This window comes from Acinetobacter minutum (genome assembly GCF_035916735.1).
In the GTDB taxonomy this organism is placed as follows: Bacteria; Pseudomonadota; Gammaproteobacteria; order Pseudomonadales; family Moraxellaceae; genus Acinetobacter.
Genome location: NZ_JAQIHG010000004.1, coordinates 1 through 115,343, shown reverse-complemented (window position 1 = coordinate 115,343; position 115,343 = coordinate 1). Strand labels below are relative to the sequence as shown.

Annotated in this window: 109 protein-coding genes and 7 tRNA genes (1 of these 116 running past the window's edge); 56 read left to right on the top strand and 60 right to left on the bottom strand. The window is 45.3% G+C overall.

Features of this window, described 5'->3' with window-relative positions; genetic code table 11:
* Positions 1-459 carry the 3' portion of a sulfate adenylyltransferase subunit CysN gene (gene cysN / locus PAE54_RS03325; RefSeq protein WP_326518422.1) on the top strand. It extends 1,158 nt beyond the left edge of the window, so 459 of the gene's 1,617 nt are visible here — the last part of the coding sequence; the start codon falls outside the window, past its left edge; the stop codon is at positions 457-459.
* Between the two features lie 59 nt (positions 460-518).
* Here the strand turns inward: cysN and benE are convergent, their stop codons facing one another.
* Complete coding sequence (gene benE / locus PAE54_RS03320; protein ID WP_442784374.1) at positions 519-1,721, bottom strand: benzoate/H(+) symporter BenE; 1,203 nt, start codon at positions 1,719-1,721, stop codon at positions 519-521.
* 205 nt (positions 1,722-1,926) lie between these two features.
* Here benE and PAE54_RS03315 point away from each other — a divergent pair, with 205 nt between their 5' ends.
* The gene (locus PAE54_RS03315; RefSeq protein ID WP_326518420.1) at positions 1,927-2,904 is read left to right on the top strand and encodes a LysR family transcriptional regulator; all 978 of its coding nucleotides are present in this window, start codon (positions 1,927-1,929) and stop codon (positions 2,902-2,904) included.
* 33 nt (positions 2,905-2,937) lie between these two features.
* On the opposite strand, the gene PAE54_RS03310 is transcribed toward PAE54_RS03315, so the two are convergent.
* Positions 2,938-3,264: a thioredoxin family protein gene (locus PAE54_RS03310; protein WP_326518419.1), complete on the bottom strand. Its 327-nt coding sequence runs from the start codon at positions 3,262-3,264 to the stop codon at positions 2,938-2,940.
* A gap of 132 nt (positions 3,265-3,396) precedes the next feature.
* On the opposite strand from PAE54_RS03310, the gene PAE54_RS03305 reads away from it, so the two are divergent.
* Positions 3,397-4,389, top strand: a complete 993-nt coding sequence (locus PAE54_RS03305) for an NAD(P)H-quinone oxidoreductase (protein WP_326518418.1) — start codon at positions 3,397-3,399, stop codon at positions 4,387-4,389.
* 61 nt (positions 4,390-4,450) lie between these two features.
* Here the strand turns inward: PAE54_RS03305 and trpS are convergent, their stop codons facing one another.
* On the bottom strand, positions 4,451-5,464 hold the full coding sequence (gene trpS, locus PAE54_RS03300; protein WP_273777221.1) for a tryptophan--tRNA ligase: 1,014 nt from the start codon (positions 5,462-5,464) through the stop codon (positions 4,451-4,453).
* 203 nt (positions 5,465-5,667) lie between these two features.
* Between trpS and PAE54_RS03295 the strand changes: the two genes are divergently transcribed.
* The 3 genes from PAE54_RS03295 to PAE54_RS03285 all read left to right on the top strand — a co-directional run bounded on the left by PAE54_RS03295 (position 5,668) and on the right by PAE54_RS03285 (position 9,293).
* Complete coding sequence (locus tag PAE54_RS03295; RefSeq protein WP_326518417.1) at positions 5,668-6,588, top strand: DUF808 domain-containing protein; 921 nt, start codon at positions 5,668-5,670, stop codon at positions 6,586-6,588.
* A gap of 68 nt (positions 6,589-6,656) precedes the next feature.
* A complete protein-coding gene (gene ypfJ / locus PAE54_RS03290) occupies positions 6,657-7,556 on the top strand; it encodes a KPN_02809 family neutral zinc metallopeptidase (protein ID WP_326518416.1) in 900 nt (299 codons plus the stop codon).
* Positions 7,557-7,793: 237 nt separating this feature from the next.
* Positions 7,794-9,293, top strand: coding sequence for a cation:proton antiporter (locus PAE54_RS03285; protein WP_326518415.1), 1,500 nt, complete (start codon positions 7,794-7,796; stop codon positions 9,291-9,293).
* Positions 9,294-9,362: 69 nt separating this feature from the next.
* On the opposite strand, the gene PAE54_RS03280 is transcribed toward PAE54_RS03285, so the two are convergent.
* From PAE54_RS03280 to carA, 5 genes are all read right to left on the bottom strand, one after another.
* Positions 9,363-9,800, bottom strand: a complete 438-nt coding sequence (locus PAE54_RS03280; protein WP_326518414.1) for a universal stress protein — start codon at positions 9,798-9,800, stop codon at positions 9,363-9,365.
* Positions 9,801-9,981: 181 nt separating this feature from the next.
* Positions 9,982-10,614 (bottom strand): CatB-related O-acetyltransferase, encoded by a 633-nt coding sequence (locus tag PAE54_RS03275; RefSeq protein ID WP_326518413.1) that lies wholly within the window; start codon positions 10,612-10,614, stop codon positions 9,982-9,984.
* A 159-nt stretch (positions 10,615-10,773) separates the two neighbouring features.
* A complete protein-coding gene (gene greA, locus PAE54_RS03270; RefSeq protein ID WP_273777215.1) occupies positions 10,774-11,250 on the bottom strand; it encodes a transcription elongation factor GreA in 477 nt (158 codons plus the stop codon).
* A 90-nt stretch (positions 11,251-11,340) separates the two neighbouring features.
* Complete coding sequence (gene carB / locus PAE54_RS03265) at positions 11,341-14,574, bottom strand: carbamoyl-phosphate synthase large subunit (protein ID WP_326518412.1); 3,234 nt, start codon at positions 14,572-14,574, stop codon at positions 11,341-11,343.
* Positions 14,575-14,588: 14 nt separating this feature from the next.
* Positions 14,589-15,728: a glutamine-hydrolyzing carbamoyl-phosphate synthase small subunit gene (carA, locus tag PAE54_RS03260; protein ID WP_326518411.1), complete on the bottom strand. Its 1,140-nt coding sequence runs from the start codon at positions 15,726-15,728 to the stop codon at positions 14,589-14,591.
* 313 nt (positions 15,729-16,041) lie between these two features.
* Between carA and PAE54_RS03255 the strand changes: the two genes are divergently transcribed.
* The gene (locus PAE54_RS03255) at positions 16,042-16,506 is read left to right on the top strand and encodes a hypothetical protein (RefSeq protein ID WP_273777212.1); all 465 of its coding nucleotides are present in this window, start codon (positions 16,042-16,044) and stop codon (positions 16,504-16,506) included.
* Between the two features lie 48 nt (positions 16,507-16,554).
* On the opposite strand, the gene PAE54_RS03250 is transcribed toward PAE54_RS03255, so the two are convergent.
* Both PAE54_RS03250 and yhbY read right to left on the bottom strand, forming a co-directional pair.
* On the bottom strand, positions 16,555-17,091 hold the full coding sequence (locus tag PAE54_RS03250; RefSeq protein ID WP_326518410.1) for a DOMON-like domain-containing protein: 537 nt from the start codon (positions 17,089-17,091) through the stop codon (positions 16,555-16,557).
* A gap of 11 nt (positions 17,092-17,102) precedes the next feature.
* Positions 17,103-17,426 (bottom strand): ribosome assembly RNA-binding protein YhbY, encoded by a 324-nt coding sequence (gene yhbY / locus PAE54_RS03245; RefSeq protein ID WP_273777210.1) that lies wholly within the window; start codon positions 17,424-17,426, stop codon positions 17,103-17,105.
* Positions 17,427-17,621: 195 nt separating this feature from the next.
* Here yhbY and rlmE point away from each other — a divergent pair, with 195 nt between their 5' ends.
* The 4 genes from rlmE (at position 17,622) to PAE54_RS03225 (ending at position 21,660) form a co-directional block, all read left to right on the top strand.
* On the top strand, positions 17,622-18,272 hold the full coding sequence (rlmE, locus tag PAE54_RS03240) for a 23S rRNA (uridine(2552)-2'-O)-methyltransferase RlmE (RefSeq protein WP_273777209.1): 651 nt from the start codon (positions 17,622-17,624) through the stop codon (positions 18,270-18,272).
* Between the two features lie 133 nt (positions 18,273-18,405).
* The gene (gene ftsH, locus PAE54_RS03235; protein WP_273777208.1) at positions 18,406-20,295 is read left to right on the top strand and encodes an ATP-dependent zinc metalloprotease FtsH; all 1,890 of its coding nucleotides are present in this window, start codon (positions 18,406-18,408) and stop codon (positions 20,293-20,295) included.
* A 134-nt stretch (positions 20,296-20,429) separates the two neighbouring features.
* A complete protein-coding gene (gene folP, locus PAE54_RS03230; protein WP_326518409.1) occupies positions 20,430-21,281 on the top strand; it encodes a dihydropteroate synthase in 852 nt (283 codons plus the stop codon).
* 64 nt (positions 21,282-21,345) lie between these two features.
* Positions 21,346-21,660: a DUF5713 family protein gene (locus PAE54_RS03225; protein WP_326518448.1), complete on the top strand. Its 315-nt coding sequence runs from the start codon at positions 21,346-21,348 to the stop codon at positions 21,658-21,660.
* 148 nt (positions 21,661-21,808) lie between these two features.
* Here the strand turns inward: PAE54_RS03225 and PAE54_RS03220 are convergent.
* The 3 genes from PAE54_RS03220 to PAE54_RS03210 all read right to left on the bottom strand — a co-directional run bounded on the left by PAE54_RS03220 (position 21,809) and on the right by PAE54_RS03210 (position 22,386).
* Positions 21,809-21,895, bottom strand: a tRNA-Leu gene (locus PAE54_RS03220).
* Between the two features lie 320 nt (positions 21,896-22,215).
* Positions 22,216-22,302, bottom strand: a tRNA-Leu gene (locus PAE54_RS03215).
* A gap of 10 nt (positions 22,303-22,312) precedes the next feature.
* A tRNA-Cys gene (locus tag PAE54_RS03210) sits at positions 22,313-22,386 on the bottom strand.
* A 152-nt stretch (positions 22,387-22,538) separates the two neighbouring features.
* Here PAE54_RS03210 and folD point away from each other — a divergent pair.
* Both folD and PAE54_RS03200 read left to right on the top strand, forming a co-directional pair.
* Positions 22,539-23,387, top strand: coding sequence for a bifunctional methylenetetrahydrofolate dehydrogenase/methenyltetrahydrofolate cyclohydrolase FolD (gene folD, locus PAE54_RS03205; protein WP_326518408.1), 849 nt, complete (start codon positions 22,539-22,541; stop codon positions 23,385-23,387).
* 88 nt (positions 23,388-23,475) lie between these two features.
* Positions 23,476-24,141, top strand: a complete 666-nt coding sequence (locus PAE54_RS03200) for a class I SAM-dependent methyltransferase (RefSeq protein WP_326518407.1) — start codon at positions 23,476-23,478, stop codon at positions 24,139-24,141.
* Between the two features lie 25 nt (positions 24,142-24,166).
* Here PAE54_RS03200 and PAE54_RS03195 read toward each other — a convergent pair whose 3' ends face one another.
* Together PAE54_RS03195 and PAE54_RS03190 are read right to left on the bottom strand one after the other, a co-directional pair.
* Positions 24,167-24,595, bottom strand: coding sequence for a hypothetical protein (locus PAE54_RS03195; RefSeq protein WP_326518406.1), 429 nt, complete (start codon positions 24,593-24,595; stop codon positions 24,167-24,169).
* 189 nt (positions 24,596-24,784) lie between these two features.
* Positions 24,785-26,617 carry a phosphoenolpyruvate carboxykinase (GTP) gene (locus tag PAE54_RS03190; RefSeq protein ID WP_273777203.1) on the bottom strand — a complete coding sequence of 611 codons (1,833 nt, stop codon included), beginning with the start codon at positions 26,615-26,617 and terminating at the stop codon, positions 24,785-24,787.
* Between the two features lie 405 nt (positions 26,618-27,022).
* Here PAE54_RS03190 and PAE54_RS03185 point away from each other — a divergent pair, with 405 nt between their 5' ends.
* The 4 genes from PAE54_RS03185 (at position 27,023) to groL (ending at position 30,882) form a co-directional block, all read left to right on the top strand.
* Complete coding sequence (locus tag PAE54_RS03185; RefSeq protein ID WP_326518405.1) at positions 27,023-27,943, top strand: diacylglycerol/lipid kinase family protein; 921 nt, start codon at positions 27,023-27,025, stop codon at positions 27,941-27,943.
* Position 27,944: 1 nt separating this feature from the next.
* Positions 27,945-28,721 carry a metallophosphoesterase family protein gene (locus PAE54_RS03180; RefSeq protein ID WP_326518404.1) on the top strand — a complete coding sequence of 259 codons (777 nt, stop codon included), beginning with the start codon at positions 27,945-27,947 and terminating at the stop codon, positions 28,719-28,721.
* A gap of 177 nt (positions 28,722-28,898) precedes the next feature.
* Entirely contained in the window at positions 28,899-29,189 is a 291-nt protein-coding gene (locus PAE54_RS03175) for a co-chaperone GroES (RefSeq protein WP_000065579.1), read from the top strand.
* Positions 29,190-29,247: 58 nt separating this feature from the next.
* On the top strand, positions 29,248-30,882 hold the full coding sequence (groL, locus tag PAE54_RS03170; protein ID WP_273777200.1) for a chaperonin GroEL: 1,635 nt from the start codon (positions 29,248-29,250) through the stop codon (positions 30,880-30,882).
* 73 nt (positions 30,883-30,955) lie between these two features.
* On the opposite strand, the gene PAE54_RS03165 is transcribed toward groL, so the two are convergent.
* Positions 30,956-31,330 carry a diacylglycerol kinase gene (locus PAE54_RS03165; protein WP_273777199.1) on the bottom strand — a complete coding sequence of 125 codons (375 nt, stop codon included), beginning with the start codon at positions 31,328-31,330 and terminating at the stop codon, positions 30,956-30,958.
* A 100-nt stretch (positions 31,331-31,430) separates the two neighbouring features.
* Here PAE54_RS03165 and PAE54_RS03160 point away from each other — a divergent pair, with 100 nt between their 5' ends.
* The 3 genes from PAE54_RS03160 (at position 31,431) to PAE54_RS03150 (ending at position 36,298) form a co-directional block, all read left to right on the top strand.
* Positions 31,431-32,390: an MBL fold metallo-hydrolase gene (locus PAE54_RS03160; RefSeq protein ID WP_326518403.1), complete on the top strand. Its 960-nt coding sequence runs from the start codon at positions 31,431-31,433 to the stop codon at positions 32,388-32,390.
* Positions 32,391-32,631: 241 nt separating this feature from the next.
* On the top strand, positions 32,632-35,754 hold the full coding sequence (locus tag PAE54_RS03155; protein ID WP_326518402.1) for a multidrug efflux RND transporter permease subunit: 3,123 nt from the start codon (positions 32,632-32,634) through the stop codon (positions 35,752-35,754).
* The gene (locus PAE54_RS03150; protein WP_326518401.1) at positions 35,747-36,298 is read left to right on the top strand and encodes a DUF4112 domain-containing protein; all 552 of its coding nucleotides are present in this window, start codon (positions 35,747-35,749) and stop codon (positions 36,296-36,298) included. Before PAE54_RS03155 ends, PAE54_RS03150 begins: the two co-directional genes overlap by 8 nt.
* A gap of 120 nt (positions 36,299-36,418) precedes the next feature.
* On the opposite strand, the gene htpX is transcribed toward PAE54_RS03150, so the two are convergent.
* Both htpX and PAE54_RS03140 read right to left on the bottom strand, forming a co-directional pair.
* Positions 36,419-37,324: a protease HtpX gene (htpX, locus tag PAE54_RS03145; protein ID WP_326518400.1), complete on the bottom strand. Its 906-nt coding sequence runs from the start codon at positions 37,322-37,324 to the stop codon at positions 36,419-36,421.
* Positions 37,325-37,485: 161 nt separating this feature from the next.
* The gene (locus PAE54_RS03140; protein WP_326518399.1) at positions 37,486-38,343 is read right to left on the bottom strand and encodes a lytic transglycosylase domain-containing protein; all 858 of its coding nucleotides are present in this window, start codon (positions 38,341-38,343) and stop codon (positions 37,486-37,488) included.
* Positions 38,344-38,840: 497 nt separating this feature from the next.
* Here PAE54_RS03140 and ttcA point away from each other — a divergent pair, with 497 nt between their 5' ends.
* Together ttcA and PAE54_RS03130 are read left to right on the top strand one after the other, a co-directional pair.
* The gene (gene ttcA / locus PAE54_RS03135) at positions 38,841-39,752 is read left to right on the top strand and encodes a tRNA 2-thiocytidine(32) synthetase TtcA (RefSeq protein WP_273777193.1); all 912 of its coding nucleotides are present in this window, start codon (positions 38,841-38,843) and stop codon (positions 39,750-39,752) included.
* Positions 39,753-39,964: 212 nt separating this feature from the next.
* Positions 39,965-40,348, top strand: a complete 384-nt coding sequence (locus PAE54_RS03130) for an SCP2 sterol-binding domain-containing protein (protein WP_273777192.1) — start codon at positions 39,965-39,967, stop codon at positions 40,346-40,348.
* Positions 40,349-40,409: 61 nt separating this feature from the next.
* Here PAE54_RS03130 and PAE54_RS03125 read toward each other — a convergent pair whose 3' ends face one another.
* Positions 40,410-41,522 carry a transglycosylase SLT domain-containing protein gene (locus tag PAE54_RS03125; RefSeq protein WP_326518398.1) on the bottom strand — a complete coding sequence of 371 codons (1,113 nt, stop codon included), beginning with the start codon at positions 41,520-41,522 and terminating at the stop codon, positions 40,410-40,412.
* Between the two features lie 362 nt (positions 41,523-41,884).
* Between PAE54_RS03125 and greB the strand changes: the two genes are divergently transcribed.
* The 4 genes from greB to PAE54_RS03105 all read left to right on the top strand — a co-directional run bounded on the left by greB (position 41,885) and on the right by PAE54_RS03105 (position 44,938).
* Positions 41,885-42,373, top strand: coding sequence for a transcription elongation factor GreB (gene greB / locus PAE54_RS03120; protein WP_326518397.1), 489 nt, complete (start codon positions 41,885-41,887; stop codon positions 42,371-42,373).
* Positions 42,374-42,467: 94 nt separating this feature from the next.
* Positions 42,468-42,557: transfer RNA gene (locus PAE54_RS03115), tRNA-Ser, on the top strand.
* Between the two features lie 196 nt (positions 42,558-42,753).
* Positions 42,754-43,671: a cation diffusion facilitator family transporter gene (locus PAE54_RS03110; RefSeq protein WP_326518396.1), complete on the top strand. Its 918-nt coding sequence runs from the start codon at positions 42,754-42,756 to the stop codon at positions 43,669-43,671.
* Between the two features lie 199 nt (positions 43,672-43,870).
* The gene (locus tag PAE54_RS03105; protein ID WP_326518395.1) at positions 43,871-44,938 is read left to right on the top strand and encodes an ArsO family NAD(P)H-dependent flavin-containing monooxygenase; all 1,068 of its coding nucleotides are present in this window, start codon (positions 43,871-43,873) and stop codon (positions 44,936-44,938) included.
* 31 nt (positions 44,939-44,969) lie between these two features.
* Here PAE54_RS03105 and PAE54_RS03100 read toward each other — a convergent pair whose 3' ends face one another.
* From PAE54_RS03100 to PAE54_RS03085, 4 genes are all read right to left on the bottom strand, one after another.
* Positions 44,970-45,671 carry a DUF542 domain-containing protein gene (locus PAE54_RS03100; protein WP_326518394.1) on the bottom strand — a complete coding sequence of 234 codons (702 nt, stop codon included), beginning with the start codon at positions 45,669-45,671 and terminating at the stop codon, positions 44,970-44,972.
* Positions 45,672-45,809: 138 nt separating this feature from the next.
* On the bottom strand, positions 45,810-47,156 hold the full coding sequence (locus PAE54_RS03095; protein ID WP_326518393.1) for a TrkH family potassium uptake protein: 1,347 nt from the start codon (positions 47,154-47,156) through the stop codon (positions 45,810-45,812).
* Between the two features lie 15 nt (positions 47,157-47,171).
* Complete coding sequence (locus PAE54_RS03090) at positions 47,172-47,822, bottom strand: potassium channel family protein (protein WP_326518392.1); 651 nt, start codon at positions 47,820-47,822, stop codon at positions 47,172-47,174.
* A 146-nt stretch (positions 47,823-47,968) separates the two neighbouring features.
* On the bottom strand, positions 47,969-49,177 hold the full coding sequence (locus PAE54_RS03085; RefSeq protein ID WP_326518391.1) for a L,D-transpeptidase family protein: 1,209 nt from the start codon (positions 49,175-49,177) through the stop codon (positions 47,969-47,971).
* 203 nt (positions 49,178-49,380) lie between these two features.
* Here PAE54_RS03085 and hemE point away from each other — a divergent pair, with 203 nt between their 5' ends.
* The 4 genes from hemE (at position 49,381) to PAE54_RS03065 (ending at position 53,865) form a co-directional block, all read left to right on the top strand.
* Positions 49,381-50,454: a uroporphyrinogen decarboxylase gene (hemE, locus tag PAE54_RS03080; RefSeq protein ID WP_326518390.1), complete on the top strand. Its 1,074-nt coding sequence runs from the start codon at positions 49,381-49,383 to the stop codon at positions 50,452-50,454.
* Between the two features lie 5 nt (positions 50,455-50,459).
* Complete coding sequence (locus PAE54_RS03075) at positions 50,460-51,257, top strand: DUF817 family protein (RefSeq protein ID WP_326518389.1); 798 nt, start codon at positions 50,460-50,462, stop codon at positions 51,255-51,257.
* A 162-nt stretch (positions 51,258-51,419) separates the two neighbouring features.
* The gene (locus PAE54_RS03070; protein WP_326518388.1) at positions 51,420-51,890 is read left to right on the top strand and encodes a DUF3015 family protein; all 471 of its coding nucleotides are present in this window, start codon (positions 51,420-51,422) and stop codon (positions 51,888-51,890) included.
* 88 nt (positions 51,891-51,978) lie between these two features.
* Positions 51,979-53,865: an Lnb N-terminal periplasmic domain-containing protein gene (locus PAE54_RS03065; RefSeq protein WP_442784373.1), complete on the top strand. Its 1,887-nt coding sequence runs from the start codon at positions 51,979-51,981 to the stop codon at positions 53,863-53,865.
* A gap of 43 nt (positions 53,866-53,908) precedes the next feature.
* Here PAE54_RS03065 and PAE54_RS03060 read toward each other — a convergent pair whose 3' ends face one another.
* The 7 genes from PAE54_RS03060 to PAE54_RS03030 form a co-directional block, all read right to left on the bottom strand.
* Entirely contained in the window at positions 53,909-54,268 is a 360-nt protein-coding gene (locus PAE54_RS03060; protein ID WP_326518387.1) for a cupin domain-containing protein, read from the bottom strand.
* A gap of 15 nt (positions 54,269-54,283) precedes the next feature.
* Positions 54,284-54,832 (bottom strand): GTP cyclohydrolase I FolE, encoded by a 549-nt coding sequence (gene folE / locus PAE54_RS03055; protein ID WP_326518446.1) that lies wholly within the window; start codon positions 54,830-54,832, stop codon positions 54,284-54,286.
* Between the two features lie 91 nt (positions 54,833-54,923).
* Positions 54,924-55,613 (bottom strand): Smr/MutS family protein, encoded by a 690-nt coding sequence (locus PAE54_RS03050; RefSeq protein WP_326518386.1) that lies wholly within the window; start codon positions 55,611-55,613, stop codon positions 54,924-54,926.
* 11 nt (positions 55,614-55,624) lie between these two features.
* Complete coding sequence (trpC, locus tag PAE54_RS03045; RefSeq protein WP_326518385.1) at positions 55,625-56,431, bottom strand: indole-3-glycerol phosphate synthase TrpC; 807 nt, start codon at positions 56,429-56,431, stop codon at positions 55,625-55,627.
* Between the two features lie 9 nt (positions 56,432-56,440).
* Complete coding sequence (trpD, locus tag PAE54_RS03040) at positions 56,441-57,502, bottom strand: anthranilate phosphoribosyltransferase (protein ID WP_326518445.1); 1,062 nt, start codon at positions 57,500-57,502, stop codon at positions 56,441-56,443.
* A gap of 14 nt (positions 57,503-57,516) precedes the next feature.
* Positions 57,517-58,104, bottom strand: a complete 588-nt coding sequence (locus PAE54_RS03035; protein WP_326518384.1) for an anthranilate synthase component II — start codon at positions 58,102-58,104, stop codon at positions 57,517-57,519.
* 216 nt (positions 58,105-58,320) lie between these two features.
* Positions 58,321-60,087: a bifunctional metallophosphatase/5'-nucleotidase gene (locus tag PAE54_RS03030; protein ID WP_326518383.1), complete on the bottom strand. Its 1,767-nt coding sequence runs from the start codon at positions 60,085-60,087 to the stop codon at positions 58,321-58,323.
* A 633-nt stretch (positions 60,088-60,720) separates the two neighbouring features.
* Here PAE54_RS03030 and glnA point away from each other — a divergent pair.
* The 5 genes from glnA (at position 60,721) to PAE54_RS03005 (ending at position 64,333) form a co-directional block, all read left to right on the top strand.
* Positions 60,721-62,136, top strand: coding sequence for a type I glutamate--ammonia ligase (gene glnA / locus PAE54_RS03025; protein WP_326518382.1), 1,416 nt, complete (start codon positions 60,721-60,723; stop codon positions 62,134-62,136).
* A gap of 90 nt (positions 62,137-62,226) precedes the next feature.
* On the top strand, positions 62,227-62,502 hold the full coding sequence (locus PAE54_RS03020) for a hypothetical protein (RefSeq protein WP_326518381.1): 276 nt from the start codon (positions 62,227-62,229) through the stop codon (positions 62,500-62,502).
* Between the two features lie 57 nt (positions 62,503-62,559).
* A complete protein-coding gene (locus tag PAE54_RS03015) occupies positions 62,560-63,021 on the top strand; it encodes a chorismate--pyruvate lyase family protein (protein WP_326518380.1) in 462 nt (153 codons plus the stop codon).
* A gap of 11 nt (positions 63,022-63,032) precedes the next feature.
* Positions 63,033-63,911: a 4-hydroxybenzoate octaprenyltransferase gene (ubiA, locus tag PAE54_RS03010; protein ID WP_326518379.1), complete on the top strand. Its 879-nt coding sequence runs from the start codon at positions 63,033-63,035 to the stop codon at positions 63,909-63,911.
* 203 nt (positions 63,912-64,114) lie between these two features.
* Positions 64,115-64,333 carry a hypothetical protein gene (locus PAE54_RS03005; RefSeq protein WP_326518378.1) on the top strand — a complete coding sequence of 73 codons (219 nt, stop codon included), beginning with the start codon at positions 64,115-64,117 and terminating at the stop codon, positions 64,331-64,333.
* 8 nt (positions 64,334-64,341) lie between these two features.
* Here PAE54_RS03005 and PAE54_RS03000 read toward each other — a convergent pair whose 3' ends face one another.
* The 7 genes from PAE54_RS03000 to PAE54_RS02970 all read right to left on the bottom strand — a co-directional run bounded on the left by PAE54_RS03000 (position 64,342) and on the right by PAE54_RS02970 (position 67,269).
* Positions 64,342-64,788: a DUF2726 domain-containing protein gene (locus tag PAE54_RS03000; protein WP_326518444.1), complete on the bottom strand. Its 447-nt coding sequence runs from the start codon at positions 64,786-64,788 to the stop codon at positions 64,342-64,344.
* Positions 64,789-64,846: 58 nt separating this feature from the next.
* A tRNA-Asn gene (locus PAE54_RS02995) sits at positions 64,847-64,922 on the bottom strand.
* A gap of 106 nt (positions 64,923-65,028) precedes the next feature.
* Positions 65,029-65,310: a hypothetical protein gene (locus PAE54_RS02990; protein ID WP_326518377.1), complete on the bottom strand. Its 282-nt coding sequence runs from the start codon at positions 65,308-65,310 to the stop codon at positions 65,029-65,031.
* 117 nt (positions 65,311-65,427) lie between these two features.
* A tRNA-Asn gene (locus PAE54_RS02985) sits at positions 65,428-65,503 on the bottom strand.
* A 5-nt stretch (positions 65,504-65,508) separates the two neighbouring features.
* A tRNA-Asn gene (locus tag PAE54_RS02980) sits at positions 65,509-65,584 on the bottom strand.
* A gap of 147 nt (positions 65,585-65,731) precedes the next feature.
* The gene (sodB, locus tag PAE54_RS02975) at positions 65,732-66,358 is read right to left on the bottom strand and encodes a superoxide dismutase SodB (protein WP_326518376.1); all 627 of its coding nucleotides are present in this window, start codon (positions 66,356-66,358) and stop codon (positions 65,732-65,734) included.
* A 152-nt stretch (positions 66,359-66,510) separates the two neighbouring features.
* A complete protein-coding gene (locus PAE54_RS02970; protein ID WP_326518375.1) occupies positions 66,511-67,269 on the bottom strand; it encodes a Nif3-like dinuclear metal center hexameric protein in 759 nt (252 codons plus the stop codon).
* Positions 67,270-67,447: 178 nt separating this feature from the next.
* On the opposite strand from PAE54_RS02970, the gene PAE54_RS02965 reads away from it, so the two are divergent.
* Positions 67,448-68,620: a S1C family serine protease gene (locus PAE54_RS02965; protein WP_326518374.1), complete on the top strand. Its 1,173-nt coding sequence runs from the start codon at positions 67,448-67,450 to the stop codon at positions 68,618-68,620.
* A gap of 331 nt (positions 68,621-68,951) precedes the next feature.
* Here PAE54_RS02965 and PAE54_RS02960 read toward each other — a convergent pair whose 3' ends face one another.
* Positions 68,952-69,914: a Tim44 domain-containing protein gene (locus PAE54_RS02960; RefSeq protein ID WP_326518373.1), complete on the bottom strand. Its 963-nt coding sequence runs from the start codon at positions 69,912-69,914 to the stop codon at positions 68,952-68,954.
* Between the two features lie 102 nt (positions 69,915-70,016).
* Positions 70,017-71,408, bottom strand: coding sequence for a DNA repair protein RadA (radA, locus tag PAE54_RS02955; RefSeq protein ID WP_273777155.1), 1,392 nt, complete (start codon positions 71,406-71,408; stop codon positions 70,017-70,019).
* A gap of 268 nt (positions 71,409-71,676) precedes the next feature.
* Here radA and PAE54_RS02950 point away from each other — a divergent pair, with 268 nt between their 5' ends.
* From PAE54_RS02950 to serC, 10 genes are all read left to right on the top strand, one after another.
* Positions 71,677-73,074 carry an amino acid permease gene (locus PAE54_RS02950; RefSeq protein ID WP_326518372.1) on the top strand — a complete coding sequence of 466 codons (1,398 nt, stop codon included), beginning with the start codon at positions 71,677-71,679 and terminating at the stop codon, positions 73,072-73,074.
* A gap of 137 nt (positions 73,075-73,211) precedes the next feature.
* The gene (lptM, locus tag PAE54_RS02945; RefSeq protein ID WP_273777152.1) at positions 73,212-73,427 is read left to right on the top strand and encodes an LPS translocon maturation chaperone LptM; all 216 of its coding nucleotides are present in this window, start codon (positions 73,212-73,214) and stop codon (positions 73,425-73,427) included.
* Between the two features lie 21 nt (positions 73,428-73,448).
* Positions 73,449-74,699 carry a diaminopimelate decarboxylase gene (lysA, locus tag PAE54_RS02940; RefSeq protein ID WP_326518371.1) on the top strand — a complete coding sequence of 417 codons (1,251 nt, stop codon included), beginning with the start codon at positions 73,449-73,451 and terminating at the stop codon, positions 74,697-74,699.
* Positions 74,700-74,705: 6 nt separating this feature from the next.
* Entirely contained in the window at positions 74,706-75,551 is an 846-nt protein-coding gene (gene dapF, locus PAE54_RS02935; protein WP_326518370.1) for a diaminopimelate epimerase, read from the top strand.
* Between the two features lie 114 nt (positions 75,552-75,665).
* Positions 75,666-76,283, top strand: a complete 618-nt coding sequence (locus PAE54_RS02930; protein ID WP_326518369.1) for an alpha/beta fold hydrolase — start codon at positions 75,666-75,668, stop codon at positions 76,281-76,283.
* Positions 76,284-76,322: 39 nt separating this feature from the next.
* On the top strand, positions 76,323-77,225 hold the full coding sequence (gene xerA / locus PAE54_RS02925) for a site-specific tyrosine recombinase/integron integrase (protein ID WP_326518443.1): 903 nt from the start codon (positions 76,323-76,325) through the stop codon (positions 77,223-77,225).
* A 574-nt stretch (positions 77,226-77,799) separates the two neighbouring features.
* The gene (locus PAE54_RS02920; RefSeq protein WP_273777145.1) at positions 77,800-78,549 is read left to right on the top strand and encodes an electron transfer flavoprotein subunit beta/FixA family protein; all 750 of its coding nucleotides are present in this window, start codon (positions 77,800-77,802) and stop codon (positions 78,547-78,549) included.
* A 17-nt stretch (positions 78,550-78,566) separates the two neighbouring features.
* Positions 78,567-79,499: an FAD-binding protein gene (locus tag PAE54_RS02915; RefSeq protein ID WP_326518368.1), complete on the top strand. Its 933-nt coding sequence runs from the start codon at positions 78,567-78,569 to the stop codon at positions 79,497-79,499.
* A gap of 375 nt (positions 79,500-79,874) precedes the next feature.
* A complete protein-coding gene (gene gyrA, locus PAE54_RS02910) occupies positions 79,875-82,847 on the top strand; it encodes a DNA gyrase subunit A (protein ID WP_326518367.1) in 2,973 nt (990 codons plus the stop codon).
* A gap of 332 nt (positions 82,848-83,179) precedes the next feature.
* Positions 83,180-84,259 (top strand): 3-phosphoserine/phosphohydroxythreonine transaminase, encoded by a 1,080-nt coding sequence (serC, locus tag PAE54_RS02905; RefSeq protein ID WP_326518366.1) that lies wholly within the window; start codon positions 83,180-83,182, stop codon positions 84,257-84,259.
* 474 nt (positions 84,260-84,733) lie between these two features.
* On the opposite strand, the gene PAE54_RS02900 is transcribed toward serC, so the two are convergent.
* Positions 84,734-85,666, bottom strand: coding sequence for a hypothetical protein (locus PAE54_RS02900; protein WP_326518365.1), 933 nt, complete (start codon positions 85,664-85,666; stop codon positions 84,734-84,736).
* 266 nt (positions 85,667-85,932) lie between these two features.
* Here PAE54_RS02900 and PAE54_RS02895 point away from each other — a divergent pair, with 266 nt between their 5' ends.
* Positions 85,933-86,403 (top strand): YaiI/YqxD family protein, encoded by a 471-nt coding sequence (locus PAE54_RS02895; RefSeq protein WP_326518364.1) that lies wholly within the window; start codon positions 85,933-85,935, stop codon positions 86,401-86,403.
* Positions 86,404-86,412: 9 nt separating this feature from the next.
* Positions 86,413-87,324: a DMT family transporter gene (locus PAE54_RS02890; RefSeq protein WP_326518363.1), complete on the top strand. Its 912-nt coding sequence runs from the start codon at positions 86,413-86,415 to the stop codon at positions 87,322-87,324.
* Here the strand turns inward: PAE54_RS02890 and PAE54_RS02885 are convergent.
* Positions 87,321-87,908, bottom strand: a complete 588-nt coding sequence (locus PAE54_RS02885; RefSeq protein ID WP_326518362.1) for a PilZ domain-containing protein — start codon at positions 87,906-87,908, stop codon at positions 87,321-87,323. The two genes, PAE54_RS02890 and PAE54_RS02885, sit on opposite strands and share 4 nt — an antisense overlap.
* Positions 87,909-87,933: 25 nt before the next feature.
* On the opposite strand from PAE54_RS02885, the gene PAE54_RS02880 reads away from it, so the two are divergent.
* The 3 genes from PAE54_RS02880 to PAE54_RS02870 all read left to right on the top strand — a co-directional run bounded on the left by PAE54_RS02880 (position 87,934) and on the right by PAE54_RS02870 (position 92,393).
* Entirely contained in the window at positions 87,934-89,169 is a 1,236-nt protein-coding gene (locus PAE54_RS02880) for a lipoprotein-releasing ABC transporter permease subunit (RefSeq protein WP_273779470.1), read from the top strand.
* Positions 89,162-89,845 (top strand): lipoprotein-releasing ABC transporter ATP-binding protein LolD, encoded by a 684-nt coding sequence (gene lolD, locus PAE54_RS02875; RefSeq protein ID WP_326518361.1) that lies wholly within the window; start codon positions 89,162-89,164, stop codon positions 89,843-89,845. Before PAE54_RS02880 ends, lolD begins: the two co-directional genes overlap by 8 nt.
* Positions 89,846-89,939: 94 nt before the next feature.
* On the top strand, positions 89,940-92,393 hold the full coding sequence (locus PAE54_RS02870) for a DNA internalization-related competence protein ComEC/Rec2 (protein WP_326518360.1): 2,454 nt from the start codon (positions 89,940-89,942) through the stop codon (positions 92,391-92,393).
* On the opposite strand, the gene PAE54_RS02865 is transcribed toward PAE54_RS02870, so the two are convergent.
* Entirely contained in the window at positions 92,311-93,300 is a 990-nt protein-coding gene (locus PAE54_RS02865; RefSeq protein WP_326518359.1) for a lysophospholipid acyltransferase family protein, read from the bottom strand. The two genes, PAE54_RS02870 and PAE54_RS02865, sit on opposite strands and share 83 nt — an antisense overlap.
* A 138-nt stretch (positions 93,301-93,438) precedes the next feature.
* On the opposite strand from PAE54_RS02865, the gene sppA reads away from it, so the two are divergent.
* Entirely contained in the window at positions 93,439-94,455 is a 1,017-nt protein-coding gene (sppA, locus tag PAE54_RS02860) for a signal peptide peptidase SppA (protein WP_326518358.1), read from the top strand.
* 17 nt (positions 94,456-94,472) lie between these two features.
* Complete coding sequence (locus tag PAE54_RS02855) at positions 94,473-95,276, top strand: alpha/beta fold hydrolase (RefSeq protein ID WP_326518357.1); 804 nt, start codon at positions 94,473-94,475, stop codon at positions 95,274-95,276.
* 56 nt (positions 95,277-95,332) lie between these two features.
* On the opposite strand, the gene purN is transcribed toward PAE54_RS02855, so the two are convergent.
* Both purN and purM read right to left on the bottom strand, forming a co-directional pair.
* The gene (gene purN, locus PAE54_RS02850; protein ID WP_326518356.1) at positions 95,333-95,962 is read right to left on the bottom strand and encodes a phosphoribosylglycinamide formyltransferase; all 630 of its coding nucleotides are present in this window, start codon (positions 95,960-95,962) and stop codon (positions 95,333-95,335) included.
* On the bottom strand, positions 95,959-97,029 hold the full coding sequence (purM, locus tag PAE54_RS02845) for a phosphoribosylformylglycinamidine cyclo-ligase (protein WP_326518355.1): 1,071 nt from the start codon (positions 97,027-97,029) through the stop codon (positions 95,959-95,961). The genes purN and purM overlap by 4 nt, the downstream gene beginning before the upstream one ends.
* A 132-nt stretch (positions 97,030-97,161) precedes the next feature.
* Between purM and cxpE the strand changes: the two genes are divergently transcribed.
* Both cxpE and hda read left to right on the top strand, forming a co-directional pair.
* Positions 97,162-98,358, top strand: a complete 1,197-nt coding sequence (gene cxpE, locus PAE54_RS02840) for a chloramphenicol efflux transporter CxpE (RefSeq protein ID WP_326518354.1) — start codon at positions 97,162-97,164, stop codon at positions 98,356-98,358.
* Positions 98,359-98,372: 14 nt separating this feature from the next.
* On the top strand, positions 98,373-99,080 hold the full coding sequence (hda, locus tag PAE54_RS02835) for a DnaA regulatory inactivator Hda (protein ID WP_326518353.1): 708 nt from the start codon (positions 98,373-98,375) through the stop codon (positions 99,078-99,080).
* Positions 99,081-99,148: 68 nt separating this feature from the next.
* On the opposite strand, the gene PAE54_RS02830 is transcribed toward hda, so the two are convergent.
* From PAE54_RS02830 to PAE54_RS02810, 5 genes are all read right to left on the bottom strand, one after another.
* Entirely contained in the window at positions 99,149-99,553 is a 405-nt protein-coding gene (locus tag PAE54_RS02830) for a DUF3106 domain-containing protein (protein WP_326518352.1), read from the bottom strand.
* A complete protein-coding gene (locus PAE54_RS02825; protein WP_326518351.1) occupies positions 99,543-99,863 on the bottom strand; it encodes a hypothetical protein in 321 nt (106 codons plus the stop codon). Before PAE54_RS02825 ends, PAE54_RS02830 begins: the two co-directional genes overlap by 11 nt.
* On the bottom strand, positions 99,853-100,473 hold the full coding sequence (locus PAE54_RS02820) for an RNA polymerase sigma factor (RefSeq protein WP_326518350.1): 621 nt from the start codon (positions 100,471-100,473) through the stop codon (positions 99,853-99,855). Before PAE54_RS02820 ends, PAE54_RS02825 begins: the two co-directional genes overlap by 11 nt.
* Before the next feature lie 169 nt (positions 100,474-100,642).
* On the bottom strand, positions 100,643-101,419 hold the full coding sequence (locus tag PAE54_RS02815) for a TrmH family RNA methyltransferase (RefSeq protein ID WP_326518349.1): 777 nt from the start codon (positions 101,417-101,419) through the stop codon (positions 100,643-100,645).
* Between the two features lie 59 nt (positions 101,420-101,478).
* The gene (locus PAE54_RS02810) at positions 101,479-102,450 is read right to left on the bottom strand and encodes a class 1 fructose-bisphosphatase (RefSeq protein WP_326518348.1); all 972 of its coding nucleotides are present in this window, start codon (positions 102,448-102,450) and stop codon (positions 101,479-101,481) included.
* 171 nt (positions 102,451-102,621) lie between these two features.
* On the opposite strand from PAE54_RS02810, the gene PAE54_RS02805 reads away from it, so the two are divergent.
* Positions 102,622-102,810: an NF038105 family protein gene (locus PAE54_RS02805; RefSeq protein WP_273777107.1), complete on the top strand. Its 189-nt coding sequence runs from the start codon at positions 102,622-102,624 to the stop codon at positions 102,808-102,810.
* A 54-nt stretch (positions 102,811-102,864) separates the two neighbouring features.
* On the opposite strand, the gene pal is transcribed toward PAE54_RS02805, so the two are convergent.
* The 11 genes from pal to ahcY all read right to left on the bottom strand — a co-directional run bounded on the left by pal (position 102,865) and on the right by ahcY (position 114,962).
* Complete coding sequence (gene pal / locus PAE54_RS02800; RefSeq protein WP_326518347.1) at positions 102,865-103,443, bottom strand: peptidoglycan-associated lipoprotein Pal; 579 nt, start codon at positions 103,441-103,443, stop codon at positions 102,865-102,867.
* A 43-nt stretch (positions 103,444-103,486) separates the two neighbouring features.
* Positions 103,487-104,773, bottom strand: coding sequence for a Tol-Pal system beta propeller repeat protein TolB (gene tolB, locus PAE54_RS02795; RefSeq protein ID WP_273777103.1), 1,287 nt, complete (start codon positions 104,771-104,773; stop codon positions 103,487-103,489).
* Positions 104,774-104,873: 100 nt separating this feature from the next.
* The gene (gene tolA, locus PAE54_RS02790) at positions 104,874-106,052 is read right to left on the bottom strand and encodes a cell envelope integrity protein TolA (protein ID WP_326518346.1); all 1,179 of its coding nucleotides are present in this window, start codon (positions 106,050-106,052) and stop codon (positions 104,874-104,876) included.
* Between the two features lie 2 nt (positions 106,053-106,054).
* Positions 106,055-106,507, bottom strand: coding sequence for a protein TolR (tolR, locus tag PAE54_RS02785; protein WP_326518345.1), 453 nt, complete (start codon positions 106,505-106,507; stop codon positions 106,055-106,057).
* Entirely contained in the window at positions 106,508-107,206 is a 699-nt protein-coding gene (gene tolQ, locus PAE54_RS02780; protein ID WP_326518344.1) for a protein TolQ, read from the bottom strand.
* A gap of 22 nt (positions 107,207-107,228) precedes the next feature.
* Complete coding sequence (ybgC, locus tag PAE54_RS02775; protein WP_326518343.1) at positions 107,229-107,636, bottom strand: tol-pal system-associated acyl-CoA thioesterase; 408 nt, start codon at positions 107,634-107,636, stop codon at positions 107,229-107,231.
* A 326-nt stretch (positions 107,637-107,962) separates the two neighbouring features.
* Positions 107,963-109,198, bottom strand: coding sequence for a multifunctional CCA addition/repair protein (locus tag PAE54_RS02770; RefSeq protein WP_326518342.1), 1,236 nt, complete (start codon positions 109,196-109,198; stop codon positions 107,963-107,965).
* 89 nt (positions 109,199-109,287) lie between these two features.
* Positions 109,288-111,558 (bottom strand): NADP-dependent malic enzyme, encoded by a 2,271-nt coding sequence (locus tag PAE54_RS02765; RefSeq protein WP_326518341.1) that lies wholly within the window; start codon positions 111,556-111,558, stop codon positions 109,288-109,290.
* A 356-nt stretch (positions 111,559-111,914) separates the two neighbouring features.
* Positions 111,915-112,628 carry a 16S rRNA (uracil(1498)-N(3))-methyltransferase gene (locus PAE54_RS02760; RefSeq protein WP_326518340.1) on the bottom strand — a complete coding sequence of 238 codons (714 nt, stop codon included), beginning with the start codon at positions 112,626-112,628 and terminating at the stop codon, positions 111,915-111,917.
* Positions 112,629-112,666: 38 nt separating this feature from the next.
* On the bottom strand, positions 112,667-113,503 hold the full coding sequence (metF, locus tag PAE54_RS02755; protein ID WP_273777090.1) for a methylenetetrahydrofolate reductase [NAD(P)H]: 837 nt from the start codon (positions 113,501-113,503) through the stop codon (positions 112,667-112,669).
* 76 nt (positions 113,504-113,579) lie between these two features.
* On the bottom strand, positions 113,580-114,962 hold the full coding sequence (gene ahcY, locus PAE54_RS02750; protein ID WP_326518339.1) for an adenosylhomocysteinase: 1,383 nt from the start codon (positions 114,960-114,962) through the stop codon (positions 113,580-113,582).
* Positions 114,963-115,343 lie beyond the last annotated feature (381 nt).

Here is a 115,343-nt window from a genome sequence, read left to right as displayed (position 1 = left end):
CATCTGGATCTCAATGCGATTGCGGATGTGACGATTGAATTTGATGCGCCAGTGGTATTTGACCGTTATCAGGACAGCCGTTATACCGGCGCGTTTATCTTCATTGATCGTTTAAATAACGTGACGATCGGTGCAGGGATGGTGGAAGAGTCGGTCGAGTGGACTGCCCATGCCAAGCCTGTTTCTGCTGAAGACCGTGCAGCGCGTTTAGGACAAAAACCGGCTGCGGTGACTGTACCTGAAAAAGCATTGGAACAGGCGCAAGCGATTGAAAGCCTGCTGTTGCAAAATGGTATCGTCGCCATTGCCAAAGTGGGCTTAACGGCTGAGCAGGTGGCTTTATTGCGTGAAACTGGTATCGTGGTGATTACTGCAGTTGCTGAAGGCACGGATGTTAGCTTGACTGCTGAAACTGCCGAAGAACTGGCTGAACAGATTTTGCCATTGGTTCGTCTATAAGACTGAAACCATGCAATAAAAAACCCGCTTTCGAGCGGGTTTTTTATTTTTCAGATATCTTAATTTTTTGCGGTTTGCAGTTGTTCAGTTGCTTTAACGGCAGCTTCACGTTTGGTCAGAATGAGATGCGCAATCAGGCCAATACAGATGCCCCAAAACACTGAGCTCAAGCCGAGAAAGCTCATGCCTGAAACGGTCGCAATAAAGGTAATCAGTGCACTGTCACGATGTGATTCTTCTTTAATTGCAGTGGTGATATTAGTGGCAATCGCGCCAAGTAATGCTAGTCCAGCCAAAGCCGCAACTAGCTCTTTAGGCAGCAAGCTAAACAGCATCACGATACTACCGGCAAATAGGCCGCCTAAAATATAAAACAGGCCATTGGCAATCCCGGCGATATAACGTTTTTCTTTCAGCTCATGCGCATCTTTACCGGTACATAATGCGGCCGTAATCGCCGCGATGACAATACTAATTCCACCCACTACAGAAACTGCCAGTGAGGCGATACTTGTCATAGTAATAATCGGCTTGGCCGGCGTGTCGTAGCCACTGAGTTTTAAAATGGCCATGCCGGGTAAAAACTGTCCGGACAGACTGACCAGAATTAAGGGTAAGGCAAAGTTAATGGTGGAGGTCCACGTCCATTCCGGTTGAATGAATTGTGGTACGGCAAAGGAGAAATCCATACTGACTGGATTCATCCGTCCCATCAACACCGTCATGGCAATTCCGGCGAGCAACACCCAAATCATGGCATAACGTGGAGAAAAGCGTTTTGCGAGCAAATAACACAGTAACATGCCAAACACCAGATAAGGCATCGAGTTGCTGGCTTTGAACAAGCCTAAGCCAAACTGGAACAGAATACCGGCCATCATTGCTGCAGCAATGCTCGGCGGAATCATTTTCACCAGTTTATCGAAATAGCCACTCCAACCAATCAATAACATCACCACGGCCGCTGTGATATAGGCACCAACCGCTTCATTGAGAGAGAGATCCGGAAACAGCGTGACCAGCAAAGCAGTACCGGGTGCAGACCAGGCGGTAATGATCGGGGTTTTGTATTTGATGGACAGGAAAATCCCGGTAATCGCCGCACCAATCGAAACGCCCCAGATCCAGGAGGCCATCATGGTAGGAGAAACCTGAGCTTGTTGTGCCGCCTGAAAAAAGATAATCAGTGGACCCGCATAGGAAATCAGCACCGCCAAGAAACCTGCGATTGTGGCTGAAATAGACCAGTCCTGTTTTAGCATCCTTAAGATATTGCTCACGACTTCCTCCTTGTGACTCAATGAAATACATCAGCACTCTGTATTGAATGTGCATAATGCAATCAACCGTGTTGCTAAATTTGAATATTGACTATAGGCATCATCATATTCACAAAAAAAACTAATTGAAAACTAATTGTTTTTATCTTATTGATAAGAAATATTTGTATATGAATGGATAAAGTCAATGTTCAGTGAATTAAAGACACTGATTGCGATCAAGCAATATGGTTCGTTTAGTGCCGCCGGACAGCATATTGGTTTGACCCAAGCGGCGGTCAGTGCACAAATGAAATCCCTGGAACAGCAGCTTGGCATTGCCCTGTTTGAGCGAATTGGCCGTAAAGCAGCGCTTAATGTGGAAGGCTTGCGGGTGATTAAACATGCTGAAGAAATTATGCAGCTGGTGGAAAAAATCAAACAGCCTGAATCACTGATTGCATATAAAGGCACCATCAAAATTGGTGCAATTTCCTCGATTCAATCCGGGTTTTTTCCGCAATTACTGAAGAAATTTAAAGACTATCTGCCGTATACCAAAGTCCGGATTTTACCGGGGGTGTCTTTTAATTTACTGAATATGGTGGAAAATGGCGAAATTAACCTCGCGGTGATTATTCGACCGTGTTTTCCCTTGTCCAAAGAGTTCAGTTATTACCCGCTGTGCAAAGAAGCGTTTGTGCTGGTCACGCCGAAGGAGGTCACTGCCACGGACTACAAGGACATCCTGAAAAAATATCCCTTTATCCGTTATGACTGTTCATCATTTGGCGGCAATATCATTAACAATTTTCTGGCCAAACATCAGATTGAGGTACAGGAATTTTTGGAACTCGAAGATGTCGAGGCGATTGTGAAAATGGTGGAAAATGGCTTGGGGGTGGCTCTAATTCCGCATAATACCCCATGGCGTGAACAGCAAAAAAATCTCAATGTCATTCACTTGGGCGAGGAAACCTTTTACCGCGAGTTGATCGTGATCATGAAAAAGTCCAATGAACAATCAATTGTTTCCAGCATGATTTACCGGATTATCCGTGAGCTCGAAGATGAAGAGAAGGCTGCGGCACAATTGAGTGAAACAGATTTTCATCCCTGGTCATCACCACTGAAACATCGTCGAGTGGCAAGTAGTACAAACGCTAAGAAATCTCAATCCAGTTAAGGCAGCATTTTTCCATGCAAATCGCTAATTGAATTAGTCCTCCGCGAGTGCGGCGCGCAGGGTTTTCGCATAGCGTGCCAAAGACTGCAGCCCGCCAATCCGTTCGACAATCACGCCATGCTTAAAAATCAGCAGTGTTGGCAGACCATAGACATTGTAGCGCAGGGTCACAATCGGTGCTTGATCAACATTGACCTGGCCAAATTTAACTTCGTCAAATTGTGCAGCCAATTGTTGCAGACGTAAGTTGAGCAGTCCGCAGGACTCGCACCAAGGCGCATAAAAACCAATCATGGCAACGCCTTCATAGCGTTCAAAATCCGAAAAGTTATCTTCGTTGTATTCCACGATATTTGCCATAAGTTGTTCCTGCTGATCAAATAGTACCGAGATCTGATTATGGATTATAGCCGGTTCTGATGGGTTTTTTCGTGGCAGCGTTTATGTTTAAATCAGGGCTGAAAAAAATACAGTCAACAAGGAATCGCGTGAATGGCACAGGCACACATGCAACAGGTGGTGATTACTGAACCGGGTGGCCCGGAAAAACTGGCAATACAAACGACCGATATTCCGGTTCCAGCAGCCAATGAAGTATTGGTTAAAGTCCATGCCTTTGGTTTGAACCGTCCGGATATTCTGCAACGTCAGGGGCTGTATCCGATGCCGAAAGGCGTCACGCCTGTTCCTGGGCTGGAAGTAGCCGGTGTGGTGGAAGCCGTTGGCAGTGAAGTCAGCGAATTTAAAGTCGGAGATCAAGTCTGCGGTTTGACCAATGGCGGTGGCTATGCCGAGTATTGTGTCGTACCAGCCAGTCAGACGTTGAACATTCCAGCAGGTGTGAGCTTTATTCAGGCTGCGGCGATTCCGGAAACTTTCTTTACCGTTTGGGCCAACCTGTTCCAGATGGGCAAAGCCAAAGCGGGTGAAACCGTGCTGATTCATGGCGGCAGCAGCGGGATCGGGACGACCGCATTGATGTTGTGTAAGGCTTTAGGCATTAAGACCTTTGCCACAGTCGGTTCAGATGAGAAAGTGCAGGCGATTGCGCATTTGACCGATGCCATCAACTATAAAACCGATGATTTCGAAACTTATATCAATGAAAAATCCGACAATCATGGTGTGGATGTCGTGCTGGATATTGTCGGTGCACCTTATTTCGAACGTAACCTGAATTTGCTGCGTAAAGATGGCCGTCTGGTTTATCTGGCATTCTTAGGTGGTGCCAAAGTGAAAGAGGCCAAATTAGGCCCGATCATGATGAAGCGTTTGACCATTACCGGTTCGACCATGCGTGCCCGCAATACCGCAGAAAAAGCGGAAATTGCGCAAGGTCTGAAGGCAGTGGTTTGGCCATTGTTAGCCAAAGGTGAATGTCTGCCAATGATCTACAAAACCTTTAAATTTTCCGAGATTCAACAGGCGCATAGCGCGATGGATACCGGTGATCATATTGGAAAGATCGTGGTTGAAGTCATCTAATTCTATGATCTGAAAGAAAAAATAAACCCGCAATCAGCGGGTTTATTTTTAGAAAAATGACTTAGAAACGGAACAGACCTAAACCATCTTTCACTTCATCCAGGGTCTGCTGGGTGATGATGCGGCATTTTTCCGTACCTTCACGCAACACGTCCATGATGTAATCTGGATCTTTCGACAGTTCATTACGGCGTTCACGGATTGGCCCAATCAAGTCTTTCAGAATACCTTCCAGACGTTTTTTCACCGTACCGTCACCTAAACCACCACGACGATAATGCGCTTTTAGCTCTTCCAGTTCTTCCTTGTTGGTGTCAAAAGCATCCAGATACGTAAACACCACGTTGCCTTCCACCTGACCTGGATCTTCAATACGCAAATGGTTCGGATCGGTGTACATGGCATTGACCGCTTTCTTGATGTCTTTGTCGGTCGCATTCAGCACGATGGTATTGCCCAAAGATTTCGACATTTTCGCTTTGCCATCAAAGCCGGGTAAACGGCCAACATTCGACAATAGCGCTTTACATTCTGGCAGTAAGTCACGACCAATCTGACGGTTGACACGACGCACGATTTCATTGGTCTGTTCGATCATTGGAATCTGGTCTTCACCGACCGGCACGACGGTTGCCTTGAATGCGGTAATGTCTGCCGCTTGAGCGACTGGATAGCACAGGAAGCCGGCTGGAATATCACGCTCGAAGCCACGTAGCTGGATTTCAGACTTGATCGTTGGATTGCGTTCCAAACGCGCCACGGTCACAAAATTGAGGTACAACATGGTCAATTCATTGAGTGCTGGCAAGCAAGATTGCACACAAATCGTAGTCTTGCTTGGATCAATCCCGACTGCTAGATAGTCAGTTGCTACTTCAATCACGTTGCTGCGTACTTTTTCTACGTTATCCGCGTTATCAGTCAATGCTTGGGCATCGGCGAGTAACAAGTGTTGATGATGGCTGTCCTGTAAACCGACACGAGAGCGCAGGGAACCGACAAAATGTCCTAAGTGTAATTGTCCTGTGGTACGGTCGCCCGTCAAAATTACTGGGCGAGTATCTTGATTACTCATTATTGATTCCAAAAGGTAGGGTTACTACAGCATTAATCTAAAGAATGCCGATATTGTAAGGCATAAAATCTGGATTGGGGGGGCTAGCGTAAATACAGACACCAGAAAAAATCTAAAAAAACAGTTTATTCATACAAAGCTGATATATAAAACCAGGCAGGCACTTTAAAATGCCTGAATAAATAAGACACTAGGAATATAACATGGCGAGCAGCTTACTTTTACTGTTAGATGATATTGCGACAATTTTGGATGACGTTGCCATGATGAGCAAAATGGCCACCAAAAAAACCGCGGGGGTTTTGGGGGATGACCTGGCCTTGAATGCGCAGCAGGTCAGTGGAATTCGTGCTGATCGTGAGTTGCCTGTGGTTTGGGGGGTAGCGAAAGGTTCTTTTATTAACAAACTGATTTTGGTGCCATTGGCCTTGTTGATCAGTGTGGTAGCACCGTGGTTGATCAGTCCGCTGTTGGTGATTGGTGGTTTGTTTTTATGTTATGAAGGTGTGGAAAAAGTCATCCACTCCCTGCACAAGAAAAAGCCGCATACGGCTGAAGAAGCCAAAGCCGAGCTGATTCAGGAAGAGATAGATCTGGAAACCTTTGAAAAAGAAAAAATCAAGGGGGCTGTCCGTACCGATTTTATTCTGTCAGCTGAGATTGTGGTGATTACGCTAGGTACTGTAGCGACAGCGAGCTTTATGCAAAAGGTTTCAGTGCTGAGTGTGATTGCCATCATTATGACCATTGGTGTGTATGGTTTAGTCGCGATGATTGTAAAAATTGACGATTTGGGTTTGTATTTGTCACAACAACATGCACAAATGAAACAAAATTTAGGTCGTGCACTGTTGGCTTTTGCGCCAATCTTAATGAAAACCCTGTCGATTGTGGGAACGGTCGCGATGTTCCTGGTGGGTGGGGGCATTATTAGCCATGCTGTACCTTTGATTCATCACTTTAGCGAACATACGGCAGACAGCGCGGAACTGATTCCAAATGTCGGAAACGTGATTGGAGCAATCACACCGACCCTGCTGAATCTGGGACTAGGCTTGATTGCAGGCTTCCTGGTGCTGCTATTGGTGGGTACAGTACAAAAATTCTGGCCGAAATCATCATAATTAAACCCGTAAAGCACGCTGATCTGGCCAGAAATCCTCATTGATAATAACCAAAAAGGATGATGCTTATGCGTTGGAAAGGTCGTCGTGTTAGTACAAATTTGGAAGACCGTCGTGGTGGCGCTGGTGCCAAAGCTGGCGGCATCAGTATTTTGGGTTTGATCGTGGCTTTTGTGGCCTGGAAGTTTTTTGGTGTTGATCCGCAACAGGCCTATCAGGCGACCCAACAGGTCACGGCTCAACAATCTACTGCTTCAGCACTGGAAAATCCCACACCGGAACAGCAGGAAGCTGCAAATTTTGTGGGTACAATTCTGGCGGATACCGAAGATACCTGGACTCCAATTTTTAAACAGAAGGGTGCCCAGTATCAGTCACCCAAACTGGTGTTGTTTAGTGGCGTAGTGAACTCGGGTTGTGGTACGGCTCAATCCGCGATGGGACCGTTCTATTGCCCAGCCGACCAGAAAGTCTATATCGACACCAGCTTCTTCCAGCAGATGCGCCAAGAGCTTGGGGTATCCGGTGAGCAGAACCAGACCGAACTGTCCCGACGCGATCAGGCCGGTGATTTTGCCCAAGCCTATGTGATTGCGCATGAGGTTGGACATCATATCCAGACCATTACCGGTATTTCCGAGCAAGTGCAGCAACAGCGCAGTCAAGTCGGCAAAGTGGAAGCCAATCAGCTTTCGGTACGACAAGAATTACAGGCGGACTGTTTTGCCGGCATCTGGGCGCACCATAATCAGCAGCGTACTCAGTTCCTTGAGCAGGGGGATATTGCTGAAGCCATGGATGCAGCACATAAAATTGGCGATGACTATTTACAAAAACGTTCAACCGGGCAAGTCGTTCCGGATAGCTTTACCCATGGCAGTAGTGAACAACGCCAGCGCTGGTTTGAACGGGGCTGGCAAACTGGCGATATGCAACAGTGTGATACGTTCTCTGTTCGTCAGCTTTAACCCGGATCAGAAAAAAGCACGCTCTAGCGTGTTTTTTTATGCCTAGAGGAAGAGGGTCTTATTCTTTCGGTTAGTTTCAAGGGGGGGGATTGGGTAAGGTTAAACTACAGTGGAATATCAACAGGATTTGTAGAAATTTCAAATACAACGATGGTGGAGTTGGAAAATTGTTTTACACTGAAGGCTGATTATCACCTGTGATCATGCCCGCATGATGACGCAGACCGGACAGGGAATATGGGCAATTTTTTCTTTCTGCAAGCCTTTACCGTTATTTTTGCACTTTCCATTGCGACGACCATTTTTAACAAACGCATTCTGGGTTTTCCGCAAGCGATCGGGGTGCCGATTGTTTCTGCGATTTTCGTCTTTATTTTGCAGTGGGGTGCCAGCCTGTTGCATGGCAACCAGTTTATTACCATCAATATTCATAATATTGAGGAAGCTGTCCGGCATATTGATTTCTATGATTTTCTGATCAATGGCGTCATTTGTTTTATCCTGACCTCTTCGGCATTAAAGTTCAAAATCTCGGATTTGCGCAGCCACTGGAAGCCGATCGGGATTTTGGCCAGCATTGCCTTGGTGCTGTGTGCAGTATTCTTTGCCGGTATGGTGTATGGCTTCCAGATGCTGCTTGGTCATCCGGTTCCAATTCTGGTGTTGTTGTTGCTTGGCGCAGCCTTAGGGGCCACAGACCCGATCGGGATTAAAGGGGTGCTCAGCTCGGTACGGGCACCGCATCATTTGATGGTGAAGCTGGAAGGGGAATCCTTATTTAATGATGCCATGTGTATTGCCTTGTTTATGACGCTACTGTATGTGTTACAGGGCGAACATTTTTCCTTGGTGGGAACGCTGGAAACTTTGCTTTACGAAATCATCGTTGCGGTGATTATTGGCTGGGGCTTTGGTCAGGCGATTTTGCGTCTGCTGCGTGGCAAGCATGAAATGGAATCTTTGATCCTCACGACTGCTTTATTGGCGTCTGGTTCTTATCTGGTAGCATTATTGGCACATGCTTCGGCTCCGATTGCCTGTGTCATTGGGGGCTTGATTGTCGGTAATCGCTGGAAAGATATCCTGGAAGCACGTGAGATTCGTGAGATTAACCATTTCTGGCATACGGTTGAAGGTATTATTAATTCTTTCCTGTTCACCTTGATTGGTCTGGAGCTGTTTATTCTGGATTTGAGCATCAGCCTGATTCTGGGCGGGATTTTTGCCTTCTTGATGCTGCATTTATCCCGTTTCGTGGGGAATTATCTGTCTTTTGCCTTTTTTCCGTCTTTTCGAAGCAAAAGTTACAATGGCAGTTTGATGATTTTATCCTGGGGCGGGGTACGCGGTGGGATTTCGCTGGCATTGATTTTAGCAGTGGCCAACGTACCCGAATTACGTCCTTACAGCAGTATTTTGATTGGCTATGCTTTTATTAGCGTACTGTTATCTGGTGTAGTGTGTGGCTTAGGTTTACCGGCGGTGATGAATGCCTTTTATTACAATCCTGATGAAGAAACGGAAGGCTTTAAAGGCTGGTATCAGCGCTTATGTCACAAACTGAACCGCAAGGGCTTTAAATATATTGTCAGTGAAGATGCGCAGGGTAATGAGATTATTACCATCTATAAACCGGAAGGATTGGTGGATGTAAAAGCTGAAGATGGTGTTGCAGCTGTCTACCATCCTGAAAAAGTGCAAGAAGTGCAGCGTTTGGAAAATCCTAATAACTTCTGATGGCTTAAAAGAGGCTTACATGCTTTTAGGGATTTGCAGGGCTGAATTTCTTCCACCCTGCAGCATCATTTAACGAACGACTAGAACGGGTAATGAGGTTTCATTCAGAACCCCTTGTGCCACACTGCCCAGGATAAATTTCTTTAAGCCACTGCGGCCATGTGAACCGATGATGATCAGATCGGCCTGTAAATCCTGCGCACCTTGTACAATCTGGTCTTTTACAGATTCACCTTCAAGCAGTTTGGTTTCTACGTCTAGACCTACTTCTGCAAATTTGGCTTTGGCTTGTTGCAGATTTTTTACCAAATACTCACGTGCCCTTTCAATCAGTGAATTACTTTTACCGGTACGGATATATTCATCTGCAATATAAGGATCAAGCAGCAGTACTTCGACTACGGTGACTTTGCTGCCAAACGCTTTGGCGAATTCTGCGGCTTGTTGTACCGCGAGGAATGAAGTTTCGGAACCATCAATTGGGACTAAAATATGTTGATAGGCCATATCCATTTTTCCTTATTGTAATGCTATTTAAAAATTAAGCTGATGATTTGAGTTTAGCGAGAAAGGCATCGCGACGGAACCTAAATTACAAGCGATTAGGCAAAAGTTGTAGCACTTTATTTTATCAGTCTGACAATTTTCGATGGAGAGGCATGTAAAATTGAGCCACCAGATTTTAAAGTCAATGTTGCTGACGAAGTGTGTTTACATACTCGATCAGCCCATCTATATCATCAGACTGTAATTGTTCACGCATGGCGAGAATTTGCTGTTCATCCAGCGTGTAGAGTTTTAGAGCCAGCAACTTTTCGATAGCTGTCTGATTAAAACGATATTTCACGATTTGTGCAGGGCTGCCCGCCACAATAGCATAAGGGGGTACATCTTTGGTGACCACACTGCCTGCTGCTACGACACAGCCTTCACCTAATTGTACGCCCGGCATGATCATGGCTCGGCTGCCGATCCATGCGCCATCTGCAATAATAGTGTCACCCGCTGCGATAAAACTCTTGGTATTAAACGGATAGCTGGAAATCCAGTCATGCCGGTGTAACTGGTTGCCGCCCATCATAATGATGCATTCTGTGCCAAAACTGACAAAATTGCCGATATGCAGTTGATCCACAGGTTTTTTGATCGTCGATGGCTTTTCATGCAGATAACGCACCACACAGCGTTCAAAGCCCTGATCCCAGTAAGCACTATAGTAACTGTAATTACCCTTGATGTGAATATTCGGGTTTTTAACGGTTTTGGCAATAAATTCGAATTCACACCAGTGTTTGACCGGGGAGTTGATCAGTGGATCCATGAGTAACTATCAAAATGGGCAAGAAATTTGATTATAGCGTGCAGGATTGAATCTAGTCGGGAAATACGCATGCTTTGATGCTGAAAAGTCTGGATGAGGTTCACGTAAGACATAAAAAACCCCTCAATCGAGGGGCTTAAAGTGAACAATCTCTAAAAATTAAAGATATTCAACTTTTACAATTTCGTATTCGACTTCGCCTTGTGGTGTTACGATTTTGGCTTCGTCACCTTCATTTTTACCTAAAAGGCCACGAGCGATCGGCGAGTTCACTGAAATTTTATTGATTTTAAAATCGGCTTCGTCATCACCTACAATCTTGTAGGTTTTCTGTTCTTCAGTGTCGAGATTCTCAATGGTCACAGTCACCCCAAACACCACGCGACCATTCTGTTCGAGATCCTGTACATCAATCACTTGAGCAGCACCTAATTTGCCCTCGATGTCCTGGATACGACCTTCACAGAAACCCTGCTGTTCACGTGCGGCATGGTATTCCGCATTTTCTTTCAGGTCGCCGTGTTCACGTGCCTCAGCAATCGCCTGGGTAATACGTGGACGCTCAACTGTTTTTAGCTGATGTAATTCTTTCTCTAGGGCTTCTTTGCCTTCTGGAGTCATTGGATAACGTTGCATTTTGGTCCCTCGAAATGGTTGGGAAAATACAGTCTAAAAAAATGAAAAAATCCCGCCACCGATAAGGTGACGGGACTTATCGGTAATGGATTAACCTACAGTTTGTAAATCTTGCAAGCGGTAAACATCCATTGGCAATTTAATCGCCAAGGCTTGGCATACAGCATCGGCACCGTTCAGGGTCGTAGTGTGGTACACCTTACCTTGCAGTGCAGAACGACGGATTGAGAATGAATCCTGCTGCGCTTTTTTGCCTTCAGTGGTATTGATGATGAGGTGAATCTCGCCATTTTTCAAGCGGTCCACAATATTTGGACGGCCTTCAGTGACTTTGTTCACACGTTCACATTCGATACCTGCCGCTTTGATCACGTCATAAGTACCGCCAGTGGCGATGACTTTAAAGCCAAAGTCGACCAGTTGTTTCGCAATACCAACTGCACGTGGTTTATCAGAATCACGTACAGAGATAAACGCATGTTTCACTTCACCTTCAGTTGGCAAACCAGGTAAGCGTTCATTTGAGCCAAGGACAGCTTTGTAGAATGCTTCACCAAATGTTTTACCTACACCCATCACTTCACCTGTCGATTTCATCTCAGGGCCAAGGATTGGGTCAACACCAGGGAATTTGTTGAATGGGAACACCGCTTCTTTTACAGAGAAGTGAGCCGGGATAATCTCTTTGGTAAAGCCTTGCGACTCAAGAGATTGACCCGCCATACAACGCGCCGCCACTTTCGCCAAAGATTCACCGATACACTTAGAAACGAATGGAACCGTACGGGATGCACGTGGGTTCACTTCCAAGATGTAAACGTCTTCACCTTTCACGGCAAACTGAACGTTCATCAAGCCGACAACGCCAAGTTCTTTTGCCATCGCAACTGTTTGACGACGCATTTCATTTTGTACGTCTTCAGACAATGAATATGGAGGAATCGAACATGCGGAGTCACCTGAGTGAATACCGGCTTGTTCAATATGCTGCATGATCCCGCCGATCACCACGTCTTTACCGTCCGATACGCAGTCCACATCAACTTCGATGGCATCATCCAGGAAGTGATCTAGAAGAACAGGCGCTTCGTTAGAGGCTTGAACCGCATCACGTAAGTAGCGTTTCAGTTCTTCGTCGTTGTAGACGATTTCCATCGCACGACCACCCAATACATATGATGGACGTACCACCAGTGGATAGCCTACTTTAGATGCTTCAGCCAGACCTTCTTCAGCAGATTTGACAATGCTGTTGTTAGGTTGACGAAGTTGCAGACGTTGAATCATTTGCTGGAAACGTTCACGGTCTTCTGCACGGTCAATCGCATCAGGTGATGTACCAATGATTGGTGCACCGGCTTCTTCTAAAGCACGAGCCAATTTCAGTGGTGTTTGACCACCGTACTGCACGATAATGCCTTTTGGCTTTTCAGTACGTACGATTTCTAACACGTCTTCAAGCGTAATCGGTTCGAAGTACAAACGATCTGACGTGTCATAGTCGGTCGAAACGGTTTCAGGGTTACAGTTCACCATGATGGTTTCGTAACCGTCTTCACGCATGGCAAGGGCAGCGTGTACACAGCAGTAATCGAACTCGATCCCTTGACCAATACGGTTAGGACCACCACCGATCACCATGATCTTTTCTTTATCAGAAGGGTTTGATTCACACTCTTCATCATAAGTAGAGTACATGTAGGCTGTGTCAGATTCGAACTCTGCCGCACAGGTATCTACACGTTTGTAAACAGGGGTTACACCCAAGTTCCAACGATGCTTACGGAATTGTTTTTGTGAAATGCCCATCAGGTTCGCGATGCGAAGGTCAGATAAACCTTTGCGTTTGAACGAACGGATGTTATCGGCATTCAAATCACCAAAACCTAAAGTTTTGATTTCATTTTCAGTTTTGATGATGTCTTCGATTTGAATCAGGAACCAACGGTCAATTTTGGTTGCTTCAAAAACTTCATCGAGGCTAAAGCCGTGACGGAACGCATCAGCCACATACCAGATACGCTCAGGGCCTGGCACTTTAAGTTCTTGAAGAATCTTCTCGCGCGCACCTTCAGTACCCACTTCGATTTTTTCATCAAAACCAGTTGCACCCACTTCCAGACCACGAAGCGCTTTGTTCACAGATTCCTGGAAATTACGGCCAATCGCCATCACTTCACCCACAGATTTCATCTGAGTGGTTAATGTTGCGTCCGCTTGCGGGAATTTTTCAAAGTTAAAACGTGGAACCTTGGTAACCACATAGTCAATGGCTGGTTCAAATGATGCAGGGGTGGTACCGCCGGTGATGTCATTTTTCAACTCATCAAGGGTGTAACCCACTGCCAGTTTCGCCGCGATTTTTGCAATCGGGAAACCAGTTGCTTTCGATGCTAGTGCAGATGAACGAGATACACGTGGGTTCATCTCGATGATCACCATACGGCCATCTTTCGGGTTGATACCGAACTGAACGTTAGAACCACCGGTTTCAACACCGATTTCACGCAGAACCGCTAAAGATGCGTTACGCATCAATTGGTATTCTTTGTCAGTCAATGTTTGCGCAGGGGCAACCGTGATGGAGTCACCGGTGTGTACGCCCATTGGGTCGAAGTTTTCGATCGAGCAGACAATGATACAGTTGTCGTTTTTGTCACGAACAACTTCCATTTCATACTCTTTCCAACCAATCAAAGATTCATCAATCAATAATTGTTTGGTTGGCGAAAGGTCGAAACCACGTTCACAGATTTCCATGAATTCTTCACGGTTGTACGCGATACCGCCACCTGAACCACCCATGGTGAAAGATGGACGGATAATGACTGGGAAGCCGAAGCGTGCTTGAATCTCAAGCGCTTCTTCCATCGATTCAGCAATCGCCGCTTTTGGACATTCCAGACCAATTTTACGCATCGCTTGGTCGAACAGTTTACGGTCTTCGGCTTTTTCGATCGCTTCTTTGGTCGCGCCAATCAATTCCACATTGTATTTTTCTAAAATACCGTTAGCATCCAGTGCAAGTGCACAGTTCAATGCTGTTTGGCCACCCATGGTTGGCAGAACTGCATCTGGACGCTCTTTTTCAATGATCGCTGCAACAGTCTGCCAAGTAATCGGTTCGATATACGTTGCATCCGCCATTGCAGGGTCTGTCATAATGGTCGCTGGGTTAGAGTTCACCAAAATAACACGGTAGCCTTCTTCACGAAGAGCTTTACAGGCTTGAGCACCCGAGTAGTCAAACTCACAGGCCTGACCAATCACAATTGGACCAGCACCAATAATTAAGATGCTTTTAATATCCGTACGTTTAGGCATTATTTGCTCCTTAATTACTGTTTAGCGGCTTCAATCAGTTCGATAAAGTGATCGAACAATGGAGCACAATCATGTGGACCTGGTGATGCTTCAGGGTGACCCTGGAAGCTGAATGCAGGTTTGTCAGTGCGATGCATACCTTGCAGCGTACCGTCGAATAATGATTTGTGGGTCGCTTTCAAGTTGGCCGGAAGAGAGTCAAAATCAACAGCGAAACCGTGGTTTTGTGAAGTAATCATCACAGTACCATCTTGCATGTTTTGCACCGGATGGTTGGCACCATGGTGACCATGTGGCATTTTCACTGTTTTTGCACCAGACGCGAGTGCAAGAATTTGGTGACCTAAGCAGATCCCAAACACTGGAATATGAGTTGTTTCAACGATGGTTTTTACAGCTTCAATTGCATAGTCACAAGCCGCTGGATCGCCAGGGCCATTTGACAAGAACACGCCATCTGGGTTCATTGCGAGGACTTTGTCTGCAGGAGTTTCTGCCGGAACAACGGTCAGTTTGCAACCGCGATCCGCAAGCATACGTAAGATGTTGGTTTTGACACCGTAATCGTATGCAACAACATGGAATTTTAATTTAGGTTGAGTGAAGCCTTTGCCCAGCTGCCAAGAACCTTCAGTCCATTCAAAACCTTCAGGGTCACAGCAAACTTTTGCCAGGTCGAGCCCATTCAGGCCACCAAAACTACGAGCTTTTGCTAAAGCTTCTTCTTCTGTAATGTTTTCACCCGCAAGGATGCAACCATTTTGGGCACCTTTGGCACGCAAGATACGTGTCAATTTACGCGTATCGATGTCTGCAATCGCCACAACATTGTGCTGTTGCAAGTATTCGCCCAAAGATTGTTCTGCACGGAAGTTGCTATGCAATAAAGGAAGGTCACGGATAATCAAGCCGTTGGCCCATACTTTATGAATACGTCCAGACTCTACGTCTTCAGCATTGCAACCGGTGTTACCGATATGAGGATAGGTTAGAGTCACAAGTTGTTGTGCATAACTTGGATCAGTCAAGATTTCTTGGTAGCCAGTCATGGCAGTATTAAAAACGACTTCACCAGTCGTACAACCCGTTGCGCCGATAGACGTACCTTTAAAGATCGTTCCATCTGCGAGGGCTAAAATGGCGGGGATGCTCAAACCAAAGCTCCTGAATTTTTAGCTGTAAAAAAGCGAGTAGACATAAAAAAAGGGTGGCTGTCTTAAAAAACACGCCCTCCTTCCTGGTCTGCTCGCTTGTAACCTAACAGCGTATTGTACGCATGTCAGCCTAAAAAGTCCATGCTATTTATAGTGAATAAGCCAGATAATCACCTTGCAATTTTCCCGCTTTTCTGTTTTTTAGAGAGAACAATAAAATGTAAGCAGATTCGTATTGTCTGACAACTTTCGCGAAAGGCGCTAAGATCAGTCTTTATGATCAGCACATCACCTACAATAAGAGGAAGATCCAATGACGTTACAAGAAAATGAACAGAACAAGGCTGATAAAAGCACAAGTTTAAAAGAAGCAGTGGTGGAGCAGACCGAGAAACTTGGTCAGACAGCGCAGCATGCCAAACAGCAGCTTGAAGAAACGGTCGCGGATGGTAAAGAAAAGATTGCTGAAGAGGTGCGTGAAATTAATTCCTCCGTTCAGGAGCAAATTGGCCAGTTCAAGAATGATCTTTTGCAACGCATTGATGCTTTAAAAGGGCAGTTGTCACTTTCTCCACAGGATTTGGGTGAGTTAAAAGAATTGCTTAAAAAAGAGTTTAGCCTGATTGTGGATGAGTTAAGCCAGTTGGGTAAAGAAATTAAAGAAGATGTTTCACAGATTTCTAGCAAGCACAAAGAAAATTTGACAGCTTCTTTAAAACGCTCAAAAGACCATACGATGGAAGTACTGAGTAAAGTGAAAAAAGCTGAAAAAGAGTGATTAAAAAAGTGAGGTCAAGGGCCTCACTTTTTTTATGTCATTCACAATTTAAAACTGGTGCAGCCAATCCCGCTTGTTGTGAAAATCCGCCTGTGGACTACTATGCTGCATCGCAAAATAATGCAGGCCTTCAGTGGTGTTGAGTACAGCGGATAATCCCAAGTATACATCTTGCCACTTTAATTTATGTTGCAGCATAAATTCGGTCAGATCCAGGCTGACATTTAAACCATAATGCGTGCGTTTTAATTGATTAAGCTCAATATCAAATGCTGGACGCGGCGGCATGTCTTCTGGATAGCGGTATTCCTCGAATTGATAAGCTTGCCAGGCTTGCGAAGGGGAAAGATTGATTTCACGATAAAAATCTTCGTCTTTCACGCCAACGAACACTTCAAAGCAGGTATCTTCCCATAAGAAATCCTGACGAGGATTCGAGGCAAGCAAGTTCGGCCACTGAACCAGCTGATTCGGGTCGCGTAACCAGAAACCGAGATTCAAACTGTAAGGCGTTTGCTGTTCAATCGCACCGACCAAAGAAATCGACGGAATCCGATCAAAAGCACTGAGTTCGTAACTGGCCATATGATGTGGAATTAATTCCCTAAGTGCGCGTGACGGACAAGATTGGATAAATGTGGATTCTGTTTTTGCGCCTTTTTGTAAAGCAGTACAATTTTACCAATTTTTTGTACGGCTTCAGCGCCTGTTGCTTCTAGGATCGCTTCAATCACTGCAGCACGTGCTTCGCGGTCTTCACCTGCAATCTTTACTTTGATGAGTTCGTGATCATTTAATGCACGGTTGGTTTCTTCGATCACGCCATCCGTAAGACCTTGACCGCCAATCATGACCACAGGGTTTAATACATGTCCAATTTGACGTAAACGCTTGCGTTCTTGAATTGATAAAGCCGCCATACCCATAACCTAATTTTAAAAACGGCTTAGTATAGCAAATGCGAATTTTAAACGCTGTAAAAACTGTAGAAATAATCGATGGACATCGTAGAAAATTCCTAGGGATTCACCCTGATTTAGCTATTCATGCCTACTGCAAGATGTACTATTTTCACGTACAATGCAAAGTCAGCAGATTTTAATACTTAGAGAGTTATGGCTACACGCATTACCAACCAAAAGTTGTCTAAAAGTAGTCGTGCGTGGATGAGAGAACATCTAGATGACCCTTTTGTGAAAAAAGCACAAAAAGAGGGTTATCGTGCACGAGCAGCATACAAGCTGCTTGAAATTCAAGAAAAATACAAACTGATCAAACCGGGCATGACGGTGGTCGACTTGGGTGCTGCACCAGGCAGTTGGTCACAAATTGCGGGAAAGCTAGTAGGTGCCAACGGCTTAGTGATCGCATCAGACATTTTACCAATGGATGCCTTGCCTGATGTCACCTTCTTGCAGGGTGATTTCCGTGAACAAGAAGTTTTCGACAAATTGTTAAATATTTTAAATGGTCGTCAGGTAGACGTTGTAATTTCTGATATGGCCCCCAATACATCAGGTAATAGAGCGGTTGATCAGCCCCGCCAGATTTACCTTTGTGAGTTGGCATTGGATTTTGCACAAAAGGTACTTGGACCAAATGGGCAATTTGTAGTGAAAGTTTTCCAGGGTACGGGTTTTGATGAGTTCCGTAAGCAAGTTGTTGATACTTTTGATGTGATTAAGACGGCAAAGCCGGCTGCATCACGGGCACGTTCGAAAGAAGTTTTTTTGATTGGACAAGGCCGTAAAAAAGCGTTGCGATAATCTTTACTTGCCAAGTAATTAAAAATTGTGCATTTTGTACTTTTTTAAATTGTTGCAAGCTGTTTTACCAGCTGTTTGTGAGGGTCAGCCAAATCTGGGCATGATCAAATTGAAATGATATGGGAATAAAGCTTTGAGCGATCTCTTTAAGAATGCCGTATTGTGGCTGATTATACTGGGTGTGCTGATTTTGATTTTCAGCAACATCAGTGACCGCAATAAGCCTGCTGCGATGAACTATTCACAGTTTGTCGCTGCGGTGAATGCAGGTCAGATTAAGCAAGTCACTATTGATGGTGAAAGAATTAGTGGCCAAAAAACCAACGGTTCAGAGTTTGAAAGCATTCGTCCTGCGGTTCAAGACCCTGAATTGATGCCAAATCTGATTAAAAACAACGTTGAAGTTGTGGGTACTGCACCACAGCGTCAAGGTCTGTTGATGCAACTTCTCATCGCGAGCTTCCCTGTACTTTTAATCATTTTGTTATTCATGTTCTTTATGCGCAACATGGGTGGCGGTGCAGGTGGTAAAAACGGCCCAATGAGTTTCGGTAAGTCAAAAGCAAAGATGCTTTCTGAGGACCAGATCAAAGTCACTTTTGCTGATGTCGCGGGTTGTGATGAAGCAAAACAAGAAGTCGTTGAAATCGTTGACTTCCTGAAAGACCCTGCAAAATTCAAGCGCCTTGGTGCAACCATTCCAAAAGGCGTACTTATGGTGGGTCCACCGGGTACCGGTAAAACGCTTTTGGCGAAAGCCATTGCGGGTGAAGCCAAAGTGCCTTTCTTTAGCATTTCAGGTTCTGACTTTGTTGAAATGTTCGTGGGTGTGGGTGCATCACGTGTACGTGACATGTTCGAGCAGGCAAAACGTCATGCGCCATGCATCATCTTTATTGACGAGATTGATGCAGTGGGTCGTCATCGTGGTTCAGGTACTGGGGGTGGTCACGATGAGCGTGAACAGACCTTGAACCAGATGCTGGTTGAAATGGATGGTTTTGAAGGCAATGAAGGGATTATCGTGATTGCTGCGACCAACCGTGCGGATGTACTCGATAAAGCTTTATTGCGTCCGGGTCGTTTTGACCGTCAAGTGATGGTGGGTTTGCCAGACATTAAAGGCCGTGAACAGATTCTGAATGTGCACTTGAAAAAATTGCCATCAGTCACTGGTGTTGATGTCAAAGTTCTGGCACGTGGTACACCTGGCTTTTCGGGTGCACAGTTAGCCAACTTGGTCAATGAAGCCGCCTTATTTGCAGCACGTCGCAATAAAAACACCGTCGATATGCATGACTTTGAGGATGCTAAAGACAAAATCTTCATGGGTCCTGAACGTAAGTCAATGGTACTGCGCGAAGAAGAGCGTCGTGCAACTGCTTACCATGAAGCGGGTCATGCGATTGTGGCTGAAATCTTGCCAGGTACCGATCCTGTGCATAAAGTAACAATTATGCCACGTGGTTGGGCATTGGGTGTCACTTGGCAGTTGCCAGAGCAAGACCAGATTAGCCATTACAAAGACAAGATGCTGAATGAATTGTCGATCCTGTTTGGTGGTCGTATCGCTGAAGAGATTTTCTTAAATCAGCAATCGACAGGTGCATCCAATGACTTTGAGCGTGCAACCAAATTAGCGCGTGCAATGGTGACCAAATACGGTATGTCAGACAAGATGGGTGTAATGGTCTATGAAGATGACTCACAGCAATCTTTCTTGGGTAGTATTGGTAGCCGTACGATTTCTGAAGCGACCCAACAACAAGTGGACGCAGAAGTACGCCGTATTTTAGATGAGCAGTACAAAGTGGCTTGGGGGATTCTGGAAAACCATAAAGATATTGCACATGCAATGGTAAAAGCCTTGATGGAGTGGGAAACCATTGATCGTGACCAGATCCGTGACATCATGGAAGGTCGTGAACCACAGCCACCAAAAGTGTATGTGGCTGAAAATCCAGTGTTAGATGTAACACCGAGCAATGGTCCATCGACACCACCGCCTTTACCAGCAAATTAATTCTTATGCATAGATCAAAAGAGTCTCGTCAGAGGCTCTTTTTTATTGTGTTCATTTTATCCTTTGAAAAGATTTCAGCCTGTTGCATCGGAGAGCTTGTTACAATACCTTGAATTTCGAACAGGAGATGTTTCATGCGGCTGATGCCTTTACCCCAGCAAATCTTGCAATGTGGACGTTTAAGCCTAGATTTGTCCAAGCCGCACGTGATGGGGATTTTAAATGTGACACCGGATTCCTTCAGTGATGGTGGACGGCATAATGAAAAAGAGCAGGCGGTTGCTCATGCCTTGCAAATGATGGCAGATGGTGCGACTGTCATTGATATTGGTGGGGAGTCGACCCGGCCTGGCGCTTCACCTGTGACTGTAGAAGAAGAAATCCGCCGAGTAATTCCTGTTGTTGAAGCATTGTCAGCCTATGATATCGTGTTATCGATCGATACTTCACAACCTGAGGTGATGCGGGCTGCTGTGGAGGCTGGTGCACATATCTGGAATGATGTACGCGCATTGACGCGTCCTAACGCCTTGCAAACCGCTGCTGAACTTGATATTCCGGTGATGATTATGCATATGCGTGGCGAACCCACGACCATGAACAATCTGGATCAATACAATGATGTAGTGACTGATGTCATGCAAGAACTGCAACAACGTGTGGATGATGCCTTGCAAGCTGGTATTCGCCGCGAAAATATCATGATTGATCCGGGTTTTGGTTTTGCCAAAAATGCCCAGCAAAATTTGAAATTGTTGCAGGAATTCTGGCAGCTTAATCAAATGGGTTATCCTATTCTTTCGGCGCTGTCACGCAAGCGATTTATTGGTGAGGCGCTTGGCGGCGCAGATGCCCATCATCGCGCTGTGGGTTCGGTCGCAGCGCATTTGATGAGTATCCAACAGGGCGCGTGTATGGTACGTGCGCATGACGTTAAAGCCATGAGTGATGCGATCAAAGTCTGGCATGCTACAATGCATGCCTAATCAAACATGATTATCAAATTTTATCCGAGTGTTTTGCACTCGGATTTTTATTGTGAGTAAAAATATGCTGGATGACTTACTGATCCCGATGTATGACGATGATTACTATCCGGATGTTTTGGTCGATGAGCTAAAACAGTTACTGCGACCATTTGCCAAGCAGGTCGCAAAGGGTGGATTGTCGAATCAAGCAATTTATCATGCGGCACATGAAACCATCGGTAAGATCAACAAAATGAAGCCTAAATTCGAAGATTGCGATTCATCACTTGATGATACGGCAGCGGATTATATTGCTGAAGCCATGATGATGGTGCTGCAGGAAGCAGGTTATTTTGATATTGAAATGGAAGAGTTGATTGCCAACCGGGAATGGTAAAGGTTTTTAGATGTTAGATTGATGGGTTTGAGCTGACTTTTATCGCTGCGATCAATGTTTGCTTGGTTCAATCGGTTTATTTGGGAGTAGGCATAAAAAAACCAGCTGATGCTGGATTTATATATCACCATTTTAACTTGGTTTAAAATGGTGCCCGAGGCCAGACTCGAACTGGCACGCCTTTGAGGGCGGGGGATTTTAAATCCCCTGTGTCTACCGATTTCACCACTCGGGCATAGCGGCAATCATAAAGAAGCCTACGGAGCTTGGCAATAGATTTTCAGTAAAATCAGAAATCTTAACGCTTAAATGTTTAAAAATTACGTATTCATGCTCAATCGCTAATATCGGTCATAAAAATTAAATCGTGCATGAGGGATCGGTGGATCTATCAGTGGCATGCAGAATATAACGATCAGTTGAAGATAATTGGAAGGAGGCTTTTAAAATTTGAACATAAAGCAGAAAAGGATTTATGTGAGTTGTAATATTTTAGGCATAAAAAAACCAGCTTACGCTGGGATTTTTATTACACCATTTTAATTTGATTTAAAATGGTGCCCGAGGCCAGACTCGAACTGGCACGCCTTTGAGGGCGGGGGATTTTAAATCCCCTGTGTCTACCGATTTCACCACTCGGGCTTTACAAGATTGGAGGCGGAGGTCGGAATCGAACCGGCGTACACGGAGTTGCAGTCCGCTGCATGACCACTCTGCCACCCCGCCATGTCTTGGTGATGCACATATTAGCAAGCTTTGTAAAAAAAACAATACTATAAATGGTGTGGGTGCACATAAAATCAGCATATAGAAGAAAATTGCCTGCAGAATCATGTATTATTTGCGGAATTGATTCATATCTACTTTGGAGATGTGCCGTGGCATTGGTTTTAGATGGTCGCGCATTAGCGAAAACAATTGAAGCTGACTTGTTGCAACGCGTTGAAGCGCTGAAAGCAAAAACAGGTCGTACCCCAATTTTGGCAACGATTCTGGTCGGTGACGATGGTGCATCTGCGACTTACGTCCGTATGAAAGGCAATGCCTGCCGTCGTGTGGGGATGGATTCATTGAAAATTGAATTACCTCAGGAAACCACGACTGAACAGTTGTTGGCAGAAATCGAGAAATTGAATGCCAACCCAGATGTTCATGGAATCCTGCTACAACACCCAGTGCCTGCACAAATTGATGAGCGTGCTTGTTTTGATGCCATTTCATTGGCGAAAGATGTGGATGGCGTGACCTGTCTAGGTTTCGGCCGCATGGCGATGGGCGAAGCAGCGTATGGTTCTGCAACCCCAGCTGGCATCATGACGATTCTGCAAGAAAATAATATCGAAATCGCGGGTAAACATGCGGTTGTGGTAGGCCGTTCTGCGATTTTAGGTAAACCAATGGCAATGATGCTATTGCAAGCAAATGCAACGGTAACTATCTGCCACTCGCGCACGCAAAACTTACCTGAATTGGTGAAACAGGCGGATATCATCGTCGGCGCTGTGGGTAAAGCGGAATTGATTCAGAAGGACTGGATCAAGCCAGGTGCAGTAGTTGTTGATGCTGGTTTCCACCCGCGTGAAGGTGGTGGTGTAGGCGATATTCAGCTACAAGGTATTGAAGAAATTGCCTCTGCTTATACCCCAGTTCCAGGTGGTGTAGGTCCAATGACCATTACTACATTGATCCGTCAAACGGTAGAAGCAGCGGAAAAAGCACTCGGTTAATACGCGGTTATTTGCTGTTAGGGGGCGGTGTAAACATCAAGTTTGCACCGCCTTTTTAATGAAAAAGTCACGATGAGAGAATTGTGTCATGAATGGTGTAAAAACCTTACAAGCGCCTGAAAATTTATTAACTGCCTTACATGCTATTATTCCAGGTACAGCATTACAAGCACAGCAGTTGCCTGGTACGGAGATCGAGCTGTGGTTAATCCCTCCGGTTTTTTCAACAGAACGACTTGATGATGAGGTGATCCGCCGGATCTGGAATGACACTCCATACTGGATTTTTTGTTGGGCTTCTGGCTTGGCGATGGCGCAATGGTTGCTTGCAGAGCCTGAGCATGTCAAAGATAAGGTGGTGCTCGATTTTGGTGCAGGTTCAGGTGTGGTGGCGATTGCAGCAAAAATGGCAGGAGCAAAACGGGTCATTTGCTGTGATATTGATCCAGTTAGCCTCACTGCTTGCCGTGCCAATGCTGCATTAAATCAGGTTGAGTTGGAATATCTAGACGATTTATATCGGGCAGAGCAAGTTGATGTGCTGCTGGCGGCTGATGTGCTCTATGATCAATGCAATCGCTTTTTTCTCGATGAGTTTTTAAAGTTTGCACCTGAGGTGTGGGTTGCGGACAGCCGGGTAAAGAATTTTAGTCATCCTCGATATGCAAAAGTTGATGAGCGCAGTGCGAGCACCTGGCCTGATCTGGATGAGGCTAAAGAATTCCGTAACGTCAGCTTTTACAAGACGCTGTAAACACAGCATCTTGTAAAGATCGTGATTAAGAACAGGTATACCGAACCACGCGTAAGGTGGCTGGTTTGGTTTCCAGTGCTTGGCGAGTGGCATAGTCTTGACTGTTGTTCAGGCTAGGCGTGTTGGATAGTTCAAAAGCAGTACGCGACTGACCAATCTGTACCCCATATGGATGCTGGTTGAGAGCTGGATTGATAATTTCATTCACGCTGAGTACGCTGATTTTGTAATTTTGATGGGTACCTAATACCTTTTGGCAGGCTTTTAATAGTTTTTTCTCATCAAGTGTCTGGTCGCTGCGTACTGCGAGCGTATATGCCAGTGTGGCACTATTTTCTGAACGTGATTCAATTTGATAACCTGTAACGCCATTATAGGCCTGTGGTGTGCTCTGACATGCGCTTAGCCCGAGTAGGAGTAGGCTGAAGAGTCCTAATTTTTTAGTATTGTTCATGGTAATAATTCCAAGCCTGAAGAATATATTTCAGTATGCCATAGCTTACAATTGGAAACGATGCTGCGCAGCGTAATTCTATTCGGAAAAACAGTGCCTAAATTTGCACAAAGTTGTTCAATTGTAGACGTTTAGGCATAAAAAAAACCAGTTACCGAAGTAACTGGTTTTTTGACTATCCAATCTGAATTAAGATGCAGATTTAACAGCTTCAATCAATTGCTGTTGACGAGCTTTCAAAGCTTCTGGCAAACGCTCACCCAGTTTGTTGAACAATTCAGTGTGGCTTTCAAGCTCTTTGATCCATTGGTCTTTGTCTTGAGAAGTCACAGTTTCAAACTGTTCTTTAGAGAAGTCTAAACCAGTCCAGTTTAACTGTTCATAAGTTGGAACACGGCCAATTGGTGTTTCAACTGCGTCAGCACGACCTTCACAACGGTCAATGATCCACTCAAGAACACGCATGTTTTGACCGAAACCAGGCCATACGAAGTTGCCTTCAGCATCACGACGGAACCAGTTCACATTGTAGATGCCAGGAAGTTTGTTGCCTGCAGCTTTCGCTTTCTCAGCAACTTTCTCGCCCATTTCTAACCAGTGTGCAAAGTAATCTGCCATGTTGTAACCGGCAAACGGAAGCATTGCGAATGGGTCACGACGAACAACACCTTGTTGACCAACAGCAGCAGCAGTGGTTTCTGAACCCATGGTTGCAGCTTTATAAACGCCATCTACCCAGTCAAATGCTTCAGAAATTAAAGGCACTGTGTCTGCACGGCGACCACCGAAGATGAACGCAGAGATTGGTACGCCTGCTGGATTTTCCCAGTCAGCATCAATAGAAGGGCATTGAGAAGCTGAAACAGTGAAGCGAGCATTTGGATGTGCAGCTTTTTCACCAGCAACGTGTGGCTGACCTTTCCAGTTGGTAAGGTTGGCTGGAACTTCTTTAGACAAGCCTTCCCACCAGATTTCGCCATTGTCTGTGACCGCAACGTTGGTATAAATAACGTCGTGGCTTAATGTAGACATACAGTTCGGGTTGGTTTTTGTGTTGGTACCTGGTGCAACGCCGAAGAAGCCTGCTTCTGGGTTAATTGCGTACAAGCGACCATCCTCACCTGGTTTGATCCAAGCGATGTCATCACCCACGGTTTCGATTTTCCAGCCTTCATAACCTGCTGGTGGAATCAACATGGCAAAGTTGGTTTTACCACATGCAGACGGGAATGCTGCTGCGATGTAGTGTTTTTCACCTTGTGGATTGGTCACGCCAAGAATCAGCATGTGTTCAGCTAACCAGCCTTGTTCACGACCCATGACAGAGGCGATACGAAGTGCTAAACATTTTTTACCAAGAAGTGCGTTACCGCCGTAACCTGAACCGAAAGACCAGATTTCACGGGTTTCTGGGTAATGCACGATATATTTTTCTTTGTTGCAAGGCCAAGCAACGTCTTTTTGGCCTTCAGCAAGTGGTGCACCAACAGTATGAACACATGGAACGAACTCGCCATCTGTGCCCAATACGTCATAAACTGCTTTGCCCATGCGTGCCATTTTACGCATGCTGACTGCAACGTATGGAGAGTCAGTCAATTCGATACCGATGTGCGCAATGTGGCTGCCCAAAGGACCCATTGAGAAAGGAACCACATACATGGTACGACCTTGCATTGAACCGTCAAACAAACCGTTCAATTTTTCGCGCATAACTGCTGGATCTTCCCAGTTGTTCGTTGCGCCAGCATCTTCTTTATTTGCTGAGCAGATAAAGGTACGGTCTTCAACACGTGCAACGTCAGAAGGGTCAGAGTTTGCGAGGTAAGAACCAGGATGTTTTTCTTGGTTTAATTTTTGCATGGTGCCGTTGGCGATCATCAAGTCGATCAGACGTTGATATTCTTCTTCGCTACCGTCACACCATTCAATTTTAGCTGGTTTGGTTAACTTCGCAATTTCTTCAACCCATGCAATAAGCTTAGGGTGACGAACGAATTCTGGTGCGTTCACTGGGGTCATGGTGAGGCCTACTTAAAATGTGTACAAAGTACAAATCTATTTGAAGGGGTACAACAAACAGATGAAGTCGATAAAAAAGTGGCGGTATTAAAGCACAAAACGCGGAAAAATATAAGACTATCGTTTAGCAGGCGCAGGTAGGGGGGCGGCAAGAAAAATTCAGATAAGCGTTTATGAAACAGTTACTTACAGTTTTTTTAGCCCCAATATGGTGCGATTTGTATATTTTATGGGTATTATTTAATAATTAAATAATATTAAAAATCATAAACATAATAAGGTTTAAACTGGAATAACGATCATTGATTAAATAAATGGTGGTAATTCGAATTTTACATAAAGCCACTTTAAATTCTAGCTTGATTGATCAAAATTAAATCAAATGCTTCATCTTGGTCTATCGTCATGACAGTAGTCCGTCCGCCCTTGTCGATCTTGTATAACCAGCGATCAGGTTTTCATGCTCCTCACCGTGAGCAGCTTTACGCATGTGTACTGGATTTGTTTAAGGCATACGGTTTTGAACTACAGGTTTTTGATCTCAATCAGGTTCTGGATTTTGATGGATTGATGCAGTCATTGATTGACTACCATCACCAAGCTGAGAAACCCGGTATGATCGTGGTCGCTGGCGGAGATGGAACACTAAACACCGTCATCGGGAAATTATTACAGAGTGACATTCCGATCGGAATTTTGCCTTTGGGAACGTTTAACTATGTTGCGCGTGCCTTACATATTCCCCTAGACCTGTTGGAGGCTGCCCGTGTGATTTTGACTGGACAAGACCGCACCATTCATGTTGCAACTTTAAATGGGCGTGCCTATCTGAATAATGCCAGTTTGGGGTTATATCCCTTATTTATCCAGCGCAGGGAACAGTTCAACCGTTATCTAGGCCGTTTTTCCTGGCATGCCTACAGCTCTGCTTTAGATGTGCTGTTACGCGCACGGGAGCAATTACAGTTGTCATTGGAAGTGAATGGTGAGCATTATCCGATTGATACACCACTCATCTTTTTTGGCAATAATCAATTACAACTCCAGCAGATGAATCTACAGGTGGCAGAATGTGCAGCCAAGGGGAGAATTGCCGGTGTGGCGGTTGCCAGTGGCGATAAATGGACCTTGTTGAAAATGGTCTGGTTATTACTGCGTGGCACCTTGGAACAGGCCTCCGAGATTCAGAGTTTTTGTGCTACTGAAGTCACCGTGCGTTGCAAACGATCTAAACTGATGGTGGCGATTGATGGTGAGTTGGCAGAAATGGAGACACCTTTAAGGTTTGGTGTGCATCCGCATGCTGTAAAAATTCGGGTGCTTTAACATGCTCCTGCATTTGTCTGATTTACATTTTGGCACCGAAAAACCAGAGTGTGTGCATGCTATTCAGCAGTTTTGTTGGGAGCAGCAACCGGAAATCGTGGTGGTGAGCGGTGACTTGACTCAACGTGCCCGCTTGCGCCAGTTCTTTGCCTGCCGTCAGTTTTTGGATTCATTAAAAACACCCTATCTGGTGGTGCCCGGCAATCATGATATTCCGCTGTATCATGTCTGGGATCGTTTTCTGACACCATTTATGAGCTATCAGGCTTTTTTTTCTGCGCCGGAAAGAGAGCTGGAAAGCGAACATTTTTATGTGATTGGGGTGAATAGCGTACGCCGCCGCTACCATACGCGCGGTCATATTTCGCTGACTCAAATTCAGCAGATTCAGCAAAAACTTAGTCAGGCACCAGCAAATAAACTCAAAATTATTGTGACTCATCAACCTTTTTATACACCACCCGGCGATCCGCATGGTGTTAAGGATTGTCCTGTGATGGGAAAAATGGCTTTAGAGCTCTGGAGCCAACAGCAGCTATTTGCGCTACTGCATGGTCATTTACATCAGGCTGTTGTGTATGACTTGAATCAAATTTATCAGCTTCAGGCGACCCATCCCGTCTTGGATATTCAGGCGGGTACTGCGACGTCTTGGCGCTTACACAATAATATTCCGAATGGTTTTAATGTGATTCATCCTAATCACCAGATCGAGCACTACATCTATCAAGAACAGCAACAGCGTTTTGTCTGGGAACGAAATTGGAATCTAGGTTAATAATTTCCCGAGTTGCTGAAAAAAAACACAAAAAAACCAATTTTTTTTTCATTTTGCCCTTGAAGGGTTTTTTTCCATCCCCACAAAAGTGTCATCTAAACATTTTGATGACGGCTACAGTAAAAATGACAGCTGTCATCATTCATCACAAAAAGACTGAGTCTGATGGAGTTATTTATGAGCAACATTCGTCCATTACATGATCGTGTAGTAATTCGTCGTGTTGAAGAAGAAACAAAAACAGCTGGCGGCATTTTATTGCCAGGTTCTGCAGCTGAAAAACCTTCTCAAGGTGAAGTGATTGCAGTGGGTAATGGTCAAATCACGGATAACGGTGTGCGCGCGCTTGACGTTAAAGTGGGTGACAAAGTTTTGTTCGGTACTTATGCCGGCACGACTGTGAAAGTGAATGGTGAAGAACTTCTTATTATGAAAGAGTCTGACATCTTAGCGGTATTGGAAGGCTAAGAGTTCACTCAACTCAATCAAAATCAGATCAAGTAATTAAAAATATTCGGAGTTTATGATGTCAGCTAAAGACGTAAAATTTGGTGATTCAGCTCGTAGCAAAATGATTGCAGGTGTCAATATCCTGGCAGATGCGGTTAAAGTGACTTTAGGTCCTAAAGGCCGTAACGTAGTGATCGACCGTTCTTTTGGTGCACCACACATCACTAAAGATGGTGTATCTGTTGCAAAAGAAATTACGCTAAAAGACAAATTTGAAAACATGGGTGCGCAATTGGTGCGTGAAGTGTCTTCAAAAACCAATGACATCGCAGGTGACGGTACAACAACTGCAACTGTTTTGGCACAAGCGATCCTTAATGAAGGTATCAAGTCTGTAACTGCAGGCATGAACCCAATGGATTTAAAACGTGGTATCGACCTTGCAGTGAAAACTGTAGTGGAAAATATCCGTGCTACAGCTAAACCAGCATCTGATTCTAAAGCGATTGAACAAGTGGGTTCGATCTCTGCAAACTCTGACACCACAGTGGGTTCGTTGATTGCACAAGCCATGGAAAAAGTGGGTAAAGAAGGTGTTATCACTGTAGAAGAAGGTTCAGGCTTCGAAGACGCGCTTGACGTAGTAGAAGGTATGCAGTTTGACCGCGGTTATATCTCTCCATACTTCGCGAACAAACAAGACACTTTGACTGCTGAACTGGAAAATCCGTTCATCTTGCTTGTTGATAAAAAAATCAGCAACATCCGTGAATTGATCACAGTGCTTGAAGCTGTTGCAAAAACTGGCAAGCCATTGTTGATTATCGCTGAAGATGTTGAAGGTGAAGCGTTGGCAACCCTAGTGGTAAACAACATGCGCGGCATCATCAAAGTCTGTGCAGTGAAAGCGCCTGGCTTCGGTGACCGTCGTAAAGCGATGCTACAAGATATCGCAATCTTGACTGGTGGTACTGTGATTTCTGAAGAAATCGGTATGTCACTTGAGCAAACTACACTTGAACACTTGGGTACAGCGCACAAAATCACTGTTTCTAAAGAAAACACTGTGATTGTTGATGGTGCAGGTGATGCCACTCAAATCGCTGAACGTGTTCAACAAATCCGTGCACAAATCGAAGAATCAACTTCTGAATACGATAAAGAGAAGCTACAAGAGCGTGTTGCTAAATTGGCAGGCGGTGTTGCAGTCATCAAAATCGGTGCCGCGACTGAAGTTGAAATGAAAGAGAAGAAAGACCGTGTTGACGATGCATTGCATGCAACTCGTGCTGCGGTTGAAGAAGGTGTTGTTGCCGGTGGTGGTGTTGCGTTGGTACGTGCTGCAAAAGCATTAGACGGTGTAACAGGCGCGAATGATGACCAAAACGTGGGTATCAACATTCTTCGCCGTGCGATCGAAGCGCCACTTCGTCAAATCGTAGCAAATGCGGGTGATGAGCCTTCAGTTGTAATCAATGCCGTGAAAAATGGCGAAGGTAACTTCGGTTATAACGCTGCGACTGGCGAATACGGCGACATGCTAGAAATGGGTATCCTTGACCCAGCTAAAGTTACACGTTCTGCACTTGAGCATGCTGCTTCTGTTGCGGGCTTGATGTTGACCACTGAGTGCATGATCACTGATATCCCAGAAGATAAACCAGCTGCTCCTGATATGGGCGGTATGGGTGGCATGGGCGGTATGATGTAATTCATACGGTTCCGACCATAAAAAAATCCCCGCACTTGCGGGGATTTTTTATGACTATATTTTGAATTAAAAATTATTTGAGCAAGATCAGCGTCCAGGTAATAAAAATCATGGTTAAAGCCACAAATTGCGCAGCACTGCCCATATCCTTTGCATTTTTGGATAACTCATGACGGTCAAGCGAGATGCGGTCAACGACGGCTTCAATGGCAGAATTAAACAGCTCAACAATCATGGCTAGCAGACAGACCAGAATTAAGAGTGCCTGTTCTCCTGCTGAAACCTCGACAAAAAAACTGAGGGGAATCAGAATAGCATTCAATAAAATAATCTGGCGAAAAGCGGCCTCATGTTTGAACGCACTTTTAAAGCCCGAAATTGAGTAGCCTGCCGCATTCACAATACGTTTCAGACCATTTTTGCCTTTATAAGGAGAATAAGAACTCATTGGATAAGACGCTTGAAAGTTGAAATTAGATTATAAACTCAACCTTAACTTTACATTAAAAAACATCAATCATTGAATGAAAGAGACAAGAAGGTAAAACATGCAAAAACGTTCCATATTTCTGGCCTTGGTGTGCGGTGCCACAATAAGCGCTCATGCGGCAACACAACAGGTCCCGGGTTATTATCATCAGGCCTTTGGAGACTATCAGATTACTGCATTGCTGGATGGGACCAACTATTTACAGGCGGGTTTGTTTAAAGACATTAGCAGCCAGCAGATCCAACAGATCCTGCAAAAGTATTATATCGATCAGGCTAAAGGGATTCAGACTTCTGTGAACGCCTTTCTGATCAAGACACCGAATGGATTGACCTTGGTCGATAGCGGTGCAGCAAGTTGTTTTGGTTCGCATTTGGGGTCGATTGCTAAAAATCTGCAGGCGTCAGGTTATAGGCTGGATCAGGTGAAGAACGTGCTTTTAACCCACTTGCATCCGGATCATGTCTGCGGCATCAGCCAGCAGGGGCAAAAAGTCTTCCCGAAAGCCACGATCTATGTGCATCAGCGGGAAGCTGATTTCTGGTTAAATCCGAAAACAGTTAAACAGCTACCCTTGGAAAAACAGCAGGGCTTTCTGGCAATCCAGCAGATGATCAAGGCGGCAGTCACCCCTTACCAAAACAGCAAACAATTCCGTACCTTTCAAGATGGTAGCCAGATTGATGGGTTAACGGCACAAGACAGCCGTGGTCATACGCCTGGGCATCACAGTTTTAGTTTACAGTCCGCAGGGCAGGAAATGGTATTCATTGGCGATATCGTACATTCGCATAGCGTACAGTTTGATGCACCGAAAACCGCGATTGAATATGACCTTGATCCGCAAGCTGCTGTAGCGACCCGTCTGAAAATGTTTGCCGAAATTGCCGGGCAGGGTAAATGGGTGGCAGCACCGCATTTACCCTTTCCAGGATTGGGGCATATTTACCAGGTCAATCAGCAACAGTATCAGTGGATTCCTGTGCATTTTAATGACGTACTGAATGCTGAAAAATAAGGTGATGGCTCAAGGATGAGCCGAACTGCGAACAGGTCGAGCTGCGTGATTATGAAGTAGTTTGCATGTGATCTGTTCTTGCTTTTCCTCTTTTCTCCTTATTCACAAGTTTTGTTCACGTTTCGTTGCAATAGACTTGTATTACTGACGATTGTCACTGAAGATCTGTATCCTCTATTCAGTTGATTTTCGTATCAGTTCCGAGATTGTTCTGGTCTGTTTCTAGCTATGTTGAGTGTTCATGCTGTCTAAATTCTTTATTCAACGTCCGATTTTTGCTGCGGTATTAGCGATCCTTTTGATGGCATTTGGCCTGTTTGCCATGCTGAATTTGCCGGTAGAACGTTATCCCGATATTGCCCCGCCACGCATTACCATTGCGACCACGTACAGTGGTGCATCTGCAGAAACGGTGGAAGAAAGTGTGACCCAAGTCCTAGAGCAACAAATCAAGGGGATTGATCATCTCCTGTATTTTAGTTCTAGCAGTGATTCTTCCGGACGCAGTCGGATCAGTCTGAGTTTCGCCAATGGCACCGATCCGGATACCGCGCAGGTTCAGGTGCAAAACAGTATCAATTCGGTACTCAACCGTTTACCCGATGACGTGCAGCGTCAGGGTGTAAATGTTTCCAAGTCGCTCGGTGACACGCATATGGTGATTGGCCTGTATGATCAAAGCGGGCGGAGCAGCAATATTGAGCTTTCGGATTACCTGATTAATCATATCGAACAGGAAATTTCCCGGATTGAGGGCGTTGGGGAAGTCGATGTGTTTGGTTCGCAATATGCCATGCGCATCTGGTTGAATCCCTACAAGCTGAGACAGTATCAACTGATGCCGAGCGACATCCGCGCCGCAGTGGAAGCGCAAAATACGCAGGTCGCTGCGGGTGCTATCGGGGAGCTGCCAGTACTTGATGGCCAGTATCTGAATGCGAAAGTAAAAGCGGGATCACGTCTGAGCAGTGTTGAGCAATTTGAACAGATTATTGTCAAAGCCAATCCGAATGGCAGCTTTGTTTTGTTGAAAGATGTGGCACGGGTTGAACTGGGGGCGGAAAACTATCAGTCCTACAACACCATTAATGGTTATCCTTCTGCAGGGATGGCGGTTTCATTGGCTTCTGGAGCGAATGCCTTGCAAACGTCTGCCTTGATTCAGCAAGAAATTGATCAGCTGCGCCAGCAGTTACCGCAAGGTTATCAAATTGTTTATCCACGCGATAATACGCCGTTCGTGCAGGAATCGATGAAAGAAGTGATCAAGACCTTACTGGAGGCGGTGCTTCTGGTGGTTTTGGTCATGTATCTGTTCTTGCAGAACTGGCGTGCAACACTGATTCCCACCATTACTGTGCCGATCGTGATTTTAGGAACCTTTGCCGTTTTGTGGCTGTTAGGGCTCAGTATCAATACCTTGACACTGTTTGCTCTGGTGCTGGCAATCGGTTTGCTGGTCGATGACACCATTGTGGTGGTGGAAAACGTTGAGCGTCTGATGCATGAACAGCAGCTCTCAGCACGGCAGGCCGCCATCGCATCGATGCAGGAAATTTCAGGAGCCCTGATTGGGATTACGCTGGTGTTAACGGCTGTTTTTATTCCGATGGCATTTTTTGCTGGTTCAACCAGTGTGATTTACCGCCAGTTTTCGATTACTTTGGTCGCTGCCATGGCCTTGTCACTTGCTGTGGCCCTGATTCTCACTCCCGCCTTATGTGCCCTGATGTTACAACCTGCTGCACCCTCAGGTTGGGCACGAGGGTTTAACCAGCATTTACAAGCCCTCAAACAGTTTTACCTCAATACCTTACAATTTGGACTCGCGCATAAAAGCATCTGTATGGTGTTATTTGCCGCATTATTAGGGATTTTTGCACTGTTTTATCGGGCCTTGCCAACCAGTTTTATTCCCAATGAAGATCAGGGCATGCTCAATGTGCAGTTTAGCCTGCCGGATGGTGCGCCGATGGCGAAGAGCCGTGAGGTGGGGGAGCAGATTCGCCGTTATTTTTTAGAGCAGGAAAAACACAATATCGATTTGGTCCAGATCCGCTATGGACGTAATTTTTCCGGCAATGGGCAAAATCTGGGTCAGGGCTTCATTGCCTTAAAACATTGGGACGCGCGTTCCGGACAGGCCAATTCTGCTCAGGCCATTCGTAAGCGGGCGATGCAGCACTTTGCTCAACATCCGGATGCCAAAATCATGATCAGTTTGCCTCCTGCGGTACGTGGTTTGGGACAAACCGATGGTCTGGAGTTTTGGCTTCGTGACCTAAATGGACAGGGGCGGGATTATCTGCAACAGCAGTTTAAACAATTACAAAATAACAGTAAAAACAGTCCAAGTTTTGAAAATCTGGGACAGAAAACCATTCCGGACAAAGCTGAACTGAAAATCGAGATTGATCAGAAACAGGCACAGGTCGCTGGCCTGAGCACTTCCGCGATTAATTCCACTTTGGCGGCAGCGTGGGGTGGTTCCTACATTAATGATTTTATCGATCGCGGTCGGATCAAGCGGGTTATTATGCAAGGGGATGCTGAATTTCGTGCCCAACCGGAAAATTTACAGGATTGGTCCATCCGCAGCAATCAAAACCAGATGGTGAGTTTTGCCAGCTTTGCTCGCATCGGCTGGAGCAGTGGACCGGAAACCGTGAACCGCTTTATGGGGTATCGAGCCCTACAAATGGAAGCGGATACTGCATCCGGTTTTAGCTCCGGTCAGGCCATGCAGGATTTGCAGCAATTGGTGCAACAGCAACCTGGTATCGATCTGGCCTGGAGTGGCTTATCTTTTGAAGAGCGTCAGTCTAGTCATCAGGCGATTTGGTTGTACCTAGTGTCGGTTGGTTTTATTTTTCTGTGTTTGGCGGCTTTATATGAGAGCTGGTCGATTCCTGCAGTTGTCATTGCAGCAATTCCGCTGGGAATTGGCGGAAGTATCCTGTTTAGCTATCTGGCAGGCTTTCCAAACGATATCTATTTTCAGATTGCCTTGCTGACTACGATGGGGTTGTCCTGTAAAAATGCCATTTTAATGGTCGAGTTTGCTGCACAAACACAGGCTCAAGGCAAAAGTGCACTGGCTGCTGCCTTAACCGCAGCAGGTTTACGTTTACGGCCTATTTTGATGACCTCACTGGCCTTTGGTGCTGGGGTAATTCCGCTGGTTTTTTCCAGTGGTGCGGGGGCTGTCAGCCGTCAGGAAATCGGCGTGAGTGTACTGGGTGGGGTGATCTCAGGTACTGTGCTGGTCTTGTTTTTTATTCCACTGCTGTATGTGTTGATCCGTAGTCTGTTTAAGACTAAATCGGCTGCAGGGCAGACAGATGATCGTGGACAGCATGCCTAAAAAACCGCTGTCTAAGATCGAGGTGATTGCGCTCGAGCGGGATTTGGCCAAGTGGGCGGGGCTCATGGACAGTCTGGTCCGAATTCCCTTTACTCGGCAAGGGATTGGTTTGGATGCCTTGCTCGGTATGATTCCTGTACTAGGTGATATTGCTGGGTTGATACTGACCTTATATGTCTGGCATAAGGCGAAGCGCTTGGGGCTGCCTATCTCACAACGCAATCGGATTTTACAGTGGGCATTTGCGGATGCTGTTTTGGGCTTGGTGCCTATATTAGGCACATTATTGGACATTTTAATTCAGCCCAGCCGACAGGCGATGCAGCTGGTTCATCAGCATATTCAACAGCAATACCAGCTGGAGAATGATCTGCATGTCCAGCATCCCTATTTGCATGAGCGTTTGGCACAAAAACAGCAACAATCAGCCTTTTGGCGGCATCCATTGATCAGTTGGCTTTGGCTGCACAGTCTGGATCTGCTGGTTTTGGCTTTTATACTGTTGGTGATCTGTACAGGATTTTGGCTTATCATTAATGGATAGGGATTGAAAAGTCATTCATGATCATCCGCGGACTAAATGACAGATAACAAAAGGGCTGCAGATGCAGCCCTTTTGCTTTTGATTTGAGCAGAACGATGGATGATTGTTCTGCTGTTCCGGTTAAGGACAATTCAACTGTTGCAAAGCAGCAACACGCTGTTCAATGCTTGGGTGGGTTTGGAACAGGGCAGCAAGACTAAAGCCTTGTTCCTGTCCAGCCGCGATGGCAAAGGCTTTCATTTCTTTCGGCATTTGGTCTGGCATTTCTGTTTCGGCCTGTAAACGTAACAATGCTGAAATCATGGCTTGTTTACCGGCTAAACGGGCACCGGCTTCATCGGCACGATATTCACGATGACGCGAGAACCACATCACGATGGCCGAGGCCAGAATCCCGAAGACAATATCCAAGACGATGGTAATAACGAAATAGGCGATGCCAGGGGCTTCACCATCTTCACGGCCAAACACGTTACGGTCAATAAAATCACCTGCCACACGTGCAAAGAACATGACGAAAGCATTCACTACACCCTGAATCAGTGCCAACGTGACCATATCGCCATTCGCCACATGGCCAATCTCGTGGGCGAGTACTGCACGTAATTCATCTTTGTTCATGCGTTCCAACAGGCCGGTCGAAACCGCGACCAAGGCATCATTTTTATTCCAGCCTGTAGCGAATGCATTGGATTGATAGGAAGGGAAAATACCCACTTCCGGCATATTAATACCCGAGCGTTGTGATAATTCAGCAACGGTTTGCAGCAACCATGCTTCAGCCTGGTTACGTGGTGCATTAGGGTCGATGAGTTCTGTACCCGTGGTTTTTTTTGCCATCCATTTCGACATGAACAGGGACACCATTGATCCCACCATACCAAAGACAAAACAGATCACCAGAAGGTTGACAAGATTTAAGCCACCCGCGCCATGGTAACTACCGACACCGAAGAGTGACAAAATAATGCCAGCTACCACCAGTACCGCGAGGTTGGTCAGCAAGAACAAACCAATCCGCATCATTGGGAAAATCCTCTTATAATAAAAAAATAATCTGATTTATTAATATAAACCGAGAAAGTTAATATGCGGTGAATAACGGAAAAATTCAAGAAAAAAACGGTAAAACGATGCTAAAAGTGCAATCTGAATTGCACTTTTAGTTAAAAGTAAATACTGAATAATTATAAGGAATTGTGTGAAGTATCGTAAGCAGTCACAGGGGCATCGGTAAATGTACCATCGGCTGACCTAATGATGGCGCGGTTGTTGTGGACCTTGCGTGTGTTGTTGCTTTCTGTGGGATTGGTCGCTTTAAGCGCGGCTGGTTTGGTTGCCTGTGCAATATTCTCCGCTTGCGGCTGAGTACTATTGCCGCCCGAAAGACTGCTTAAACCGGCGCGATACAAATTTTGGTAACGACTGGTCACACGACGCACATAATCCTGAGTCTCACGAAAGGGCGGAATCCCGCCGTACTTATCGACGTTGCCTTCACCGGCATTATAGGCGGCCAGTGCCAGTGAGGTGTTGCCATTAAAACGCTTAAGTAACCAGCTTAGGTATTTAGCCCCCCCAAAGATATTTTGCTGAGGATCATAGACATTGGCTACTTTAAAGCGTCGGGCTGTGGCTGGCATCAGTTGCATTAAACCTTGGGCACCTACGGGTGAACGGGCATTGGTATTAAAGCCTGATTCCGTGTGCATCACGGCCTTGATTAAGCCTTCTGACACACCATGATGCTGAGCGGCCTGACGGATCAGATGGTCAAAGGCATTTTTATTTTTACTGTAACTTGGCAATACCGAGGCTTCTGAACTTCCCCAGTTGGAGTAGCTATGAATATTACTGTCGGGAAAATAGGTTTTTTTCTCAACTTTTAGGTGACTGTATTTGCTTTTTTTATTGGTAAACAGTGTCGCACCATTAGCATCACGCATTTGATAGACCATTTGCCCAGCCATAGCTGTTGCCGGGAGCGCTAGACTAGTGAAATACCCCAAAACTGCCAAAGCAGAAAGTTTTAAATATTTATTCATTGTATAAGAAACGTATTCAGTCAAACCGTTTGTAAATGAGTTTAACAAAAAATAGCAAGATAGAAAGATAAAGCGTGGGGTTTTTAACAATGTAAACTTAAAAAATCAAGGCCTACAGTTGGCAGAATAATCAAAAAATTTTTTTAATTTTTTTTGTCTATAGATGGGTTGACTTATTTAAGTCTATGATTTTATTAACTTAAATTAACTGGTTAAAAAATAATCAATTTAAAGGGAACCCTTCATATTTCAATTAATCGCTGTGTCAAGTCTGAAGAAATCCACAATTTTATCCACAGCTTTTGTGGACAACTGTGGAAAAGTATAAAACTTCAACAGTTTGTTGTTTTAAACAGCAAAATACCCAATTTAGCCGGTCAGAAATGACAGACGGATGACCAGATCGCTATAGGCGAAGAAAAGCATATTCTTTAGGTGCGATTGTTGTCTGAATGGGCTAAAATTGCGCGGTATTTTTTTATAGGTGAATCTCGTCTATGTACTCGCCAGTTGAGTCCGAACAAGGATTTAATTTCAAACCAGAACTTCCAACAAGCTCTGCTTATTATCGTTTGTTGAAAAAGCTGCGCCGCCAAGTAGGTCATGCCATTCGTGACTTTAAAATGATCGAAGACGGCGACAAGGTCATGGTCTGCGTTTCTGGGGGTAAGGACAGTTATACCTTGCTGGACATTTTGTTGCAGTTTAAACGTATCGCACCGATCAATTTTGATGTGGTGGCAGTGAATCTGGATCAGAAGCAGCCTGGATTCCCGGAAGATGTGTTGCCGCGTTATATGGAAGAAAATAACATTCCATATTACATCCTGGAAAAAGATACCTATAGCATTACCAAACGTTTGACGCCTGAAGGCAAAACCTACTGTGCTGTATGCTCGCGTTTGCGCCGTGGTTCTTTGTATGGTTTTGCACAGGAAATTGGGGCGACCAAAGTAGCGTTGGGTCACCACCGTGATGATATCTTGGCCACTTTCTTCCTGAACTTGTTCCATGGGGGCAGTCTAAAGGCGATGCCGCCAAAGCTGTTGTCATCTGACAAGAAAAATATTCTGATCCGACCACTGGCCTATGTGGAAGAGAAAGACATCATCAAATATGCTGAACTGCGCCAGTTCCCGATTATTCCGTGTAACTTGTGTGGTTCGCAGGAAAATCTGCAGCGTGCGATTATCAACGATATGTTGCGTGACTGGGATAAAGCCCATCCGAAGCGCTTACACAGTATTTTCGGTGCCTTGCAAAATGTATCGCCATCACAATTGGCTGACCGCGAACTCTTCGATTTTGAAGCTTTGGATAGTCAGCGTGAATTTGATTTTACCGCTTGTGATACTGAGGCGGGTCAAAAACGCATTGATATGGTGAACCTAGGCTTCGCTGCGGATTAAGTCATCATGGATACAGCACCTTTATCCTAATGGTTAAAGGTGTCTGTTCTGTGAGAGATTGTTGGATTATTTTAAAAAATGAATGGGCTGTGCAAAATTCTATCGTCAGCTTTTTCATTTACATGCTATAAGAACAAACTTGCGTAATCGCGCGATTGACGTCGTTCTATAATCGGCAACACAAGAATGAACAAATAACTTGAGGATAAATCATGCCTGCATTTTTAACTGATGATTGGTTTGCAACTGTAGAAAAATTAACAGCGGCAGCAGGGGACTTAAACTTACCGCCTGCGTTGGCCAATCTGGCAATTAACCTCGTGGTGACTGGTCCAGAAGGTGACAAAGAAGCTTCTCTCGCTGGCGGTAGAATCCAGAAGGGTTTGGTCGACAATGCCAAAACGACACTCAGTATGGATGCTGAGACTGTGCGCAAAGTTTTCCTGGAGTTTGATATGGCTGCAGCGATGCAGGCGTTTATGGCAGGTAAAATCAAAGTACAAGGGGATATGTCACAATTGATGGCATTGCAAACCGTGAAACCAAGTCAAGAACAGAAAACATTGTTCAAACAAATTCTGGCAGAAACCAACTAAGTCGGATTGGATTGATTCCATAAAAAAAAGCTTACCGAGAAAGGTAAGCTTTTTTTATGCCTTAAAGCTGCACCAGATCTGGTGTGCTTTTAATATGCTCTACATAAGCACGAATACGCGTGACATACTGTACAGCCTGACGGTAACGGCCATTGGCGGCCTTGTTACGGTCCAAATAGCTATACAGGTTCACCCAGTTGTTGGGATTTTTTCCCTGTGCAGTTAAACGCTTCTGAATTTGTTGTACGGCTCCTGGCCCCATATTATATGCGACTAGTGCATACCAATTACGATCTGGTAAGGGAACCTCGGCATACAAGTCCAGCATACGGTCATAATACTTCGCACCGCCTTGAATGCTCTGAATCGGATCATTACGGTTGCTTACGCCCATAGCTTTGGCTGTGCTGTTGGTCAGCATCATCAGACCGCGTACGCCCGTGGGAGAAACCGAGTTTGGTTTGAGGTAGGATTCCTGATAACCAATCGCAGCCAGTAAGTGCCAATCCAGATCGTATTGTTCAGCGGTCTGCTTGAAACTGGCCTGATAGATCGGCATACGCTGACTGAGATCACGCTGGATCGTTTTCCAGGATTCAGGACGCACCACATTCTGGTTGTAAAAAGAAGCTAACTGGTGAATAGCACCATTTTGTTTCCCTTGACAGATAAATCCGCTCGCAGTTTGTGTTAACGGATCTTCTGCGTGTTTAAACACCCAGTTGAGTTCAGGATTCAGTCCATTTTGTTCCAGACTGCTGAAGTCACCACAAGTTGCCGAGAACGAGCTAAGCTTTTTGTCCTCAATAGTTTCCACACTTGCTGTTGTCATCGCAAAATTGGCTTTGCCTTGCGCAACCCATCGCAAAGCGGTTGCATTATCCGGAACGGTTGTAAAGTCTAGCTTTACATTGAGACTTTGCGCATAGTTACGTGCAAGGTCATAACCGAAGCCGTGCATCAATTTTCCATCTTGGAAAACTGTGCTGGGATCTTCAACCGCCACCACGGTGAGGCGATTGTTGTTGACCACAGAATCATACTGGTAGGCCTTACTGGCGTTGATGCTGTGGAAAGGGATGAAAACTGTACTAAACGCAAGGATTTTAACCGGGAGAGAAGAAATCAGAGAGCTAAGGCTAAGCCTCGATCCCGAAGATGAACTACTGTGCATGTTGTCTCCGCTACAAGTAATTTATGCCCTTAAAAGTTCAGCAAAAGTCAGCCTGAAACTTTTAACAAGTTGATAAATTCAATAAGGGTGGGCAGTCATGACGTCATTCAGAATGACATGAGATAAAAAGGAAATTATGTAGAATAACTACATAGTCTAAAAAATAAGCGATAATAAAAAGAGATCGCATAATACTGGCTGAAAAATGCATTGTCAAATTTTGTACATTTTTTGAGTAGATGGTGTTTCATAACAATATGATTTAAAAAATAAAAAACTTTTATACACTTTAGTTGTGGTGAAATAGAGCATAAAATGCGGCATCTTGTAAATGAAATGTAAGTTTCAATACGGTTTTGATCATGAAATCAAACTTAATCACCCGTTCTGGTCATGATAAATTGGTGGCCGAACTAAAGCATTTATGGCATGAAGAACGTCCTGAAATTACCCGTAAAGTGAACTGGGCTGCGAGTCTCGGAGATCGTAGTGAAAACGCGGATTATCAATATAACAAGCAACTGCTACGCAAGATTGACCGTCGCGTGCGTTACTTGGGAAAACGCCTGGAAGAACTGAAAATTGTTGATTATTCCCCTCAGCAGGCAGGTAAAGTCTATTTTGGTGCCTGGGTAGAGATTGAGAATGAACAGGGTGAACAGAAGCGCTTGAGAATTGTCGGTGTGGATGAAATTTATGACCACCATCCGCAGCATATTTCGATTGATTCTCCGATGGCACGAGCGTTGCTATCCAAACAGGTGGACGATGAAGTGGAAGTGCTGACGCCCTCTGGTAAAAAATTATGGTATATCAATGCCATTCGTTATGAGGTTCCAGAAAACGGCTAGAAAAATAAAATTGTATCTATTTTGATCGGTTGAGCGTTAAGGTTGATAAAAAGATTTGCCAAGCTGAAATTTTATTTATATGATAGCGCTCGTTGGAAGCGTGGCAGAGTGGTTTAATGCACCGGTCTTGAAAACCGACGAGGGTTCACGCCCTCCGTGAGTTCGAATCTCACCGCTTCCGCCAGAATTCAAAAAACCCAGTCATTTGACTGGGTTTTTTTATAGGTATATAGCTATGACATCGTGCTTTTCTGCAAAATGCGGCGATATGAATTTTTATAGCAAGCTATTTGAAAAACGTCTCTCTTCTTTCCTCGGTTGCATTTCATTTTAAAATCCGATAAGACTTGCTTAAAGAACTTGCAGGAGCACCCTAGAGCATGGCACATGGACATTCGCATGCGCACAGTCATACCCATTATGGTCGTGCTTTTGCGATTGGGATTTTGCTGAATCTTGGCTTTGTACTGATTGAGGCCTTTTATGGCTGGCAAGCAGGTTCTATGGCATTACTGGCGGATGCAGGCCATAACTTGACGGATGTAGGTGGGTTGTTACTGGCATGGGCTGCTTATGGTGCTGCACGTATCCATGCTAATCAGCGACATACGTATGGTTGGCGAAAAGCCTCAATTCTGGCCAGTTTTATCAATGCCGTACTGATTCTATTGGCGATGTTGGTGTTGGCTTGGGAATCCCTGCAACGTATTCAAACGCCAAGTCCCGTAGAAGCCTCGACCATGATGCTGGTGGCAGCGATTGGTGTGGGCGTGAATGCGCTGACGGCTTGGCTGTTTCAAAAAGACAGCGCCCATGATTTGAATATTCGTGGGGCTTTTTTGCATATGGCTGCCGATGCAGCCGTCTCCCTAGGCGTGGTCGTGGCGGGTGCCTTGTATCTTTGGCAAGGCTGGTTGTGGATTGACGCGGTGCTTGGGCTCATTATTTCACTGCTGATTATCTGGGGAACCTGGTCCTTGTTCCATCAGTCTTTGCATTTGCTGTTTGATGGTGTCCCTGAACATATTTCCGTACCGGCGGTACAGGAATGTTTGTTGGCTATTCCGGCGGTGAGTGATTTGCATGACCTGCATATCTGGAGCATGAGCACCCAAGAACACGCGCTGACCGTTCATGTTGTTTATGATGCTCATCTTCAGCCTGCAGATGAGTTGCTGGATCATCTCCATCATTGTTTACATGAGCGCTTTGATCTTCAGCATATTACCGTACAACTGGAATCTGCGGATTATGCACAACATTGCGTGATGAATCACTCCAAGTGCCATATGGTCTGAAAGCAAGCGGGTGGATAACTTGGCCAGTGACAATTTTCAGACTACTCATCTTTTAAGCTGAGTACATCCCTTATCAAACAAAACACAGCGTACGATGATCTATGCAAGATCCTAGAAGCTGCTAAAAATAAAGCGTTATGCTTGTGATCCTATAGTGTTTCAGGTTGAATAAGATGACGGGCTGATGCAGGGGGGCAACATGTCAACAGTTACAACAGATGTCATTATTATTGGTGGTGGACAAGCAGCCTTAGCAACGGCATATTTCCTCAAACGTAGCGGACTCTCTTTCCTGATCTTGGATGACCAGCCGCAAGCAGGGGGAGCCTGGCTGCATGCATGGGAATCCTTACGTTTGTTTTCTCCAAATAGTTGGAGCTCTTTACCCGGCTGGATGATGCCTGGCACAGAACAGAATTATCCCACGCGTGATGAAGTGGTGAGCTATTTAACCCAATATGAACAGCGTTATCATTTTCCGATTATCCGTCCAGTCCATGTGGATCGTGTGCAGGCCGATGGTTCAAGGCTGAGCGTATATGCCGGTGAACAATGCTGGCAGGCCAAGGCTGTGGTGAGTGCTACCGGGACCTGGAGCCATCCGTATATTCCTTGCTATCCCGGTCAGGAAAAATTCCAAGGGGTACAATTGCATTCGGCCCAGTATCAAAACGCCGAGGCATTTCGAGGTCAGCGTGTCATGATTGTGGGGGGCGGCAATTCGGGTGCACAAATTTTGGCTGAAGTGTCGCAGGTCGCTGAAACTCTATGGATTACGCCCACACCTCCCCAATTCTTGCCGGATGATGTTGATGGGCGGGTTCTATTCTTGAGGGCGACTGAACGTCTGAAAGCACAACAGCAAGGACGTAGCATTCAACAATTACCTGGTGGGTTTGGCGACATTGTGATGATTGATTCTGTTAAAGAAGCACGAGCACGTGGTGTATTACATAGTCGGCCGCCATTTGCTGCATTTAGCTCAGAGGATGTGGTGTGGCAAGATGGAACATCACAAAAAATAGATGCTGTGATCTGGTGTACCGGTTTTAAAGCGGCACTCACCCATTTGGCTTCGCTGGGTGTGGTTGAAGACAATCATACGGTGCAACTCGAAGGCACACGTTCGGTTAAGCAGCCTCATTTATGGCTGGTGGGCTATGGCGAGTGGACAGGAGCAGCCTCAGCGACTTTAATCGGGGTCACTCGTACGGCACGTAGCACCGTCGACGAAATTGTGACGATGCTCAAAACAGATCAGGTTTAGGCATGATGATGGTCAACAGATCTTGATCTGTCTAACTGAGGTAACGTTTAAACAGTACACTGTTTTCTTTAGTAATATGTAGGAACAGGTCATCGGTCAGCTGATGCAGTTTGGCATATACCAGTTTCATGGTTGGGCAAGCGAAATCGGGTGGGCTGAAATGTCCGGTCAATTGAATGATCTGTTTAACCAGTTGCCCTGCAGCTTCATGTTCCATTTCCAATTCCTGTATCAGCTGCTTGAGCTGTGCACAGTCCGCTTCGGTTTTATTGGACTGTTGTAGTAAGGGAAACAAGATTTTTTCTTCTTTGGCAAAATGCTGTTCCAGCTCCAGTTTCAATAAACTGAACTGCCGATGCAGCTGTAACAGTAGTTGCGGATCGTGCTGGAAATGCACCAGCAGAATTTTATTGACCAGTTCATCCAGTTCTTTCCATAGCACCCGTTCCGGCTGGTGATGCACATGCAAGATCAGATCAACCAGCTGGGCATCCGACAATTCAGTGATCAGAACCTCGGGTGCTGCCTGCTTGAGGAAGGTTTGATAGTCCTCCCGGATTTTTTCAATAAAATCCAGCGCTAAACCGGCATCTTGCAGTGCAGTTTTTAGACTGCGTTCACCCTGACAGCAATAGTCAATTTGTAAGGCATTGAGTTGACTGCTGATCGCTGGAAAAAAGGTCACCAGTTCACCTAGTGTGGTCTCAGGGGTAATATCGAGCGTGGTTTGCATATTGTTATCCTGTTTTTAGGAAAACAGAGGCTGAATAGCGTTCTCTGCATCCGGTTTATTGTTATGTTCTGATTAAACTCGGTGGAATGGGGATTCCCCGAGTCATAAGTCTATTCTGTTGTTCAGACGGAAAAATGATTAGCCAATCTGAATATCTGCTGCCGGATGTTTCAGGCGGCTTTCTTTTGGTGTTGCAATTAAATAGACCAGACTTAGCGGTCCTAGACGGCCTGCAAACATTAAAAAGCTGAGCACCATCAGGCTGGCAGAACTGAGTTCACCGGTAATACCACGTGACAACCCCACAGTACAGGCTGCAGAAACCGCTTCAAAACTCAAATCAAGAAAGTCCTGTTGGGGTTCCAGCACCAGCAGAATAAAATTGCCCACCGTGATGAGCGCGAAGGTGACAAAGGTTACGGCCAAGGCTTTCATGCTGAGCTCGCGTGAAATCGCATGATTGAAAATCCGGATTTCGCTCGAGCGTCTTAAAAATGCCAATACACTGAGCACCAAAACCACAAAAGTTCCGACTTTAATGCCACCGCCTGTACTGAGTGAACCGCCTCCAATAAACATCAGCAACATGATAATAAAGCTGGTTGCAGGATAAAGTTGTGCGGTGTCGATGCTGTTAAAGCCGGACGAACGAGGGGAAGTGGCTTGAAACCAGGCAGCCGTCACTTGATCGGCAAACGGTAATGCGCCGAGCGTGGCAGGATTATGGATCTCTAAGAGCCAGATCAGTAGAAAACCGATTAAATTGAGCAATGCAACACTGACCAGAATAATCTTGCTGTTTGTTTGCAATTTCGACCAGCGTTTATTTTGTTTAATGTCAATCAGGATTAAAAAACCAATTGCCCCGATGACCGAAAGCGTGCTGATGGTGAATAGCACCACTGGTTGATGTTTAAACTGCATCAAGCTATCGGAAAAGAGCGAAAAACCGGCATTATTAAAAGCGGAAACGCTAAAAAAGATGGCTTGGTATAAGGCCGGCATAAAGCCGACTTGTGGTGTCCAGACACTGGTCAGGATCATCGCGCCGATGATTTCAAAAAATAGGGTGTACAGCACAACGCTTTGTGCGACCTGTGATACTTTGGCCAAACTGGTTTGACCCAGGGCATCCTGTGCCCGAACTTGCTGTTTCAGTCCAATACGCGGAGAAAGGCTCATCGCGGCAAGCACTGCAAAGGTCATAAAGCCTAAACCGCCAAATTGCACCATCACTAAGATCATGATTTGACCGAATGTGGTGTAGGTCGAACCTGTATCCACTACGGCGAGTCCCGTAATGGTAACAGCCGAGGTCGCGGTGAACACGGCGTCCATCCAGCTAATTGGGTGTGTGGTGGCCAGCGGCATTTTCAGCATTAAGGTGCCAAAAATAATGAAACTCAGAAAGCCTAACGCTAAAATTTTCGGTGGGCTAAGATTAATGGTTTTATTTTTGAACCGGGAAAAATCGAAAATACGCATTATCATCCTTGGTGTTTATTCAAAACGGCGCAGCAGTTTTTTCAGTTCAGTCAGAGGACCTTCTAAAATTAGAATATCATTTTCCTCAAAATGGAAGGTTGGCTGTACCTCATAGAACATGGTGAGATTACGCTGTACCAGCAAGATTTTGATCTGTTCGGTATTTTGAGTGACACCCAAGGCATGAACACCATGCAATTTGCTGTCAATGATGATCTTGACAATATAATGGTCGTGATCCAGCCGCATATAACGGCTGACAATCGGGTAGTTGAGTGCCTGAGCAACACGAACGCCCATGTCTTCTTCAGGATGGATGATTTTGTCCACTTGCAGATGAGACAGAATCATGTGGTGGGCTTTGGTTTTGGCTTTGACCCAGATCTTCTTGACGCCAATATTGGTTAAATGCAGCACACATAAGATGCTGGCCTCAATATCTTCACCAATCGCAACAATCACTGCATCACACTTTTCTAGATTGAGCTCACGCAGTACACGTTCATCCGTGGCATCTGCAATGACTGCATGGGTGAGGTCTTGTGCCAGTTCCTCTACATATTTTTTCTCGCTGTCAATTCCAATCACTTCATGTTTGGAGGCCGCAAGTTCACGTGCAACGGTTGCACCAAAACTCCCTAAGCCAATGACTGCGAACTGTCCCATGGCATTTTTCCTTTCTTCGTAGATTTCCTTTGTTATTAACGTTAAGCATCGGTTTTGTAAAGGCCTGCTGTGTGAATCCTTCAGAATTCTTGAATTTGGTATAAAAAAACCACCTTGCGGTGGTTTTTTTTTTAATAGCTTGCAGATTATTCAAGGAAACGTACAGTAACGCCGGAACGGACTTTACGACCCAAGTCATTGGCATCCCAGTTGGTTAAACGGATGCAACCATGGGAAGCCGTTTTAGAAATAGTGGATGGGCTTGGTGTTCCGTGAATACCAAAAGATTTTTTACTCAAACCAATCCAGATATTGCCCACCGGTGCATTTGGACCAGGGGGTAAAGATAGTGGTTTCAGGTTATTACCCTGGACAAAGTTGCTCGGTGAATAGCTGTACCACGGATTTTTCGCTACACCAGTCACTTTGTAGGTTCCCGTTGGTGATGGTGTATCAGTACTACCAATGGTGGCTGGGAAAGAGCCGACCATCTGGTTTTTGTTGTTGAACAGATAAAGTTGTTTCGCACCCTTATGCGCCACAATCAGATGAATATCTTCGGGCAAGTCATTACGCACATTGGCGACAATGATTTTTTCACCCGCTTTTTTAAAGGTGGCTTTTGGATTGAGTTTCTTCAGAAAATCTTCATCCATGTGGAATTTTTCACCCAGCATTTCAGTCACGCGGGTGTAGTAAAGACCTTTCATCTTGGCTTGCAGTGCATAATCTGAAGGAATCGATGCTGCATAAGGCCCTTTTAAGTCTTCTTCGGTAATGGTGTATTCGACAAAGGCTGGACGGGTCTGTTTGGCAACCAGTGCATCCCAAGTTTCTTTGCTCAGTTCACCTGTAGGCTTGATCCCATTCATTTGCTGGAAGGAAGCAATTGCTTTTAGGGTATTTTTACCACTCATACCATCAATCGCACCTGGTGAAGCATGCTGATTGTTGAGCATGACATGCGCACGAGCATAGACGGGGAACTGGCCTTTGCCAATATTTTCATACCAGTCAGCCTGATTGAGGCTGTCGAGGGTCCAGCTGACTTGTGCTGCGTTGACATTATTTTTTGCGGGTGCAGTACCAATCGCTGCATTTTGATCTTCGGTTTTACTGAGATCCTGCAGCGTCTTGGAAGCCTGATTTAACTCTTGCTGTTCCTGTGGAGAAATCTGGGTTTCTGATGCAGCTGAGGTGCTGTTGTTGTCAACCGCCAAGGGATTAATTGGATCTTCCACAGCCCCCGCAGGAATCACTTGCGGCTTTAAGGGTTGCTCAGCAGTAGATGCGGCAAAGGCGGTGCCTGCAAGGATGCAGCTTAAACTCATAGCGAGTAATGAGCGAACGAACATGTAATTCAACCTTAAGAATTCTTCATATGTATAAACAAAACTAACCAAGTATTGCAGAAATTAAATGCAGATGCAGTAGTTGTTTTGTGTAAAGATCACTTTTATTGACGCACGATTCAGTATTTTTAAACATAGAAGAAATTATTAAATTTACAACCTTTTTGTTATGATGCGGGTAGGTCAAAATGATTTCGAGAAAGTAAATGACAACGCTAAAAAATGATCGTTTTCTGCGTGCTTTATTACGTGAACCGGTAGATACCACCCCGGTATGGATGATGCGCCAAGCCGGACGTTATTTACCGGAATATCGAGAAACACGAGCGAAAGCGGGTGATTTTCTTTCTTTATGTAAAAATACCGAATTTGCCTGTGAAGTCACTTTGCAGCCTTTACGCCGTTATGATTTGGATGCGGCCATTTTATTTTCCGATATTTTAACCGTGCCGGATGCCTTGGGACTGGGTTTGTACTTTGAAGCCGGAGAAGGCCCCAAATTCCATAAAACTGTACGTACTGAACAGGATGTGGCGAATTTACCGGCATTTAATGCCAAAGCTGATCTTGATTATGTAATGAATGCAGTCTCGACCATTCGTTCGGCACTGGGCGGGCAAGTGCCTTTAATTGGTTTTTCCGGCAGTCCTTGGACTTTGGCGACTTATATGGTGGAAGGTGGTTCCAGCAAAGAATTCCGTTTTACCAAACAGATGATGTATGCGCAGCCTGAAGTTTTACATGCCTTGCTTGATCGTTTGGCCGATGCGGTAACGGATTATCTGAATGCGCAAATTGATGCCGGCGCACAAGCCATCCAGATTTTTGACAGCTGGGGCGGGGCGTTGGCACATCGTGAGTATCTTGAATTCTCACTAAATTATATGCAGAAAATTGTGGCGGGTCTGCAACGTGAAAAAGACGGCCGCCGTATTCCGGTGATTCTGTTTACCAAAGGTGGTGGACAGTGGCTGGAACCGATGGTGGCTACGGGGGCTGATGCTTTTGGCTTGGACTGGACCACGCCGCTGAATGTTGCACGTCAAACTGTGAATGGATGCGCGGCATTGCAAGGTAATCTTGACCCAGCAACTTTATATGGTTCACCTGCGACGATTGAAAAAGCCGTGAAAGCCATGCTAGATGATGCTTATGCCAATGGTGAAAAAACCGGTTATGTGGCGAACTTGGGTCATGGCATCACCCAATGGGTCGATCCAGCCAAGCCAAAAGTCTTTATCGATACCGTACACGAATACAGCGCTAAATATTTGGGGTAATCCATTTGTTTAGTTGGTTTAAATCATTTTTTGAATTTTCCTATAAGGCAGCTTCGGCTGCCTTATTTGGAATTCTATTGTTGCTGGCTTTTGCCCTGACTGCCCCGATGGGGAGCCAGGAGTTTTATGGCCTGTTTCGTTATGATTATCTGCTGATCTATGCCTTGGTGATTCAGTGCTGCTTACTGTATTTAAAGCTGGAATCCTGGGCCGAAGCAAAAGTCATAGCCTTATTTCACCTGATGGCAATGGTGATGGAAATCTTTTTGACCCATCCTGAAATTGCCTCTTGGCAGTACCCACAACCCGCGCTGTTTAAAATCCTGACCGTACCACTCTTTGCCGGCTTTATGTATTCGGCCGTCGGTAGTTTCTTTGCCCGCTCTTTACGCTTGTATCAGGTGTCTTTTGAGAAGCTACCCGGTTTTGCCCATATGCTGCTCTTGGCGCTATTGTCTTACTTAAACTTTATGAGCAAGTTTTTTGTTCCTGATATCCGCAATTTGCTGTTTGTTTGGAGTGTGGTGATCTTCTGGAAAACCAAGCTTCATTTCCGCTTGCAGCAACATGCGATCCAGCTGCCGATGCTGCCGGTTTTGTTGCTTCTGGCCTTCATCATTTGGATTGCAGAGAACATTAGTACTTTTTATAAAATCTGGTTGTATCCGAGTCAGGTTGAGGCTTGGCATATGGTGGGTTGGGGTAAGTTGGGTTCATGGTATCTGTTGCTGCTTTTAAGCCTGGTTCTTGTGCTGAAAATTCTCGGCCAGCGGGATTCACAAGGATATTGGAAGCTTAATTAATCTGTGGCGGGGTTCACATTTGGGAAATTTTTTTATGGGAGTTGTGATACAAGTACCCGCCTTGTGATTGTGTAAATGGCATGATCCAGTTAATCTGCCGGGAGTGTAATCAAACTTACACAAACAGAGATAATAAGCATTTGATAAAAACTGGAGAATTTTATGTTGAAAAAAGTTTTGTTAGCGACTGTGCTTGCAGCGGGTTCTTCTGTCGCGATGGCCGACAGTGATGTCGGTTGTGGTGTCGGTTCAGAAGTTTGGGCAGGCCAGCGTGGCATCCTGCCAAAAGTATTGGCAGCAACCACTAACCATATTTTTTCTAACCAGTTACTCGGGATCACCTTCGGTACATTGGGCTGCCGTCAGGGTGGAACTGTGACCGCACAAGTCGTGACCTTTACCAACGAAAATGCCGAGTCGCTGGCACGTGATATGGCGGTTGGTCAAGGTGAGAGTCTGAATGTATTGGCCGAGTTGATGAGTATCAAGGCTGAAGACAAAGAACGTTTCTTTGCGGTTTCTAAACAGAATTTCTCAGAGATTTATTCCACTCAAAATCAGAATACTTTACAGGTATTGGCTTCATTACAAGCGGTTATGGCTAAAGATGACGTGTTGAAAGCCTACGTATAATCGTAATGTGAATACAAACCCTGTCTTGATGACAGGGTTTTGTTCTATTAGCCCTATAAAAATATCCAATACGAGAATTCCTTGCGTCATGAAAGCCATCGTTGCACTGTTGACCTTAATGCTGTCCGGAATGGTTTTTGCGACTGTACCTGATCAAGTACAGATCCAGCATTATCAGCGTCTGGCAGAGCAGCGCCAGTTAGATCAGCAGATCACTTGGCAACGTCTCATGTATACTGATGAAAAAGGACGTAGCCAGATCAGTTATGCCGGCTATTTTCTGGCAGCAGAAGGTCAGCACAATCTAAAACAGGAAATGCAGGCTGATATCGCCGAGTTATTTACAGTGGCTGAGCCTGATCAATCGATTCGCTGTAAATTTCCTGCGCGTAGCCGCTGGTTGATGCAACAACTGCAGATTTCTGAACAGCAACTGCCAGTTGTGCAGTGCCCGCAATTCACAGACTGGATCGGCCAGATCAAACCATATAAAGCCACGCTGATTTATGCCACGGATTTTATGGGCAACCCAAGCTCGATGTTTGGTCATACCTTATTGCGGCTCGATCCGAAAGATCAAAAACAGCTGAACCTGGTGTCTTATGCAGTTAACTATGCTGCGACGGTACGCACACAGGACAACTGGTCCTATGCCTGGAAAGGCTTGACTGGGCAATATCCGGGAGAATATTCCCTGATGCCGTATTACCGTAAGGTTAAGGAATATGGCGATTTCGAAAGTCGGGATTTGTGGGAATATGAGCTGAATTTAAGTCCAGATGAAACGCGTTTTCTAGTCGAACATATCTGGGAAATGCAGCAGGTCAGTTTTCCTTATTACTTTGTCAGTGATAACTGTGCTTACCGTTTATTAGGTCTGATTGATCTGGTCCGTCCCGAAGCCAATCTGCAGCAGCAATTCAAACATGCTTCGATTCCGATGCAAACCTTGAAAGCCATGCAGCAACAAGGACTGGTCAAAGACACGGTGTATCGTCCCGCTTTGGAAACGCAATTGTTGTCTCAAGCCAGACAGCATGGCCATCATCTAGCTCAGGTTGCGCATAAAGTTGCCTTTGCCGAACAATCGGAGATGGCTTCATTGCTGGCTGAATATGCAGTGGATGAGCAGGCGAAAATTCTGGAAATGGCCTACGATGATTTGTATTTGCAGTTTGTGGCACGTCAGGTCGAAACCGCTTTTGCGCAGCCACGTTTACGCCAATTGCTGAGTTTGCGTAGCCAGTTAGCCATTGAACGGCAGCGGCAGGAACCGCAACGTCCCACCAAAGATCCAACCCAAGGGCATGATGCGCGGATGCTGAGCTTGAATATTGGGACAGTACAAGGAGAGGGCTTTGTTGAATTGGGACAGCGTCAGGCCTACCATGATCTGCTCGACCCACAGGCCGGTTATCGTTTTGGGACACAGCTGTTATTTTTACAGGGCAATCTGCAAGTGCGCAAAGATCAGCTCAAGCTGGAACAATTCGATCTGTTATCCGTGAATGCCTATAACCCGGTACAGCCCTTTAAAACACCACTCAGCTGGGGCTTCAATCTGAGCTGGCAGCAGGAAGCGGTACAGGCCGGGCAGTTTAGTGAACATGAGCAACATGGGGTTGCCAGTGTGCAGACTCAGTTGGGCTATAGTTGGGCCGATCATGCGCGGCAGCATCTCTGCTATGCACAATTACAAAGTTATATTCAGGCTGGCAAAAACCTAGAGCGCGGCTGGCGTTTCGGCATGGGGCCAACGCTGGGCTGTATGAACCAGTGGTCACCGCACTGGAATAGTTTAGTGCAAGTGGAACTGCCGTATTGGGAAGATCAGCAGCAGTGGAATCTCAGACTGAACACACAATTGCAATATAGTCTGAATGCAAATCATGCACTGCGCCTGAATGGACAATTTGAACAGCAACAGGGCAAAAATTGGAGCAAATTGGGTTTAGGTTATGCGTGGTTTTTCTAGACTGTATAACTGACTCAGCATTGAAGAAGCATTTCCCTAAGGACTATGCTTCCACTACCACATAATATTTTTTAACGGCTTCAACCACTTCAAAGGTGCCGACAAAGCCAGGAGGAATCACACCTGCGTCACCTGCCGTGATCTCAACAAAGGTCTGAGTTTCACGGTCATGCAGACGTACCACACCTTCGATCACCTGGAAAAATTCCTGTTTATTGTCGGCGAACTGGATATTCCAAGCACCGACTTCACATTGCCAGATGCCACAGTTCATATGGGGATGTTCATACAAACTAAAGGTCAGGCGTTGCGGATTGCCTTTAACCAGACGATCAGGATGTGGATAGTCTACAGAAACGTCACTTTGGGTTAAACCTTGACCTGCTAACCAGATGGATGACATGGCACAACACTCGACTTAATAGCTTTCTGGAACGGCACTTAAAAATTCACGTCGTGCCTGATCATTGGTTTTAAAATCACCGAGGAATGATACCGTACGTGTGGTTGAATTCTGTTTGCCGACACCGCGCATCATCATGCACATGTGTGCGGAGTCAATCACGACCGCTGCACCACGTGCACCGGTAACCTCTACCACGGCTTCTGCGATTTGCTGGGTCAGGTTTTCCTGAATTTGCAAACGACGTGCAAACATTTCGGTAATGCGGGCAAATTTGGACAGACCCAAAACTTGACCTTCTGGTAAATAAGCGATGTGCACACGTCCATAGAAGGGCAGTAAATGGTGTTCACAAAGCGAATAGAATTCGATGTTCTTGACCAGCACCATTTCCCGGTTATCGGAAGGGAATACCGCATTGTTGGTCACTTCTTCAAGAGATTGGTTATACCCGGAAGTCAGATAGGAAAACGCTTTTGCAGCACGCACAGGGGTATCTTTGAGGCCAGGACGATTGAGATCCTCACCAACGGCGGTCAGAATATTTGCGTAGGATTGCTGCATAGACATAAGACGTGTTCACTTACACTGATTGAACAAGGACGGCATTGTACCAGAAAACTCTCAAAAATCGGACTATTGCAGGAAATGCCGATTATTGTTTGTGCTTGGGATTTTTTTCGGCACGCTTGAGCAGAACCAGCACCGCACCTGTTCCACCTTGATTTTCCGGTGCACTGACGAAAGCCAACACATCACGATGCTGACGCAACCAGCCATTCACGTAGGTTTTTAAGATCGCTTCCGGGCCTTTACCATGGACGATTTTAATCACATTTTCGTTGGCGTCTTTCGCCATTTGAATGATCTGGAGCACAGCAGCACGTGCCTGTTCTACGGTACAGCCATGCAGGTCTACTGCTTCAAACCAGCGCAATTTTCCAGCTTTCAAGTCTTCAAACACCCGGTGTTGCAAGGTCGCGATCCGGTAGCTGAGGCTGGCCTGACTGGCAACCGGATTCAGCATGGCTTGCGTATCCGATAGCTCGGTCAGCTCTGCTTCTTGAGGACCTTCGGCAGCTGCGCGTTTTGCCAGAGTTTGTGCATCAAGTTTGCGCTGTACAGGCGGCTTGACCTGGGCAATATTGCTGTTCTGTAGCGGTTTCACCCCTTGCAGGGCTTTTTTAAATAGATCCAGATCATCCGTTTCTTCAGCGCCAGCAGAGGTCTTTTTCGACTCCTGCTGTGCTGCCCGTGTGCTGCTATGTGGATTAGAAATTTGCTTTTTAAATTGCTTCAATAAAGTTTGCTGCTCTTTAGAAAGCACTGAATCTTTTTTACTCATAGCACTCACATTTAAACGTTTTGTGGATGACCAAACAGGGCAGTGAAGGCTTCATCCGGGCGCGGTTGTTTCATGAAACTTTCACCGACCAGGAAGCTGTGGATGCCGTGTTCCTGCATCAGGGCCACATCGGCCGGTGTGGCAATACCGCTTTCCGTGATCAGTTCACGTTCTTTCGGCAATAAGTTTTTTAAGCGGATGGAGTTCTGCAAGTCCACTTCAAAGGTTTTCAGGTTGCGGTTATTCACACCGAGCAGACAACGTTCAGAGAGTTTTAATGCACGTTCGAGCTCTTCTTCATCATGCACTTCCACCAGTACGTCAAGCTGATGCTCGAAAGCGGTTTTCGACATTTCTTCCAGTTGCTGATCAGACAGGCTCGCCACAATCAATAAAATACAGTCGGCATGCAAGGCGCGTGCTTCCACCACATTGTATGGATCAATCAAAAAGTCTTTACGCAAAGCAGGCAGTGAACAATGACTGCGGGCGATCTGGATGTTTTCATCGGCACCCTGGAAAAAGTCGATATCGGTCAATACCGATAAACAGGCAGCACCCGCGCGTTCATATTGTTCAGCAATTTCCGCTGGGTTAAAGTTTTCCCGGATCACGCCTTTCGATGGGGAGGCCTTTTTAATTTCGGCAATCACTCCCGGACGTTTGCTACGTAAGCTTTTGGCAAAGCCGCGAACAGGCGTGGCGGCCTGTGCGAGCTGTTCAAGATCGTGCAAACTGCGTTGTTGACGACGGGCGGCAAGTTCCTCGACTTTACGATCAACAATTTTTCCTAAAATGGTATTGGCAATATCGACCATGATCTTTCCTTAATCCGCTGCCTGTTCGTTGCTATGTTGTTTCATGGTTTTGGTGAACTCTGAAAGTACACTCATTTTTTCCAGTGCTTGCCCCCCATAAATGATGTCCTGTGCCAGTGCGACCCCTTGTTCATAATCTTTGCACAGACCTGAAACATACAGACCGGCGCCGGCATTCAAGGCAATCATATGCGCGGCTTTTTCACCCATGTCGGATTTGTTTTTGCCGAGGGCATCTTTAATCAGTTTCAGACTTTCTGCTGAATTCTCCACCACCAAACCGGCCAAGGTTTCAGACTTGATGCCGACATCTTCCGGGTTCAGGGTCCATTCAAAAATTTCGCCATCTTTTAGTTCAGCCACATGTGTTGGTGCCGCCAGACTGATTTCATCCAGACCGTCACGTGAATGTACGACCATTACCTGTTCTGCACCGAGCTGTTTCAACACTTCAGCCATTGGACGGCACAGTTCATCAGAAAACACGCCGATCACGAAACGCTTCACACCGGCCGGGTTGGTCAATGGGCCAAGCAGATTAAAGAAGCTGCGAATACCGAGTTCACGACGTGGGCCAACCGCATATTTCATAGCTTTGTGATGGTTGGGTGCAAACAGGAAACCGACACCCATTTCACGAATGCAGCGTTCTGTTTGTTGCATGTCGAGATCGAGGTTGATGCCGGCCTGTTCCAGTAAATCAGAAGAACCGGATTTGGTCGAAACACCACGGTTGCCGTGTTTGGCAATGGTTGCACCGGCCGCAGCAATCACGAAAGAAGAGGCGGTCGAGACATTAAACAGGTTTTGGCCATCACCACCGGTACCCACGATATCAATCAGGTAAGGCAGGTCACTGACATCAATCTTGATTGCAAAGTCACGCATGACACGTGCCGCAGCGGTAATTTCGTCGATACTTTCGCCTTTCATGCGTAAGCCCATCATTAGGGCACCGATTTGTGCATCGGTCGCTTCACCGCTCATGATCTGACGCATCACGTCTTCCATTTGAGCCTGGGTGAGGTGAATGTTTTTAGTAATATGGTTTAAAGCTTGCTGAATATTCATATTTTGTATTGCGCTCATGATGCGTAAATATCTAAAAAGTTCTGGAAAATTTGATGGCCATGCTGACTCAAAATGGATTCAGGGTGAAACTGCACGCCTTCAACTGGCAATGTCTTATGTCGAATCCCCATGATTTCTTCCATTGAGCCGTCAGCTTCCTGAGTCCAGCAGGTGACTTCCAGACATTCCGGTAGGGTGGCTTGATCAATGACCAAAGAGTGATAACGTGTTGCTGAAAAAGGATTCGGCAGATTGCTAAAAATCCCCTGATTGCTGTGATACATATCCGAGAGACGGCCATGCATGACAGTTTTGGCGCGCACAATATTGCCACCAAAAGCCTGACCAATACTTTGATGTCCCAGGCACACGCCCAATAGGGGAATTTTCCCGGCAAAGTGCTGAATAGCCGGAATAGAAATCCCGGCTTCAGTTGGTGAGCAAGGGCCTGGACCAATTACCAAATATTTCGGTTGCCATCGTTCAATATCTTCCAATGTGACTTGATCATTGCGAACCACTTTTACTTCTTGATTTAACTCGCCAAAGTACTGGACGATGTTATAAGTAAAGCTATCGTAATTGTCGATCATGAGAAGCATATTGAGCTTAACCTCTTGAATGGTATGGCAGTAAATTGTGATCGTAGATAGTATTACGCACAATATTACTCATATTTTAGAAAGTGACTGATCAGCAAACTCTAAATGAAAGTCGCGAGATCTAAGCGGTTACTTTATCAGATTTATTCTGAGATGGGACAGCAAAGTTCATCCGGGTGTCGAGGCAGCATACTTTTAGCTTCTCGACGGTCGCCTTTATTCGTTGATTAGCCGAATACGTCCGGGGATTGGGGCACTGACCGGCGCATGCTCAACGAGATAATCTTGTAATGCCTGTAGATCGGCACCTGCAACTGTGCGCTGGGTACCTTGTCGTAATACGCTAAAGTTATCACCACCTTCGGCCAGAAAGCTGTTCACAGTCACCCGATAATTTTGTTGATCGACCAGAGAGCGACCATTAATTCGAATATCGCGTGCACGGGGTGAGTTTGTGGCAACGTTGTTATATTGGTAACTCAAGGCGGCGGAAGGTTGCAGGATTTTAGGGAAACTGGCATTGGCACCTGACCACTGCTGTTCCAGTAAGTCACGAATTTGTTGACCACTAAGGGTCATGGTCACGAGGGTGTTGGCAAAAGGCTGTACCGAATAAAGATCAATAAATCGGATCTGTTTTTCGGCATTGATCATTAGGTCGGCACGGATCCCTCCCGGATTCATCAAGGCAAAATCAGAACCTAGAGAGCCCTGTCGAACTGCAGCGGCTTGCTGCGCATCTGCAATCAGCAGTCCCAGTGGACTCTCACCACTAGAAGAAGGTTTGCGAACAATCGGCATGTTGGCCTGAGCAATCACCTGCTTGGCAATCTGATCGACTGCTTGACGATAAGGCTGCAAGATTGCTTCTACTTTCGCCGACTTGCTGAAGGTTTCATAGGCTTCACTCGGTGAGATGAGCATCGTGCCGATATGAAAAGGTTCACTTTGTACCAGGATTTGTCGGGCATCTTTATGCAGGATGTCTTTGCTCTTTACATTTATTTGTAGATTGATGTCGGTAATCATGTCTCCGTATTGGCCTGCTGAAGTCAGCAAAAATGGTTTTGCCGGATTACGGGTTGCATAATCACAGAGATAAGCCTGATGGGTATGGCCAGATATCACCACATCAACTTCTGAATCGAGCTGTTCTAAAACCTGTAGCAGCGGCCCTTGTAATCCTTCACAACTTTTTTGTCCAAAAGCTTGTGGTTGCTGAGCCATTACACCGTCATGAATGACCACCACGATGGCTTCAATCCCTTGTTGTTTCAGCTCAGGAATGAGTGCATTTACAGTCTCGGCTTCATCGCGAAAGACCAGGTCTTGAATTCCTGTTGCGGCAACGCTACTCGGTGCCGTTTTCAAGGTTAGACCAATAAAGGCAACCGGAATACCGTCAAAATGTTTGACTTTATAGGCAGGAAACAGGCGTTGCTCTGGATACTGCTTTGAATAGATATTTGCCGCTAAAAAATCGAATTTCGCACCCGTAAATGCTCTATTAATTTGGCAAGGCTGCATACGGGTATAGGCGATACAGCCCCCGAATTGTATGCGTTGCAATTCTTGTGTGCCGCGGTCTAATTCATGATTGCCAATCACATTGAAATCCAAAGCAATTTCGTTCATGACTTCAATGGTGGCTTCATCCAGAAATAAGGAGGAGATCAGTGGCGAAGCACTCATCAGGTCTCCGGCAGAAATCACCGCATGCGACGGATGCTGGCTGCGCAACTTATCAATTGCATCGGCAAGATAACTGGCTCCACCGACCGGTAGTTTGATGTTGTTTTGAGGACTGTGTGGATCAGGAATCGTAATAGAGCGCTGGCTCGGTTCGAGATGGCCATGAAAATCATTAAAAGCAAAAAGGTGCACATTTTGAACGTCTTGTTTTGGCAAACTCAGGGTCTGACAGCCTGTCAGGCTGAGAATTGCCAAGCCCAAAAGGGTATTTTTGAATAAGTTCCAGCGCATAAATGTTCTGATCATTCTAGATTTATTTTGAGTCATAGCTTATTTGATCCTGATGACGCTTGGGTGAAGTGAAGTTTTTATTTATGTGACGGAGGTGCTGTTATTAACATCCAAGCTAGCCGTCTTATGATTTGAAAATTAAACAAAAGGAAAAAGCGCCATTTTAGGGCAATTCAATTTAAATACTGGACGATTTATTTCTCAAAACATGGGATAAATTTTCTTGAGGATACACTTGGTTTTACCAGTTTTTAATTTTTATATTTAATAAATCTATTTAAATTAATTGGTTGTATTTGTTTTATTGTTTTTGAGTTCTAACTTGGACGGTGAACTCTATGTCGATTTTGCACTATAACAAAGCTAGAGTTAAATTGATGCATTAAGTTTTATTGCACTGTTTTGGTTCAATTGAAAGAGCATTACAAACGAAAGTTTCGATCCTTGAATGAATATGGTGCATTTACATTCGCACACAGTATAATAGCTGCAAATCAACGGCACTAAATCTTATATTCTGATAAAGAATTCAATGTTTTAGTTACGATTTTAAAAGTTGGTATGAGATTTGCTTTATACTTACCAACTGCTAACACGCACTTGCTAAGTGCAATAAAATTTCATTGGAGCAAAATGAGCATGGCGAACAAGGTCCTTCAACTCATACAAGAAAGTGGCGCTAAATGGGTCGATTTTCGCTTTACTGATACTAAGGGTAAAGAACAGCACGTAACTTATCCTGCTGACTCAATCGATGAAGATACGTTTGAAGACGGTAAAATGTTCGACGGTTCTTCAATTGCAGGTTGGAAAGGCATTGAAGCATCTGACATGATTTTGCGTCCAGATGCAGAAACTGGTTTTATCGACCCGTTCTTCGCTGAGCCAACAGTTGTTGTGACTTGTGACGTTATTGAGCCATCTACTGGCCAAGGTTATGAACGTGACCCACGCTCGATTGCTCGCCGTGCAGAAGAATATTTGAAATCTACTGGTATCGGTGATACTGCATTCTTCGGTCCAGAACCAGAATTCTTCGTATTTGACGAAGTAAAATGGGACATCGACATGTCAGGTGCTCGCCATACCTTGATCGCTGAAGAAGCGGCTTGGTCAACTGGCAACGACTATGAATCAGGTAACTCTGGTCACCGTCCACGCGTTAAAGGCGGTTACTTCCCAGTGCCACCAGTAGATTCTTCACAAGATATGCGTGCGGAAATGTGTGCAAAAATTGAAGAAATCATGGGCCCAGGTCGTGTAGAAGTACACCACCACGAAGTTGCATCTTGCCAGTTGGAAATCGGTGTAAGCTTCAATACTATGGTTCGTAAAGCGGACGAAGTACAACAGTTCAAATATGCAGTTTGGAACGTTGCGCATCAATATGCAAAAACAGCAACCTTCATGCCTAAACCAATGGTAGGTGACAACGGTTCTGGTATGCACGTTCACATGTCAATCTCTAAAGATGGCAAAAACTTGTTCGCTGGTGATGAATACGCAGGCCTTTCTGAAATGGCATTGTACTTCATCGGTGGTATCATCAAGCATGCACGTTCTTTGAATGCGATTACCAACCCTTCTACAAACTCGTACAAGCGTTTGGTTCCACACTTCGAAGCACCGATCATGTTGGCTTACTCAGCGCGTAACCGTTCTGCTTCTATCCGTATTCCTTACGTTTCTAGCCCTAAAGGCAAACGTATCGAAGCACGTTTCCCAGATCCAATGATGAACCCGTACCTTGGTTTCGCTGCATTGTTGATGGCGGGTATCGATGGTATCCAGAACAAGATCCATCCTGGCGATGCTGCTGACAAGAACTTGTATGACCTTCCTCCTGAAGAAGAAGCGAAAATCCCAACTGTTGCACACAGCTTGGATATGGCGCTTGAAGCATTACAAGCTGATCACGAATACCTGTTGAAAGGTGGCGTGTTTACTAAAGACATGCTAGATGCTTATATCGAGCTTAAAACTGAAGAAGTTCGCCGTTTGAACACGACGACTCACCCAGTTGAATTTGACATGTACTACAGCCTGTAATTTAAATTTTAAATTACTGCTTAAAAACCCGCGCTAGTCGCGGGTTTTTTTGTATCATTTGTTTTGATATAGAGAGCATGCGGCAGTCATATGGCACAGCGCAAAAAGCACACCAGTTTTTATCCATGGGTGGATGTGAAAGATCACAGTAAAGGTTTTAAAATGAATTTTTCTCCAGTGACTTATATTGAAGTGGGGCGTACCCCGGAAGGATATAAGCAGGCAGAATTTGTCGGTTTGAAACATCCCGAACTGGCGTTGGATTATGCTTATCCGCAAAGTTTTTATCTCAGTGCCGAAGGCTTTATCCTGCAAAAAAACACGAGTGGTCAATTTGAAGTGATTGCCAAAACAGATAACTGTTAATCAAAATCAAAGTTTAAATCATTGCATTACAATTTAATGAAGTAATTAGGTAGGGTTATGCAGCAGATTCCCGCTGAACTCAAAACTTGGCTTTACTCATCGGGTTCACTCACTCAGCAGCTTACCCAGACTGCAGGGGGCCAGTTTCGCGTCGAGCCGCTTCAAGAGTACTTTCAGCGTTTAAGCTTCTTCGATGCTCAATGGATGCAGATGCCTTATCATCATACCTCCTGGGTGCGGGAATCCTATTTGTATGGCTGCGATGAGCAACCCTGGGTGCAAGCGAAAAGTATCTTTCCGATTTTAAGTTTACAGGGGCGTGCACGCCGTTTTAAACATATCGGGCGTATGCCGATTGGCAAATTGCTCTTTCAGCGCACCACACCGGCTTGTGAGCGCCGTGTACTCCTGCTTGAAGAGGGCTGGACCCGTCAAAGCTGCTATACTTGGCATGGATGTAAATTTATTGTTCAGGAAACGTTTCTGCCGAGTTTTGAAACGTTTTTGGCAAACAGATGAGATGAACCGCTATGGCCATTGTGCAACAGATTACTTGGCGTGAACGCTTAGAAGCCTATTATTATTTGTGCCGGTTTGATAAACCGATTGGAACAGAATTGGTGTTCTGGCCAACCATGTGGGCATTGTGGATTGCGAATCAAGGTATCCCTGACATTGGTATTCTGATTCCAATGATTTTAGGCACGATCTTTATGCGCGCTGCAGGCTGTGCGATTAATGATTTTGCGGATCGTAAAGTGGATGGTCATGTGGCACGTACCAAAACTCGTCCATTGGCAACGGGAATCATTAGTGCCAAAGAGGCTATTTATGTCTTTTTGGCATTGGTCGCTGCAAGTGCTAGCATGCTGTTTTTCTTACCGATCGAAACCTTCTACTGGTCGTTTGGTGCGTTGTTTCTCGCTTTCATTTATCCGTTCATGAAGCGTTATACCAATTTGCCCCAGGTGTTTCTAGGCGCGGCATTTTCCTGGTCGATTCCGATGGCGTATACGGCAGTGGGGCAAACGCCGGATCTGACCTGCTGGTTATTGTATTTTGGCAATCTGGCCTGGACCGTAGCGTATGATACGCAATATGCCATTACTGACCGTGAATACGATTTAAAAATCGGGGTGAAATCGACGGCTATTTTGTTTGGTCGTTATGATATTCAGATTATCAGCCTATTACAGTTGAGTAGTGTATTGCTGATTGGTACAGCCTTATACCGTGAAGCTTTGCTGTTTCCTTTTGGTCTACTGGCTTTGCTGGTTGTGGTTGCGGACTTCATCTTTCAGTGGAGTAAAACCAAGGATCGTGATCCTCAGCGCTGTTTCTGGGCTTTCCGTCATAACCGTTGGGTAGGCGCGATCATTTTTGTCGGTATTTTTGCTGGCTTGTTCTGAATATGTAGCGCTGCTCTAAAACCTTCAGTTGCATGGCTGATCTTTACTTACAAGCATTGTCTATTGCCAGGTGAAACCTGGCTTTTTTACAGTTGATACTTTTTCATTTTCAATCTGGTACTGTGTAGTACCGGGTTGACCTTTGTCTCTATAGTCATTTTTGTTAAAGTGAACGTCCTTAAATGATGTTGAATGGGTAAGTCATGTCGGGAAATAGCAAGAAACCGAGTCCTAAGGTATTAATTTTTGCAAGCTTGGGATTATTGATTCCGATTTTCGTGGTCACTATGGGCTTCATTGCGGCAAAGAGCGATGCTGAAAATCAGAAGAAATATAAACAGCAGCACGAAGAGCAGTTAAAACGAATTGCAGAGCGTGAGCGTCTCAAGCAGCAAGCGGCTTCTGAAGCACAGCAGTCCTAATCTGAAAATTAGCCTGAAATGGTTTTGCGCAACTGCGCAAGCGTTGGAATCTGAGTGAAGCGATAAACACGATAGCCGGCTTCGTGCAACATGGCATCGCGTTGAGCATCTTCCTGTTCCTTGCCTATATGGGAAGGATCATCCAGCTCAATAATCGCAATCACGTCCAGATTGGCATTCAGTAAAACAAAATCCGTCACTTTGCGGTTAAACCGTTGGCGGATTTTATAGTCTTCACTGGTAATCAGTGCACTGAACGCAACCTGTGCTAACACATGGTATTGTGGAAAGGCTTCTTTTAAACGTAAAAACATTTTCCTTTCAAATGGAGTGATGACCCGTTTGGGCAAGTACTTCTGTTGGCGAAAAAACCGATGCTTAAAAATCAGGACAATCAGCGCAAGCGTTGCAATGCAACCTAGCACAAAGAAGAGAATAGAGTTTGAATCAGGCACGATACTAAATTTGAGCAAAGAAAAAACCCACTCAGAAGGAGTGGGTTTTTTGGAATCTTGGCTCTCCCACCTGGGCTCGAACCAGGGACCTGCGGATTAACAGTCCGTCGCTCTACCGACTGAGCTATGGGAGAATCTGAAGCGGATTTTAGGCAGGTTTTAAGAGTGGGTCAAGCTGAATCTGTAAAATAATCGTCATCTTGGCTTAACTGTTGAATTATTGAGCGAAATGCTTGCAGCTTAGAGCTGTTTGATTTTATTGATCCAGTAGTGCTGTGGTTGAGCGGTTTTGTGTACATTGCATTGTTGAATCAATTGCATCATGGTTTTTTGGGTAAGAGGTGTCGCAAGCTGTTGTTGTATCTGTTTAAACCAGTTCGTTCGTGCATCAGTAGGAATTTTGTGCATGCAATCATATAAGCGTTCATAGCCCAGATCAGAGGCCATTTTATTTTGTTCTTGTTGTGTACTGCAGCGAAAAATCAAAATGATGATACTGATCAAAACGATCCAGAACAGCATGGACTTGAGCCAAGGCGTATTTTTAAGCATAGTGAGCAGGTTTTATTTTTCTGATGTTGTGTCGTTATCATAAACCAATAAAAAACCCACGTCATGATGCGTGGGTTTTTTGAATCTTGGCTCTCCCACCTGGGCTCGAACCAGGGACCTGCGGATTAACAGTCCGTCGCTCTACCGACTGAGCTATGGGAGAAAAATTGGCTCTCCAACCTGGGCTCGAACCAGGGACCTGCGGATTAACAGTCCGTCGCTCTACCGACTGAGCTATTGGAGAATCTGCTGCGCATTTTAGGTAGCAAAGCAGGGGACGTCAACTAGATTGTTGAAGAAAAAGAATTGTTTGCTGTATTAATGCGCATAATTAAATGTCAGGCATAAAAAAATCACCCGGAGGGGTGATTTTTTATCTGAAAAATAAAACTTATTTTTCAACGCCTGCAGGTTGACCTGCAAGTTTCGCATTTGCGTAATCCCAATTTACAAGGCTTTCTAGGAAAGTCGCGATGTATTTAGGACGCAAGTTACGGAAGTCGATGTAGTAAGCATGTTCCCAAACGTCAATCGTTAGAACAGCGATTTGACCGTGTGCAAGTGGAGTGTCTGCATTTGAAGTTTTGGTAATCGAAAGTTTACCATTTACTTCGTCAGCCACTAACCATGCCCAACCAGAACCGAATTGAGTGGTTGCAGCAGCAGTGAACTCTTCTACGAATTTTTCGTAAGAACCGAAAGCTTCATCAATTTTCGCTGCAAGTGCACCTGTTGGCTTACCGCCACCATTTTTCGCCATACAGTTCCAGTAGAATGTGTGGTTCCAAACTTGTGCTGCATTGTTGAAGATACCTGCTTTAGAAGCATCGCCAGCAGTTGCCTTGATGATTTCTTCTAAAGTTTTACCTTCAAGCTCAGTACCTTTGATCAGGTTGTTGAGATTCACCACATAAGTGTTGTGGTGTTTGTCATGGTGGTATTCAAGGGTTTCTTTGCTGATGTGCGGAGCAAGATCTTCGTAGCCGTATGGTAGCGCTGGTAAAGTAATGGTTGTCATGTTTTTCAATTCCTTGCATTTTGCTGGGTTTTGACATTCGCGCTCTATTGTAATGGATTATTTAAACTTTTGTGCACTGCTTTTAAATAACAATACACAATAAAGCCTGAATTTATACGCATAAACGAATGCCAGTTTCCCGAGGGGTTGAGTTAAATCGGATTATTTAATTCAAAATAACTATACTCAATTCCAAACTGTTGGCAAATGGCTTTTCCGAGTTGTTGCACCCCGTAACGTTCGGTTGCGTGATGACCACAGGCATAATAATGCACATTGAGTTCCTGTGCCTCGTAATAGGTGCGCTCGCTGACCTCGCCAGAAATATAAGCATCACAGCCTTGTTCAGCGGCCTTGCCAATAAAGTCCTGTGCAGCACCTGTACAGAAACCAATTTTTTGAATCGTCTGTTTGCCTGCGGGTAAATGGATTGTTGCGAAGCCTAGTTTTTCACTGAGCAGTACTTTAAACATTTCAGGCTCAACAGCTTCGGTTAAGTAACCAATATTACCAATCGGGTTGCGTTCGGTGGGATCGAGTGCCTCGATATTCTGTAAGCCCAGTATTTCAGCAATCGCAGCATTGTTGCCCAATACCGGATGTGCATCGAGGGGCAAGTGATAGGCGAGTAGGGAAATGTCATGCTGAATGAGTGACTTAATCCGTTTACCACGCATTCCGGTAATCGGGTAGGGTTCACCTTTCCAGAAATAACCATGATGGACCAAAAGCAGGTCAGCTTGTTGCGCAATCGCGGCATCAATGGCTTGTTGCGATGCAGTCACGGCACATAGAATTTTTTGGATTTGGGCTTTACCTTCAATCTGTAAGCCATTCGGTGCGTAGTCTTTAAATTCAGCAACTTTCAGGGTTTGTTCACACCATTGCAGAATATTTTGAAGCTCAGCCATTCACGTCTTTCCCTTTTTTAATCCTGAATCTCAGGCCATAAAATATATTCTAGATCTTAACTAAAGCTAGACAAAAACATTTGCGACATTTTTAGATATTAAACTGGATTTAGATTAGAATAATTTACAGAAAATACTGTTTCTTCAATTAATTAGTTCGAGCTTAGAGGATATGAACGTGCGCCGGACCTTTGCATGGTTACCGTGGGTGTTACTCGTGATTGTCATTATTAGTTTTGTCACTTGGCAAAAGCTGCAACAGCCCAAAGCACCGATTGCGCCAGATGGCGTCAAAATGCCCGCAGAGAAAGTGGAGCCTCTGGTCGATAAAACCCGAACGGGTGGTGTGGCATCGTATAGTGCAGCGGTGAAAGTAGCTGCACCCGCCGTGGTCAATATTTTTACTACACAGAAAGTGAAGCAACAGGATCATCCCCTCATGAATGATCCGGTGTTTCGTGAGTTCTTTGGTGATCAGTTGCCGGAACAAAACCAGAATGAAAATAGTCTTGGGTCTGGGGTAATTGTACGCCCGGACGGTTATATTTTGACGAATAACCACGTGGTTGCCCAAGCAGATCAGATTGTGGTGGCGTTACAGGATGGTCGACGTGCTCAGGCTAAAGTGGTCGGTACCGATCCGGATACTGATTTGGCGGTGATTAAGGTCGAACTGAATAACTTGCCGGTCTTGCCTTTTAAGTTAAGTGGCAATCAGGTGGGTGATGTGGTACTGGCAATTGGCAACCCATTTGGTGTAGGACAGACCGTGACGCAAGGGATTATTTCTGCAACGGATCGTTCTGATCTAGGTATCAATACTTATGAGGATTTTATCCAGACCGATGCGGCAATTAACCCGGGTAACTCTGGCGGTGCCTTGATCGATGTGGCGGGTAATCTGATTGGTGTGAATACAGCGATTTTCTCGCAGTCGGGTGGTTCACTCGGCATTGGCTTTGCCATTCCTGCTAGTGTTTGTCAGCAGGTACTGAACTCGATTCTTAAAGACGGTCGTGTGGTACGTGGCTGGTTGGGAATTAGTCTTGTACCGGCAACGCAGGAAGATGTGTTGGCACCAAAGCAAAAAGGCGTGATTGTTGCGGATGTATTAGCCAATGGTCCTGCTGCTGAAGCGGGTGTACAACAAGGCGACAAGATTGTGCAGGTCAATAACGAAGAAGTGACTTCTGCATCTCAATTGATTAATTATGTGGCATTGCAGAGCCCTGGCAGTCATTTACAGCTGAAAATTCAACGTAAAGACCAGACACTGAGCTTAACGGTAAAAGTTGGGGAGCGTAAGTTGCTGAATCAGAATTCACAATATGTTCCATTGCCGAAACGCTAAGGTGATACGTCAAAAGCCCCGAAAATGGGGCTTTTGCTTTTTTCTGATCATGGATAATGTGGATGTCGGTAGATGATTAGCAGCAAAAGACTAAAGCGAGGCTGAATCGATAAATTTAAAAGGGTTGTGTAGATTTCCTATCTAATTGAAACCTTGAGCCAATTATTTACATCTAAAAACTGGCTTGAGGTGAAAATACGAGAAAGGTTGTTCTTTGTATCGTGATTTGCAAGCGAATAAACAATATTTAAATCACGCCAGATCATCTCTTGATAGCTATAAAAAAAACCAGCAGTCTGGCTGCTGGTTTTTTCTATGAAGATTGAGGTTTTTAAGCTTGTTGGATACCAGCAACGACCCAATCCTGTTGCGAGCCTGCAGGTTTTACAAAGTGCCAGATCTCGGTAAAGGATTGCGGCAAGCTGTTTAAATCTTCAGTCACGCTACCTGTAAAGCGTACGCTCACCACATACTGACCATTTTCAGTTGCTGTATCAACCACCATGGCATTTAGATTGCTGAATTCAGCTACTTGGTGATCCTGATTGGCCATGATGTCGTTATACATGGATTGATAAAGTTCAGGCGTTAAATAACGGCGAATCTCTTCAATATTGTTGGCGCTGTTCATGGCCTGAATATGATTGAAACGCTGACGTGCGGTACGCAAGAACACTGCCGGTTCAGTCCCATCGGGTAACTGGTTACCACTGTTGGTATATGCACCACCAAATGGCGCTTGTGTTGCTGCACCTACTGTTGAACCACCTACCGATTGACCAAAGATATTGGTGTTGTCACCTGAAGTCCGTGCAGTTGGGGTTGGCTGACCAAATGGGGAAGGTGCTCCACCTCCCGCATTTGGAGCATACGGATTAGAAGCGGCTAGTTTTTTTTTTGCACCGAATTTACGGAACAAGAAGAATGCAACTGCAGCAGCCAGTAAAATCCAGATCCAGCCTGGAATGCCACCTTCTTCCTCGGCAGCCTGAGCACGGCTTGCATCATCATCCGCCAGCGCATTTGCGGCAACGGCACCCACAGCAGCACCGGCGACACCCGCGGCAACCATGGAACCGACACCTGGGCCAGATTTTTGAGGGGTTGTTGTGGAATTAGTGGTTGGTTGAACCGGAGTTGCTTGGGTCGGTTGTTGGTAGGTCTGACTTGATGTTGTCGAACGAGTCATGCCATGGCTTTTGCCGCCACCTGCACGTTTCGCTTCAGCTAAAGGTGACATCACCAAAGCTGCCATGAGAATACCGGCCATCAAGCCACGCGGTCGAACTTCCATTGAACTTTCCTATGTTGAGTAAATCAATTGGTATATTTATGCAGGCAAATACATCAAATTTCAATGATTAAAATTATTTTTTACATACACATCTTGATTGATTTAAGACAGCTCGTCAGCGAGTTGCATCGCTTCTTGTAACGCCTCATGTAGACGAGCCACGGCAATGACCTGAACGCCGGGGATATTTTTTTGCGGGGCATTTGCACGTGGCAAGATAATGTACTTGAAACCGTGCTTGGTTGCTTCTTTTAGGCGTTCTTGTCCGTTTGGTACAGGACGAATTTCACCTGATAGGCCAACTTCCCCAAATACGGCCAACTGTTGCGGTAGCGCTTTGCCACGTAAGCTGGAGGCACACGCTAGTAAAACAGCCAAATCGGATCCCGTTTCGGTAATTTTTAAACCACCGACAATATTGACATAGACATCCTGACCATTGGTTTGTACCCCACCATGGCGATGCATCACTGCGAGCAGCATGTTTAAACGGTTTTGTTCCAGACCGAGTGCGACGCGGCGAGGCTGTCCTTGTGCATCATCGACCAGGGCTTGCACTTCGACTAACAAGGGACGGGTACCTTCGCGACTGATCATTACCACTGAACCCGGAATCGCTTCATCATAGCGACTGAGAAAGATCGCTGATGGATTGGCGACTTCGCGTAAGCCTTTGTCGGTCATACCAAACACCCCGAGTTCATTCACCGCACCAAAACGGTTTTTCACGGCGCGAATCATGCGGTAGCGTGAGTCGGATTGACCTTCAAAATACAGTACACAATCGACCATGTGTTCCAGGACACGCGGACCAGCCAGCGCCCCTTCTTTGGTGACGTGGCCGACAATAAACAATGCTGTTCCGCTATTTTTGGCAAAGCGGGTCAACAGGGCTGCAGATTCCCGAATCTGTGAGACGCCACCCGGTGCAGACTGTAAACTTTCGGTATAGAGCGTCTGGATCGAATCCAGAATCGCCACGGCCGGTTTTTCATGGGCCAGCACTTCACAAATCCGTTCCACACAGGTTTCCGCCATGACTTTTAAACGATCGGTTGGCAAATCAAGGCGTTGTGCACGTAATGCGACTTGTGACAGGGATTCTTCCCCAGTCACATACAGTGCCGAGCTATTGCTTTTGGCCATATGGGTTGCAGTTTGCAGCAAGATGGTGGATTTTCCGATGCCGGGATCACCGCCAATCAGTACAACCGAGCCGGTGACCAGCCCGCCGCCTAACACCCGATCAAATTCGCTGATACCGGTGGCCATGCGCGTTTCATGTGAGACCGAAACTTGATTGAGGGTCGTGACCTGACTGGCCTGTCCTGCATAGCCCCCACCTAAATTGGGTTTGGCACGATGCGAAACTGCGGGCTCAAGACGGACTTCGGTCAGGCAGTTCCATTCACCACACTCTGAACACTGACCGGCCCATTTCGGGTGGTCGCTGCCACATTGTTCACAACGATAAACGGTTTTGACCTTACTCATATCGCATGCATGTTCCAGTAAAAAATCTATGCCGAGAGTAGCAATAGTGGGCAGGAAACTCAATTTTTCAGTCTTTCTCTCGCCAAAAAATAGTTTGGCACGTAAACTGCAACCTGAGATGAATACTGTAATTTAAAGGATTAGGGATAACCGTGCTGCTAAATACAACATAAAGCAAAGCTGAGGAACGCATTATAGAGAACGAAGATCGGCGCAAAATTTCCTGATTTTGAGCCCTATTGATCAGATCAAATTTGTGAGAATAACAATGTCAAATGAAAACCTCGGTTCGCCTGTTGCGCACGGCGAACTGCAACGTAGTTTGTTAAACCGACACCTGCAGCTGATTGCCATCGGGGGAGCGATAGGAACCGGTTTATTTATGGGGTCAGGGAAAACCATCAGCTTGGCTGGCCCTTCGATTTTATTTATTTATATGATTATTGGCCTGATGGTTTTTTTAGTCATGCGGGCATTAGGAGAGCTGCTGCTGTCCAACCTGAGCTATAAATCATTTATCGATTTTTCGACGGATCTGATTGGACCATGGGCAGGTTATTTTGTCGGCTGGACCTATTGGCTGTGCTGGATCACCATCGGCATCGCCGATCTCTCCGCCATTATTTACTACTTGCAGTTCTTTAACGGTGGACAGCCCTTTAGCTCTATGGAAGGGGCCATGATCAGTATTGCATCGATCCTGTTTATTTTAGGACTGAATCTGGTCACCGTGCGGCTGTTTGGTGAAATGGAGTTCTGGTTTGCCTTGGTGAAAATTATCGCCATTGTGGTATTGATTGCTGTGGGACTCTGGATGATTTTTACCGGGTTTACTTCGACTACAGGTGAAGTCGCGTCTTTTACCCATTTGTGGTCGCATGGCGGTTTATTCCCGACCGGCCTTACCGGCTTCCTGGCTGGTTTCCAGATTGCCATCTTCGCTTTTGTCGGGGTGGAACTGGTCGGCACCACAGCGGCAGAAACCCATGATCCAGAACGTAACTTGCCAAAAGCAGTCAACTCGATCCCGATTCGGATTATTATTTTCTATGTGTTGGCTTTATTGATTGTGATGTCGGTGACGCCATGGAACCAGATTGATCCAACTATCAGTCCTTTCGTCAATCTGTTCAGTCAGGCTGGGGTTGCAGCTGCCGCGATTATCATGAATCTGGTGGTGTTATCTTCCGTGATGTCCTCCATGAACAGTGGGGTGTTTTCGACCAGCCGTATGTTGTTTGGTTTGTCGCGTGAACAACAAGGTCCAGAAATGTTTGGCAAGCTGAGTAAACATGCGATTCCTGCGAATGCTTTATATTTCTCGGTGATCTGTCTGTTGTTTGGTGCTGCATTACAATATTTTGTACCGGATACTGTATATGCCTTTACCTTGGCCACGACTTTATCCACGATTCTGTTTATCTGTGTGTGGATTATGATCATGTGGAGTTACATTAACTACCGCTCACAGCGTCCGGAATTACATGCCAAGTCTGTGTTTAAACTGCCGGGTGGCGTGTTTACCTGCTGGGTGGTTATTCTGTTTTTCGTGGGCATGATTTATGTACTTTCGCTGGAAAAAGACACCTGGCAAGCCTTGAAAATTAGCCCACTCTGGCTGGTGATTCTGGCGATTGGTTATTTCTTTACCCGCCGCCGAGCTTAACAGCTCTGTCTGAGCTGAAAAAACGTCAGTGCTTTGCTGGCGTTTTTTTTATTCTGGCTTTAATCTCTAAGCTTTAACACTTTGGTCAAGGTCTTGATCACGGTATACTTCCGGACATTTCTTAGATAGGTGGTCAGATGCGTCTCCTCATTTGTTGCATCACAATGTGTGCAACCGGTCTTGCGCTGGTGGGATGTGGTCAGTCTGGTGCTTTGCATTTACCAAACGATCCAAACTACGATAAACGCGCGAAATATTTGCTCTATCCGAATGTCGATCCTAAAAGCCAGCCCGCTCCACAGCAGCCGGTTACATCGACTACTGAATCTAATTCTTCTACATCTACACCTTAAGCTGAAGACAAGGACACATCCATGAGTTTCACCCGTATTGATGGGGTATTGCACGCTGAGCAATGTTCACTTGACCAACTCGCGCAGCAATTTGGCACACCACTTTATGTTTATTCTAAAGCCAGCTTTGAAAAGCATTATTTAGATATGGATCGTGCCTTTAGCTTTATCGATCATCAAATCTGTTTTGCGGTGAAATCGAACTCAAACTTGGCCGTATTGAACGTGTTGGCAAAGCTGGGCGCTGGTTTTGATATTGTCACTGGTGGCGAGTTGGCGCGTGTATTGGCTGCAGGTGGTGATGCGTCCAAAATTGTATTCTCAGGATTAGGCAAATCAGAAGCCGATATTGCCAAAGCCCTAGAAGTCGGGATTGCCTGCTTTAATGTTGAATCCTATGCGGAGTTAGACCGTATCCAGAAAGTGGCTGCACAGCTTGGCAAAAAAGCACCGATTTCACTGCGTGTGAATCCTGATGTGGATGCGAAAACCCATCCTTATATTTCGACCGGTCTCAAAGAAAACAAGTTCGGTATTCCATCCGATAGCGTGTATGAAACCTATCAATATGCAGCTTCACTGCCGAACCTGGAAATTACCGGGATTGACTGCCATATCGGTTCGCAACTAACTGAAACCAAGCCCTTTGTAGATGCTCTGGATCGTATCATTGTGATGATCGACAAGTTAAAAGCGTTGGGTATCCAGCTCAAACATATCGACATTGGCGGTGGTTTGGGTGTGACCTATAAAGATGAAACGCCGCCAAGCGTTGCAGAATATGCCAATGCGCTAAAACCGGCTTTAGAAAAACTCGGGTTAAAAGTCTATATGGAACCGGGGCGCAGCATTTCTGCCAATGCGGGTGTATTGCTCACGAAAGTGGATTTACTGAAACCGACCAATTATCGTAATTTTGCCATCATTGATGCCGCGATGAATGACCTGATTCGTCCGGCACTTTACGAAGCTTGGATGGACATCCAAGCGGTGACACCACGTATTGATGTGGAAACGAAAGCATGGGATGTGGTCGGTGCGATTTGTGAAACCGGCGATTTCTTGGGTAAACAGCGTGAGCTGGCGATTCAGCAAGGTGATGTATTGGCTGTGCTTGGCGCAGGTGCTTACGGTTTTGTCATGAGTTCGAACTACAATACACGTGGCCGTGCGGCAGAAGTCATGGTTTCGGGTGACAAAGCTTACTTGATTCGTGAACGCGAAAGCATTGAATCCTTATGGGAACGTGAACGTTTATTGCCAGAGGAGTAAATTAAGATGTTTGTAGAATTTACCAAGATGCATGGTCTGGGCAATGACTTTATGGTGGTTGACCTGATCAGCCAGCGTGCCTATTTTGATCCACAAACTATTCAACGTCTGGCAGACCGTCACTTTGGTGTGGGTTTTGACCAGTTGTTGATTGTTGAACCACCCGATATGCCGGATGTGGATTTTAAATATCGTATCTTTAATGCCGATGGTTCAGAAGTGGAGCAATGTGGCAATGGCGTACGTTGTTTCGCCCGTTTTGTGCATGAACGTCATTTGACCAACAAAACCAAAATCAAGGTACAGACCAAATCTGGAATTGTTGAACCAGAGCTTGGCCCGAATGGCTGGGTGCGGGTCAATATGGGTTATCCAAAATTCACGCCAGAACAGATTCCATTCCTGACTGAACAGACCGATCCTTTATATACGGTTGAACTGCAGAATAATCAGGAACTGAAAGTTGATGTGGTGAATATGGGCAATCCGCATGCAGTCACTATTGTTCCGGATGTACTCACTGCCGATGTTGCAACGATTGGTCCACAAGTCGAATCGCATCCGCGTTTCCCTGAACGCGTTAACGTCGGCTTTATGCAGGTTCTGAATGAAAAACAGGTGCGTCTGCGCGTGTTTGAACGGGGTTCAGGCGAGACCTTGGCCTGTGGTACTGGGGCTTGTGCGGCTGCGGTCAGCGGCATGCGCCGTGGTTTACTAGCACCGGAAGTTGAAGTGGAACTGGCAGGTGGCAAGTTGCATATCGCATGGCGTGAAGGCGATGTGGTGTGGATGACGGGTCCAACTGCGAATGTGTATGAAGGTCGTTTGGACTTGCGTTATTTTCAGGGCTAATGCACCGCTCTGATCAAATTAAAAAGCACTCATCAAAATGCAGTTTGATGGGTGCTTTTTTATGGCATTAAATCCGTTATGCTTGAACCACGATTAAAAGCAATCACTTCTGTTATGCTATCTCTGATTTTTTTGCCGGGTGCTTCGGGCAAGACTGCATTTTGGATGCCTCTGATTAAACTGCTTCCGGACACGCTGCAAACGAAAATTGTGGCCTATCCCGGGTTTGACCATGCACCTGCACAAGCAGAGGTTCATGATTTTGCCAGTTTAACTCGATATGTCATGGGGCAGATCCAGCAGCCGTGTATTCTGGTGGCCCAATCCATGGGCGGAATTTTTGCAGTTGAAGCGGCGTTAACCCAACCCGAGCTGGTGAAAGGACTCATTTTAATGGCCACTTCAGGTGGGATCAATTTGCAGCCCTTTGCCGTGGAAGACTGGCGACTGGCCTATCAAAATAGTTTTTTGCATTATCCCGACTGGTTTGTGACGGCACAGTGTGATTACACTTCGCGTTTATCCGAGATCAAATGTCCAGTGCTGTTGTTGTGGGGTGATCACGACCCAATCAGTCCTATAGCGGTGGGTGAATATTTGCAGCAGCAGTTTTTGAATGCCCGTTTAGCGATTATTCCAAAAGGAGATCATTTATTTGCTGAGACTCGGGCGGTTGAAGTTGCGCCTCATGTTTATGACTATTTATCTGACTTTGCAGTAGGTGAGGTGTAAGAGCTGATGACAATGCCGGATCCGCAGCAGTTACTGGCCATGTGGTTGAAAGAGCGCCACATCCAGAACCAGTCTTTGCATACCTTGCAAGCGTATGCACGCGATGTGCAAGCCTTTCTGAATTTTTGTCAGCAGAAAAACCTCACTTTAAATAATGTGGAAGCATCGGATTTACGTGAGTATCTGGCGTTAAAAGTTGAACAGCAGCAATTGGCCTCTAGTAGTTTGCAGCGGCATTTATCGGCCATTCGCCAATTTATGAAGTGGGCGGAGCAGGGGCAATATCTAGGTTTTAATCCCACAGACGATTTGCAGCTAAAACGCCAGCCACGCCCTTTACCCGGCATGATAGATATTGAGACCATTCAGCAGATTCTGGATCAACCAATGCCAGAAAAACCATTGGACCAGCAACTCTGGTTGAGAGACAAAAGCATGCTGGAATTGCTGTATTCCAGTGGCTTACGTCTAGCTGAGCTGCAAAGTCTGCACATTCGCGACATTGATTTTAAGCGCCGGCTGTTAAGGATTACCGGTAAGGGAAATAAAACTCGAGTCATTCCTTTTGGCGGTAAAGCCAAAGAGAGCTTATTGAAATGGCTGCAGATTTACCGGATTTGGGGGGGAGAATTGCAACCCGATTCTCCAGTATTTATTAGCCAAAAGGGAAATGCGCTCAGCCCGCGTCAAATTGAAAATCGGGTCAAAGTTCAGGCTCAGCGAGCGGGTGTTAATGTGGATTTGCATCCTCATTTATTAAGGCATTGTTTTGCCTCGCATATGTTGTCGAATAGTGGTGATCTGCGTGCGGTACAGGAAATGCTCGGACATAGCAATCTGACCACCACCCAGATTTATACCCATATTGACTTTGATCGTTTGGCTCAAGTCTATGATCAAGCACATCCCCGTGCACAGAAGCATCCTTCCTCTAAGTCCTAATATGAAGGATTGCTTGAAATCTTGAATGCCCGAACGATTTCTCTAAATGGAAATCACTATATATAGGTGGCTTTAAATGATGAAGTGTGATGACCTGAAAGCCCAACAACCATTTTGAATAAAGTGGATTTAAAATTTAATAAGCCATCATCAATCAACTGGGCGAGATCAAAGCGTGTTAGTAAAATTAAAGCAACCAAATAGAAAACCATAGTTTGGCCACAACTGACAAATTCGCCACTGACTGTAAAATCTAGTTTTGCTTAAAAAATACACTGTTTTTCTGGTTTAAAGTGTTTAAATTAGTGTTCCTGATGACATAAATAAGATAAAAAAATAATAAAAATCAAAGATTAAAAAATACTATAACTGCGGAAAATTGTTTCAATAGATTGGTTACATTTTTAAATGAACTAAGCATTTCACGAATTTTAGGCAAATTGATGACCGTTTCGGTAATTGTGACTTGACCGAAATGCCATACGCATTGCAAGATAAGACACCTTAAAAATTTCAATTGAAAAGTTTTTCGCTTTTCAGATCATTTACTTTTGCTAAAACAGCCGAGGATTACATGAAGGCTCTTGTTGCAGTAAAACGTGTGGTGGATGCCAACGTTAAAGTTCGTGTTAAGCCGGACAATAGTGGAGTTGACCTTACTAACGTAAAAATGTCAATTAACCCATTCTGTGAAATCGCAGTGGAAGAAGCGGTTCGCCTAAAAGAAAAAGGAACAGTTTCAGAAATCATCGTTGTTTCAGTTGGTCCGAAAGAAGCGCAAGAACAGATCCGTTCATCGATGGCCCTTGGTGCAGATCGTGGTATTTTGGTTGAAACGGCTGATGACATCGGTGCTTTAGAAGTTGCTAAAATCCTCAAAGGTGTTGTAGAACAAGAACAACCACAACTGATCCTTTTAGGTAAACAAGCAATTGATGATGATTCTAACCAAGTCGGTCAAATGCTTGCTGCGCTACTCGGTTCAGGTCAGGCGACATTCGCTTCTGAAGTGAAAGTTGATGGCGATAAAGTTCAAGTGACACGTGAAATTGACGGTGGTCTGCAAACTGTTGAGCTTGCACTTCCAGCTGTGATCACTACAGATTTACGTCTGAACGAGCCACGCTATGCGGCTTTACCAAACATCATGAAAGCGCGTAAAAAGCCACTTGATAGCAAAACTCCTGCGGATTATGGTGTTACAGCAAGCACCAAACTCAAAACATTAAAAGTTGAGTCTCCTGCAGAGCGTCAAGCGGGTGTACAAGTGAAATCAGTCGACGAGCTGGTTGAAAAACTTAAAAATGAAGCGAAAGTGATCTAAAAGGCAGGGATGAAATCATGAGTATTTTAGTAATCGCTGAGCACGACAACAAAACATTAAATTCTGCTACTTTACACGTTGTTGCCGCGGCTCAAAAAATCGGTGGTGATATCACAGTCCTGGTTGCGGGTTCAGGTGCACAAGCTGTGGCCGATGCAGCAGCAAAAGTGGCGGGTGTAGGCAAAGTTTTACTTGCTGACAACGCGGTTTATGCAAACCAGTTGGCTGAAAACGTTGCAGCACTAGTTGCTGACTTGGGTAAAGGTTATAAGCATATTCTTGCTGCAGCTACGACCAACGGTAAAAACATTTTGCCACGTGCGGCTGCCTTGCTTGATGTGAGCATGATCAGCGACATTATTTCAGTGGAATCTGCTAATACCTTCAAGCGTCCAATTTATGCGGGTAATGCGATTGCCACTGTTCAATCAGAAGAAGCGGTGATTTTGGCAACTGTACGTGGTACAGCATTCGATGCCGTGGCTGCTGAAGGTGGTTCTGCTGCTGTTGAAACCGTTGGTGAAGCCAAAGATGCAGGCGTGTCGAAATTCGTTTCTGAAGAAATCGTGAAATCTGAACGTCCTGAACTTGCTGCTGCACGTATTGTAGTATCTGGTGGTCGTGGTGTCGGTTCAGGTGAGAACTATCACAAGATCCTTGATCCATTGGCAGACAAATTGGGCGCTGCCTTGGGTGCATCACGTGCTGCTGTAGACGCAGGCTTCGTACCAAACGATATGCAAGTGGGTCAAACTGGTAAAATTGTTGCTCCTGAGCTGTATATCGCCGTGGGTATCTCGGGTGCGATCCAGCACTTGGCAGGTATGAAAGATTCTAAAGTGATCGTTGCGATCAACAAAGATGAAGAAGCACCAATTAATGCAGTTGCGGATTACTGGTTAGTAGGTGACTTAAATACGGTAGTACCAGAGCTCGTTGCTAAGATCTAATCTCGATCTAGACAAGTTCAAAGCGTTCCTAAGGAGACTTAGGGGCGCTTTTTTATTCTTGAATGTTTTTTATCGTTTGGGTTTTATGAAAAACCTGATCTCAGCTTACTCCTTAATTTTACACATCCATTTCGCTGGTCGGCTGCTAACGGGATGATCTGCCTCCTGATGCTGACTCTTTGCTGGTTTATTGATCAATAAATTGTGTGAATTTAACAGGATAAAGCCAGCCCAATACACACAAAAATCAGGTCAATTGTGCTATTATGTTGAGCTGCATTTTAAATTTTTGGCCCGGTAATTTGGGTACAATTTTAGCTAAATTAAATAAGTAAATATCGGTTGTGTAGAGGACCGGTATAGAAAGGAGTATGCATGAGCGTATCGGAAATCCGCCCGATTGCCATTGAGGATGAACTCAAGCACTCATATCTAGATTATGCCATGAGCGTGATTGTATCGCGTGCATTGCCTGATGTACGCGATGGTCTTAAACCTGTTCACCGTCGTGTACTCTATGCGATGCACGAGTTGGGCAATGATTATAACAAAGCCTACAAAAAGTCTGCCCGTGTGGTCGGTGATGTCATCGGTAAATATCACCCGCATGGCGACTCTGCAGTTTATGAAACCATCGTGCGTATGGCGCAGGACTTTAGCTTGCGTTACCAGTTGGTGGATGGTCAGGGTAACTTCGGTTCGATTGATGGCGATAGCGCGGCAGCGATGCGTTATACCGAAGTTCGTATGCGTAAGCTAACGCATGAACTTCTTGCTGATTTAGAAAAAGATACCGTGGATTGGGAAGATAACTACGACGGCTCTGAGCGTATTCCTCAGGTCATGCCGACCCGAATCCCGAATCTTTTGGTGAATGGTGCTGCTGGTATTGCCGTGGGGATGGCGACCAACATGGCGCCACACAACATGACTGAAGTGATCAATGCCTGTCTGGCTTACGCGGATAACCCGAATATCTCGATTGAAGGTCTGATGGAACACATTTCAGGCCCAGATTTCCCAACAGGCGGGATCATTTACGGTAAATCCGGTATTGTCGATGCCTATCGTACCGGTAAAGGCCGTTTGCATATTCGTGGCAAATACCATTTTGAAGAAGATGCCAAGACCGGTCGTACCACGATTGTTTTCACTGAAATTCCATATCAGGTCAATAAAGCCAAAACCATTGAGCGGATTGCCGAGCTAGTCAAAGAGAAAAAGCTCGAAGGGATCTCAGAACTTCGCGACGAATCGGACAAAGAAGGCATGCGTATTGCCATCGATCTGAAACGTGGTGAAAATGCCGAAGTCATTGTCAATAACCTGTTTTTGAATACCCAGCTGGAAAACTCGTTCAGCATCAATATGGTCTGCCTAGATAACGGTCAGCCAAAATTGATGAATCTGAAAGACATCATTGCGGCCTTTATCCGTCACCGTCAGGAAGTAGTGACGCGTCGCACCATGTTTGAATTGCGTAAGGCACGTGAACGTGGTCATATCTTGGAAGGTTTAACGGTTGCGTTGGCCAATATTGATGCCATCATTGAAACCATTAAATCCTCAGCCAATCCAGGTGAAGCACGCGAGCGTTTACAAGCGGGTGAATGGGCTGCAGGTGGTGTGGTCGCTTTGTTAGAAAAAGCGGGTTCAATTTCCATCCGTCCGGAGGAGATTGAAGGTGAAGATCCAAACCGACCATTCGGTTTGACAGACAATATTTACCGTTTATCTCCAGCACAGGTGGCGGCGATCCTTGAGTTACGTTTGCATCGTTTAACCGGTCTGGAACAAGACAAGTTACATGCAGAGTATTCGGAAATTTTGGGTCACATTGCCGAATACACCGCGATTCTCAACGATTTTAATCTGTTGATGGGCGTTATCCGTCAGGAACTGGCGGAAGTCTTACAGCAATATGGCGATGCACGCCGGACCGAAATTATTGAATCACGGATTGATTTCTCACGTGAAGATTTAATTCCAGAAGAGCAGGTGGTACTGACCGTTTCACAAACCGGTTATGCCAAAACTCAGCCACTTTCCGATTATGCGGCACAACGTCGTGGTGGTCGTGGCAAGTCTGCAACTTCAATGAAGGAAGATGATTTCATTCAGCATCTGATTGTCACCTCCAACCATGCGACGGTGTTGTGCTTTACCAATGTGGGTAAAGTTTACCGATTGAAAGTCTTTGAGGTGCCGCAAGCTTCACGCGGAGCCAAAGGTCGTCCAATGGTGAACTTGCTGCCGCTGGATGCCAATGAAACGATTACCGCAATTTTACCGGTAATTGATGCGCCGAAGAAATTCACCGAACGTCTGGCTGACTTCAAAGCTTTTGTAAAAACGCATGCAGCTAAACTGCAGCAAAATGCCATCATCAATGCGCATTATGCTGAACTTGAAGCGGCATTAACTGAATTGGCTGAAGGCGATGATTTATCGGATACGTTACGTATTCAGTTAAAGCAAATCGGTCTTGAGCTTTCTACCGCTGATTTAGATGACGAAATTATCATTGAGTTTGCCCAGCAAGCTGAATGTGTACGTAAAAACTATTATGTCTTTATGGCGACTGCATCGGGTACAGTCAAACGTGTAGAGCTCGAACAGTTCAGTAATGTCCGTTCAAATGGTTTACGTGCAATTGAGTTAAATGACGAAGACACCTTGATTGGTGTGGCGATTACCGATGGCGAACAGCAAATCATGTTGTTCTCGAATGAAGGTAAAGCCATTCGCTTTGCAGAAACCGATGTCCGTGCGATGGGCCGTTCTGCCAAAGGTGTCCGTGGTATGCGTGTCAGCTTCGCAACCGCTGCCGCTGAAGAAGCAGAAGAAAATGAACTTGAAAATGAAGAAGACGACTCTACAGATTCAAGCGTGATCAGCCGAATCGTTTCACTCGTTGTGGTTCCTGAAACCGGTGAAGTACTGTGTGCTTGTGCGAATGGCTATGGTAAGCGTACGCCAGTGGATGACTTCCCAACCAAAAAACGTGGCGGTAAAGGGGTGATTGCAATCAAGACCTCCGAACGTAATGGTGAGTTGGTTGGTGCGGTATCAATTGATGAGAGCAAAGAATTGATGCTGATTTCTGATGGCGGGACTTTAGTTCGTACTCGTGCTTCAGAAGTCGCGACTACAGGTCGTAATGCACAAGGTGTACGCCTGATTCGCCTCATGGAAGGTGAAGTTCTGGTGGGTGTAGTTTCCATTGCAGCAGTTGAAGATGACCTGGAAGAAGATCTGTTGGCATCTGAACATCTGGTGGATGATGTGACCATCGCTGATGATGCAGACCAAAGTGAATCAGACCTCAATGAGTCTGATGAAGGCTAAATTATAATCTTTTGAAAAAGGATGCTTAGGCATCCTTTTTTATTGCATGAAATTTGCTGAAGTCATAGATTCAAGTTTGAGCTGTCGAAAAGCGAGCAAAAATATCACCTTTATATATCGAATCTTGATTGGGATTTGGCCATTGAAGGGAAATAAAACGGACCTGGATGAAAATGGCACCGTGAATTTATGAACCTTTCAATTCAGCATTATTGGCAAGATGATTTTAATTCAGCATCAGCATTGAAATATTTCCGTCCGAATATACTGCAAGAAAACTCATTCTGTGATTAAATGCCAAAAAATTTGTTTCATCTCATGAAGGAAAGATCATGCGCGCGTACAATTTCTGTGCTGGCCCTGCCGCATTACCCACTGCTGTGTTAGAAAAAGCTCAACAAGAGCTGCTCGACTGGCACGGTAAAGGCCTCTCGATTATGGAGATGAGCCACCGTAGTGCAGACTATGTCGCTGTTGCAGAAAAAGCTGAGGCGGATCTGCGTAAGCTGATGAACATTCCTGAAAACTACAAAGTGCTATTCTTACAAGGCGGAGCATCTCTGCAGTTTTCAGCCATTCCTTTAAATTTGCTCGGTAAAAACAGCAAAGCAGATTATATTCATACCGGCATTTGGTCAGAAAAAGCGCTCAAAGAAGCACAGCGTTATGGTGACATCAATGTCATCGAAGCGGGTACCAAAATCGATGGTAAATTGGCGATTACAGAACAAAGCCAGTGGAATTTGTCCAAAGATGCCGCTTATGTGCATTATGCGGACAATGAGACGATTGGTGGTCTGCAATTTGCAGGTATTCCTGAAGTTGAAGCGCCATTGGTTTCTGACCTGTCTTCAAGCATTTTGTCTGCACCTTTAGATGTATCTAAATTTGGCTTGATCTATGCGGGCGCACAAAAAAATATTGGCCCAGCAGGTCTGACTTTGGTGATTGTGCGTGAAGATTTGCTGGATCAGGCAAAACCTGAAATTCCAAGCATTTTGAAATATTCATCACAAGCGAAGAATGGTTCAATGGTCAATACACCATCAACGTATGCTTGGTATCTGTCTGGCCTGGTATTTGAATGGTTGCTTGAACAAGGCGGTGTAGACGCGATTCATCAGGTGAATCTGGAAAAAGCCAAATTACTTTATGGCTATATTGATTCTAGTGACTTCTATGCGAACCCGATTGCAGAAGCCAACCGTTCAATCATGAATGTGCCATTTACCTTAGCAGATGCCAATCTGGAAAAATTGTTCCTGAAAGAGGCGGAAGAAAACCATTTATTGAACTTGGCGGGTCACCGTTCTGTGGGTGGCATGCGTGCGAGTATTTATAACGCTGTTCCACTTGCAGGTGTGCAGGCATTAGTGAATTTTATGGATGACTTCGCGAAACGTAATGGTTAATCACTATTCATCCTAAATTTAAAAGCCCTCACGATTGAGGGTTTTTTTATTCGCATTAAAAAAATAGCATTGAGCAGATGCCATAAAGGAGGAGTGAATTCTTAGGCAAATAGACTGAAATGGTGAATCGTGAATGCTGCTAAAAACATGCCTAAAACAAAAAAACAGCAGGCAGCCCTATCTATTTTGAGTCGCGGATGACCGGGCACAACCAAATTGGTCGTGTGTTCAGGTATTGTTTTCATTAATAAGCCTAAATCTTATATATTTTTGTTGAATCTAATATTGCTATTATTTTTTAGTATAAATATAAATCTGAATAAAGCAATATGGCCTATAAAATCGTTGCATATTTTATATATTTTAGACTGTGTTTTTATACTATTTAAAAATATATTGCGGATATTAACTATAGCATGTCAAAAAAAAGCCAGTGAGTTTAAGTCACTGGCTTAAAAGAGAAAATGTGAAGAATTAAACTATTTTGCTGTGAATATGCGCCTGAATCCAGATATTGCCGCGAATATATTGTCCAATCGAGAAGTTTCTATAAGACTCATTTTTTGTCGCGATACGGATCAATGTTGCAGGCTGATTTTCTTCTAAAATTAACGTGACATCATAGAGGGTATATTCCTGATCCATAAAGCTCATGGCCGTTTTACCCACGATTTTACCTTGGAACCAGGCTTCATCTTCCTGACCGAGGGTTTCACCATATAAATAGGCCACCATTTTTGAAAAATCAACGGTCACAGGGAGGGTGTCTTCTTCCGATTTAGGTTGCCAGGCATCTAGCAGTTCCTGCAAATTATCCGGCGCGACACCCTGATGTTCTGCCAAAATATCATTTAAGGCATGGTGATAGCGTACAGATGCCGGATCATCCACAACAATTTGTTCACCTTCCGCGACGCTTTCTAGTTCATAAGCCCAAGCGCTCAGCTGTGCTTGATAGGTCTGACCTTGTTGATATTGATCGTGATTGACACTATACAAACTGTCAAATGCGTAAATAGTTGCATTTTGTCCGACTTTGAGACGTAACACGGCTTGGGTATTGGAGCTACTGCAAATAATACGCTCAACTTGGGCATTCAGTTTATACGGACTTTCAAAACACGGAAAAGCTGTTTTAACCGCTTTAGGTCGATTGTTTTCAACAGTAATCACCTGACACAACTGAACGGCCGAGTGGTGTGGTCCTTGAATGAACCAGACCGCAGGATCCATATCCGTTTCTTGCGTACACAGTCCCATCGGCATAACCGGTTGATCCAATGCAAGACCTAACCATTTGGGTACTTCGGTGGTGGGCTGATCGGTCAGTAGACTCCAGTGTTCCACATGGCTACCAAAGTTTTGATCATCAATTGTGATCAGTTCAGGTCTGCTTGGATTTTTCATATCTACAATTTATTTTGGTGATATTTATCTTATTTAATCGAGGATGATCTCAGTTTTTCAAGGTCTAGGTGCGATTTTAGCCAGGAATTTTTTCTTCCTGCTAGATCTGAGCGAATACGGTTTTTGATCATTGTGCAATTGTCGGGATTTACTCCAGTATTTTTAGAGAATCTGATATCAACCATTCGGTATTTTGCAATTTTAGCCCGCAGCCTATCATGAGAGTTTGTTACACTATGGTTTTATTGACAATTAAAAGGTGAGATGTGTTGCCCTTTAAACTTTGGGTGGATGCCGATGCTTTACCTAAAATGCTGCGGGAAGTGATTCTACGGGCTTCAGATCGTTATCAACTTGAGGTCACTTTTGTGGCCAACCAGAATGTGGGCATTACCCCTTCGGTACGGATTAACTCTATTCAGGTTTTGAGTGGTGCAGATCAGGCTGATCAGGAAATTGTTGATCGCATGCAAAGCAATGATATTGTTATTACTCAGGATATTCCTCTCGCGGCGCAAGTGATTGAGAAGGGGGGAATTGCTATTCACCCACGCGGAGAAATTTTTACCCAGTCCAATATTAAGGCACGTCTGCATTTACGTGATTTTATGGACACTTTACGGGGAGCAGGGGTACAAACCGGCGGGCCACCTCCAATTTCGGAGCGGGATAAACGTGAATTTTCCAGTAGTCTGGATCAAACGATCCTGAAACAAAAACGCAAGACGGCACAGTGAGCTGAAGTGATGCCATCCAAAGTCAATATGATCGTGACCTATGCCGTGCTGGTCTTTATCTGGTCAACTACGCCACTAGCCATCGTATGGAGTGTGTCTGATCTGCATTTAATGTGGGCTTTGGTCCTGCGTTTCTTTTTTGCCTTACCGCTTGCCTTGGCTTTGACTTGGATATTAAACGTACATCTGCCGTTGAGCAGAGTGGCATTACATAGCTATCTGGCAGGTGCAACAGGCTTTATTGGCTCACAGATTTTTACCTACATCGCGACCAGCTATCTCAGCTCTGGAATTATCGCACTGATGTTCGGCTTGGCACCGATTATGGCAGGTTTAATTGGGCGGTTCGGATTTCAGCAGCAACTCAATCGTTTGCAATGGATGGGGATGCTGGTTGCGGTGGCCGGTTTGGCTGTGATTTGCTTTAGTGGAGAGAATCAGCATGTGAATCCGATCGGTATTGGCTTGATGTTGATCAGTGTGTTTACCTATGCTTTGTCGATTTTCTGGGTAAAAAAAGTCAATGCAAGAGTGGAGCCCATGGCTCAAGCCACGGGTTCTATTCTGGTTTCGAGCGTGGGTGCCTTGGCATTATTGCCCTTTATTTGGCAGTATGCACCAGACCATATTCCTAGCACCAAGTCTTTGATTGCATTGATGTATACGGTAATAATGGCATCCCTGATAGCGATGTTCTGTTATTTTAAACTGGTACAAAACATTCAGGCGACCACTTTATCATTGACCACCGTAATGACACCGATGCTGGCCTTGTTGGTGGGTGCAGCCTTTAACCATGAACGCTTATCGATCATGGTGCTGTTGGGTGCGGCAATTCTGTTATGTGGTCTGTTTCTATATTTCTACCGTGATCTCAAGGCCAGTCGTGAATTGGCGCATAAATTGAAATCTTCTGTTTAAATTGTAGAGGCTTTCGTTGAACTTTGTTCAGCTTCTGCAACAACCTGCGCAAGTTTGGCGCGATCTTGCGGATGGAGTGTCACAAAGTAGGCACCCGTACGGAAGAGACCATTTTCTGAAGGTTTGCTATAGACGACTTGGGCGGTGGCCGCAATATGGAAAAAATTTTCTGGATGGCTTAAGGTCACATGGATATAGCTACCTTCGGCAATCGCACTATCACTGGAAAAACTCAGACCACTTTCAGAAAAATTCACCTGTTTAGGGATCGGCAACATGGATTGTACAATAGCATCGTATAATGAGCCGGTGATGAGATTCAATTTTTGATCAAATAAGGATAAGATTCGAGCAATTTGTTGATCTTTTTCATTTAATTGTTCTAATTCGTAGTTGATGGCATGATCAAATTGATCTAATTCTGCAAGTAGTAGAAAATAACGCGGCAAGACAAAATTAGGATCGTAAGGATCATTAAGAGCAACATCATCAGAAATCATCTGATAATTAATTCGCAAGGCAGCATCGATGCGAGACATCACACGACGTTCTGAAATGCCGCTTTGATGCTGTAATGTTTCCATAATGAATTACCTCGGACTAGGTGGTATGTTTAAACCAATCTCGCTGTATATAGGGCTGAGATATACTCGCGCACGGCGCAGTAATCACTTTATTTCTTTTATTGCTTTGGTTTCGATGATCGGTCTCACCTTAGGGGTGGCTGTGCTGATTACGGTCTTGTCCGTGATGAACGGCTTTGATCGTGAACTGAAGAACCGGGTTTTGGGAATGATCCCGCAGGCAACGGTCTCTTCTAATCAAATTCTAACAGATTGGCCAGAACTTGCAAAAAAAGTTGAACAGCATGAACATGTTACTGGTGTTGCACCATTTACCCAACTCCAGGGGATGCTGACGGCGCAAGGTCAGGTCGCCGGCATCATGGTCACGGGCATTGAACCGGAATACGAAAAGAAAGTCTCGATTATCCAAAATCATATGGTCGAAGGCAGTATTGATCAGTTGAAAAAAGGCGAGTTTGGTATTGTATTGGGTAAACAGATGACCGATGCTCTCGGACTTGGCCTGAATGATAATGTGACTTTAGTCCTGCCAGAAGCAACACCTTCACCTGCCGGAGTGGTTCCACGCTTTAAGCGCTTTAAAATTGTCGGGATTTTCAGTATCGGTGCCGAAGTCGATTCCATGATGGGCTATATTGCGCTTAATGATGCTGCAACCTTATTGCGTTTGCCGGATGGTGCACAGGGGGTGCGTTTAAAACTGGATGATATTTTTGTTGCCCCTCAAGTTGCGGCAGATATTGTTCGTGGACTACCTAGCAACTTTTATGCTTCGGATTGGACTTATACCCATGGCAATCTGTTCAGCGCGATTCAAATGGAAAAGGCCATGGTCAGCTTGCTGCTCTTCCTGATCGTACTGGTTGCCGCTTTTAATATCGTGTCTTCTCTGGTGATGGTAGTTACGGATAAGAAATCAGACATCGCGATTTTAAGAACTTTGGGTGCATCACCAGCAACCATCACCAAAATCTTTATGGTGCAAGGTACCGTGATTGGCGTGATCGGAACTGTAACCGGTGCAATTTTGGGGATTATCTTTGCTTCCAGTATTAGTGATTTTATTTCCTGGTTGAATAATGCGTTTGGTTTACATCTGTTTGATGCCTACTTTATTAACTATTTACCTTCTTATTTAAGATGGCAAGATGTCGTCATTATTGTCAGCCTTTCACTATTACTGAGTTTTTTGGCGACTATTTATCCAGCATTACGTGCAGCTAAAATTCAACCTGCTGAGGCTTTACGCTATGAATAAAACTGTGTTGGAAGCCAAAAATATTTATAAGCACTTTACGGATGGCAAATCCAAGGTGGAAGTGATTAAAGGTTTATCACTGAAAGTCGATGCAGGTGAGTTTATTTCAGTGGTGGGGGCAAGTGGTTCAGGTAAAAGTACGTTGTTGCATGTGCTAGGTGGATTGGAGCGACCAACGGAAGGGCAGGTTTTTCTCAACGGTCAACGCTTTGACAATTTGGGAGAGGCAGAACGAGGCTATCAGCGTAATCAGTATCTTGGTTTTGTCTATCAGTTTCACCATCTTTTACCTGAGTTTTCCGCACTGGAAAATGTCGCCATGCCGTTAATGTTACGCCGTGACAGTGTCTATAAAGAGGTGAAGCAACAGGCCGAGTATTTGCTGGAACGCGTCGGCTTATCGCATCGTGTGACTCATAAACCAGGGGAATTATCAGGCGGGGAACGTCAGCGTGTGGCATTGGCTCGTGCACTGGTTACCAAGCCTGCCCTAATGCTTGCGGATGAACCGACCGGAAATCTGGATCGCAAAACAGCGCTGAGTATTTTTGAATTACTCAGCGACCTGAAAAAAGAATTAAATATGGCGATGCTGATCGTCACTCATGATGAACAGCTGGCTCAGGCTGCAGATCAAATTCTGCATATGCAAGATGGCCTATGGGTACCGGCATAACCGTCTATCGGAATCCTAATTTTCATCTTGTTAAAGCCCAGTTTACTGGGCTTTAATATTTTGTATTCAAAAACAATAACTCACAATATTATTCATGTTGAAGCTGATTTTGCTGTCTTGGATCTTGGGTATCGCAAGCATGGGCAGTAGTCTCCCTTCGCTTTTTAGTATCTGGCCTGCTTTATTCATCCTTTCCTTGATTCTAGTGGTATTGATTCAGTTGAAATGGGTCAAGACGGATTTTCTGGCGATCAAGATTGTGCAAGTGTTCCTCTTTGTCTCTACTGCTTTTTCTAGTGGGCATTACTACGCGGACCATGCTTTAACGAAACGTTTGCAGTTTCGGGAAACACAGCCTCAACAGGTAGATGTGGTGGTTTATGCGGATCGTCTCAGTGAATTCAAGGAAGAAACGGTTCAGCAAAAGGTTCAGGTATTGGGGCGGCATGCCAAACCCGTTCAGTGGTTGTTGTTGATGAAAAGATCTGGTTATCGATCCCCATCCTCTTTGCAATTAGGACAGTATTATCGTATTCAAGGGACGCTTAAACCGGCACATAGTTATGCAACATCCGGGGCATTTGATCAGGAAAAGTGGTGGCTGCAGCAAAATGTGATGGCTGGATTGCGTGTGGCTATGATCCAACCTTTGACTACAGAACAGGTTGCTGCTCTTGGTTTTTCTGCGCATCAACGCCAACAGCAGGGTTGGTGGATGCAATTCCGTTTGCAGGTTGAACAATCGCGTTACGGTTATCGTGAGTTTATTCAACATCAACCTTTAACACAAAAAGGCTTATTGCTCGGCTTGCTTACAGGCGACCGTAGTCTGTTATCAGCACATACTGAAGCACAATTTCAGCGTCTAGGCATCAGTCATCTGTTGGCGATTTCCGGACCACATGTCTTGATTTTTGCTTTGTTGGTCAGCTGGCTACTCCAACGTATCATCGGGCGTTATCGACCACAGTTGTATTTAAAATGGCCCAAAGTGTATGTGCTGATGTTGCCTTTTTTAGGGGCAGTGCTGGGATATTGCGCTTTTGTTGGCTTTGAAATTCCTGCATTACGGACCTTGCTGATGAGTATAGTCACGGTAACGGTTATTTTATTGCAGCAGCCCCTGCGTAGTCTGAGTATCTTGTTGCTGAGTGCGAGTATTTTACTGCTGTTTGATCCGTGGAGTGTGTTGTCAGCGGCTTTCTGGTTGTCTTTTGGCGCCAGCTTTATCCTGTTAAGAATTTATCAGACTTTGCAGCAGCAACCTTTGGGTATCGAGATTACTGGGCTACAACGTTTCTTTCAACATTTCCTGTTACTTGTGGAATCACAAGGCAAGATTTTTATCGCTTTATTGCCGCTGGTGTTGATCTTCTTTCAGCAACTCAGCTGGATTGCACCACTGGCCAATATCCTGACGATTCCGATTTTGGCCGGTGTTATTGTACCGTTGAATATTGTCTCGGCATGTCTGTATGTGATTTGGGAACCCTTCGGGAGTTTGGGTTTTCAAATCACCGACCACTTGTTAAATCTGATGATGTACCTGTTGAATGGGATGGAACATCTGTTCAATCCGCAACTGCACCGGTTCGCTGCAACACCACTGATGATTGTATTGTTAGGTTTGGGAATGCTGTTACTGTTTCTGCCACGCGGTGTAGTTCCTAAAGCGTGGTCAGCACTGGCGATAGTGCCCGTTTTTTTAGGTTTCACGACACATCCCCAATGGACTTTACACATTCTGGATGTGGGGCAGGGACAAGCGGTTCTATTAGAAGATGGACAGCATAAACTGATGATTGATACCGGTGGATATTACCGCGAGGATAAGTTTAGTATTGGTCAACAGGTTGTCTTGCCCTATCTATCACGGCAAGGGATTACACAACTCCAGCAGTTATTTTTGTCCCATCTGGATCATGATCATAGTGGGGCACTGGGGGCCGTGCTAAAAGGCCTACCTGTCCAACAAATATTAGCCAATGAAACCGTGCCTGACATTTTGCCACAGCAGTTTCAATACTGTCATGCAGGACAGCAATGGCGATTTGAACATAGTCAATTGCGGGTACTGTCACCGATATATACCGATTTAGCCAAGGTGAAAAGCAATCGGAATGAATATTCTTGTGTATTGTATCTACAGGTGACCCAGGCACAAGGCGTTCAGAACTTCCTGATCATGGGGGATGCTGGTTGGCAAACTGAATATCAATTATTGCAGCGTTATCCAGATTTAAAAGTTGATGTGCTGGTGCTAGGACATCATGGTAGTCGGCATAGTTCTTCTTACTCCTTTTTGCAGCAGCTTAAACCAAAACTAGCAGTCGCTTCCGTCGGTTGGGATAACCGCTATGGTCATCCGAGTCAGGAATTACAGGCCAGATTGCGCGAGTTAGGAATTCCTCTGCTTACGACAGCACAAGCGGGAACCTTGCAATTTCAGCTGAGCGAACAGAAAATCAAGTTGCGGACACATCGACAGCAGTGGCGTTGGTTGCAGCGAGAACCTGTTGCTGATGCTGTCTTAAGGCCTGGACTTTAACCAATGCCTGTTCGCAGGGTAAGTTATAGACGTTTGCTAGTGCAGGATTAGCCTTAAAACGTTTATAGCTCCAGTGATAATGTTCAGGATAGCGTTGTACCAAGCCTTCGATCGCCTGATGAATCACACGTGTTCCATGCTCGGCTGAGCCCTGATACACCTGTTCATTGATCGGCTCGATATACATATCAAAACCATTTTGCTCATTTCGTAACGCGTACAAGAGTAGGGCCCGAGCTTTGGTTTTCTGGATGAGTTTAGCACTCAGGTTGCTTGATGCGACAGGCACACCGAAATACTCCACCTGATCTCCACCGGTATTGGGCGTATGGTCAGGTAAAATCACCGTGGTTCCCCCTTGTTTCAGGGCTTTAAAAATTTGGCGTACCCCGCTTTCATCCGTGGGGACCAGGTGGGCCTGCTCACGACCACGTGCTTCACGGACAAATTGTTCAGCTGCGGGGTCTTTCACCGGTTTGTATAAAATGGTCATCGCGGTGTGTTGAGCACACCAAACATTCATGATTTCCCAAGTGCCAAAATGCGGAACGACTAAAACCAGACCTTTGTTTTCTGCCAGTGCTTCATGAAAGTAATGTTCACCCGTGACTGAATGTAAGCGACTCAGATTTTTCTGGTTACTGGCCCCCCAAATGCTGAAAAATTCGAAATACGACATCAGCTCATTTTTGATCGCTTTACGGCTAATGTCGAGGCGTTCTGGCTCGGATAAGTCGGGCAAAGCGATCTGCAAATTAAGCTGAATGGTTTTTGCCGTATTGGAAAGATGAAATAGATTGACCGCACCTGCAAGTAAGCGAGCGATAAAACGGGAAACCTGGATCGGCTGACGACCGATAAACTTAAGCAGTTTATAGGTCACGCTGTTTGAATGTGATGTCGTCATGATACAAAACGGTGAAAACGGTCAAAGAAAGGTGAAGCGCCGAAAAAAATATTATAGTGTAAATCACCCTTTGAAGACAGTTTTTCACCACACAGTGTATATAATGATGAACTTTACAAATCATTTGGATTGTGTTGTATGTCCGATTGGCCACCAAAACCTCAGAACGAAACGCAACAAACGAACAATAAAAATGGACAGGAATGGCAAATTTTAGAAAAAGCTGTTCTTGCTTCTGTCGAAGAACAACGTCGTGCACGGCGTTGGAGTATCTTCTTTAAATTCCTGACCTTTGGCTATGTCCTACTGATCTTTATTTTGATGGGACGAGGCTGTTCCATGGTTGAGGATACTGCAGCACCGGGCGTGGCTGGTTCACATCTTGCCGTTGTCAATATTATTGGAACCATTGATTCAGGCAACCAGTCGGTTAATAGTGAAGATACTATCAAAGCCTTAAAACGTGCTTTTGAAGCGAAAAACAGTAAAGCGATTGCTTTAAATATCAATTCACCAGGCGGATCACCAGTACAGTCAGATGAAATCTGGCAGGAAATCCGTTATCTCAAGCAGCAATACCCGAATAAAAAAGTATATGCGGTGATTGGCGATATGGGAGCTTCAGGCGCGTATTATATTGCCTCTGCAGCAGATGAAATTTGGGTGAACCCTTCAAGCTTGGTTGGCTCGATTGGGGTCATTATGCCGAATTATGGTATTAGCGGTTTAGCACAAAAATTGGGAATTGAAGACCGTACGCTTACTGCGGGTGAAAATAAAGATATCCTGAGCATGACCAAACCGATTAATCCGGTACAGCGTCAGCATATTCAAGGGGTACTGGATAATGTGCATAACCATTTTATTCAGGCTGTTAAGCAAGGTCGTGGGGCCAAACTGAAAAGCACTGATCCAGCGATTTTCTCAGGATTATTCTGGACAGGTGAACAGGCGGTTCAACTTGGCATTGCGGACCGTTCAGGCAGTATGAATAGTTTGAAACGCGAGCTGAAACTGGAACATAGTGTAAACTACACGATTGAACGTAATCCACTGGAATCAGTGCTTGGACGAGTGGGAACTTCCATTGGGCAGGGACTGAGTCAGTCGGTCAGTCAGCAATTACAGAGTAGCCAGAACGCTAAATTACAATAATTACGGGGTGAGAAGAGATGACCAATAAGCCGGTGATGCATTTTGCACATGCCAATGGTGTTCCTTCTGCCGTGTACCAAAAGCTTTTTGATCATTTGTCTGATGATTATGAGGTCGTGTCGATTCCGCTGATTGGAACTAATCCTAAGTATCCGATCAGCAATCATTGGCCTTATCTGGTACAGCAAGTCATCGACAGCATTGAATCACAGGCATCAGGTCAGCGCGTGATTGGCTTGGGACATTCTTTAGGCTCTGCGCTAACCTTTATGGCAGCCATGCAACGTCCTGATTTGTTCCAGCAGGTGATTATGCTGGATCCTCCATTGATTATGGGGAAGGATGGACTGACCCTGCATTTGTCGAAAATGTTCAGTGCGAAAATTTTGGATCGTATCACGCCGGCTGGTTTGTCTTTGCGCCGTCGTGATCATTGGGAGAGTCGTGCACAGGCGGCGGAATTGCTGCGCCCTAAGGGATTTTATCGGGATTTTGATGCGGAATGTTTTGATGCTTATATCGAGCATGCTTTGCAGGATGATCCGCGTGGTGGGGTGACACTAACCATTCCCAAAAATGCCGAGGTTGAGATTTTCCGGACCAATCCTTCTTTGTGGTGGTTACCGCAAAAGAAACTGTCTATGCCTGCCCATCTTGTCGTGGGGCAGGAGAGCATTTTCCTGCAGCGTAAGTTTCCCCAGATGGTGGAGAAAAAATGGGATATTCCGTTTAGTATTACGCCGGGTGGGCATATGTTTCCATTAGAGCATCCTGTTGAAGTGGCTCAGTTGATTAAACAATTAATTCGACAACCTCATTAATTTATTGCTTGTAAGACAAATAAAAAAGCGCCTTCGAGAAGGCGCTTTTTTATTTTTTAGAATTTGCAGAACTGCACAGGCTCAGTTAAAGGCTGCCCTTTAAAAATGGCTTGGCCTTGCACATAGTGCAAATCACCACGACAGATCCATTCTGCCACTTGCGGATAAATCAAGTGTTCCAGCCCATGCACACGATGTGCCAGATGGTTGGCATCATCATGTGGCCCGACTTTTAAGATACCTTGAGCGATGGCCTGACCGGCATCCAGTTCAGGCGTGACATAGTGTACGGTACAGCCATGGAAGACATCCCCACTATTCAGCACACGCTGATGGGTATGCATGCCTTTATAAAAGGGCAACAGAGAGGGATGGATGTTCAGCATTTTACCTTCCCACGCACGCACAAACTTCTCGCTTAAAATCCGCATGAAGCCGGCAAGAATCACAAAGTCAACTTGCCAGTCCAGCAGTTGCTGATGCATGGCTTGATCAAAGACTTCACGTGTTGGAAAGTGTTTATGTTCAATTACCGCAGTATCGATCCCGGCATTTTTTGCACGGGTAAGCGCGTAGGCATCTGGTTTGTTCGACAATACACCTACGATTTGCCCAGATAACTGGGCATCGATGAGTGCTTGTAGGTTAGAACCACTGCCTGAAACGAGTACAGCAATTCGTATCATGCAAAAATTACGCGGATTTTTTCGTCTGCGCCTTCAACCGATTCAGCATTGTCCTGGATGTAGCCAATTTTCCAGGCTTTTTCACCTTGTGCATTCAACACTTCAATGGTTTTTTCCGCATCAGCAGCATCAACAGCAATGACCATACCTACGCCACAGTTAAAGGTGCGGTACATTTCAAAACGTTCAACACCACCTTCACGTTGTAGTAGTTTGAATAGTTCTGGCCATTCCCAAGAAGCTTCGTCAATTACCGCCTGTGCACCATTTGGCAAGACACGTGGCAAGTTGCCTGGTAAACCACCACCCGTGATGTGTGCCATGGCATGGACATCCACTTGTTTGCACAACTCAAGCACTGGTTTTACATAAATGCGGGTAGGTTCCATCGCGACATCAGCCAATGGGCGACCATCGATTTCCTGCGTTAAATCGACATTTTTTACATCAAGAATTTTACGTAGCAGTGAGTAACCATTTGAATGTGCACCGCTTGATGCGATACCAATCAAGACATCACCGGCTTTGACTTTAGAGCCATCAATAATTTTACTTTGCTCAACTACACCTACGGCAAAACCAGCAAGATCGTAATCTTCACCTTCATACATGCCTGGCATTTCGGCGGTTTCACCACCGACCAATGCACAACCTGCTAGCTCACAACCTTTACCAATACCGGTTACGACATTTGCTGCTACATCCACATTAAGATGGCCTGTTGCATAGTAGTCGAGGAAGAATAAAGGTTCAGCACCACAGACCAAAAGATCGTTGACGCACATTGCCACTAGATCCTGACCAATCGTGTCATGACGGTTCAGGTTTAATGCCAGACGTAATTTTGTGCCTACGCCATCGGTACCTGAAACAAGAACTGGCTCTTCATAACCTTTCGGAATTTTGCAAAGTGCGCCGAAGCCGCCAAGACCGCCCATTACTTCAGGACGAGTTGTGCGTTTAGCTACAGATTTGATTCGATCGACCAGTGCGTCGCCCGCTTCAATATCGACACCAGCGTCTTTATAGCTTAAACCAGAGTTAGGGGTAGAAGTTGAGTTGCTCATAATGAAGTCTCCGCAATGGCGTGAGATTATAACCTGAATAAACGAAACTCTTATGTTATTTATGCGCTAAAATGCTATCTTTACTAAAATATTTTCTTCTATAACGATTAAACTGAGAAAAGGCGAGATTCTATGCTCGATCGTACCTTGCGCCGTATTTTTATCCTTGCAGGCATCGCACTCGTTCTCTGGATTTTATATTTACTTAAACCTGTTGTTCTACCTTTTATTGGGGCTTTTTTAATTGCCTACCTGTTTAGTCCGCTAGTTGATTATTTACATGCTTGGAGACTACCGCGTTGGTTGGCGATTAGTGTGGTCTTTGTTGGTATCGGGATTCTGATTACTCTGGCGATCTGGTATGTCGTGCCACTGATCTGGAAACAATTAATCTATTCCCGTGACAGTATTCCCGCTGGTATTCACTGGCTAAATTCCACTTTCCTGCCTTGGGTGTCCCATAACTTTAATGTCGAACGGATGGAAATCGATACGGAGCAGATGTCCACTGTCATTATGGAATATATCCAGACCAACTATAGTGCCGACAGTATTCAGACCATGCTGTTAAAAGTGGCGCAATCCGGATTGAACTTTATTCAGATTGGGGGCACCGTGGTTCTGATTCCGATTATTTCTTTCTATTTCTTATTGGACTGGCAGCGGATGCTGGATTCTTTTCATCGCCTGATTCCGCGTCGCTATGAACCGAATGCCATGGTGATTGTGAGAGAATGTCATAGTGTACTGGGCGCTTTTGTGAAAGGACAGTTTCTGGTGATGTTCTTGTTAGGCATTGTCTATGCATCAGGTTTGCAACTGATCGGATTGGAAGTCGGTTTGATTATTGGGATGGTTGCAGGGCTGGCCAGTATTATCCCTTACTTAGGGTTTGCTGTAGGTATCATTGCTGCGATTGTCGCCACCTTATTCCAGTTTGGTATCGACTGGATGCAGCTGATTCTGGTTGTGGTGGTGTTTATGATTGGACAGGCCGTAGAAGGTTATATTTTACAGCCGTTCTTGCTCGGCGATAAGATTGGTCTTTCCCCGGTTGCAGTGGTCTTTGCTGTTTTGGCAGGTGCCCATTTAGGTGGTCTGATTGGAATGTTAATCGCACTTCCTGTGGCGGCCGTTATTGTGGTGCTGTTAAAGCATGTACGCGAGAGCTATGAGCATAGCGCATTTTATGGGCCGCCTAATTTAGTTGAACAGGCCGCTGAGTCAGCGAATTTGCTGGTCACTCCAGATCTTCAGGCGCTGGATTCCGACAGAAAAGATCAGCAAGCGACTGAAAAATCGATTAACATTGATCAAGATCAACCTTAAGGTTTACAGTAGATATGCGTCAATTGCAGTTAGATATTGAGCCGCAACTGGATGCCCGAATTAGTGATTTTTCGGGGCCAGGTTGGGGGCCTGTGATTGATGCTGTGCGCCAGTTACACGCTGGACTGATCCGTAGTTTCTATATCTATGGGGGGGCGGGTACCGGTAAAAGCCATCTGCTTTCCGCGATTTGTGATTCTTATTTGGATGTGGGTAAATCAGCGATCAAAGTATCGTTGCTGGCCTTGCTAGATGCGCCGATTGAGGCCATTACGTCATTGGAAAAATATGATCTGGTGGCCCTGGATGATATCGAGGCCATCAGCGGTGTGCCACATTGGCAGCGTGCAGTGTTTCATCTCATCAATTATCAAAATGCCGAAGGTGGGCAACTGGTCTTTTCTTCACGTGTTGCTCCAATAGAGCTGAAGCTAGAATTACCCGATTTGCAATCACGCCTGACGCAAGCGGTCAGTGTGAAGGTGCCAACTGGCAGTCTCTATGCCGATCGCCAGGCTTTGGTTAACTCGGTGCTGACACGCCGTGGGGTACATCTGGATCAGCAGATCGTGGACTATTTATTATTGTATGGTCCGCATCAGGCCGCTTTATTATTACAGACACTGGAGCAGCTAGAAAAATTGTTAAAAGGGGAAAAGACTAAATTGTCAAATGCCACTTTGCGCCAGATTTATGCATTAATTGATGAATATCGCAGTTAAACTGATTGCCATAAAAAAAGCCTCAATCAGAGGCTATTTTTATCACTTTGACCTATCTAATCGCTTATTTATTTGTTGGCTGTGTTGATCCCGACATATTTATTGATATATTCCTGTCGAATCGCCTGACGCTGTTCTGGTGTGGCATGTTGCATCCGTTGCCGTAATTCATTGCGCTCTTGTGTACTCATTTGTTGCCAGGCTTCACGCATTTTCTGTTTGTCCTGTTCTGGCAATTGAGTAAACCATTCCATACGTTGCTGGAGGGCAACACTTTGTTGGTCCGGTAATTCTTTGAGATGCTGGTAGCGTTTGATCAGCGCAATTTGCTCACCCTCAGAAAGTTCCTCCCAAGTATCATTGACCTGGGTATTGGCATCTTTGGAAAAAATCCAGAAACGTTCAAATCCAGCAAAACTGGTCTGTAAAAACCCGACGGCACAAAAGGCCAGTGCTAATTTTTTAGCTGCCATGTGGCACCTTGTCTTCGCCTAAAACCATTAACATTTCTAAGTCTTCGACCATTTGTGGTGAAAGTTTAGGGCTAACCACCACCTGATTTTGCGGTTTCTCTGTCAATTCCAGTGCATTCGGCAATACGATAAAACCTGCCAAAGCTGCAGCCAGCGCAAAGCCAGTCATTTTCCACCAGCCATAACGCGAAGTTGACCGCGTTTGAATATGCTCAAGCACATGATTCATGACGACAGGTTTATCTTTATGCTGCCGGGCGAGTCCATCGAGTTTGGACGTCACCTGTTTTGTAAAATCATCATTTTTCATCGGATGATCCTCCCAAATAAGGATTCAAATGTACCAAACTGGCACGCAGCCCTTGAATGGCACGATGATAATGGGTTTTGACGCTGCCTTCACTACAATTCATGATCTGTGCGGTGGTTTGGGTATCGAACCCCTCCCAGGCACGTAACATAAAGGCTTGCTGTTGACGAACTGGTAATTGGGCAATCGCCTGCTGGATTTCTTCTACGGTTACCGCTTGTGATAAAAAATCTGAAGGGTTTAAGCTGGTTTCATCCACCAGTTCGATTGCTTCTTCCTGATCATCATCTAAGTTAATTTTTTTGAAAAAGGCAAAAGGTTGGGCTCTGCGTGCTTCTTTACGGCGCCAATCCTGTAACTTGTTATTCAAAATGGTATAGAACAGGGGATACCATTCTTCTAGCGTTTTCTCTGCATATGACTGGTGCAAGGCAATAAATGCCTCTTGTACCAGGTCAGTCGCGATACCCTGTTGGCCTTGCGTTGCACTTTCCATCATGACCAACGCACGCCCACTGACATCCTGCATAAAATTCTTCAGGCGTTGTTCAACCGTACTCGTTTGAGCACTCATTGATTCTGATTTGGACTGTTTGGGCGCTAGATCCATAGAGATGGAAAATCCTGTCATGGAGTACCCACCCTTGTTTTTAACTTTATTAATTATATAACGTCAAAAACAAGGGAATGGTTGACAACTCAAGCGATTATTTTAGCTAGTGTAATCGTTTTTTGGCGCCAATACAGAGCAGGTAAAATAACGTAACGATTTTATAGGTTTATAGACGCTGACGCACCATTTCAAAGAAACAGATTGAACCTGCCACTGCGACGTTTAAAGACTCCTGTCCACCTGGCTGAGGAATGGTCACTGACTGGGCATGTGCGAGTGCATAATCACTGACGCCTTGACCTTCATTACCCAAGATCCAAACGCAAGGTTGTCGTAAATCTTGCTGGTAGAGACTACGTGATTGATGCGAACTGGTCACATAGACTGGAATTTTGAATTTTTCTAAAATTTCGGTTAATGCGACATTTTCAAAAGTCTGCAAAGAAAAATGCGCACCCATTCCCGCACGTAATACACGTGGTGACCAGAGGGAAGCGGAACCTGCGGTACATACCACCTGTTTGATATTGGCTGCAGCTGCAGAACGTAAAAGTGTGCCTACATTACCAGGATCCTGCACATTTTCTAAAATGAGAGTATCCATATCGTAACGCATGCTGTCGTTATGTTTTGGCAGATCGATAATCGCGAGACAGGCTAGGGTCGTACCTAAAGTACTGAGATCTTTATACAATGATTCACTGATCACAAAAATATGACCGTGATAGTGCTCGTTAATATCATTCCAGTCTGGATGTTTTAAAGCATTCTCTGTGGTGAAAATCGCATTAATCTTCTTGTTTTCTTGTAACCAGGCCAGGCATAAATGAGTGCCTTCGAGTACGGTTTGCTGTTGTTTTTTGCGGTAAGAATTCTGTTCAATCAGCCCCCGCAGATGTTTAATTTTGGGGTTATCTTTTGATTCAAGAAAAATAATTGACATAAGTATAAACGTCCACCGCTGCTACAGCATGAAACTGTATCAGCGGCTGAGCAAAATGATTAATGGTAGCTGGTGACAAGATCAACTTCATTTTTAGAGCCGATAATCACGGGTACACGTTGGTGTAGTTCCGTCGGTTGAATTTCCATGATCCGTACACGCCCCGTAGTTGAAGCACCGCCTGCTTGTTCCATCAGCATGCTCATTGGGTTCGCTTCATACATCAGACGTAAACGGCCTGCTTTTTTCGGGTCTTTAAGATCATAAGGGTAAAGGAAAATTCCGCTACGGCATAGAATACGGTGAATATCACCGACCATGCAGGCCACCCAACGCATATTAAAGTCTTTGCCACGTACTGAGGTTTTGCCTGCAAGCAGCTCATCAATATAGCGTTTGACCGGTGCTTCCCAATGACGTTGGTTAGAGGCATTAATCGCGAATTCTTTAGTATCTTCCGCGACCTGAACATTTTCTGAGGTGACCAGGAATTCTTGAGTTTCAGGATCTAAAGTCAGGAATACTACACCTGCACCGACTGTCAAGGCCATCATGGTCGATGGACCATACAGAACATAACCTGCCGCGACTTGAGCGGTACCTGGCTGCATAAAGTCTTCTGCCTGTGTAACTGCATTTTTTGCTGGCAGAATCGAGAAAATAGTGCCGACACACATGTTAATGTCGATATTGCTTGAACCATCGAGTGGATCAAATAACACGAGGTATTTACCATTTTCTTGCGCTGGGGTGAATTCATCAAGTTCTTCCGAGGCCAAACCACCGACATGCGCGTGAGTGCGTAAAGCCTCAATCAGATAATCATTCGAGATGACATCCAGTTTCTTCTGGGTTTCACCTTGCACGTTTTCATGTTCAGCACTTCCCAAAATGCCGGCAAGCGCACCTTTTTGTAAAGCCTGATCGATCGTTTTACAGGTGTTTGCAATCGTTTCAATGACTTGTGAAAGTTCAGGCGTTAAATTCCCATCTTGTTGTTGTAAATATTGGGATAGGGTGCGATATGACATACAGGATGACTCCAATCGGCAAAAGGGGGGAATGAATCAATTGGCGTATTTTAGATGAGAACGCAATAAAATAAAATTTAAACCATGTTATTTGCGCTGATTTTACCCTTGAAAGTCCTGAAGAACATGTTATGTTGATGTCTAAAGGACGAAATGACATAGGAGCCAGAAATGACAACGAAAAAGTTCGACGCAACTCCAACGCCTAGCGAACCGATCAGCCTAGAAAACATTTCCGCAGAAAGTGTCAAAGATGCATGGAAAGGCTATGAAAATAAGCCGGAATATAAAGAATTCAATAAACATGACTTAATTGAATCGATGCATGCGGCCGATGCGGAAAAACACGAAGCCCAATAACAGTTGAGAAATAAAAAGCCCGGAATGTATCCGGGCTTTTTATTTGTGATATGCTTATTTTAATAACGGTGGTACCGCTTCATAGTTCAGCTCAACACGGCGGTTTTCTTTCCATGCTTCTTCTGTATGGCCAGGATTGACCGGCATTTCTTTACCATAGCTTACAGCTTCAAGCTGTTGTGGTTGTACACCATTGGTCAATAGGAAACTTTGCACGGCTTTGGCACGGCGTTCACCGAGTGCCATGTTGTATTCACGTGTACCCCGTTCGTCGGTATGACCGGTTAAAGCAACACGCGAGTTGGCATTCGCCACCAGGAATTGTGCATGACCTTGTAAGGTTTGGTAATCTTCGCTAGAAAGCTCACTGCTGTCATAATCAAAATGTACGACACGTTTGGCCAAGAATGCTTTATTGGCTTCAGTCACTCCTTTGGCAGAAGCACCTGCAGCATTTTGTGCATTGAGTGCTGCATCTTCACTGAGGCCAGTGGTATTGACCGTCGTTGCAGTGCCCGTACCGAGATTATTATTACCCGTTGCGATCTCGGTGGCTGGTTTGCGACTTGCACAGCCAGTCATGACCAAGGCCGTTGCGAGCAGGGGAAGCGTACACAGTTTAATCAGATTCATTTGAAGCTCCATCAATGGTTTTTTTTAAAGCATGTCGGTGATTTTATTTTGGTGCCCATGCCGGTTCGCGTACTTCACCTTGTTCGCTTGGCAAGTTCATCCGGAAACGGCCATCTGTTGACATAATCGACAGCAAGCCACGGTTCCCTTCGCGTGTTGCGTACACGACCATTTGGCCATTGGGTGAAAAACTTGGCGATTCATCCAGACTGGTAGGTGTCAAAATTTGGGTAATCCCGGTATTGATATCCTGTAAAGCAACTTTATAGTTGCTGTCTGCTGGACGGTGCACCATCGCGATTTTTTTGCCATCGGCACTCAAACTACCGCGTGCATTAAACGCACCACGGAATGTCAGACGTTTGACTGAACCATCAGCAAAACTGTAACGGTAAATCTGGGCAGAACCACCACGATCCGAGGTAAAGATAAAAGATTGCCCATCCGGTGCATAACGTGCTTCTGTATCAATTGCGTTATCATTCGTCATGCGTTTGAGCTGGCGGGTATTCAAATCCATTTGGTAGATTTCAGGATTACCATGCATGGATGCGGTAAATAGCATGGATTGGCCATCTGGTGAGAAACTTGGCGCACCATTTAACCCTCTAAAACGTGCCAGTGCTTCACGCTGGCCTGTGGCTAAATCTTGTAGATAAATCCCCGGACGTTTAGTTTCAAAAGACACATAGGCCAATTTTTTGCCGTCCGGTGTCCAAGTGGGTGACAGGATCGGATCACGTGAGGACAGTACCGTCCGTGGCTGTTCACCATCGGTATCAGCAATTTGCAAGGTATAGCGTTGATCAGGAGTCGCCGGATTTCGTAAGACATAGGCAATACGACCGCTAAAATCACCTGGAATTCCGGTTAAGGCCTGATAAATCGCATCACTGATCATATGACCGGCTTGACGAATACGTGAGCTTGGCACGGTTAACAATTCATTGAGCAGATATTGTTGTTTTTCCACATCAAACAACTGGTAATGGACTTGGTAGTTACCATTGGCATCGGGCTTAACATCACCAATGACCACATACGGAATACCTGCATTTTTCCAGTCAGCTGCTTGTAAATGATTGAGGGTAGCGGATGTTGGCGGTAAATTTTTTGAAGAGCTGCTGAAGCGTCCGGAACGGTTGAGATCACTTTCGACAATCGGGTAAATAGACTGATCATTGCTAAACGGCACGATCGCAATTTTGGGTGCCTGTTCAGGGGCTTTTGCAATCTCAAGATGGAGCTGAGCCAAGGCAGCTGTTGGCAAAATTGGCCCAAAGGTTGCGGTTAGGGCTAAAGCAAGTAGCGGTTTACGCATGTTTTCCATAATTGTCTTGCACTCAAATTTGGGATTTTTCTTCGTGTTTCTGTTTAGCATAATTACTGGATTTAAATCTATTCAAACCCTGTAATTATGCATCATTAATTTATCGTGCTGTAAACGTTGAGCTAAAACTACGGGCTTCGCGACGCGCATCGGGATCCGCAGGCATTGGGTAAGGCGCTGCTGCACGTACAGCCGCTTCGACGCTGGCTTTCATGTCTGGATCACTCGCGCTCACAACCACCGATAGTACAGCCCCGCTGTCACTTAAAGTCACGCGTGCCGTGGCCTGTTTACCCGTTGAACCGGCGGGGACATCCCAAGCACGTTGAATTTTATTGGTAAAGTCACGTTTGGCTGTAGAAGCGATTCTTTTGGCTTCGGCTTTCTTTTGAGCTGCATCTTCGCTCGCTTTTTTTGCCGCCGAGGCTTTGGCTTCTTGTTCCGCTTGCTCACGCGCTTCGGCGGCAGCTTTGGCTTTTGCATCTGCAGCGGCTTTGGCTTTTGCATCAGCGGCAGCTTTGGCTTTTGCATCTGCAGCGGCTTTAGCTTTTGCATCTGCGGTGGCTTTGGCTTTTGCATCTGCAGCGGCTTTAGCTTTTGCATCTGCAGCGGCTGTAGCTTTTGCATCTGCAGCGGCTTTAGCTTTTGCATCTGCAGCGGCTTTAGCTTTTGCATCTGCAGCGGCTTTAGCTTTTGCATCTGCAACGGCTTTGGCTTTTGCATCCGCGATAGCTTTAGCTTTAGCATCCGCGACAGCTTTAGCTTTTGCATCCGCGACAGCTTTAGCTTTTGCATCCGCTGCAGCTTTGGCTTTTGCATCTGCAGTGGCCTGAGCATTAGCAGCTGCTTCAGCATGCTGCTTTGCTGCTAATTCTGCTTTTAATTTGGCTTCAGCTTCAGCACGTTGCTCGGCTTGAGCACGTCGTGCCGCATTCTCTGCATTTTGTTTGGCAAGTGTGGTTTCTGCAGGTGAAGTTTCAACTTTAATCGGGGCTGCAGCACTAGGAATGACAGGTGCCGCTGGCACAGGCTCAGCTGTTTGCTGAATTTCAGCTGCTACTTTCTGATGGACCGTTTCACTGATTTCTGTGTCTGCTTCAGGTTTAGGGTGAGGTAGATCCTCGGGTTTGATGAGAACCGCTTGCATGCGCTCAGATGGTTTAGGTGGATCACTTAAACCTAAATAAAGTAAAGCAATCAGCGCAACGGTGTGTACCCCTAGGGTAAAACCAATCGCAATGGCTTTTTGCTGCGCGTGTGGTTGAGGAGAATGCTTCATATTTATTTTAAAGGTTCAGTCAGTAGACCAACTTGGCTGAGACCTGCTTCTTGCAGGCTGGCCATCAAGGCGACGACATCCCCATACGGACGACTTTGATCACCATTCACCAAGACACTGAGTTGCTGCTGGTTCGCTGTTGCTTCCGTTTGTGCTGTTGTTAAAATTTCTTGTAGTTGACTCAAACTAAGCGCTTGGTCATCTTTATAGGTTTTGTAGTTCAGATAGTATTGGCCATCTTTGCTAAGCGAAACGATAGCTGGTGATTCTTTCGAGGCAAAGGAGGTACTGTTGGCCTGTGGTAAATCGACGTCAATGCCACTGGTGATCATGGGTGCGGTGACCATGAAAATCACCAGTAGAACCAACATGACATCGATATACGGCACCACGTTCATTTCGCTTTTCAGGGGTTTTTTAATACGTTCAAAACGGCCCGAACGTTGAATCGCCATTTACGCTTCTTCCTGTGCAGTACCAACTGATTGACGTTGTAACAGCGCGACCATTTCTTCAGCAAACAGTGCCCGGTTTGAATAAATGGTTTCACCTTTGGCTGTAAAATGGTTAAAAGCCAGAACGGCAGGAATGGCGGCAAATAAACCAATCGCTGTGGCAATCAAGGCTTCTGCAATACCCGGTGCGACCGTAGCTAAAGTGACTTGTTCGACTGCTGCAAGCCCAATAAAGGCATTCATGATGCCCCAAACCGTACCAAATAGACCAATATAAGGTGCAACCGAACCGATACTGGCCAAGGTGCCCAAGCCTTGCTCGAGCTGTCCTTGGTCACGGCTGAGGCCGACACGTAAGATTCGTTCAGTACTTTCAATCCCTTGTTCAAGAGAAGCTTGACGTTTTTTCAGTTTAAGAAATTCACCCAAACCGAGATAAAAAATATCTTCGAGGCCCGCACGTTTGGAATTGAGCTGGGCATTATTATATAAGGTATTCAATTCGGCCCCAGACCAGAACATTTTCTGGAAATGCTGGTCTTCTTGGTGGGCCTTTTTGTAACTCATATGCAACTTGGCAATTAGATACCAACTATACAGCGATGCAAGAAATAGGATCAGCATCACCAGTTGTACGACTGGACTCGCTTGTAAAATTAAATCGGAGATATGTAGAGTGGATTCTAGTTGTGTTGCCATAAGTTACATGTGCCAAGTTTTTTTAATCTTGCGCTAATTCTTTACGAATAAGATCACGAATTTCATCAGGTAAGCGGCAAGGCATCATGTTTACATTTAAACATGCCAACTCGACCTCACCTGAAGCCAGTAAGATTTCACCACGATAAATATGTTGTTGCAAGGTAAATGACGCGGTTTTACATGAAATTACACTTGCAGTCACCGTGATCAGATCGTCCATCAAAATTGGACGCATGTATTTCACTGCGATCTTGTGAACCACGAAGTTATAATCTTTTTGATGCCAGTAGTGGTCAATCCCTGAAGCACGTAGCCATTCGGTACGGCAGCGTTCCATAAAACGGATATGGTTGGCATGATAGACGATGCCACCTGCATCAGTATCTTCCATATAAATACGAATTGGGAATGCAAAAAGATTAGCCATAAGAATGTAGTTCCATTTTTAGATGAAAGACCGCAAAGTGTAAGATTGGCTGTGCCGGAACAAGCCACCCGAGAGATTGTTTTGCAAACTCAAGAGGAGAGAGGACTTGACCGGCACAAGATGGCGTAGATTCTAGCAATATGGGTTTTAAGCTCAAATGGCACAAGCTATCAATCATGGAGGATTACGACCTGATTCGGTAAGCTTGGGTTACAGTAAGCATGTGCTAAGTTATTTTGATGGGTAGGTTAGCGATTGAAATCGAACCGACACATAAAAAACAAGCTGTCGATTTGACAGCCTGTGTATAGAATGATCGTAATGTCTTAGACAACGTCATGTTTATGTTGCGCTTTGAGCTCAGCAATCGCTTCAATACGACGTTGAATTAACATTTCACCAATATCTGGACCTTGAATTTCAGGAGGGAGATCTTGGGCTTTAATGTTTCGAACCACACGCATGGCTTCTAACATATAGGCAGCTTGAGGGTAAGGGCGATCTTCCAGCCCCAAACGACCCCGTGAGTCACACTCACATGCCTGTATGAAAGCTTCCACTCGTTCGGGACGGCGCAAAACATCCAGACGCTGCAGTAAGCGCCACAAAGTACCCGGTTTTAAGCTTAAAGCTTGATGTGCTTTGAGATGTTCCCTACAGACGGCAATCGCCAGTTGTTTGGTCTGAGTCGGTACTTTTAAACGTTCACAGACTTCAGTGACCGGTTTCACTCCGCGCTCTTCATGCATGATATGGCGCGGGAGTTCATTACTTGGGGTTAATGCCTTGCCCAGATCATGAACCAGTACGGCAAAACGGACATCCAAGGAATAGTTGGCACGGCAAGCCTGTTGTAATGACATGAGGGTATGCAGGCCACTATCAATTTCAGGGTGATATTCAGGGCGTTGTGGGATACCAAATAAGGCGTCTAATTCAGGAAAAAGTATTTTTAAAGCCCCGCAGCGACGTAGTACCTCAAAATAGACATCTGCATCACGTTCCATCAGCGCACGTGAAGTTTCTTTCCAGACCCGTTCCGGTGTCAATGCCTGTAGTTCGCCAGAATTGGCTAGTTCTTGCATCAATTGCAGGGTTTCATCGGCAATAGCGAAACCATACTGATGATAACGTGCGGCAAAACGTGCCACTCGCAGTACACGCAAAGGATCTTCAACAAAAGCATTTGAAACATGACGCAGTACTTTTAACTGTAAATCCTGCTGGCCACCATAAGGATCATAGACCTGACCTTGCTCATCCATTGCCATGGCATTGATGGTGAGATCACGCCGGATTAAATCTTCTTCTAAGCTGACATTCGGATCGGTATAAAATTCAAAGCCATGATAACCATGACCTGCTTTACGCTCTGTACGCGCAAGCGCATATTCATCTTTGGTTTCAGGATGGAGAAAAACAGGAAAATCTTTACCCACCGGTTGAAAACCTTGAGCTAAAAGTTGTTCGGGTTGAGCCCCTACCACCACATAATCTTTTTCTTGATAGGGGTGTCCAAGTAACTGATCTCGAACGGCACCACCCACTAAATACACTTGCATGAAAAAACCTCTATTCTTGAGGCAATCATGCAACAGAATAGAGGTTTTCTCAAGTCAGCAAGCCGAGCTTTTTACTCGGCTTTCTGGGATTAGGCTTGATCTTGCTGAATTTCAGCCACAGTTAAAGCAGTCATGTTGACCAGACGGCGAGTTGTTGCTGTTGGCGTCAAGATGTGAACTGGTTTTGCTGCACCAAGCAGGATCGGACCAATCGTCACGTTATTGCCAGAAGTTGATTTCAACAGGTTGAACGAAATGTTTGCTGCATCCAGATTTGGCATGATCAACAAATTCGCTGAACCTTTGAAACGTGAGTTCGGGAATGCGAAGTGGCGAATGTTTTCATCCAATGCAGCATCACCGTGCATCTCGCCTTCCACTTCAAGTTCCGGTGCGATTTTAGACAGGATATTGAACACTTCACGCATTTTTTGCGCGCTTGGATCTGTCTGGTCGCTGCCGAAGCTAGAATGAGAAAGCAAAGCAACACGTGGTGTCATACCAAAACGACGAACTTCTTCAGCTGCCAAAATGGTCATTTCAGCCAACTGCTGGGCAGTCGGGTTGGTGTTGACATAGGTGTCTGCAATAAACAGGTTGCGATCTTCAAGCATCAAGGCATTCAAGGTGAAGAAAGTATTGTGACCTTCTTTCAAGCCAATAATGTTGCTCACGAAATCAAGGTGAATGTCATAGCTTGAGTAAGTACCACACAGCATACCATCTGCAAGACCGTGACGAACTAGCATCGCAGCGATCAGGGTTGAACGACGACGTGCTTCACGTTGTGCATACTCCACGGTCACGCCTTTGCGTTGCATGATTTGATAGTAATCATCGGCAAATGCTTGATAGTGCGGGTTCTTTTCCTGATCAATGATTTCGATGTTTAGGCCATTTTGTAAACGTAGGCCCAACTGCTTGATGTTGGCTTCGATCACTGCTGTACGACCGACCAAGATTGGTTTAACCAGACCTTCATCCACTGCGATTTGTACCGCACGCAATACGCGTAGGTCTTCACCTTCTGCATACGCGATACGTTTTGGATCCGATTTCGCTTGGGCGAAGATTGGTTTCATCATCAAGGCTGAGTTATACACAAACTCAGACAAGCGTTGACGGTAAGAATCAAAGTCTTGGATTGGGCGAGTTGCAACACCCGAGTCCATTGCAGCTTTAGCAACAGCAGGGGCAATCTCAAGAATCAAGCGCTGATCAAGTGGACGCGGAATCAGGTAATCACGACCGAAAGAAGCTGATTTTTCACCATAAGTTGCCGCATCTGCCTCAACATGCGCCATTTTTGCAATCGCATGTACGCAGGCAATCTTCATTTCTTCGTTAATGGTGGTTGCACCGACATCGAGTGCACCACGGAAGATATAAGGGAAGCATAGTGCGTTGTTCACCTGGTTCGGATAATCTGAACGACCCGTTGCCATGATCACGTCAGGACGAACTTCATGCGCATGTTCTGGCAGAATTTCTGGATCTGGGTTCGCCAAAGCAAAGATGATCGGATTAGCCGCCATCTGTTTCACCATTTCTTTGGTGAGAATGCCAGCAGCAGAAAGACCGAGGAACATGTCAGCGTCATTCATGACTTCGTGTAACTGAGTCGCCTGAATGTCTTGCATGTAACGTTTTTTCGAATCATCCAAGCCTTCACGAGAGGTGGTGATTAGACCACGTGAGTCGGCAACGATGATATTTTCTTTTTTGACACCGAGTGCGCAAAGCAAGTCAAGGCAAGAAAGGGCAGCAGCACCGGCACCTGAGGCAACAATTCGGATTTCGTCAATTTTTTTCTCAACCAGTTGTAGGGCATTCAGCAATGCTGCACCCACAATGATCGATGTACCATGTTGGTCATCATGGAACACTGGAATGTTCATACGTTCACGCAGTTTGCGCTCGATGTAGAAACATTCAGGTGCTTTGATGTCTTCTAAGTTAATTCCGCCAAAGGTTGGTTCTAGTGCAGCAACAATATCAACAATCTTGTCTGGATCATTTTCTGCAATTTCGATATCGAATACATCGACACCCGCAAACTTCTTGAACAGAACGCCTTTACCTTCCATTACAGGTTTAGAGGCCAATGGACCGATATTACCTAGACCCAGTACAGCTGTACCGTTACTGACTACGGCAACAAGGTTACCACGTGCGGTATATTTGGCTGCAAGCGAAGGATCACGTTCGATCTCTAAGCAAGGTGCTGCAACACCTGGAGAATAAGCAAGCGCTAGATCACGTTGGTTGACCAGCTGCTTGCTTGGTGTCACGCTGATTTTCCCTGGATTTGGGAATTCGTGGTAGTACAAAGCCTGCTGTTTTAATGATTGATCGTCCATCTGAGTCTCGATTGTTGCAAGAGTTATTCCAGCGTTGCTGGCGGGGGTTTTTGCTAAATTCTCCCGAATATACCATTAGTTGAGCACTTCGCCCAGTCAAGCCTGCTGCTTTTTCGAACAAACTTAGAGCTCAAATTTATAGAGTAATACTCAAGAGATATAAGTTTATGCACCTGAGGGTATATCGCCCAAATTGGGCAGATATTCTATGGAAAAGTAAGCTAATTTAAGCGATGTGATGTTTTGGTGAAGAGCTAAGGAAATTAAGGAATTTTAAAGAAATTTTGCTAAAAAAGCACATCAAGGCTGAGCTGACTTTGGTTGTTTTGTGGGTGAAATATAAAAAGCAATCGGACTTAAGCAAAATGGTGATTTAAAATCGAAAGCGCTACAACCGGTGCAGTTTCTGTACGCAATACGCGCTCCCCAATACACCAATTCTGGAAACCTGCTGCATTTGCCTGTTCAATTTCTGTCTCACTCAAGCCACCTTCGGGGCCAATTAATAAGGCCAGTTCTGAATTTGCATGTTGCAGTACATTGACCTGATCTTTGTTCGGCGCAAGCACTAAACGTGTTGCTGGAAGTTCACTGTTTAGCCATTCACTGAGGGCTAGCGGTGGCAAAATTTGGGGTATCCGGTTCATGCCACACTGCTCACAAGCGGCAATTGCTACTCCTTGCCAATGCTCCAGTTTTTTCTGATCACGATCGTACTTTAAACGCATTTCACAGCGCTCTGAAGTGAGAAGCTGAATTTGGTGTACACCGAGTTCAGTCGCTTTCTGGATGGCGTAATCCATGCGGTCACCTTTGCTCATCACTTGGCCAAGCAGTGCTTTAAAAGCAGGGGTGCGATCCATTGGGTTGAACTGATTGACCTGTACGGAAGCAGCCTTTTTGCTGACTTCAGTCAGTGTCACCTCATATTCGCCACCCTTGCCATTAAACAGGGTGGCTTGATCACCCACTTGAGCACGTAGCACACGAACCCAATGATGAAAGACGGTTTCAGAAAGCTCGCAAGTTTCCTCGACAGTCAAATCAGCATTAATATAAAAACGGGTCATGGTTACGTGTCTCTGGTTGTGTGTTGAATATAGGCAGTTTAGTTCAGACCAAGGTCAAGAACTAACTGGCGTGTTGGCTCGGTCTGGTTCATGGAATAGAAGTGTAGACTTGGAGCACCGCCAGCAATCAGGCGTTCGCAAAGTGTGATGACCACTTCATGACCAAAAGCTTTGATTGATTCTACATCATCGCCATACGCAGCCAGTTGCTTGCGAATCCAGCGTGGAATCTCGGCACCCGTACCATCCGCAAAACGGATCAGATTGCTGGCATTGGTAATCGGCATAATGCCCGGTGCTACTGGAATATCAATACCCGCTTTCTGGATACGATCCATAAAGTAAAAGTACGCATCTGGATTAAAGAAAAACTGCGTAATTGCAGCATTGGCACCTGCATTCACTTTTTCTACAAAGCGCTGGATATCCGCATCGAAGTTTTCTGCTTGTGGATGCATTTCCGGGTAAGCTGCCACTTCAATATGGAAATGGTCACCTGAATGTTCACGGATAAAACGCACCAGATCCTGTGCGTATGGTAGCTCACCGAGACCCACCTGACCTGAAGGAAGGTCGCCACGTAAGGCGACAATACGATTGATACCTTTGGATTTGTACAAATCTAAAAGTTCAGCAATACGCGCTTTGTCATCCCCGATACAAGACAGGTGAGGAGCAACCGGTGTGCCTTTAGCATTAAAGGCATCGATTGCGGCCAACGTACGCTCACGGGTAGAACCGCCAGCGCCATAGGTCACCGAGAAAAACTCAGGATTCAGCTGTTGCAATTCCTGGTGTACCAATTGCAGCTTTTCTGCACCGGCATCAGTTTTTGGCGGGAAAAATTCAAAAGAAATCGGAACACGTTTGCTCATATCAAATCCTTTTTTGATGTACAAATATTGGCTGAGTAAAAAGGGCAGTATGCATATGCAACTGCCCTTGGGTTACTTAGTATTTGTATGCATCTGATTTGAATGGGCCTTCAACTGCTACACCGAGGTAGTCAGCCTGTTCTTGAGTCAATTGTGTCAATACGCCACCGAAACCGGCAACCATAGCTGCTGCGACTTCTTCATCCAATTTTTTCGGTAAAACTTCAACGCGGATTTTCGCTGCTTTTTGCTCAGCAGGAAGATCAGCAAATTTTTCTTCAAACAGGTACATTTGTGCTAGAACTTGGTTAGCAAATGAACCATCCATGATGCGTGATGGGTGGCCAGTTGCATTGCCTAGGTTTACCAAACGTCCTTCAGAAAGCAGAATCAGATAGTCATTTTCGTTTTCAGAACGGTATACCTGATGGACTTGTGGCTTCACTTCAACCCACTTGTAACCACGAAGGTAAGCGGTATCGATTTCAGTATCGAAATGACCGATGTTACATACCACCGCACCCGCTTTTAAGCTGTCGAGCATGGCAGCATCACAAACATGGTAGTTCCCTGTTGTTGTTACAACAAGGTCAGTATTTTGTAGAAGCTCAAGGTTGATGTCTTCTTTTTTGCCAGTTGGCACGCCATTTTTGTATGGAGAAACCACTTCGTAACCGTCCATGCACGCTTGCATTGCACAGATCGGGTCAATTTCAGTCACGCGTACAATCATGCCTTCTTGACGTAGGGATTGTGCAGAACCTTTACCCACGTCACCATAACCAATTACCAGCGCGCGACGGCCAGACAATAACATGTCGGTACCGCGTTTGATCGCATCGTTTAGCGAGTGACGGCAACCGTATTTGTTGTCGTTTTTAGATTTGGTCACAGAGTCGTTGACGTTGATCGCAGGTACTTTCAAAGAACCGTCTTTGCACATTTCAATCAGACGAGCGACACCTGTGGTGGTTTCTTCGGTAATACCGTGAATACGTTCAAGCATTTCTGGATATTTTTCATGAACAAGAGCAGTCAGGTCACCACCATCGTCCAGAATCATGTTGGCATCCCAAGGTTTACCATTCACATTAATTTGCTGTTCCAGGCACCATACATATTCTTCTTCAGTTTCACCTTTCCAGGCAAACACCGGTACACCACTTGCAGCAATCGCAGCTGCCGCATGGTCTTGTGTCGAGAAAATGTTGCATGACGTCCAGCGTACTTCCGCACCCAACTCAACCAGTGTTTCAATCAACACTGCTGTTTGAATGGTCATGTGGATACAGCCGAGGATTTTAGCACCCGCAAGTGGTTTTGCAGCCGCATAGCGACGACGCAAGCCCATCAAGGCTGGCATTTCGGCTTCGGCAAGTTTGATTTCTTTACGGCCGTAATCAGCAAGAGCAATATCGGCAACTTTATAATCTGTAAATGAAGCATTCACCGCGTTCATCAGGATCTCCTAAATAACATGTTGATCGTTGAGTTCGCGGATGCCGTTGTTGGTTGAGTCGAATGTTCAACCGATCGTCGAGCCTGGCGAATTTGGGTAGTTATTCCCAAACTGTTGCAGCATCCCTCGACTAGGGCAATATTGTACTTGGAAATCGATTTTGTTCCAATTGTAATTTGCACATTATGAAACCGCATAATTTTGCAAGAGATCAGGGCGTAAAACGTCTCGTTTTATTCTTTCCAGCTGTATCTGAAGTCTGAGGCTTATCAAAAATAGAACTGAGCTAATGCCTAAGTTGAGGGTGTATTAGCCCCCGTAAAAACGGACAGTTAACTCGCTAATTTTAGCGATAGAAATTCCCGAGGGGATTTCATTTTT

Excerpts from the sequence above, each read along its gene's own strand:
- benE (WP_442784374.1), bottom strand. The coding sequence starts at position 1,721 with ATGCTAAAACAGGACTGGTCTATTTCAGCCACAATCGCAGGTTTCTTG.
- PAE54_RS03315 (WP_326518420.1), top strand. The coding sequence starts at position 1,927 with ATGTTCAGTGAATTAAAGACACTGATTGCGATCAAGCAATATGGTTCG.
- PAE54_RS03310 (WP_326518419.1), bottom strand. The coding sequence starts at position 3,264 with ATGGCAAATATCGTGGAATACAACGAAGATAACTTTTCGGATTTTGAA.
- PAE54_RS03305 (WP_326518418.1), top strand. The coding sequence starts at position 3,397 with ATGGCACAGGCACACATGCAACAGGTGGTGATTACTGAACCGGGTGGC.
- trpS (WP_273777221.1), bottom strand. The coding sequence starts at position 5,464 with ATGAGTAATCAAGATACTCGCCCAGTAATTTTGACGGGCGACCGTACC.
- PAE54_RS03295 (WP_326518417.1), top strand. The coding sequence starts at position 5,668 with ATGGCGAGCAGCTTACTTTTACTGTTAGATGATATTGCGACAATTTTG.
- ypfJ (WP_326518416.1), top strand. The coding sequence starts at position 6,657 with ATGCGTTGGAAAGGTCGTCGTGTTAGTACAAATTTGGAAGACCGTCGT.
- PAE54_RS03285 (WP_326518415.1), top strand. The coding sequence starts at position 7,794 with ATGGGCAATTTTTTCTTTCTGCAAGCCTTTACCGTTATTTTTGCACTT.
- PAE54_RS03280 (WP_326518414.1), bottom strand. The coding sequence starts at position 9,800 with ATGGCCTATCAACATATTTTAGTCCCAATTGATGGTTCCGAAACTTCA.
- PAE54_RS03275 (WP_326518413.1), bottom strand. The coding sequence starts at position 10,614 with ATGGATCCACTGATCAACTCCCCGGTCAAACACTGGTGTGAATTCGAA.
- greA (WP_273777215.1), bottom strand. The coding sequence starts at position 11,250 with ATGCAACGTTATCCAATGACTCCAGAAGGCAAAGAAGCCCTAGAGAAA.
- carB (WP_326518412.1), bottom strand. The coding sequence starts at position 14,574 with ATGCCTAAACGTACGGATATTAAAAGCATCTTAATTATTGGTGCTGGT.
- PAE54_RS03255 (WP_273777212.1), top strand. The coding sequence starts at position 16,042 with ATGACGTTACAAGAAAATGAACAGAACAAGGCTGATAAAAGCACAAGT.
- PAE54_RS03250 (WP_326518410.1), bottom strand. The coding sequence starts at position 17,091 with ATGGCCAGTTACGAACTCAGTGCTTTTGATCGGATTCCGTCGATTTCT.
- yhbY (WP_273777210.1), bottom strand. The coding sequence starts at position 17,426 with ATGGCGGCTTTATCAATTCAAGAACGCAAGCGTTTACGTCAAATTGGA.
- rlmE (WP_273777209.1), top strand. The coding sequence starts at position 17,622 with ATGGCTACACGCATTACCAACCAAAAGTTGTCTAAAAGTAGTCGTGCG.
- folP (WP_326518409.1), top strand. The coding sequence starts at position 20,430 with ATGCGGCTGATGCCTTTACCCCAGCAAATCTTGCAATGTGGACGTTTA.
- PAE54_RS03225 (WP_326518448.1), top strand. The coding sequence starts at position 21,346 with ATGCTGGATGACTTACTGATCCCGATGTATGACGATGATTACTATCCG.
- PAE54_RS03200 (WP_326518407.1), top strand. The coding sequence starts at position 23,476 with ATGAATGGTGTAAAAACCTTACAAGCGCCTGAAAATTTATTAACTGCC.
- PAE54_RS03195 (WP_326518406.1), bottom strand. The coding sequence starts at position 24,595 with ATGAACAATACTAAAAAATTAGGACTCTTCAGCCTACTCCTACTCGGG.
- PAE54_RS03190 (WP_273777203.1), bottom strand. The coding sequence starts at position 26,617 with ATGACCCCAGTGAACGCACCAGAATTCGTTCGTCACCCTAAGCTTATT.
- PAE54_RS03185 (WP_326518405.1), top strand. The coding sequence starts at position 27,023 with ATGACAGTAGTCCGTCCGCCCTTGTCGATCTTGTATAACCAGCGATCA.
- PAE54_RS03180 (WP_326518404.1), top strand. The coding sequence starts at position 27,945 with ATGCTCCTGCATTTGTCTGATTTACATTTTGGCACCGAAAAACCAGAG.
- PAE54_RS03175 (WP_000065579.1), top strand. The coding sequence starts at position 28,899 with ATGAGCAACATTCGTCCATTACATGATCGTGTAGTAATTCGTCGTGTT.
- groL (WP_273777200.1), top strand. The coding sequence starts at position 29,248 with ATGTCAGCTAAAGACGTAAAATTTGGTGATTCAGCTCGTAGCAAAATG.
- PAE54_RS03165 (WP_273777199.1), bottom strand. The coding sequence starts at position 31,330 with ATGAGTTCTTATTCTCCTTATAAAGGCAAAAATGGTCTGAAACGTATT.
- PAE54_RS03160 (WP_326518403.1), top strand. The coding sequence starts at position 31,431 with ATGCAAAAACGTTCCATATTTCTGGCCTTGGTGTGCGGTGCCACAATA.
- PAE54_RS03155 (WP_326518402.1), top strand. The coding sequence starts at position 32,632 with ATGCTGTCTAAATTCTTTATTCAACGTCCGATTTTTGCTGCGGTATTA.
- PAE54_RS03150 (WP_326518401.1), top strand. The coding sequence starts at position 35,747 with ATGCCTAAAAAACCGCTGTCTAAGATCGAGGTGATTGCGCTCGAGCGG.
- htpX (WP_326518400.1), bottom strand. The coding sequence starts at position 37,324 with ATGATGCGGATTGGTTTGTTCTTGCTGACCAACCTCGCGGTACTGGTG.
- PAE54_RS03140 (WP_326518399.1), bottom strand. The coding sequence starts at position 38,343 with ATGAATAAATATTTAAAACTTTCTGCTTTGGCAGTTTTGGGGTATTTC.
- ttcA (WP_273777193.1), top strand. The coding sequence starts at position 38,841 with ATGTACTCGCCAGTTGAGTCCGAACAAGGATTTAATTTCAAACCAGAA.
- PAE54_RS03130 (WP_273777192.1), top strand. The coding sequence starts at position 39,965 with ATGCCTGCATTTTTAACTGATGATTGGTTTGCAACTGTAGAAAAATTA.
- PAE54_RS03125 (WP_326518398.1), bottom strand. The coding sequence starts at position 41,522 with ATGCACAGTAGTTCATCTTCGGGATCGAGGCTTAGCCTTAGCTCTCTG.
- greB (WP_326518397.1), top strand. The coding sequence starts at position 41,885 with ATGAAATCAAACTTAATCACCCGTTCTGGTCATGATAAATTGGTGGCC.
- PAE54_RS03110 (WP_326518396.1), top strand. The coding sequence starts at position 42,754 with ATGGCACATGGACATTCGCATGCGCACAGTCATACCCATTATGGTCGT.
- PAE54_RS03105 (WP_326518395.1), top strand. The coding sequence starts at position 43,871 with ATGTCAACAGTTACAACAGATGTCATTATTATTGGTGGTGGACAAGCA.
- PAE54_RS03100 (WP_326518394.1), bottom strand. The coding sequence starts at position 45,671 with ATGCAAACCACGCTCGATATTACCCCTGAGACCACACTAGGTGAACTG.
- PAE54_RS03095 (WP_326518393.1), bottom strand. The coding sequence starts at position 47,156 with ATGCGTATTTTCGATTTTTCCCGGTTCAAAAATAAAACCATTAATCTT.
- PAE54_RS03090 (WP_326518392.1), bottom strand. The coding sequence starts at position 47,822 with ATGGGACAGTTCGCAGTCATTGGCTTAGGGAGTTTTGGTGCAACCGTT.
- PAE54_RS03085 (WP_326518391.1), bottom strand. The coding sequence starts at position 49,177 with ATGTTCGTTCGCTCATTACTCGCTATGAGTTTAAGCTGCATCCTTGCA.
- hemE (WP_326518390.1), top strand. The coding sequence starts at position 49,381 with ATGACAACGCTAAAAAATGATCGTTTTCTGCGTGCTTTATTACGTGAA.
- PAE54_RS03070 (WP_326518388.1), top strand. The coding sequence starts at position 51,420 with ATGTTGAAAAAAGTTTTGTTAGCGACTGTGCTTGCAGCGGGTTCTTCT.
- PAE54_RS03065 (WP_442784373.1), top strand. The coding sequence starts at position 51,979 with ATGAAAGCCATCGTTGCACTGTTGACCTTAATGCTGTCCGGAATGGTT.
- PAE54_RS03060 (WP_326518387.1), bottom strand. The coding sequence starts at position 54,268 with ATGTCATCCATCTGGTTAGCAGGTCAAGGTTTAACCCAAAGTGACGTT.
- folE (WP_326518446.1), bottom strand. The coding sequence starts at position 54,832 with ATGCAGCAATCCTACGCAAATATTCTGACCGCCGTTGGTGAGGATCTC.
- PAE54_RS03050 (WP_326518386.1), bottom strand. The coding sequence starts at position 55,613 with ATGAGTAAAAAAGATTCAGTGCTTTCTAAAGAGCAGCAAACTTTATTG.
- trpC (WP_326518385.1), bottom strand. The coding sequence starts at position 56,431 with ATGGTCGATATTGCCAATACCATTTTAGGAAAAATTGTTGATCGTAAA.
- trpD (WP_326518445.1), bottom strand. The coding sequence starts at position 57,502 with ATGAATATTCAGCAAGCTTTAAACCATATTACTAAAAACATTCACCTC.
- PAE54_RS03035 (WP_326518384.1), bottom strand. The coding sequence starts at position 58,104 with ATGCTTCTCATGATCGACAATTACGATAGCTTTACTTATAACATCGTC.
- PAE54_RS03030 (WP_326518383.1), bottom strand. The coding sequence starts at position 60,087 with ATGCGCTGGAACTTATTCAAAAATACCCTTTTGGGCTTGGCAATTCTC.
- glnA (WP_326518382.1), top strand. The coding sequence starts at position 60,721 with ATGAGCATGGCGAACAAGGTCCTTCAACTCATACAAGAAAGTGGCGCT.
- PAE54_RS03020 (WP_326518381.1), top strand. The coding sequence starts at position 62,227 with ATGGCACAGCGCAAAAAGCACACCAGTTTTTATCCATGGGTGGATGTG.
- PAE54_RS03015 (WP_326518380.1), top strand. The coding sequence starts at position 62,560 with ATGCAGCAGATTCCCGCTGAACTCAAAACTTGGCTTTACTCATCGGGT.
- ubiA (WP_326518379.1), top strand. The coding sequence starts at position 63,033 with ATGGCCATTGTGCAACAGATTACTTGGCGTGAACGCTTAGAAGCCTAT.
- PAE54_RS03005 (WP_326518378.1), top strand. The coding sequence starts at position 64,115 with ATGTCGGGAAATAGCAAGAAACCGAGTCCTAAGGTATTAATTTTTGCA.
- PAE54_RS02990 (WP_326518377.1), bottom strand. The coding sequence starts at position 65,310 with ATGCTGTTCTGGATCGTTTTGATCAGTATCATCATTTTGATTTTTCGC.
- sodB (WP_326518376.1), bottom strand. The coding sequence starts at position 66,358 with ATGACAACCATTACTTTACCAGCGCTACCATACGGCTACGAAGATCTT.
- PAE54_RS02970 (WP_326518375.1), bottom strand. The coding sequence starts at position 67,269 with ATGGCTGAGCTTCAAAATATTCTGCAATGGTGTGAACAAACCCTGAAA.
- PAE54_RS02960 (WP_326518373.1), bottom strand. The coding sequence starts at position 69,914 with ATGGAAGTTCGACCGCGTGGCTTGATGGCCGGTATTCTCATGGCAGCT.
- radA (WP_273777155.1), bottom strand. The coding sequence starts at position 71,408 with ATGAGTAAGGTCAAAACCGTTTATCGTTGTGAACAATGTGGCAGCGAC.
- PAE54_RS02950 (WP_326518372.1), top strand. The coding sequence starts at position 71,677 with ATGTCAAATGAAAACCTCGGTTCGCCTGTTGCGCACGGCGAACTGCAA.
- lptM (WP_273777152.1), top strand. The coding sequence starts at position 73,212 with ATGCGTCTCCTCATTTGTTGCATCACAATGTGTGCAACCGGTCTTGCG.
- lysA (WP_326518371.1), top strand. The coding sequence starts at position 73,449 with ATGAGTTTCACCCGTATTGATGGGGTATTGCACGCTGAGCAATGTTCA.
- dapF (WP_326518370.1), top strand. The coding sequence starts at position 74,706 with ATGTTTGTAGAATTTACCAAGATGCATGGTCTGGGCAATGACTTTATG.
- PAE54_RS02930 (WP_326518369.1), top strand. The coding sequence starts at position 75,666 with ATGCTATCTCTGATTTTTTTGCCGGGTGCTTCGGGCAAGACTGCATTT.
- xerA (WP_326518443.1), top strand. The coding sequence starts at position 76,323 with ATGTGGTTGAAAGAGCGCCACATCCAGAACCAGTCTTTGCATACCTTG.
- PAE54_RS02920 (WP_273777145.1), top strand. The coding sequence starts at position 77,800 with ATGAAGGCTCTTGTTGCAGTAAAACGTGTGGTGGATGCCAACGTTAAA.
- PAE54_RS02915 (WP_326518368.1), top strand. The coding sequence starts at position 78,567 with ATGAGTATTTTAGTAATCGCTGAGCACGACAACAAAACATTAAATTCT.
- gyrA (WP_326518367.1), top strand. The coding sequence starts at position 79,875 with ATGAGCGTATCGGAAATCCGCCCGATTGCCATTGAGGATGAACTCAAG.
- serC (WP_326518366.1), top strand. The coding sequence starts at position 83,180 with ATGCGCGCGTACAATTTCTGTGCTGGCCCTGCCGCATTACCCACTGCT.
- PAE54_RS02900 (WP_326518365.1), bottom strand. The coding sequence starts at position 85,666 with ATGAAAAATCCAAGCAGACCTGAACTGATCACAATTGATGATCAAAAC.
- PAE54_RS02890 (WP_326518363.1), top strand. The coding sequence starts at position 86,413 with ATGCCATCCAAAGTCAATATGATCGTGACCTATGCCGTGCTGGTCTTT.
- PAE54_RS02885 (WP_326518362.1), bottom strand. The coding sequence starts at position 87,908 with ATGGAAACATTACAGCATCAAAGCGGCATTTCAGAACGTCGTGTGATG.
- PAE54_RS02880 (WP_273779470.1), top strand. The coding sequence starts at position 87,934 with ATGTTTAAACCAATCTCGCTGTATATAGGGCTGAGATATACTCGCGCA.
- lolD (WP_326518361.1), top strand. The coding sequence starts at position 89,162 with ATGAATAAAACTGTGTTGGAAGCCAAAAATATTTATAAGCACTTTACG.
- PAE54_RS02870 (WP_326518360.1), top strand. The coding sequence starts at position 89,940 with ATGTTGAAGCTGATTTTGCTGTCTTGGATCTTGGGTATCGCAAGCATG.
- PAE54_RS02865 (WP_326518359.1), bottom strand. The coding sequence starts at position 93,300 with ATGACGACATCACATTCAAACAGCGTGACCTATAAACTGCTTAAGTTT.
- sppA (WP_326518358.1), top strand. The coding sequence starts at position 93,439 with ATGTCCGATTGGCCACCAAAACCTCAGAACGAAACGCAACAAACGAAC.
- PAE54_RS02855 (WP_326518357.1), top strand. The coding sequence starts at position 94,473 with ATGACCAATAAGCCGGTGATGCATTTTGCACATGCCAATGGTGTTCCT.
- purN (WP_326518356.1), bottom strand. The coding sequence starts at position 95,962 with ATGATACGAATTGCTGTACTCGTTTCAGGCAGTGGTTCTAACCTACAA.
- purM (WP_326518355.1), bottom strand. The coding sequence starts at position 97,029 with ATGAGCAACTCAACTTCTACCCCTAACTCTGGTTTAAGCTATAAAGAC.
- cxpE (WP_326518354.1), top strand. The coding sequence starts at position 97,162 with ATGCTCGATCGTACCTTGCGCCGTATTTTTATCCTTGCAGGCATCGCA.
- hda (WP_326518353.1), top strand. The coding sequence starts at position 98,373 with ATGCGTCAATTGCAGTTAGATATTGAGCCGCAACTGGATGCCCGAATT.
- PAE54_RS02830 (WP_326518352.1), bottom strand. The coding sequence starts at position 99,553 with ATGGCAGCTAAAAAATTAGCACTGGCCTTTTGTGCCGTCGGGTTTTTA.
- PAE54_RS02825 (WP_326518351.1), bottom strand. The coding sequence starts at position 99,863 with ATGAAAAATGATGATTTTACAAAACAGGTGACGTCCAAACTCGATGGA.
- PAE54_RS02820 (WP_326518350.1), bottom strand. The coding sequence starts at position 100,473 with ATGGATCTAGCGCCCAAACAGTCCAAATCAGAATCAATGAGTGCTCAA.
- PAE54_RS02815 (WP_326518349.1), bottom strand. The coding sequence starts at position 101,419 with ATGTCAATTATTTTTCTTGAATCAAAAGATAACCCCAAAATTAAACAT.
- PAE54_RS02810 (WP_326518348.1), bottom strand. The coding sequence starts at position 102,450 with ATGTCATATCGCACCCTATCCCAATATTTACAACAACAAGATGGGAAT.
- PAE54_RS02805 (WP_273777107.1), top strand. The coding sequence starts at position 102,622 with ATGACAACGAAAAAGTTCGACGCAACTCCAACGCCTAGCGAACCGATC.
- pal (WP_326518347.1), bottom strand. The coding sequence starts at position 103,443 with ATGAATCTGATTAAACTGTGTACGCTTCCCCTGCTCGCAACGGCCTTG.
- tolB (WP_273777103.1), bottom strand. The coding sequence starts at position 104,773 with ATGGAAAACATGCGTAAACCGCTACTTGCTTTAGCCCTAACCGCAACC.
- tolA (WP_326518346.1), bottom strand. The coding sequence starts at position 106,052 with ATGAAGCATTCTCCTCAACCACACGCGCAGCAAAAAGCCATTGCGATT.
- tolR (WP_326518345.1), bottom strand. The coding sequence starts at position 106,507 with ATGGCGATTCAACGTTCGGGCCGTTTTGAACGTATTAAAAAACCCCTG.
- tolQ (WP_326518344.1), bottom strand. The coding sequence starts at position 107,206 with ATGGCAACACAACTAGAATCCACTCTACATATCTCCGATTTAATTTTA.
- ybgC (WP_326518343.1), bottom strand. The coding sequence starts at position 107,636 with ATGGCTAATCTTTTTGCATTCCCAATTCGTATTTATATGGAAGATACT.
- PAE54_RS02770 (WP_326518342.1), bottom strand. The coding sequence starts at position 109,198 with ATGCAAGTGTATTTAGTGGGTGGTGCCGTTCGAGATCAGTTACTTGGA.
- PAE54_RS02765 (WP_326518341.1), bottom strand. The coding sequence starts at position 111,558 with ATGGACGATCAATCATTAAAACAGCAGGCTTTGTACTACCACGAATTC.
- PAE54_RS02760 (WP_326518340.1), bottom strand. The coding sequence starts at position 112,628 with ATGACCCGTTTTTATATTAATGCTGATTTGACTGTCGAGGAAACTTGC.
- metF (WP_273777090.1), bottom strand. The coding sequence starts at position 113,503 with ATGAGCAAACGTGTTCCGATTTCTTTTGAATTTTTCCCGCCAAAAACT.
- ahcY (WP_326518339.1), bottom strand. The coding sequence starts at position 114,962 with ATGAACGCGGTGAATGCTTCATTTACAGATTATAAAGTTGCCGATATT.